Source organism: Paludibaculum fermentans (assembly GCF_051172195.1).
Classification (GTDB): domain Bacteria; phylum Acidobacteriota; class Terriglobia; order Bryobacterales; family Bryobacteraceae; genus Paludibaculum; species Paludibaculum fermentans_A.
On sequence record NZ_JBPJAQ010000001.1, the window covers coordinates 295,857 to 411,199 of the forward strand.

The 115,343-nt window shown below is 63.2% G+C and carries 88 protein-coding genes, 1 tRNA gene and 1 pseudogene (2 of these 90 cut by a window edge); 37 read left to right on the forward strand and 53 right to left on the reverse strand.

Going from position 1 to position 115,343, the window contains the following annotated elements; translation table 11 throughout:
- On the reverse strand, positions 1–1,438 hold the start of the coding sequence (locus tag ACR9Y2_RS01215; protein ID WP_435039197.1) for a hypothetical protein. It extends 1,553 nt beyond the left edge of the window; only the first 1,438 of its 2,991 coding nucleotides appear in the window; it begins with the start codon at positions 1,436–1,438; the stop codon falls past the left edge of the window.
- A gap of 278 nt (positions 1,439–1,716) precedes the next feature.
- On the opposite strand from ACR9Y2_RS01215, the gene ACR9Y2_RS01220 reads away from it, so the two are divergent.
- Positions 1,717–2,190 carry a RidA family protein gene (locus tag ACR9Y2_RS01220; protein ID WP_435039198.1) on the forward strand — a complete coding sequence of 158 codons (474 nt, stop codon included), beginning with the start codon at positions 1,717–1,719 and terminating at the stop codon, positions 2,188–2,190.
- Between the two features lie 14 nt (positions 2,191–2,204).
- Here ACR9Y2_RS01220 and ACR9Y2_RS01225 read toward each other — a convergent pair whose 3' ends face one another.
- Positions 2,205–2,690, reverse strand: a complete 486-nt coding sequence (locus ACR9Y2_RS01225; RefSeq protein ID WP_435039199.1) for a hypothetical protein — start codon at positions 2,688–2,690, stop codon at positions 2,205–2,207.
- 35 nt (positions 2,691–2,725) lie between these two features.
- Between ACR9Y2_RS01225 and ACR9Y2_RS01230 the strand changes: the two genes are divergently transcribed.
- The 5 genes from ACR9Y2_RS01230 to ACR9Y2_RS01250 all read left to right on the forward strand — a co-directional run bounded on the left by ACR9Y2_RS01230 (position 2,726) and on the right by ACR9Y2_RS01250 (position 8,834).
- Positions 2,726–3,079, forward strand: a complete 354-nt coding sequence (locus tag ACR9Y2_RS01230) for an ArsC/Spx/MgsR family protein (RefSeq protein ID WP_435039200.1) — start codon at positions 2,726–2,728, stop codon at positions 3,077–3,079.
- A gap of 27 nt (positions 3,080–3,106) precedes the next feature.
- Entirely contained in the window at positions 3,107–5,176 is a 2,070-nt protein-coding gene (locus tag ACR9Y2_RS01235) for an alpha/beta hydrolase family protein (protein WP_435039201.1), read from the forward strand.
- A 109-nt stretch (positions 5,177–5,285) separates the two neighbouring features.
- The gene (locus tag ACR9Y2_RS01240; protein WP_435039202.1) at positions 5,286–7,250 is read left to right on the forward strand and encodes a beta-L-arabinofuranosidase domain-containing protein; all 1,965 of its coding nucleotides are present in this window, start codon (positions 5,286–5,288) and stop codon (positions 7,248–7,250) included.
- 125 nt (positions 7,251–7,375) lie between these two features.
- Positions 7,376–7,954, forward strand: coding sequence for a CHRD domain-containing protein (locus ACR9Y2_RS01245; protein WP_435039203.1), 579 nt, complete (start codon positions 7,376–7,378; stop codon positions 7,952–7,954).
- A gap of 148 nt (positions 7,955–8,102) precedes the next feature.
- On the forward strand, positions 8,103–8,834 hold the full coding sequence (locus ACR9Y2_RS01250) for a hypothetical protein (protein WP_435039204.1): 732 nt from the start codon (positions 8,103–8,105) through the stop codon (positions 8,832–8,834).
- 35 nt (positions 8,835–8,869) lie between these two features.
- Here the strand turns inward: ACR9Y2_RS01250 and ACR9Y2_RS01255 are convergent, their stop codons facing one another.
- The 11 genes from ACR9Y2_RS01255 to ACR9Y2_RS01305 all read right to left on the reverse strand — a co-directional run bounded on the left by ACR9Y2_RS01255 (position 8,870) and on the right by ACR9Y2_RS01305 (position 25,232).
- Complete coding sequence (locus ACR9Y2_RS01255; RefSeq protein ID WP_435039205.1) at positions 8,870–9,637, reverse strand: class I SAM-dependent DNA methyltransferase; 768 nt, start codon at positions 9,635–9,637, stop codon at positions 8,870–8,872.
- Between the two features lie 46 nt (positions 9,638–9,683).
- Complete coding sequence (locus ACR9Y2_RS01260; RefSeq protein WP_435039206.1) at positions 9,684–11,375, reverse strand: CRTAC1 family protein; 1,692 nt, start codon at positions 11,373–11,375, stop codon at positions 9,684–9,686.
- A gap of 23 nt (positions 11,376–11,398) precedes the next feature.
- Positions 11,399–13,522, reverse strand: a complete 2,124-nt coding sequence (locus ACR9Y2_RS01265) for a VWA domain-containing protein (RefSeq protein ID WP_435039207.1) — start codon at positions 13,520–13,522, stop codon at positions 11,399–11,401.
- On the reverse strand, positions 13,519–15,585 hold the full coding sequence (locus ACR9Y2_RS01270) for a VWA domain-containing protein (protein WP_435039208.1): 2,067 nt from the start codon (positions 15,583–15,585) through the stop codon (positions 13,519–13,521). The genes ACR9Y2_RS01265 and ACR9Y2_RS01270 overlap by 4 nt, the downstream gene beginning before the upstream one ends.
- The gene (locus ACR9Y2_RS01275) at positions 15,566–16,606 is read right to left on the reverse strand and encodes a multiheme c-type cytochrome (RefSeq protein WP_435039209.1); all 1,041 of its coding nucleotides are present in this window, start codon (positions 16,604–16,606) and stop codon (positions 15,566–15,568) included. Before ACR9Y2_RS01275 ends, ACR9Y2_RS01270 begins: the two co-directional genes overlap by 20 nt.
- Positions 16,607–17,719, reverse strand: a complete 1,113-nt coding sequence (locus ACR9Y2_RS01280; RefSeq protein WP_435039210.1) for a tetratricopeptide repeat protein — start codon at positions 17,717–17,719, stop codon at positions 16,607–16,609. It lies immediately after the preceding gene.
- Positions 17,716–18,855 (reverse strand): tetratricopeptide repeat protein, encoded by a 1,140-nt coding sequence (locus ACR9Y2_RS01285; protein WP_435039211.1) that lies wholly within the window; start codon positions 18,853–18,855, stop codon positions 17,716–17,718. The genes ACR9Y2_RS01280 and ACR9Y2_RS01285 overlap by 4 nt, the downstream gene beginning before the upstream one ends.
- A complete protein-coding gene (locus tag ACR9Y2_RS01290; RefSeq protein ID WP_435039212.1) occupies positions 18,852–19,976 on the reverse strand; it encodes a tetratricopeptide repeat protein in 1,125 nt (374 codons plus the stop codon). Before ACR9Y2_RS01290 ends, ACR9Y2_RS01285 begins: the two co-directional genes overlap by 4 nt.
- Before the next feature lie 142 nt (positions 19,977–20,118).
- Positions 20,119–23,565 (reverse strand): carboxypeptidase regulatory-like domain-containing protein, encoded by a 3,447-nt coding sequence (locus tag ACR9Y2_RS01295; protein WP_435039213.1) that lies wholly within the window; start codon positions 23,563–23,565, stop codon positions 20,119–20,121.
- Positions 23,566–23,981: 416 nt separating this feature from the next.
- Positions 23,982–25,013, reverse strand: coding sequence for a hypothetical protein (locus ACR9Y2_RS01300; RefSeq protein ID WP_435039214.1), 1,032 nt, complete (start codon positions 25,011–25,013; stop codon positions 23,982–23,984).
- A 144-nt stretch (positions 25,014–25,157) separates the two neighbouring features.
- Positions 25,158–25,232 (reverse strand) — tRNA-Cys (locus ACR9Y2_RS01305).
- A gap of 67 nt (positions 25,233–25,299) precedes the next feature.
- Between ACR9Y2_RS01305 and ACR9Y2_RS01310 the strand changes: the two genes are divergently transcribed.
- The 7 genes from ACR9Y2_RS01310 (at position 25,300) to ACR9Y2_RS01340 (ending at position 33,483) form a co-directional block, all read left to right on the forward strand.
- Positions 25,300–27,051 (forward strand): SpoIVB peptidase S55 domain-containing protein, encoded by a 1,752-nt coding sequence (locus ACR9Y2_RS01310; RefSeq protein WP_435039215.1) that lies wholly within the window; start codon positions 25,300–25,302, stop codon positions 27,049–27,051.
- Between the two features lie 5 nt (positions 27,052–27,056).
- Positions 27,057–29,288 (forward strand): hypothetical protein, encoded by a 2,232-nt coding sequence (locus tag ACR9Y2_RS01315; protein ID WP_435039216.1) that lies wholly within the window; start codon positions 27,057–27,059, stop codon positions 29,286–29,288.
- Between the two features lie 5 nt (positions 29,289–29,293).
- Positions 29,294–29,806, forward strand: coding sequence for a hypothetical protein (locus ACR9Y2_RS01320; protein ID WP_435039217.1), 513 nt, complete (start codon positions 29,294–29,296; stop codon positions 29,804–29,806).
- Entirely contained in the window at positions 29,803–31,335 is a 1,533-nt protein-coding gene (locus tag ACR9Y2_RS01325) for a hypothetical protein (RefSeq protein WP_435039218.1), read from the forward strand. Before ACR9Y2_RS01320 ends, ACR9Y2_RS01325 begins: the two co-directional genes overlap by 4 nt.
- On the forward strand, positions 31,322–32,590 hold the full coding sequence (locus tag ACR9Y2_RS01330) for a hypothetical protein (RefSeq protein WP_435039219.1): 1,269 nt from the start codon (positions 31,322–31,324) through the stop codon (positions 32,588–32,590). Before ACR9Y2_RS01325 ends, ACR9Y2_RS01330 begins: the two co-directional genes overlap by 14 nt.
- A 121-nt stretch (positions 32,591–32,711) precedes the next feature.
- Positions 32,712–32,933, forward strand: coding sequence for a hypothetical protein (locus tag ACR9Y2_RS01335; protein ID WP_435039220.1), 222 nt, complete (start codon positions 32,712–32,714; stop codon positions 32,931–32,933).
- Positions 32,920–33,483: a TIR domain-containing protein gene (locus tag ACR9Y2_RS01340; RefSeq protein WP_435039221.1), complete on the forward strand. Its 564-nt coding sequence runs from the start codon at positions 32,920–32,922 to the stop codon at positions 33,481–33,483. The genes ACR9Y2_RS01335 and ACR9Y2_RS01340 overlap by 14 nt, the downstream gene beginning before the upstream one ends.
- On the opposite strand, the gene ACR9Y2_RS01345 is transcribed toward ACR9Y2_RS01340, so the two are convergent.
- On the reverse strand, positions 33,449–35,476 hold the full coding sequence (locus ACR9Y2_RS01345) for an alpha/beta hydrolase family protein (RefSeq protein WP_435039222.1): 2,028 nt from the start codon (positions 35,474–35,476) through the stop codon (positions 33,449–33,451). The genes ACR9Y2_RS01340 and ACR9Y2_RS01345 overlap by 35 nt on opposite strands.
- Positions 35,473–37,497 (reverse strand): hypothetical protein, encoded by a 2,025-nt coding sequence (locus ACR9Y2_RS01350; RefSeq protein WP_435039223.1) that lies wholly within the window; start codon positions 37,495–37,497, stop codon positions 35,473–35,475. The genes ACR9Y2_RS01345 and ACR9Y2_RS01350 overlap by 4 nt, the downstream gene beginning before the upstream one ends.
- 50 nt (positions 37,498–37,547) lie before the next feature.
- Here ACR9Y2_RS01350 and ACR9Y2_RS01355 point away from each other — a divergent pair, with 50 nt between their 5' ends.
- Positions 37,548–38,327: a class I SAM-dependent methyltransferase gene (locus ACR9Y2_RS01355; protein ID WP_435039224.1), complete on the forward strand. Its 780-nt coding sequence runs from the start codon at positions 37,548–37,550 to the stop codon at positions 38,325–38,327.
- A gap of 9 nt (positions 38,328–38,336) precedes the next feature.
- Here ACR9Y2_RS01355 and ACR9Y2_RS01360 read toward each other — a convergent pair whose 3' ends face one another.
- Entirely contained in the window at positions 38,337–38,768 is a 432-nt protein-coding gene (locus ACR9Y2_RS01360; protein ID WP_435039225.1) for a tetratricopeptide repeat protein, read from the reverse strand.
- Positions 38,769–38,790: 22 nt separating this feature from the next.
- Here ACR9Y2_RS01360 and uvrC point away from each other — a divergent pair, with 22 nt between their 5' ends.
- Positions 38,791–40,614, forward strand: coding sequence for an excinuclease ABC subunit UvrC (gene uvrC / locus ACR9Y2_RS01365; protein WP_435039226.1), 1,824 nt, complete (start codon positions 38,791–38,793; stop codon positions 40,612–40,614).
- Here the strand turns inward: uvrC and ACR9Y2_RS01370 are convergent.
- Together ACR9Y2_RS01370 and ACR9Y2_RS01375 are read right to left on the reverse strand one after the other, a co-directional pair.
- A complete protein-coding gene (locus ACR9Y2_RS01370) occupies positions 40,585–41,325 on the reverse strand; it encodes a metallophosphoesterase family protein (RefSeq protein WP_435039227.1) in 741 nt (246 codons plus the stop codon). The genes uvrC and ACR9Y2_RS01370 overlap by 30 nt on opposite strands.
- The gene (locus ACR9Y2_RS01375) at positions 41,313–42,461 is read right to left on the reverse strand and encodes a metallophosphoesterase (RefSeq protein WP_435039228.1); all 1,149 of its coding nucleotides are present in this window, start codon (positions 42,459–42,461) and stop codon (positions 41,313–41,315) included. Before ACR9Y2_RS01375 ends, ACR9Y2_RS01370 begins: the two co-directional genes overlap by 13 nt.
- A 65-nt stretch (positions 42,462–42,526) precedes the next feature.
- Here ACR9Y2_RS01375 and ACR9Y2_RS01380 point away from each other — a divergent pair, with 65 nt between their 5' ends.
- The 3 genes from ACR9Y2_RS01380 to dapF (ACR9Y2_RS01390) are packed head-to-tail and all read left to right on the forward strand — an operon-like array spanning position 42,527 to position 45,784.
- The gene (locus tag ACR9Y2_RS01380) at positions 42,527–43,438 is read left to right on the forward strand and encodes a PfkB family carbohydrate kinase (protein WP_435039229.1); all 912 of its coding nucleotides are present in this window, start codon (positions 42,527–42,529) and stop codon (positions 43,436–43,438) included.
- Positions 43,389–44,975, forward strand: coding sequence for a glycosyltransferase family 39 protein (locus ACR9Y2_RS01385; RefSeq protein ID WP_435039230.1), 1,587 nt, complete (start codon positions 43,389–43,391; stop codon positions 44,973–44,975). Before ACR9Y2_RS01380 ends, ACR9Y2_RS01385 begins: the two co-directional genes overlap by 50 nt.
- Positions 44,972–45,784 carry a diaminopimelate epimerase gene (gene dapF / locus ACR9Y2_RS01390; RefSeq protein WP_435039231.1) on the forward strand — a complete coding sequence of 271 codons (813 nt, stop codon included), beginning with the start codon at positions 44,972–44,974 and terminating at the stop codon, positions 45,782–45,784. The genes ACR9Y2_RS01385 and dapF (ACR9Y2_RS01390) overlap by 4 nt, the downstream gene beginning before the upstream one ends.
- A 65-nt stretch (positions 45,785–45,849) precedes the next feature.
- On the opposite strand, the gene ACR9Y2_RS01395 is transcribed toward dapF (ACR9Y2_RS01390), so the two are convergent.
- Together ACR9Y2_RS01395 and ACR9Y2_RS01400 are read right to left on the reverse strand one after the other, a co-directional pair.
- Positions 45,850–46,884, reverse strand: a complete 1,035-nt coding sequence (locus ACR9Y2_RS01395) for a hypothetical protein (RefSeq protein WP_435039232.1) — start codon at positions 46,882–46,884, stop codon at positions 45,850–45,852.
- A gap of 2 nt (positions 46,885–46,886) precedes the next feature.
- Positions 46,887–47,120, reverse strand: a complete 234-nt coding sequence (locus tag ACR9Y2_RS01400) for a hypothetical protein (RefSeq protein ID WP_435039233.1) — start codon at positions 47,118–47,120, stop codon at positions 46,887–46,889.
- Positions 47,121–47,477: 357 nt separating this feature from the next.
- On the opposite strand from ACR9Y2_RS01400, the gene ACR9Y2_RS01405 reads away from it, so the two are divergent.
- From ACR9Y2_RS01405 to ilvD, 4 genes are all read left to right on the forward strand, one after another.
- Entirely contained in the window at positions 47,478–48,548 is a 1,071-nt protein-coding gene (locus ACR9Y2_RS01405; protein WP_435039234.1) for a type IV toxin-antitoxin system AbiEi family antitoxin, read from the forward strand.
- Entirely contained in the window at positions 48,536–49,405 is an 870-nt protein-coding gene (locus ACR9Y2_RS01410) for a nucleotidyl transferase AbiEii/AbiGii toxin family protein (RefSeq protein ID WP_435039235.1), read from the forward strand. The genes ACR9Y2_RS01405 and ACR9Y2_RS01410 overlap by 13 nt, the downstream gene beginning before the upstream one ends.
- Before the next feature lie 810 nt (positions 49,406–50,215).
- Positions 50,216–50,836: a diaminopimelate epimerase gene (gene dapF / locus ACR9Y2_RS01415; RefSeq protein WP_435044809.1), complete on the forward strand. Its 621-nt coding sequence runs from the start codon at positions 50,216–50,218 to the stop codon at positions 50,834–50,836.
- Positions 50,837–50,903: 67 nt separating this feature from the next.
- Complete coding sequence (gene ilvD / locus ACR9Y2_RS01420) at positions 50,904–52,763, forward strand: dihydroxy-acid dehydratase (RefSeq protein ID WP_435039236.1); 1,860 nt, start codon at positions 50,904–50,906, stop codon at positions 52,761–52,763.
- Positions 52,764–52,976: 213 nt separating this feature from the next.
- Here the strand turns inward: ilvD and ACR9Y2_RS01425 are convergent, their stop codons facing one another.
- The 3 genes and pseudogenes from ACR9Y2_RS01425 to ACR9Y2_RS01435 all read right to left on the reverse strand — a co-directional run.
- Positions 52,977–53,684, reverse strand: a complete 708-nt coding sequence (locus ACR9Y2_RS01425) for a hypothetical protein (protein ID WP_435039237.1) — start codon at positions 53,682–53,684, stop codon at positions 52,977–52,979.
- A gap of 896 nt (positions 53,685–54,580) precedes the next feature.
- Positions 54,581–56,239 carry an RHS repeat-associated core domain-containing protein gene (locus tag ACR9Y2_RS01430; RefSeq protein ID WP_435039238.1) on the reverse strand — a complete coding sequence of 553 codons (1,659 nt, stop codon included), beginning with the start codon at positions 56,237–56,239 and terminating at the stop codon, positions 54,581–54,583.
- A gap of 1,065 nt (positions 56,240–57,304) precedes the next feature.
- A pseudogene (locus tag ACR9Y2_RS01435) lies at positions 57,305–59,137 on the reverse strand (InlB B-repeat-containing protein); the annotation flags it as partial.
- 755 nt (positions 59,138–59,892) lie between these two features.
- On the opposite strand from ACR9Y2_RS01435, the gene ACR9Y2_RS01440 reads away from it, so the two are divergent.
- Positions 59,893–60,141 (forward strand): hypothetical protein, encoded by a 249-nt coding sequence (locus ACR9Y2_RS01440; protein WP_435039239.1) that lies wholly within the window; start codon positions 59,893–59,895, stop codon positions 60,139–60,141.
- Positions 60,142–60,350: 209 nt separating this feature from the next.
- Here ACR9Y2_RS01440 and ACR9Y2_RS01445 read toward each other — a convergent pair whose 3' ends face one another.
- The 3 genes from ACR9Y2_RS01445 to ACR9Y2_RS01455 form a co-directional block, all read right to left on the reverse strand.
- Complete coding sequence (locus ACR9Y2_RS01445) at positions 60,351–63,110, reverse strand: InlB B-repeat-containing protein (RefSeq protein WP_435039240.1); 2,760 nt, start codon at positions 63,108–63,110, stop codon at positions 60,351–60,353.
- Positions 63,111–63,480: 370 nt separating this feature from the next.
- Positions 63,481–64,215, reverse strand: a complete 735-nt coding sequence (locus ACR9Y2_RS01450) for a DUF3667 domain-containing protein (protein WP_435039241.1) — start codon at positions 64,213–64,215, stop codon at positions 63,481–63,483.
- Positions 64,216–64,310: 95 nt separating this feature from the next.
- Positions 64,311–67,010: a serine/threonine-protein kinase gene (locus ACR9Y2_RS01455; protein ID WP_435039242.1), complete on the reverse strand. Its 2,700-nt coding sequence runs from the start codon at positions 67,008–67,010 to the stop codon at positions 64,311–64,313.
- Between the two features lie 270 nt (positions 67,011–67,280).
- Between ACR9Y2_RS01455 and ACR9Y2_RS01460 the strand changes: the two genes are divergently transcribed.
- Complete coding sequence (locus ACR9Y2_RS01460; protein WP_435039243.1) at positions 67,281–67,991, forward strand: PEP-CTERM sorting domain-containing protein; 711 nt, start codon at positions 67,281–67,283, stop codon at positions 67,989–67,991.
- Here ACR9Y2_RS01460 and ACR9Y2_RS01465 read toward each other — a convergent pair.
- The 14 genes from ACR9Y2_RS01465 to ACR9Y2_RS01530 all read right to left on the reverse strand — a co-directional run bounded on the left by ACR9Y2_RS01465 (position 67,970) and on the right by ACR9Y2_RS01530 (position 81,951).
- A complete protein-coding gene (locus tag ACR9Y2_RS01465; RefSeq protein WP_435039244.1) occupies positions 67,970–68,527 on the reverse strand; it encodes an ECF-type sigma factor in 558 nt (185 codons plus the stop codon). The genes ACR9Y2_RS01460 and ACR9Y2_RS01465 overlap by 22 nt on opposite strands.
- Positions 68,528–68,705: 178 nt before the next feature.
- Positions 68,706–71,447 carry an ADOP family duplicated permease gene (locus ACR9Y2_RS01470; RefSeq protein ID WP_435039245.1) on the reverse strand — a complete coding sequence of 914 codons (2,742 nt, stop codon included), beginning with the start codon at positions 71,445–71,447 and terminating at the stop codon, positions 68,706–68,708.
- Positions 71,444–71,782 carry a PadR family transcriptional regulator gene (locus ACR9Y2_RS01475; RefSeq protein ID WP_435039246.1) on the reverse strand — a complete coding sequence of 113 codons (339 nt, stop codon included), beginning with the start codon at positions 71,780–71,782 and terminating at the stop codon, positions 71,444–71,446. Before ACR9Y2_RS01475 ends, ACR9Y2_RS01470 begins: the two co-directional genes overlap by 4 nt.
- Before the next feature lie 94 nt (positions 71,783–71,876).
- Entirely contained in the window at positions 71,877–72,713 is an 837-nt protein-coding gene (locus ACR9Y2_RS01480; protein ID WP_435039247.1) for a PadR family transcriptional regulator, read from the reverse strand.
- Positions 72,714–72,807: 94 nt separating this feature from the next.
- Positions 72,808–73,269 (reverse strand): hypothetical protein, encoded by a 462-nt coding sequence (locus ACR9Y2_RS01485; RefSeq protein WP_435039248.1) that lies wholly within the window; start codon positions 73,267–73,269, stop codon positions 72,808–72,810.
- An 87-nt stretch (positions 73,270–73,356) separates the two neighbouring features.
- Positions 73,357–74,280 (reverse strand): serine hydrolase, encoded by a 924-nt coding sequence (locus tag ACR9Y2_RS01490; RefSeq protein ID WP_435039249.1) that lies wholly within the window; start codon positions 74,278–74,280, stop codon positions 73,357–73,359.
- Complete coding sequence (locus ACR9Y2_RS01495) at positions 74,277–74,615, reverse strand: cupin domain-containing protein (protein ID WP_435039250.1); 339 nt, start codon at positions 74,613–74,615, stop codon at positions 74,277–74,279. Before ACR9Y2_RS01495 ends, ACR9Y2_RS01490 begins: the two co-directional genes overlap by 4 nt.
- Before the next feature lie 40 nt (positions 74,616–74,655).
- On the reverse strand, positions 74,656–75,741 hold the full coding sequence (locus tag ACR9Y2_RS01500) for a hypothetical protein (protein ID WP_435039251.1): 1,086 nt from the start codon (positions 75,739–75,741) through the stop codon (positions 74,656–74,658).
- Positions 75,742–75,763: 22 nt separating this feature from the next.
- Positions 75,764–76,510 (reverse strand): bacillithiol biosynthesis deacetylase BshB1, encoded by a 747-nt coding sequence (gene bshB1, locus ACR9Y2_RS01505; protein ID WP_435039252.1) that lies wholly within the window; start codon positions 76,508–76,510, stop codon positions 75,764–75,766.
- Entirely contained in the window at positions 76,511–77,176 is a 666-nt protein-coding gene (locus ACR9Y2_RS01510; RefSeq protein WP_435039253.1) for a rhomboid family intramembrane serine protease, read from the reverse strand. It abuts the gene before it with no gap.
- A 4-nt stretch (positions 77,177–77,180) separates the two neighbouring features.
- Positions 77,181–78,134 carry a carbohydrate kinase family protein gene (locus ACR9Y2_RS01515; protein ID WP_435039254.1) on the reverse strand — a complete coding sequence of 318 codons (954 nt, stop codon included), beginning with the start codon at positions 78,132–78,134 and terminating at the stop codon, positions 77,181–77,183.
- Positions 78,131–80,098 carry an alpha/beta fold hydrolase gene (locus ACR9Y2_RS01520; RefSeq protein ID WP_435039255.1) on the reverse strand — a complete coding sequence of 656 codons (1,968 nt, stop codon included), beginning with the start codon at positions 80,096–80,098 and terminating at the stop codon, positions 78,131–78,133. The genes ACR9Y2_RS01515 and ACR9Y2_RS01520 overlap by 4 nt, the downstream gene beginning before the upstream one ends.
- A 25-nt stretch (positions 80,099–80,123) precedes the next feature.
- Entirely contained in the window at positions 80,124–80,705 is a 582-nt protein-coding gene (locus tag ACR9Y2_RS01525; protein WP_435039256.1) for a class I SAM-dependent methyltransferase, read from the reverse strand.
- Positions 80,686–81,951, reverse strand: coding sequence for an acetyltransferase (locus ACR9Y2_RS01530; RefSeq protein ID WP_435039257.1), 1,266 nt, complete (start codon positions 81,949–81,951; stop codon positions 80,686–80,688). Before ACR9Y2_RS01530 ends, ACR9Y2_RS01525 begins: the two co-directional genes overlap by 20 nt.
- A gap of 178 nt (positions 81,952–82,129) precedes the next feature.
- Here ACR9Y2_RS01530 and ACR9Y2_RS01535 point away from each other — a divergent pair, with 178 nt between their 5' ends.
- Positions 82,130–82,612 (forward strand): single-stranded DNA-binding protein, encoded by a 483-nt coding sequence (locus ACR9Y2_RS01535; protein WP_435039258.1) that lies wholly within the window; start codon positions 82,130–82,132, stop codon positions 82,610–82,612.
- 138 nt (positions 82,613–82,750) lie between these two features.
- Here the strand turns inward: ACR9Y2_RS01535 and ACR9Y2_RS01540 are convergent, their stop codons facing one another.
- The gene (locus ACR9Y2_RS01540) at positions 82,751–85,153 is read right to left on the reverse strand and encodes an ABC transporter permease (RefSeq protein ID WP_435039259.1); all 2,403 of its coding nucleotides are present in this window, start codon (positions 85,151–85,153) and stop codon (positions 82,751–82,753) included.
- A gap of 95 nt (positions 85,154–85,248) precedes the next feature.
- Positions 85,249–85,941: a hypothetical protein gene (locus ACR9Y2_RS01545; RefSeq protein WP_435039260.1), complete on the reverse strand. Its 693-nt coding sequence runs from the start codon at positions 85,939–85,941 to the stop codon at positions 85,249–85,251.
- 328 nt (positions 85,942–86,269) lie between these two features.
- Between ACR9Y2_RS01545 and ACR9Y2_RS01550 the strand changes: the two genes are divergently transcribed.
- On the forward strand, positions 86,270–87,376 hold the full coding sequence (locus ACR9Y2_RS01550; protein WP_435039261.1) for an energy transducer TonB: 1,107 nt from the start codon (positions 86,270–86,272) through the stop codon (positions 87,374–87,376).
- A gap of 15 nt (positions 87,377–87,391) precedes the next feature.
- On the opposite strand, the gene ACR9Y2_RS01555 is transcribed toward ACR9Y2_RS01550, so the two are convergent.
- The gene (locus tag ACR9Y2_RS01555; protein ID WP_435039262.1) at positions 87,392–87,991 is read right to left on the reverse strand and encodes a hypothetical protein; all 600 of its coding nucleotides are present in this window, start codon (positions 87,989–87,991) and stop codon (positions 87,392–87,394) included.
- The gene (locus ACR9Y2_RS01560; protein WP_435039263.1) at positions 87,988–88,584 is read right to left on the reverse strand and encodes a PepSY-associated TM helix domain-containing protein; all 597 of its coding nucleotides are present in this window, start codon (positions 88,582–88,584) and stop codon (positions 87,988–87,990) included. The genes ACR9Y2_RS01555 and ACR9Y2_RS01560 overlap by 4 nt, the downstream gene beginning before the upstream one ends.
- A gap of 97 nt (positions 88,585–88,681) precedes the next feature.
- Between ACR9Y2_RS01560 and ACR9Y2_RS01565 the strand changes: the two genes are divergently transcribed.
- Positions 88,682–89,416: a hypothetical protein gene (locus ACR9Y2_RS01565; RefSeq protein ID WP_435039264.1), complete on the forward strand. Its 735-nt coding sequence runs from the start codon at positions 88,682–88,684 to the stop codon at positions 89,414–89,416.
- 5 nt (positions 89,417–89,421) lie between these two features.
- Here ACR9Y2_RS01565 and ACR9Y2_RS01570 read toward each other — a convergent pair whose 3' ends face one another.
- Positions 89,422–91,860, reverse strand: coding sequence for an ABC transporter permease (locus tag ACR9Y2_RS01570; protein ID WP_435039265.1), 2,439 nt, complete (start codon positions 91,858–91,860; stop codon positions 89,422–89,424).
- Between the two features lie 100 nt (positions 91,861–91,960).
- On the opposite strand from ACR9Y2_RS01570, the gene ACR9Y2_RS01575 reads away from it, so the two are divergent.
- On the forward strand, positions 91,961–92,551 hold the full coding sequence (locus ACR9Y2_RS01575; protein ID WP_435039266.1) for a GNAT family N-acetyltransferase: 591 nt from the start codon (positions 91,961–91,963) through the stop codon (positions 92,549–92,551).
- On the opposite strand, the gene ACR9Y2_RS01580 is transcribed toward ACR9Y2_RS01575, so the two are convergent.
- On the reverse strand, positions 92,543–92,851 hold the full coding sequence (locus ACR9Y2_RS01580) for a tetratricopeptide repeat protein (protein WP_435039267.1): 309 nt from the start codon (positions 92,849–92,851) through the stop codon (positions 92,543–92,545). The genes ACR9Y2_RS01575 and ACR9Y2_RS01580 overlap by 9 nt on opposite strands.
- A 24-nt stretch (positions 92,852–92,875) precedes the next feature.
- Between ACR9Y2_RS01580 and ACR9Y2_RS01585 the strand changes: the two genes are divergently transcribed.
- Complete coding sequence (locus tag ACR9Y2_RS01585) at positions 92,876–93,382, forward strand: acyl-CoA thioesterase (protein WP_435039268.1); 507 nt, start codon at positions 92,876–92,878, stop codon at positions 93,380–93,382.
- A 32-nt stretch (positions 93,383–93,414) separates the two neighbouring features.
- Here the strand turns inward: ACR9Y2_RS01585 and ACR9Y2_RS01590 are convergent, their stop codons facing one another.
- A complete protein-coding gene (locus tag ACR9Y2_RS01590; RefSeq protein ID WP_194448774.1) occupies positions 93,415–93,726 on the reverse strand; it encodes an Hfq-like protein in 312 nt (103 codons plus the stop codon).
- A gap of 171 nt (positions 93,727–93,897) precedes the next feature.
- Here ACR9Y2_RS01590 and ACR9Y2_RS01595 point away from each other — a divergent pair, with 171 nt between their 5' ends.
- Positions 93,898–94,326, forward strand: coding sequence for a c-type cytochrome (locus tag ACR9Y2_RS01595; RefSeq protein WP_435039269.1), 429 nt, complete (start codon positions 93,898–93,900; stop codon positions 94,324–94,326).
- A 95-nt stretch (positions 94,327–94,421) separates the two neighbouring features.
- A complete protein-coding gene (glgC, locus tag ACR9Y2_RS01600) occupies positions 94,422–95,675 on the forward strand; it encodes a glucose-1-phosphate adenylyltransferase (RefSeq protein ID WP_435039270.1) in 1,254 nt (417 codons plus the stop codon).
- 27 nt (positions 95,676–95,702) lie between these two features.
- Here the strand turns inward: glgC and ACR9Y2_RS01605 are convergent, their stop codons facing one another.
- The 3 genes from ACR9Y2_RS01605 to ACR9Y2_RS01615 all read right to left on the reverse strand — a co-directional run bounded on the left by ACR9Y2_RS01605 (position 95,703) and on the right by ACR9Y2_RS01615 (position 101,390).
- Entirely contained in the window at positions 95,703–97,388 is a 1,686-nt protein-coding gene (locus ACR9Y2_RS01605) for a sodium:solute symporter family transporter (RefSeq protein WP_435039271.1), read from the reverse strand.
- Between the two features lie 138 nt (positions 97,389–97,526).
- Positions 97,527–100,049, reverse strand: a complete 2,523-nt coding sequence (locus tag ACR9Y2_RS01610; RefSeq protein ID WP_435039272.1) for a PIG-L family deacetylase — start codon at positions 100,047–100,049, stop codon at positions 97,527–97,529.
- Positions 100,050–100,487: 438 nt separating this feature from the next.
- Complete coding sequence (locus ACR9Y2_RS01615; protein ID WP_435039273.1) at positions 100,488–101,390, reverse strand: PEP-CTERM sorting domain-containing protein; 903 nt, start codon at positions 101,388–101,390, stop codon at positions 100,488–100,490.
- Positions 101,391–102,292: 902 nt separating this feature from the next.
- Here ACR9Y2_RS01615 and ACR9Y2_RS01620 point away from each other — a divergent pair.
- Positions 102,293–104,491, forward strand: a complete 2,199-nt coding sequence (locus ACR9Y2_RS01620; protein WP_435039274.1) for a hypothetical protein — start codon at positions 102,293–102,295, stop codon at positions 104,489–104,491.
- A gap of 63 nt (positions 104,492–104,554) precedes the next feature.
- On the opposite strand, the gene ACR9Y2_RS01625 is transcribed toward ACR9Y2_RS01620, so the two are convergent.
- The 3 genes from ACR9Y2_RS01625 to ACR9Y2_RS01635 are packed head-to-tail and all read right to left on the reverse strand — an operon-like array spanning position 104,555 to position 110,622.
- Positions 104,555–106,615 carry a hypothetical protein gene (locus tag ACR9Y2_RS01625; protein WP_435039275.1) on the reverse strand — a complete coding sequence of 687 codons (2,061 nt, stop codon included), beginning with the start codon at positions 106,613–106,615 and terminating at the stop codon, positions 104,555–104,557.
- Positions 106,616–106,626: 11 nt separating this feature from the next.
- Entirely contained in the window at positions 106,627–107,496 is an 870-nt protein-coding gene (locus ACR9Y2_RS01630) for an outer membrane beta-barrel protein (protein WP_435039276.1), read from the reverse strand.
- 15 nt (positions 107,497–107,511) lie between these two features.
- The gene (locus ACR9Y2_RS01635) at positions 107,512–110,622 is read right to left on the reverse strand and encodes a carboxypeptidase regulatory-like domain-containing protein (protein ID WP_435039277.1); all 3,111 of its coding nucleotides are present in this window, start codon (positions 110,620–110,622) and stop codon (positions 107,512–107,514) included.
- A gap of 653 nt (positions 110,623–111,275) precedes the next feature.
- Here ACR9Y2_RS01635 and ACR9Y2_RS01640 point away from each other — a divergent pair.
- The 5 genes from ACR9Y2_RS01640 to ACR9Y2_RS01660 all read left to right on the forward strand — a co-directional run.
- Complete coding sequence (locus ACR9Y2_RS01640; protein WP_435039278.1) at positions 111,276–112,247, forward strand: phosphotransferase family protein; 972 nt, start codon at positions 111,276–111,278, stop codon at positions 112,245–112,247.
- A gap of 22 nt (positions 112,248–112,269) precedes the next feature.
- On the forward strand, positions 112,270–112,989 hold the full coding sequence (locus ACR9Y2_RS01645) for a histidine phosphatase family protein (RefSeq protein ID WP_435039279.1): 720 nt from the start codon (positions 112,270–112,272) through the stop codon (positions 112,987–112,989).
- Positions 112,990–113,000: 11 nt separating this feature from the next.
- The gene (locus ACR9Y2_RS01650; RefSeq protein WP_435039280.1) at positions 113,001–114,197 is read left to right on the forward strand and encodes an acyl-CoA dehydrogenase family protein; all 1,197 of its coding nucleotides are present in this window, start codon (positions 113,001–113,003) and stop codon (positions 114,195–114,197) included.
- A 10-nt stretch (positions 114,198–114,207) separates the two neighbouring features.
- Entirely contained in the window at positions 114,208–115,020 is an 813-nt protein-coding gene (locus ACR9Y2_RS01655) for an NAD-dependent epimerase/dehydratase family protein (RefSeq protein WP_435039281.1), read from the forward strand.
- Between the two features lie 247 nt (positions 115,021–115,267).
- Positions 115,268–115,343 carry the beginning of a TonB-dependent receptor gene (locus ACR9Y2_RS01660; protein ID WP_435039282.1) on the forward strand. 2,969 nt of this gene lie beyond the right edge of the window, so the window shows 76 of its 3,045 coding nt (coding positions 1–76); it begins with the start codon at positions 115,268–115,270; its stop codon lies beyond the right edge, outside the window.

A 115,343-nucleotide genomic window follows, 5' to 3' on the forward strand; every position in this document is an offset into this window, starting at 1 on the left:
CCAGGCAGGTGGGCCAGCCGGGAGGTCCGTAGCCGCCGTAGCACCAGCCCGGATTGGGCCCAGTGGGGGATTTGCCGTTCACTGAGTATACGGTCTGGCCGTCGCCGCTGAGGCTCACCGAATTGGGATACCAGCCCGTGGGGATGAGGCCGATTACTTTGTCGCCGCTATTGTTGCCGCCCAGGGCGATGACGGCGATGCAGTTGAGATTGCCGTTGGTGACGTAGAGCCGGGTCTCGTCGGGCGAGAGCGTCACACTGTTGGGGTTTGCACCCTTGTATTGAGCGAGGGCGGCGGGGACGTTCGTGGCGATGACCGGGATGGATTCGACGACAGTGTTGGTGGCCGTGTCGATGATGTCCACAATATCGGCCTGGTCTTCGGCGACATAGAGAAAGGTCTGGGCCGCGTTCAGCGTCATCTTGTTCGGCTGTCCCTTTACGGGGATGCGCGTGATGATGGTGGGCCGGCCGGCGGGGTTGAAGAGTTCCGGCGCGCCAGCCAGCTTGACCACGACGATCTCGCGATCGCGAATGCTGGAAACGTAGGCGATAGCATCGGCGCCGCTGCCCTTGATGGAGACCCAGAAAGGATACTCACCTCCGGGTACGCCGGCCTGCGACGGGTCGGTTTTGCCCGGGCGCAGATCGAGTTCACGATAGAGGGCCCATTTGCCGAGGCCGCCGGTGAAGACGCTGATGGAGTCGTTGTAGTAGTTCGCCACGACGAGGGTCTGGCCATCCTTGGAAATGGCGACGCCAGCGGCGCAGGGCACCACGGAGACACGCTCATTGATGGCGGCAGGCGGGGCGCCGGGGGGCACAGCCAGGCCGTTGCCAACACCTTTGTGGCCCAAGGGCAGCGGCGTGAACTTGTTGGACCAGGTTCCGTCGCTGTTGCGGTTGGCAATGAAGACGTAGTCGCTGGGTCCGCCGGAAATGTAGAAGGCATTGCCGGAGGGATCGAACACGAGCCCGTTGTACGTGTAAGGAACGAGCAGCACCTGCTTCTTGAAGGGCTTCGGGGTGGAGATGTCGTAGACGAAGATGTACTCCATCGAGTAGTTGGCCATCCAGGTGGGAGTGGGCGGGGTCGCCGGCGTAGTGACTGGCGGGGGTTCAGGTAAATAGTGCGTATTGGAGACCCGATTGTAGCCGCTGGTCATGATGAGCAGTGTCTTGTGGTCGGGGCTCACTGCTGTGGTGACGGCATGGCTGACCAGCCAGGCCTGTCCGGGCGGGAAGGCGGGATCGTAGGGAAAGTCGGCGCTGAGGGGTTCGAATCGCGCACCGTGCGGCGCCAGCGGGGTGATCTGCTGCCCCATGTTGGGAACGGCCTGTGTTCTGGGCTGCGCCAAACCGGGCGCGCTGAAGAGAACCAGGGCGAGCGTGAGGCCGATGGCGGGCGTCGAGAAGGCCGTGTGAACAGCTCTCATCATAGATACGGGTTCCTTTGAAGCAGGAGGGGCTCTGGCCGAAAATACTGCCTACATTGCGTATCGGGTAAAAAGGTATTTATCTATACAATTAATTACACTTCATTAATATCGATGGTATCTTTACTATAATCAATGGTTTAAAGGAATTTGCGAGTTGAAGCGGTGTGGAGGGCAAGTTTCCACGAGGTTTGTGCTTCCGGCACGATGCGCAGCGGTACCACCTGCGGGCGCGCGGTGTTGACCCATGTCACGGATCCGCACCAGCTATCTTGGAAGGGATGCGCTACCAAACCCTGGCCTTTCTTCTAGCAGCCGCGGCAAGCATCCTGCCGGCCCAGACCGAGTTTCCGAAAGCCGCCGGAGTGGCTCCGGGCAACGGCTATAGCCACGTCGTCGTCACCAGCCCCGGGAAGTTGATCTTCCTGGCGGGCCAGGTGGCCAACAACGCCTCGGGGCAAATGGTGGGCAAGGACGACATCAAGGCGCAGACCGAGCAGGTCTTCGAGAACATCAAGGCCAACCTGGCTGCTGCCGGAGCCAGCTTCCAGGATGTCGTCAAATTGAACTGGTATATTCGCGACCTGAAGCCGGAGTATCTGCCCGTGATTCGTGAAGTCCGCGACCGCTATATCAACAAGGAGCATCCACCGGCCAGCACGCTGGTGGGAGTGGCTGCGCTTTTCCGTGAAGGCTACATGCTGGAGGTGGAAGCGGTGGCGACGGTTCCAGCGGGCCGCAAGCCGGCCAGGTGATCGAGGAAGACAGCCTACTCCTTCAGCACGCTGTCGTCGTACCACGGGCTGTGCAGGTCGCGGTCGCCTTCCTCCAATTGGAAGCCGGCGTGTTCCTTCAGATCGAGGTAGAACATGACGCGCCGCCTCGTGCTGTCGGAGTAGATGCGGCCCTCGAGTTCCCGCCCGATCAGGCCGACCAGATTCGCGAAGAACACGATGGGGAAGACAAAGGTGGGCCGCCGCTGCTGTTCGGCGTCCGCCGCCGTCAACACATCGTGCGAGCGGCAGTAGCATTTCACTACCGGCACCATCCGGTCTTCCTCACCCAGAGTGCGCGCCTCGGAGCGCCGGATCTTATGCAGGCGGCCGGTTCGCAGTTCCACAGTGTCATATTCGCTGGCGGGCAGGCTGGGCGAGTTCATGGTGATCGCCCAGCAGTATATAAAAAGCCGCACTGGCGCGAAACGGCCAGCCAGCGTGCCGCGGCGGGGTGCGCGCACGGTCCTGGAAACAGCCATCCGGCGGAGCCGTCCTTCTGCCAGAATCAGAAGTTATGGCCGTCGTCCAGATCTTCGGAATCAAGGGCTCGCAAGCCACCCGCGCGGCGGAGCGTTTCTTCAAAGAGCGCCGCATCGACATCCAACTGATCGACCTGAAGGTGAAGCCGATGGCCGCGGGCGAGATCCGCCGTTTCATCCAGCGCTTCACCCTGAACGGCCTGCTCGACAGCGAGGGCAAGGCGTATGTCGACGCGGGCCTGAAGTATCTCCAGCAGTCCGAAGCGCAGTTGCTGGCCCGCATTGAGAAAGACCCGCGGCTGCTGCGCCTGCCGCTGGTGCGGTGCGGCCAGACGGTGTGTATCGGGCATGACGAAGAGGGCTGGAAGGCAATTGCCGCCGCGGCATGACCGGGGCGCTACACTGCAGAGAAGCTCATGCGCACCATCGTCGTAGCCTTGCTGCTGGCCGCCACCGCGGCAGCCCAGGATCCCTCGGAACTCAACTTCCTTTCGAACCACACGGATTACCGCAATCTGCGGTCGATGCTGCCTGACTACACGAAACAGCGGGCCTTCGACCTGCTGGACAAGCGCCGCGCCGCTTCAGCGAACTGGACCGCGGCCGAGATCGCGGGCCGCAAACAGTATCTGAGGGAACACATGTTGCGCGGCATCGGCGGGTTGCCGGAGCGCACTCCGCTGAACGCGCGGGTGACCGGCGTGATCGACCGCGAGGACTACCGCATCGAGAAGCTCGTCTTCGAGAGCCGGCCCAACTTTTTCGTCACCGCCAACCTGTACTTGCCCAAGCGCGGGAAGGGCCCGTATCCGGCCGTGCTCTATCCGCTGGGTCATGAGGAGGGAGCGAAGGCGCACGTCGCCTGGCAGCAGATGTTGGTGACACTGGCGCGCAACGGCTATGTTGGGCTGGCGTGGGACGGTCCGGGCCAGGGGGAGCGCGTCCAGCTTTACGACCCCGATTTCAACGCATCGAAGGTCTTCAGCTCCACGCTGGAGCACACGATCCTCGGCATCCAGACGCTGCTGGTGGGTGATGCGCTGGCGCAGTATTACATTTGGGACGGCATGCGTGCGCTGGATTACCTGTTGTCGCGCCCGGAGGTGGATCCGAAGCGCGTCGCATGCAGCGGCAACTCCGGCGGAGGCACGCTCACCGCGTATCTGTCCGCCCTGGACGACCGCATCCAGGTGGCTGCTCCGTCGTGCTATATCACCTCCTGGCGCCGCCTGCTGGAGACCATCGGACCGCAGGATGCCGAGCAGTGCATCCCCAACTGGATTTCCGATGGCCTGGATCATGAGGACTTCCTGCTGGCGTTCGCGCCTAAGCCTTACCTGCAGCTTTCGGCGATCCGCGACTTCTTCTCCATTACGGGAGCGAGGGAGACCAATGCCGACGCCACGCGCGCCTACGACCGGTTGGGCGCGGGCGACAGGATGCGCTTCTTCCAGGCAGACGACGGGCACGGCTTCACGAAGCCGCGGCGGCTGGCCGCTTATGCCTGGTTTGATCAGTGGCTGAAGAAAGCGGAGCATTCCGGGCTGGAAGAGGAAGTGCTGCCTTTGCGCGAGGAGGAGCTCTACTGCACGCCTACCGGGCAGGTGGCCACTTCGCTGGGCGGCGAGACCGTCACTACGCTGAACCAGAAGCGCGCGAAGCAGTTCCAGCGCGGCCAGGCCACGGCGGAGCAGATCGCGAAGCTCATCGACTACCACCAGCCTGCCGGAGCACTTTCGGTGAAGCCGTTTGGGACGCTGGCGCGCAGCGGCTATCGCATTGAAAAACTGGTCTACGAGACTGAGCCCGGCATCGTGATTCCGGCCCTGCTGTTTGTGCCGGAGGGCGGTGGCAGGCATCCAGGAGTACTGTACGTCGACGGCGCGGGAAAAGCCGCGCGGGTGGCGGATCTGGAGGCACTGGTGAAGGCCGGGCACGTGGTCCTCTCGATAGACGCGCGGGGCTTGGGCGAGACGCGGATTTCGGCGTTCCAGAACGGCTCCGACTGGTTCCGCTATTTCGGCGACTGGAACAGTGGCATGACTGCGATCATGACCGGATCGACACTCACCGGCCAGAGGGCCGCCGACATCTCGCGTGGGCTGGATGTACTGTCCGCGCGGCCCGAGGTGGATGCCAGCCGGCTATACGGAGTGGGTGTAGAGGCGGGCGGCGTGCCGCTGCTGCATGCGGCGGTGCTCGACTCGCGATTGCGCAAGATCGCGCTGGAGCGCTCGCTGCTCTCTTACCAGGCGGTGGTGGATGCCCGCATCCATCGCGGTCTTTTCGAGCAGGTGGTGCCGGGCGCGCTGAAGCTTTACGACCTGCCGGAACTGGTGCGGATGCTGGGCCAGAGATCGGCCGTGGTGATCGATGCGGCCAGCCCGCTGGGACAGCCTGTGCCGCTGGCGGAGTCGCGCAAACAGTACCCCTCGGCCGTGCGCCGGGCGGCGGCCGACAGCATCGTGGCGCTCTACGGGTTCTAGCCGCATACGCCTGTGATATGGTGAGTTTGCGATTTTCCGCCTGCTATCCGGCCCGTTCGCGCAGGCTCGTGCCGAGCCGGGCTGTTGCCGTGGGCGGCCGGCACCAACTATGAAGTCCCTTCCTTCTGCGTCATTCCTACTCGCGGCCCTCGCGCTTTGCTGCCTGCCGCCCGTGACGGCCCAGACCGCTGCCCCGGCCGCTGCGCCCGCCGTGAAGAACCGTGATCCGCTGGCTGCGAACGTCTTCAATGCCCTGCCGCTTACCGCGGTGAAGCCGGCCGGCTGGCTGCGGCGTCAACTCGAGATCCAGGCCGGGGGACAGAGCGGGCATCTGGACGAATTCTGGCCGTCGCTGGACAAGACAAGCGGCTGGCTGGGCGGGACCGGCGAGAGTTGGGAACGCGGCCCCTACTACCTGGATGGCCTGGTGCCGCTGGCCTACCTGCTGGACAGCCCGGTGCTGAAGGCCAAGATCAAACCGTGGATTGAATGGACCCTGAACAGCCAGCGGCCCGACGGCAATTTTGGCCCGCTGAAGAATACGGACTGGTGGCCGAACTTCGTCATGTTGAAGGTCCTGACGCAGTACCAGGAGGCCACGGGCGATCCGCGCGTCGTCCCGTTCATGACGAAGTACTTCGCGTATATGGGCAGCAAGCTCGACACGGTGCCGCTGAAGGAGTGGGCCATCTACCGTTGGGGCGACCAGGAACTGACCATCGCCTGGCTCTACAACCGCACGGGCAATCTCGAACTGCTGGACCTGGCCAGGAAGGTGAGCAAGCAGGGCTACGACTGGAAAGAGCACTTCGCGAATTTCAAATACCCCGGCCGCGTGACGAAGGAACAGTCCAAGCTGAACACGCACGGTGTGAATAATGCCATGGCCATTAAGACCTCGGGCGTCTGGTCGTGGTTCACCAACGACAAGTCGGACCGCGAGGCAATGCACCAGCTGTTCAAGGTGATGGACGAGCACCACCTGTTGCCCAACGGCGTGCATAGCTGCGACGAGCATTATGCCGGGCTCAGCCCCGTGCAGGGCACGGAAGTCTGCTCCGTGGTGGAAGCGATGTTTTCGCTCGAACTGCTGTCGGGCATCCTCGGCGATGCCGCCATCGGCGATCGTCTGGAGAAGATGGCGTTCAATCCGCTGCCCGGCACTTTCGACAAGACGATGTGGGCCCACCAGTATGATCAGCAGCCCAACCAGGTGCTGGTCGACGTCAACCCGCGCAACTGGGTGTCGAACGGGCCGGACTCCAACCTGTTCGGGCTCGAACCCAACTTCGGCTGCTGCACCGCCAACTTCCACCAGGGCTGGCCCAAGTTCGCCGCCAACCTGTGGATGGCCACACAGGATGACGGCATCGCCGCCGTGGCCTACGCGCCCAGTGTCGTAAAGACCAGGGCCGGCGGCGGCGAGGTGACCATCGAGGAGACGACCGAGTATCCGTTCCGGGACACCATCCGGCTGAAGATTACGGCCGGGCAGCCGGCCACGTTCCCACTGGTGCTGCGCGTGCCGGGCTGGGCGACTGGCGCGTCGATCACTGTGAATGGCAAGTCCGAGCAGGGCATCCGGCCGGGGTCGTACCATCGCGTCGCGCGCACCTGGAAGAGCGGTGACACGGTGGTGCTGCGCTTCCCCATGTACCCGCGGGTATCGCGCTGGTACAACCAGTCGGTCGCCATCGACCGGGGCCCGCTCGTCTTCTCCCTGAAGATCGGCGAGGAATGGAAAAAGCTGCGCGAAAAAGGTCCGGCGGCGGACTGGACCGTGAGCCCCACCACGGCCTGGAATTTTGGCTTGCTGCTGGATGCGAACAATCCGGCGGGGTCGCTCAAGGTGAAGGAGTCGCCCATAGGCGACAATCCCTTCGCGGGAGAAACACCGGGCGTCACGATTCAGGTGAAGGGCCGCAGGATCCCCGCGTGGACGCTGGAGAAGGGTTCGGCCGCGCCGCCGCCAGTGAGCCCGGTGGCATCGGCGGAACCGGTTGAGCAGCTGGAACTGATCCCCTATGGGTCGGCCAAACTCCGCATTACGGCATTCCCTGTGCTGGTTCGGTAAGCCGCTGGCATCGCAGGTAGAACGCCCAGTACGTACGGGGCGCACTCAATTCCTGATTGACTCGCGAACGATCCGGTCTTAGGATAGTCCAGCTACCTACCAACTGGGCTTCTGGAGGACCGTTCATGAAACTGAAACTATCGCTGCTGGCAATCCCTGCGTTGCTCGCGACCGCCGCATACGGCGCACCCATCGGCTATCGCGCCGATCTATCGGGCCTGAATGAATCGCCGGTGAATGCTTCGCCCGGCTTCGGTTTCGCCATCGTGACATTCGATGTGGTGGCCCACACGTTACGGGTGCAGGTGAGCTTCAGTGATCTCGAGGCGGGGAACACGGCCGCGCACATTCATTGCTGCACTGCGCCCCCCTTCACAGGGACTGCCGCGGTGGCGACGATTACGCCCACCTTCACTGGATTCCCTTCGGGCACAACGGCCGGCACTTACGACCATATCTTCGACACAACCCAGGCGTCGACCTACAGGGCCGGCTTCCTGAGCGGCTTCGGCGGTTCGACCGCCTTGGCGGAAGCTGCGCTGGCGGCTGGAATGGCCAATGGCGAGGCGTATCTGAACATCCACAGCTCGGTCTATCCAGGTGGTGAGATTCGCGGTTTCCTGATGGCTGCCCCGGAGCCTGCCACACTTTCGCTGGTAGGCGTTGCCCTGGCCGGGCTCGCGCTGCTGCGCCGTAAACGCTAACCGCTTTCCGACGGAGGGGCGCCAGGATCAATGCGGCGCCCTTTCGAGCACGCCCGCCTCGCGGGATACCGCCATTTACCCCACGCACGCGCGGCTCTTCGGCGTATTTTCGCGATCCAATTGCCCCCAATTCGTCGTATCCTCGGACATGCGTTTCATTTCTCGTTTGTTGCAGTTGACCGCAGCTATTTTACTTGCAGGCGCACTCGCATATGGCCAGGCAGGCCGTTGGGAAGGCACCGTTCAAGCGGGTGGACAGGAACTCCAAATCGGCCTGGATTTCGCCAAGGACGACAAGGGCGTGTGGAGCGGCACGTTTTCGCAGACGCCGCCCGGCATCCGCGATGTGCCGGTGGTCGAACTCAAAGTGGAAGAACAGACAGTCAAGTTCCACATCGTTTCCGGCAGCGGGCCCGAGTTCGTCTGCAAAATGGGCACCCCCACCACGATGAACTGCTCGCTGAATACGCCCAACGGCGCAGTCACCTTCGACCTGAAGCGGACCGGCGACGGCAAGGTCGCGGCCCAGAAGCCCAGTCCGGCCGTTTCCAAAGTCCTGGAAGGCGATTGGGAAGGCAGCCTGGAGACGCCGCAGGGTGGACTCAAGATCGTGATGCACTTCAAGAATCAGCCGGACGGCACGGTGAAGGCCACCCTCGACAGCCCCATTCAAGGCGCCACTGGCTTGGCCATGACCGAGATCGCGCAGAAGGAACTGGCTGTGGAACTCAAGGTGCCCGTGGTGGGCGGTTCCTACAAGGGCACCCTGAACAAAGAAGGCAACCAGATCACCGGAGAGTGGAGCCAGGGGGGCAATGCGCTCGCACTGATCATGCGCAAACCCGCGCCTCCGGCGCCGGCTACGCCGCCCGCAAAGTAACTTCTGTTTCGCCCGGCAGGTGAAGGCTGGTGGTGCTATGCGCTGGCCTTCGCCACGGGTTTGAGCCTCGCCCGCCAGAAGGTCCGGTTGCCCGCCGGAGTCAGCGCGTCTTCAAAAAACGGGGCCGCGTCCCACGCCTTCACCTGATCGAAACCCGCCGCCGCCAGGGCCGTGCGGATCTCCGGGGCGCTCCAGCACACCTCCTCGATATGCTCGTGGTGCCGGGTCCACTTCTCCCCCACGCGGATGAACCACTCCACGTCCGACCATGCGCGATCCGAACCGCGCCGGTGCCCGCCGTGCATAATCATCGCAATGGGGTCCTTCTCCAGGAACCAAGTGTTCGACCAGACTCGTTCGAACGCCCGCCTGTTGTTGACGTCAAAGGCGAAATGGCCGCCCGGCCGCAACGCCCTGGCCACACCGCGCAGCACCCGCCCCAGATCACGCTTTTGCGGCACATGGTTCAGCGCGTCGAACTCGCAGGTGACCAGATCCACCTGCCGGGGGAGCACGAAAGTGCGCATGTCGGCCTGAATCACGTGGACCGGCAGTCCCGTGCCTCGTACCTTCTTGCGGGCGATTCTGCACATGTCAGGGGAGAGGTCGACGGCGTACATCTCGATCCCCTGCGCAGCCAGCTCCAGCGCCAGCGTGCCCGTGCCGCAGCACAGGTCGCAGGCAGCCTTCACGCCAGGGAGAACGGGCCCGATCACCGACTCGCGCGCCGTGTCGAATTGTCGCCGGAACTCAAACAGGTGGTCGTAATAGCGGGCCAGCCAGCGATAAGTGTCGGACGCCATGGCTCCTCCGGATGTTGCTATCCGAATTATCCGACATGCGGCGCCCTCACTTCGCGATCCCCTTGCCCTCGACGACAGTTACATAGCGATCCACGGGCACATCGGTGAGCCGCTCGACCCGCGTGCTGGGTCCCGGCCACTTGATCTCCACCCAGTCCACCTTGGCCGCGGCGCCCAGGCCCAGCACCTCGCGCGGATCGTGCGACGACAGGTAACTGCCGCCGCTGCTCTTTTTGCGCGAGCGCTTCACGCCCCCAGCCGACCAGGTGATGCCCGCCCCGATCGCGTCGCGATTGCACGTGACCCCCTGCAGCTTGAGCCCCACCCAGTGGTTGCCCGCGCCCGCGGTGTTCTTCAGCAGCAGCGGCGCTTCCCCGTTGTTGCCCACCAGCACCGACAACCGGCCGTTGTTCAGATAGTCGCCCACCGCCAGACCGCGGGCCGGATACGACTTCGTGAAGGCCGGCCCCGCCTGGGCCGTGACATTCCGCATGCGTCCGCCATCGTTGTGGAACAGCAGCAGCGGCTCCTTGTACTTCACCTGCTGCGAGTACTGCTCGATCATGTCGTCCGGATGGCCGTTCGACAGGATCAGGTCCGTCAGCCCGTCGTTGTCATAGTCGAAGAACTTGAGACCCCAGCCGCTCAGCAGCCGCGTACTCTGTGCCACCCCGTGCCGGTGCGCCGTATCGGTGAACGACTCGGTCCGGTTGTTCTCATAAAGCGAGAACATTTCCTGGTCCACATTGGCCACGAACAGGTCTTCCCACCCGTCGCCATTGACGTCAGCCGCGTCGACCCCCATGCCTGAGCGGGCCTGCCCGTTGGCGCTGAAGCCCACCTCCGCCGCCAGCGCGACCTCCTCCCACTTGCCACCGCCGCGGTTCAGGAAGAGGAAGTTCTGCACCGTGTCGTTGGCTTCGAAAAGATCCATGCGACCGTCGTTGTTCACGTCCGTCGCCACGACGCCCAGGCCCTTGCCGAGCGACTTCTCGATTTCGGTGCCTTTGCTCACAAGCCTGAAGGTGCCATCGCCGTTGTTGTGATACAGGAAGCTCGCCGTGGGCTTGAAGACGCGCGGGATGCAGTAATACTTGCGGCCCAGTTTGTTGTCGCCGCAGCCGAACCGCTCCTTCACGCTGTAGTTCACAAAGCTGCACAGGAACAGGTCGAGCTTGCCGTCGTTGTCGTAGTCGAACCACACTGCGCTGGTCGTCCACTCGGGTCCGGCGAGCCCCGACTTCTCGGTGATATCGGTGAAGGTGCCGTCGCCATTGTTGTGGTAGAGGGTCGGCCGGCCATAGGCCGTCACCAGGAGATCCGGAAAGCCGTCGTTGTTGTAGTCGCCCACCGCCACGCCCATCCCGAACGAGTGCCCGCCCAGCAGTCCGGCCTTCTGCGTGACATCGGTGAACGTGCCGTCCCGGTTGTTGTGATACAGCGCATTGCACACCGGCTTGGCAGGTTTATAGAAGTTGCACTCCCCTGTGTTCACCAGGAAGATGTCCATCCACCCGTCGTTGTCGTAGTCGATAAAGGCGACGCCCGGAGGCAGGGTCTCCGGCAGATACCGCTCGGCCGACATGGCGTTCACGTGAACCCAGTGAAGGCCGCTCTCCGACGCAGGCACCTCTTCAAACAGCCGCACGGCGTCGGCCGGCGGAGCCGCCAGGCTATAGTTCGGGATCATCGGCGCGCCACCCAGACACGCCAGGAAGGTTCTTCTGCTGTACCGCATTCAACGATTACCGGCCCAGGCCTTTACTCAATGTTAAGGTAGATGCTCTTCTGCGCCCCGAAGTTGCCTTGGATTAGCGTGGCCCGGAATTGATACTGCGCGGGCTGAACCGAATCCAGGGGGATGTTGGCGACGTACGGAATCGAGCCATCCGTCCCGGCTGGAGGCAGCGCAGGCGAGGTGCGCGAGACTACCTGGCCGTCTTTCAGGAGATCGAGCACCACCTTCACCGGCTCCTGCGACGTCTCGTCCGGATACAGCGTGAAGAACAGCGACAACAGCTTGCCGGCGCCGCCCGGCACCGCGTCGATGAGTGTCGGCACGATGCGGCCCATCGGGATCTGCAGCGCGTCCTGGGGATCCCGTTCCCCGGCCAGTTTGTCGATGCGCCGCACCAGCGCAATGTCGCTGATGCCCGCTTTCTCCACCAGTGCCGGCACCACCAGCACGGATCTCTTGGCCGACACCCGCTGCCCTTCCTGATCGGCCGCCACACTCTCCACCGTGTAACGCCCCGGCGCCAGGTTCATCGCCCGTGTCACGATAAACCGGCCCTGCTGGAAGCCCTCCAACCGGTCCATCGGCTCGTTCAGAGGCACGTCCCGCGACAACTTCGTCACCACCCGGCCCTGCGCGTCCTTCACCAACGCCAGCACCGTGATGTGCGTCCGGTACTTGCCTGCCTTCTCATCTTTCGCGAACGCCACGTTCTTCAAGGGCAGATCGAACACCAGTTCGGCTTGCTGCAGGCCCAGCCGCTGGCGGTACTGCACGACCCCGGCGCGAAACTCCAAGTCCTTGGGCAAGGGAGTACGTGACAGCACTCGCAGCAGCGGAGCCTCGTACGAGAACACCGTCTGCCCCTCCATCACCGGCATCGCGAAATAGCCATCGCGAGCCTGCACCACGGCGTCCTTGCGGCTCGCCACCGACACCGTGATGGTGCGGAACCGCCCGTCGTACAACTGATTCTTCGGATGGTAGGAGATCTCGTAGTAGGTGTTGAACTCCTCGCTCAGCTTCTCCAGATTCGGCCGCAAATCGTTCGTATTCGCGATGAGAAACCCACCCGTGCTCTCGGCCAGTTCCTGCATTTCGTTCTGCTGGTTGGCGCGCAGGCTGTCCACGGCTCGGTCGAACGTCCGGAACTCCTGTTTGTTCCCCGCCGCCGTCTCGTTCTGCGTCGTACGCGCATAGCGGCTCCACTGCGCGGCCTCGCTGAGCTTGGCGTTGGCCGCCCCCTGGTCGCTGACCGTCGTCAGCCCGCGGGCATCAATGGCGTACACCGTCACGTTGGCGCGGTTCGCTTCGCTGATCATCGACTTGAACTGCTCCACCAGGCTGTTCGGCATCTGCAGCCCCTCGGCGAAATACAGCACTGTCTTGCGGCCGGGCAGCTTGCGCAGCTCCTTGACGATCGCCCACAACGAGAACACCGACATGCGGCCCAGGTCCTCACGCTCCAACACCTCGGAGAAGTCGAGCATCTCCTTCGCCATCTGCGCGGCCTGCGCGCCGGACATCGCCGCCCCGTCAACCGTTCCCTGCGCCGGCGCTGCCGTGCCGGTGCTGTTGCCGGCTGCACCCGCGGTCCGCGCCATGTTCGCCAGATCGCTCTGGAAATCGCTGCGTTCTCCACTCGTCGCCGCCTCGATCGCGCGCTTCAGCCGCGCCGCGTCGTTCGTGTATGGCTGCACCACCTGGAAGCCGCGATCCACCGTAAACACCGCGTAGTAAACGTTCGGCCCCAGGTCTTTCTTGAGAAAATCCAGTGAGGCCTGCCGCCCCAACCGCCGCCCATCCGGCCCCAGCCTGTCGAACACCAGCGACACCAGTCGGTTCTGCGCGGATACCTGCACCCGCTCCTGCCGCCGCATGCCCTCCACTGGAGCCGCTGCCCCTGGGCTCTCCGCTGCCGCCGTCCCAGGCTGCACGCTGACCGCGCGGAACGACGTGACCGCCTGCGGCTCTCCGTCTTCCTTCACCACGATGTCGGCTTGCGTCAGCCCGCGGATCAGCCGCCCGCGCTTGTCCCGCACCACCACGTCCACCAGCACGTCCGTCGACTCCGAGCGGAACGCGGGCGGCTGGGCCGGCAGTTCCGTCCCCAGCACCAGCAGCAGAATCGCACTGAGAATCTGTTTCATCGGGCCGCAATCTGGACTTGCGCCATTCCATCCGCCGTGGAGTTCCCCTGCTTCACGATGACGTGAATCAGATAAGTGGCCGGAGGCATGCTCTCCGCCGGCGACGACAATACATACGCGATCCGCCCCTGCGCATCGGCCGCCGGCAGGGGCAGCGCGCTCTTCGCGATCACCTTGCCGTCGACGCTGAACTCCACCTCCGCTGTGGGCTTCTCCGCGATCGCCGGATCCGGGTACACGATGAAGAACGTGGACATCTGCGCGCCCTTCACCGCGAACACCTGCCCGCCCAACGTAGCCGTAATCCGCCCGCCCTGGTATTGCAGCGGCTCATTCGGATCCAAGTCCTTGGCATTCGCCTGGAAGTTCCGCACCAGGTACAGGCTCGACATCGCCACCCCCTGCGCCTTCGGCGTCACGACGTAGGAACTCTTGCGCGTCCCCACCGTACCCGCCTCGTGGTCCATCACCGCGGTCTCCAACGTGTACCGGCCCGGAGGAAGATTCAGCGGTTCTTTGTAGATGTAGTTCCCCGCCCGCGCCTGCGGCAGCAGGGCCAGCGGACCCCGTCGCGGCAGGTCGCTGCTCACCCTGGCCACCACCTCGCCCTTCGCATCCTTCACCAGCGCCAGCAGCGACACCCGCGAGCTGAACGTCTTCGTATCCACATGCTCAGTGAACTTGATGCCGCTCATCGGCACCTCCACCACCACCAGGCCTTTCGCTTCCACAGGCCCGGGCCGCACCACCAGGGCAGCTGATCGGAACTCCACGTCCTTCGGCATCGGGTTCGCTTCCAGAGCCTTCGTCAATGCGAATTCAAACGGCATCAGGGCCGGCCCGCGTACGGTCATAGGCAGCGAGAAGTACCCCATGCGCGCATGCACCACCATGTCCTTCCGCGCCACCTCCACCTGCGTCTTCCGGAACTTTCCGTCGTAGGTCCCGATCCCCGGATGATAGACCGCTTCGTAATAGCTGGCCGCCTCTTCACTCACCTGCCGCATCGGTTTCGACAAATCGTTCGAGTCGCTCATCAGGAACGCGCCGGTCGACTCCGCCAGCGTCTGCAGCGGCAGTTGCACGTTCTTCCGCATGCTGCCCTCCGCCAGGTCGCTGGCCTGCAGTTCTTCCTTGGTCACAGCGCCGCTCGTCGCCGTCGTCGCATCGCCTGTCAGTTTCGCGGCCTTCGTCAGATCTTCCGACCCTGCATTCTGGCTCGACGTCTGAACCCCGCGCGCGTCCACTGTATAGATCGCCACATTGCCGCGGTTCGCGGCACTCGGAATGCTGCGGAAAGGCTCGTCCAGGTGCGTCGGCACCTCCATGCCCTCCGAGAAGTACACGAGGCTCTTCCGTCCCGGCATCGAATACTGCCCGCGCACCAATGACAGCAGCGAGAAGATCGACATGCGCGTCGACTCCTCGCGCCCATAGCTCGAATTGAACTGCAGCATGTCCAGCATCACCTGCGCCGTCTTCTTCTGCGCCGGAGCGGCATCCGCCCCCGCCACAGTCTCCTTCAGGCTCTTCTTGATCCGCTCGGACTCCACCGCGTAGGTCGCGTACTGCCCGTTCGTCACCCTTCCGATCGCCCGTTTCAGCGCCTCTTTGTCGGTCGTGAACTCCTGCAGCACGAACAATTGCGAATCGATCGCGACCACCGCGAATTGCACGTTCTGCGCCTGCTCGCCCTTCACCAGGCTCTCCGCGGCATCCTTCGCCACACGCCGCGCCGCATTGCCCAACCGCTCAAACACCAGCGTCACCAACCCGATCCGCTGCCCCGCCTCCGTCCCGTCCACCAGCCGCAACGCAGTCACCCGCTGCTCCGCCCCGTCGTCCGCCACCTTCACTTCCTCGGCCTTCAAATCCTTCACCAGCCGGCCGCGCTTGTCCCGCACAACGAAGTCCTGCACCACCTCCTCTGCCGCCGCACTCATGGCAGGATCCTGCTGCTGCCCCGACGCAATCACCTGCGCCGTACTCGCCTGTTGCCCGTGCGCTATGCCGGCCGCAACCAGCACGCCGAGAGTCAGTCCGCTAATCCGGATACGTTTCATTGGGCCTCGCTATACGAATGAAGTGGTCGGTAAACCGGAAATGCGAGCCCGGCAGCTCGTACTTCGGCATATGGCAGCTCGCGCATTGCCTCGTCCCCACCTTGCAGACCTTCGCGGGTCCACTGCCCGCCTGGGCCGCATGACACCCCAGGCACGCCGGATCCGAGCTCACCGCCACGCCTTCCGGCCGGTTGTGCGGATCATGACACGCCGTGCATCCGATGCGCCGGTCCAGCGCGTCATAGCACTTGCTCAGCACGATCCGATAGGGCTGGAACCGCACATTGGCTACACCCCGCGGACCGTTCAACTGAATATGCGACCACGTCCGGTGGCACGCTCCGCACACATCCGAAATCTCTTCCGTACTCGCATCCTTCAGCTTCGCCAGCCGCGCCGTCTTCGCATCGCCCGACACCCGCGCGGCTGCATGCTTCCAGGCCCCCTTGTGGCAGTTCTCGCACTGCACCCCGGGCACCAGCGACTTCGTCCACGCCAACGATCCTTTCGGACCCGCGCCCGCCGCCGGGCCTTCCGCCGCGTGGCACTGAAAACACTCCGTCACGCTCAATGCCGGCATCTCCCGGCCAAATGCCTCGGCCAGATTCTTCGGGACACCCGGAGGGGACCCCAGCGTCCCGTCCAGCCCTTTAATGTCGTTATAGAAGCTCACCCGGCTCTCATAGAGCTTGCCCTCCCGCTCCAGCACATACGTCTGGCCCGCGGCGCCCTGCCCCATCGCCCACGCCACCACGCCTTCCATCGACGCGGTTCCATCACTCACGGCATACCGGTCCTGCCCGCCCACCCGGTAGATCCGGTATGCGAACGAACCCAGTTTCAGCCGCAACTCCGGATGCGCGCCAAGAACCGCGGCCTGTCCGCCCGGCTCCAGTGTCCGCGCCATCAGCGTGTGCGAATGCCCCTGCGCTTCCTTCGGATGGCACGGCGCACACGTCTTGTGCTGCTGGGCCACCAGGCTCGGCGCCGTCAACCAGAGCATCAGCACGAAGCCGCGCATCTACTTCGTTGCCCTCTCCGCCCGCTGGGCCTCGACCGCTTTCAGACGCGCAAACTCCGCCCGCGCCCGCGCCGCCTCTTCTTTTCGCCCCAGCTTCGCGTAAGCCGACGCCAACTGATACTGCAGTTGCGAACTCCCCGGCTCCAGCTTCACCGCAATCTCCAACTCCCTGGCGCCCTTCTCAAACTCGTTCAGCTCCACCAGCGTACGGCCCAGGCACCCGCGCGCCGCAAAACTACCCGGAGCCATGGCCACGGCCCGCTGCGCATACGGCAGCGCCTGCGCGGCTTCCCCCCGCTTCAGGTATTCGAACCCCATCGACACCAGCGCCGGCAGGTGTTTCGGCTCCAGGGCCAACGTCCGCTGCAGCGCCGCCACGCCCTTATCCGGATCGTTCGCCAGCAGGATCATCGCGTATGAGTAGTGCACGTTCGCCCGCTCCGGGTACTCCTTCACCAGCGACTCAAACCGCCGCGTCGCGTCCTCCACCGGATGCTCGCCGCCGGTCAGCATCGCACTGCCCAGCTTGAACGCGACATCGCGATCGCCCTCCGTCAACTCCTGCGGAAAGATCGCCAGCCGCAGCGCCGCTAGGCCCGCCACCGCCACCACCGCCGGATCGTTCGGCTTCATCCTCGTCAACAGCCGGCACAACTGCAACGCCCGTTCGAAGTTGCCGGCCTGCGTCTGCAGCAACGCCGCCCGGTACAACGCAACACGCGTCACCGGATCTTCCAGCCGCAACCCCAGCGCATAGCCCTTCTCCAGATCGGCCAGCGCCGCCGGATACTCCTTCGTCTGGAACTCGCACAGCCCCAGGAACGCATAGGCGCCGCCCAGCTTCGGCTGCAGGCTCACAAACCGGCGGAACGAGTCCCTGCACGCCGCGTACTTCTGCGCGTCATACTGCAGCGTACCCAGATGCCACCAGCCCTCATCCCAGGTCGGGGCGAACGTCACAGCCTGCCGGTACAATCGCATGGCATCTTCCGGCCTGTTCGCCTGCGCGGCCTCTGTTGCCTGCGTCGCCAGCTTCGCAATCGCGGCCGTCGGCGAGTCGGACGTCTGCCCGTACCCCCAAGCCGCAAAGACCAACACCAGCAGGCCCCTCATCGGTTCACCGGCTCCCCGCCCATGGCAGGCTCCAATTGCCCGCTCCGCGCGGAACTCTTCAACTGCACCACCAGCATTCGCTGCCGGTCGCCATCCTCTTTCCGCTTCAGCCTGTAATACACCGATGCCAGCGTCGCATGGACCTCCGCAATCCCCGGAGCCTCGCTGGCCACCGCCTCCAGTTCCGTTCGCGCTTCCTCCGCACGGCCCTCCGCCAGATGGATCACCGCCCGCTGGTACCGAGCCCGCAAATCCCCCGGCTTCACCGTCAGAGCCCGTTGCAGCAGCCCCAGCGCTTCGTCATACTGCTCGTTCCTCTTGAGGATCACGGCCAGCGACACCAGGCTCGGCAGATGCTCCGGGTTCACGGCCAGCTCCTTCCGCAGCTCGACGGCGCATTGCTCCGGATCGCCTGCCAACAGCACGCTCGCGTAGCCGTAGTGAACCCCTGGTGCCTGGCCATACTCCTTCACCACACCGTCCAAAATGCGCCGCGCCGCGTCTATCTGGCCCATGCCTGCCGTCAACGCCGCCCGGCCCATCGGAAACACCAGCGCGCGATCCTCAGCCGGCACCTCCGAAGCGAAAATCGGCCGCCGCAGCACCGTCACTCCAGCCAGCGCCACCAACTCCGGCCACTCGCCAAACCTCAGCACCAGCGCCCGGCACAGCGGCATCGACCTTTCAAACAACCCGGCCTTCGTCGCCAGCATCGCCGCGTGCAGTTGAATCGGCCGCAGCAAAGGCTCGTCCGCCGGGACACCCAGTTGCAGCGCCTTCTCTAGAGACTCCAGCGCTGCCCCATACTCCTGCGTTCGGAACTCGCACAAGCCCAGGTACCCGTGCCCCTGGGGCAAGCCGGGCTCCAGTTCCACGAACCGCCGCATCGCGTCGCGGCACTCCGTAAACTGCCCGGCCGCGTAGCTCAGCGACCCAATGTGATACCAGCCTTCCGCCCACTTCGGAGCCAGTCGCAGCGCCTGGCCGTATAACTGCACCGCCTCAGCACCCCGCCCACCGGACCTCGCCGCCTCAGCCTGCCTCGCCAGGCCTGCAATCGCCGGAGGCACCGCCGGTCCCTGCGCACTCACCACCACGCACGACACCCACAGCGCTGCTGCAAGAGCCGTCCTCATGGATTCTTCTGCTCAGTCTCCGCCTGGCCTTTCGGCTGCCGTGCCTGCGCTTCCGCATTCAGCTTCTGGACGATGCCCCGCTCCCGGTCGCCCTCCGCCTTCAGCTTCAGCCGGTAGTACGCCGTCGCCAGCGACACATGCGCCTCAGTGAACTGCGGAGCCTCCTTAACGGTCGCCTCCAGCTCTTTCCGCGCCTGCTCCACCTTGCCCTGCGAAAGGTAGATCGTGCCCAGTTGGTACCGCACCCGCAAATCGCCCGGCCTCACCCGCAACGCCCGCGCCAGATACTTCAACGCCTCGTCCCACTCCTGGTCCTGCTTCAGGATCACCGCCAGGTTCAGGTTCGAATTGAAGTCGTTTGGGTTCAGCTTCAACTCCTGCTGGAACGCCTTCGCCGCGCCGGCCGTGTCTCCGGTCGCCATCAGCGACTGCCCGTAATAGGCGTTCGCCGAAGGCAGGTTCGGATTCATCTGCACCGCCTGCGCCAGATCCTCCATCGCCCCCGCGAAGTCGGCCGAGTTCAATTTCGCCGTTCCAATCAGCAGCCGCGTCTCCGCCGAATCGCCGCGCTTGAAGATGGGATCCAAGATCTTCTGGCCCTCCTGCTCGCGTTTGTCCCGGACCAGCGCGGTCCCCAGCACATAGGCCATCGCCAGGTCGCCGCCATGCTCCTTCTGCACCGGTGACAACAGCTCGATCACCTTGCCGTTCTCACCCATCTGCAGCCAGCAATCCGCCAGCAGCAAGGTGGCCTGCTGATTGTCCGGAGTCAGCGCCCGCAGCGTCGTCAGCTCCTTGGCCGCATCCCCGATGTCGCCCATCTTGTAATAGGCCAGCGCCAGGTTCAGTGAAATGCCGGTATGGCTCGGATCGAGCTTCAGGCCCGCCTTGTACTCCTGGATCGCTTCGGCGTATCGCCCCTGCCGCGCCAGCGCCGCCCCCAGGTTCGATCGTACATTCACGTTGTCCGGACCCGTCTTTAAATACGTCCGGTACCCCGCCACCGCCGCATCCAGGTTGCCCGCCTGATGCGCCGCCACTGCCTTCTCCAGCACCGCGTCCGGAGTCTGCGCACGCGCGCCCTGCATTCCCAGAAATAGCGCCAGCACAATCGTGGTCATAGGCCGCCACCTCGATTGTATAGGAGCGCGTACGGATTGATACGGGCTCAAATCCATGTTCCATTGAGGCGTAGATGACAAAAACGGGGCGGCCGCGGCCACCCCGTTCCGAAGCAATAGTTGCACTGCCGGTTGCTCAGCCCTAGAAGTAGAACTTAATCGCAACCTGGACGATACGCCGGCCCTGTTTCTCTGTCGTGACGCCGAAGTTCGGGTTCGAGATCTTGCCCGTGTTCGGATCGTAGATCAGCTTCAGGTTGTTCGAGCCGTTCACAAACGTGTACAGCGGGTGGTTCAGGAAGTTGTACCCATTGAATCGGATCTGGATCTTCTTCGATTCGCTCAACTGGAAGTTCTTGAATAACCCGAGGTCGAAGTTCATGAACGCAGGCCCATAGATACCGGGTCCAACTGTTGGCCCGTTGCCGCCCGGCCCCGTCGGGAGGGCGAAGCAATTGCCGTTGACGAACTGGTGCGGACCCAGCCCGCTGTTGCCCGGACATGTGTACGTGGGCCGCAGCGCGATGCTGTCCGTGCCGTTGATGGAACGGGAGCTCAGGTTATACCCGCTGCCCAGCTTGTAGCCGGCCGTGTCCATGCTGAAGTTGTAGCTCGTGTTGGCCAGGTCGTTGATGCCGCTCTGCACCTGCGCAATACCCGAGATCTGCCAGCCGTTCACTACTCCGCCGGCCAGCTTGTTGCCCTTCAGCACATTACCCACTTCCACCGAGTAAGCCGCATTGAACAGCTGGCGGCGGTCACCCGGCATCAACCCGTAGTTGTTCCTCTGGTTGAACTCATCGTAGTTGCCTACGATGCCCAGGCTCTTGCCGTAGGTGTAGTTCAAATTCAGGTTGTACCGGCCCTTCGTCCTGAGCCACGTGGCTTGGAACGAGTTGTAATTCTGGTACAACCCATGCGTATTGATGCGCAGATCCTGGAAGCCGGCGATCGGCCGGAACGAGTCGTAGGCCGCGGCATTCGGATCTCCGATGCCCGCCTTCAACAACGCACCCGCCGGCACGGCGTTCAGGTTGTTGCCAGGACCGCCCGTGTTCAGCAACGCGCCGCTGCGGTTGCCGACATACGCCAGTTCCAGCAAGCCGGAGAACGGAGTCCGCTGCGAGATCGTGAAGCTGTAGCTGTCCGACCAGGGCGACTGATCATCCAGGCTATCCACCGCCTGAGCACCCAGCCGGTCGCCGAGCCCCGGGGTGTACGCGTCGATCGCCGCCAGCGTTGTCGGGTTCGGGAAGTTGTAAGCCTTCACGCCCGCCGACACGTCCAAACCGCTGGTGAACTGCGCCGAATGGAAGTAGTAGCGGCCCCAGCCTCCGCGTAGCACCGTCTTGCCGCTGCCGAAGAGGTCGAAGGCGCCACCCACGCGCGGAGCATAGTAGAGCGCGCGGCTCGGGAAGCCGGACAGCGGAACGTTCTTATCCCGCGAGTGCCAGAAGAACCCCGAGTAATCCAGAGCCGGAGCATTCGGATTGTAGCGGTTGATATCGAAGATCGAATAGCCCGCGCCCGTCCTGTCGGACCACGGCCCGAAGTGCGAAATGCGCAGCCCGTACTCCAACGTCCACCGCCGGTTCACCTTCCAGCTATCCTGCGCGAACGCTTCAAACGTCGTGTACGAAATGTCGTTCAGCCGGTTGAAGCTCTGCTCGTTGTAGCCGCCCACGCGGCCCAGGATCATGTCGCCATACACGCTTCCGCTCGAATTCACGGCCGTGTTGGAGTACGAGATCTGACCGTTCGTGTTTCCATTCGCCGGCTGGTTGTTCCGGATGTACTCGTAGAACGCGCCGAACTTCACCGTGTGCGTGCCCCACACCTTCGAGACGTTGTCCGAAATCGTCGGCAGGTACTTGTCCGCGAACAGGCCGCGTCCGCCGCCCACCTCAAAACCGCCCGGATTCAGGATCGTCGCCATCTCACCGCCCCAGCCGGTGAACGATGGAATTTGCGCCACACCGTTCTTCCACAGGCCCTTGTAGGGATAGCCCACGTTGGCGCGATCCACCTTCGAAGGATCTTCAAACACGTTCGGGAACTTGATGGTGGTATAGGCCACAACCAGTTCGTTCGTCAGTGTCGGAGAGAATACATGCGTCAGGCTGGCTGAAATCGAGTCCGAGCTATTCTTGCCGATCACCGGCGTCGGATAAGGAACCTGGTTGCCGTTGCGCCACCACAGGCCCACCGGGAACTGCTGGTTCTCCCACTGCCGGTTGTAACGGACAAACAGCTTCGTCGAATCGCTGATGCTGTAGTCCACACGCGTCATGAACTGGTTGCTGTTCTGGTTGAAGTTGATCTGCTGGACGTAGTTGTAGCCGCCATTCGCGTTCGGATTCGCGTTGGCCTGTGGCAACAGGTTCATCAGCGCCTGCCCGCCCTTGTCCAGCATGCTAGCCGGAATGATTCCACCGGGAATCGTCGGATCCGTGATCTGCTGCGGCGGACCGCCCGAAGAAGTGATGTTGCCCAGCTTGGACAGTTCAGCGGGGCTGAAGTTGCCCGTGCGCATACCCGCCGTCGGCACCGTAGCGCGCAGCACACCGGTGTCCAGCTTTTGGGCGTAATATTCATAGCCCGCGAAGAAGAACAGCTTGTCGCGGTTCTTGTTGAAGTTCGTTCCAGGAATCAGCACCGGGCCGCTGATGTTGCCGCCCGGGAAGAAGTACCTGTTCTCCGGCTTCGGCAGGTTCAGGCGGTTGTTCAACCAGTCGTTCGCATTCATCGCATAGTGGCGGGCGTAGAGATAAGCGCCGCCGTGGAAATCACGGCCGCCCGACTTCGCCACGCTGCTCACCACCGCCGGCCCCTTCTGGTTCTCCGCGCCGAAGTTCGAGGTCAACACCTTGAACTCCTGGATCATGTCCGTATTCGGGTTCACCGGCGTCGCGCAGTTGCAGCCCGGATCGGACACGTGCGCTCCGTCCGCCGTGATATCCAGCGACCCGCCCGGCAGTCCGTTCACGCTATACGCGCCATTGAACGCGCTCTGGCTGCCGCCATCGCCGTTGCCGTTGATGCCAATCGTCTCACCAGTGAAATTCGCGCGATTCTCAGTGCCCGTGCCCGCAATCGCAAAGCCCGGCATGATTTTGATGAATTCCGCCGCGCTGCGGCCCACCACCGAAAAGTCCTGCAGCTGCTTGACGTTCAAGGTGGCCGACTTCTCACCGGAATCCACCGGCGCCACGATGTCGGCCATGCTCGAGACTTCCACCGTCTCCGAAGTCGAGCCCACCTTTAAAGCCACATCCACATTCCGCTTGTCAGAGCCGGAGAAGGACAACCCGTCCATCTTCGAAGTCTGAAAACCGGATGCTTCGATCGTCAGGGCATAGGTTCCAATCGGAACCGAAGCGAAGGTGTAATACCCTTCGGAATTGGTCATCGTTGTTCGAACGTCACCGGATGCTGAGTTCTTCAACGTGACCTTGGCATTGGGAATCACTGCCTGTGCGGGGTCTGAGACAATGCCGGTTAGCGTTGCAAAGACCGACTGCGCTTGCAGAGCCCCGGCCAAGAGTGCGACGGCAATCACTACGATGGTGATTTTGAGCGACTTGGTCATCGGAAACTTGCCCCTTTCGCGAGCCCGTTCGTACGATGCGTTCCGCCCGGAAACCTTGGAAGAATGTAGCGAACCTAACGCCAAGGACCCCAAACCCGTCTTCCAGGACGGAATAGCGTATTCATACTAGTGCGACTATGTCAGGGCGTCAATGGAAAAATTACGAGATAAAACAGATTGCGTATCGTATTGAGAATGGGATACTTAGTAAATCGGATATAAGTACCTCAATAACGATTAACAGGAATTCCTGCATCCGCTTGCAGCGAATCTGCTGCGGCCTCCAGCCCATTCCAATCGGAAGGTAGGCACAGCCGGATAAATTGTGATCGTTAACGATTCATCTGTACGCAGTGACCCGCTGCGTTAAGACTAATGGCGTGACGCCATTTATTCGCCTGGGAGTCTGAGACCACCTACTCCTTGCGTTGCGCAGTCCACTGGCCATCGGCCCGGTCGGTCACCTTCATCCGGCCCTTGGCCCCATTGCCGTCGATCCAGCCGGCCAGGGTCGTCGCGGCGGCTCCAGGCGTATCTTTCGGTCCAGCCGGCTTCCACTCGCCCCGGAACGTCAGCTCGACATACCCGTCGCGCCAGGTCCCTTCTACCGGCAAATCGTTCCCAAATGAGCCGGTCCATTTACCGGTCACTTTGCCGCCTTCGCGCTCCAACTTCAGCGACCCGTTAAACGCACCCGCGTCGCTGGTGCACTTCACCGCCCATTCCCCTCTCGCCTCGCCGCCGTTTGACACCGGCTCCGCTTTCGCGTGCGTCACCTTCAAATTCGAGAAGTAGCTTTCCTCCCCCGAGAAACCCCACAGCGCGACGCCGCCCTTCAGGTCCTCCCCCTTCATTCCATCGACCACCAGGGCCGGCTGGGCGGAGCCGTTCAGATAAAGCCTCGCCCGTCTTCCGGCCACCTCGAACTTGATGTGGATCCACTTCTCCAGGGTCAGGTCGGCATGCGACTCGTAGACCCACGGCCACATGCGGCGCAGCCGGTACCAGTCGAAACCGGGCTCCGCGCAGTATTGCACCGAGTGGTTGCGCATCGACTGGTCCTCGGACGTGGAATTGCCCGGCCGCAGGTAGAACAGCTCGTAGTGTGAGCCATCCGTGCGCGCCCGGAATGCGATCCCCAGGAACCCCGGCATCCGCACGCCCGGAGGCGTCGTGGGCCTCACCGCCATATCCGCCTCGATGGTCCCGTCCTGGAATTCCACCCCGTTGATGAGCGCAAACCCATCCCCGCCGGTCTCCTGCGTCAGCCGCACCGCTTTGCGCCCCAGATACTCCACTGGTTCCGCTTTCAGCCCGTGCACCGAGAGGTCGCTGGCATCCGCCAGGGCGAAGCTCTGCACCTTTCCAGCCGCTGGAGCCGGCTGTCCGAAAGCCAGGGGGAGCATAAAGAGGAAGGCGCCGCAGGTGAGGGCAGGGATCAGGTTCATGCGTGACATGAACTACAGGCTACGGGCAGTTCGCCTCAACTCCCGAGGAAGATCAGCCAAATGCCGAAGCATGTGCCCAAACGGTCGTTTCCCGCAGGGAATTGGGGCGCTGTCGAACAAAAGGAGAGTACAACCGGAGGGATTTGGAGGCGCGGACCGGAGTCGAACCGGTGAATAAAGGTTTTGCAGACCTCTGCCTTACCACTTGGCTACCGCGCCTCTTCAGTGGCAGGATACGCTATTACTATAACGCACTGAAGCATTTTGCGCGAAGCTGGCGTCTACAATGGTGAACGTGCTCCGGCCCTTTCCGATCTTCCTGGTACTCGCCCTCACTGCCGCCCTCCAGGCGCAGACCGCTGGCATCCTGCCCCTGCGCGAGGTCCACCCGGGCATGAAAGCCGTCGGCCGCACAGTCTTCGCCGGAATGAAAGTCGAAGAATTCCAGGTGGAAGTGCTCGGCGTCCTTGAGAATGCGGGTCCCAAACAGTCGATCATCCTGGCCCGCCTCAGCGGAGGCGGCCTCGAAAAAACCGGCGTTATGCAGGGCATGAGCGGCAGTCCCGTTTACTACAACGGCAGATTGATGGGCGCGGTGGCCCTCTCGTTCCCCTTCTCCAAGGACCCCATCGCCGGCATCCGCCCCATCGAGGAGATGCTCACCGTCAGCCCCTCCACCCGCCAGACCGCCGGCATCCGCTTCCCCTACGACGGCCGCGACTCCCTCCCTAAATCGCAAGGCCTCGAAGTCGGGCCGCAGCGCATGATGGAGATCGCCACCCCCTTCTGGCTCAGCGGCTTCACCCGCAATACGGTGGACTACTTCGCCCCCGCCCTGCGAGCCGCCGGACTCGAACCGGTACAGGGCGTCTCCGGCGGTGGCCGCGCCATCCAGGCCGCAGGACCGTCCAAGACCCCCTTGGAGCCCGGCTCGATGATCAGCGTCCAACTCGTTCGCGGCGACCTCAACGTCGGAGCCGATGGCACCGTCACCCACCTCGACGGCAATCGCGTCTACGCCTTCGGCCATCGCTTCCTGGCCATCGGCGACACCGAGATGCCCTTCGCCCGCTCAGAGGTCATCACCCTCCTGGCCAGCAACAATCAGTCCTTTAAGATCTCCACCCCACGCGAATGGCTCGGCGCCATCACACAGGACCGCAGCGTCGCCATCTCCGGGGAACTCGGCAAAAAGGCCGACATGATCCCGCTGTCCATTCGCGTCAAAAGCCGCGGCGGTTCCACCCGCGAGTGGTCTTACAAGATGGACATGATCGAGGATCGCCTCTTCACCCCCTTATTGGTCCAGATGGCGGTCTTCTCGGCTATCGATGCCACCGAACGCAGCACCGGCGTCAGCACCATCACCCTGCGCGGCCAAGTGCGGATGGACGGCGCGCCCAACGTCAAATTCGACAACATCTATGCCGCCGACCTCGGCGCTCCGCAGCAGGTATCAGCCGCCATCGCCGCGCCAGTCTCCGCGATCCTCCAGAGCGGGTTCGATGCCCTCAAGCTGCGCGGCCTCGATCTGGACATCGAGGTATCGAATGAGAAGAAGCAGCTTCAGCTCGATTCCATCTGGGCCTCGCAGCGCGAGGTGCGGCCCGGCGAATCGGTGGAGATCACGGCCACTTTCGCCGGTGAACATGGCGTGGAAATGATGCGCACAGCGAAGTATCAGGTGCCCATCGGAGCCCCCGTGGGTCCACTCTATTTCACGGTCACCGACGGTCCTTCCGCGAATCTTTCCGACTTCAAGCAGTTTCTGCTGACGCCGCCTCGCTCCGCTCCGCAGCTCTACGATTTCCTGACAGGACTCCATCCCAACGACCGGCCGTATTTAAGGGTGTGGCGGTCGCAATCGTCCTGGCTGGTCCAGGGGGAGACCATGCCCAGTCCCCCGCCTTCCATGGCGATGGCGTTGAGCCATACCGCTACCCAGCAGGCCAACGCGTTGGTAGCATCCATTGAGATGCCTGCCGCGGGTTTCCAGTTTTCCGGTTCCAAGACTGTTCAAGTGGATGTAAAGGAATGAATCGCTTGAGACGACTCCTGCCGTGCGCCGCACTGGCCATGGCGAGCCTATGGGCCGGCGGCTCCACGGCCTGGGAAAGCAACACTTTCGCCGACTTCATCAAGGGCCGGTTCCAGGGTATTTCCCTGACGCGCGACGGCCGCCTGACGCTCGCGCCCTCGCTCGATACACTGGCCTCCACCGGCGAAGCCGGCATCTGGAGCGTCATCTCCGCGCCCGACGGAACCCTCTACTTTTCGACCGGCCACCGGGGCCGCGTGTACGTCGTGAAACCCGGCGCCCAGCCCACCGTCCTGTGGTCGTCGCAGCAGCCGGAAGTCTTTGCGCTGGCGCTGGATAGTCAGGGACGCCTGTACGCCGGAACCTCGCCCGACGGCCGCATCTACCGCATCGAAGGCGGCCGGGCCACGGAGTTCTTCAACCCCCAGTCGAAGTACATCTGGAGCCTCGCCGTAGCGCCCGATGGCGCCCTCTTTGCCGCCACTGGCGACCAGGGCCAAGTCTGGCGCATCACCCCGGACGGAAAGGGCTCCGTCTGGTACGAGACCGGCCAATCCCACGTCACCGCCCTGGCCATCGACTCCATTGGCCGCGTGCTGGCCGGCACTGAGCCCAATGGCATCCTGTTTCGCATCGAGGCCAAGGATAAGGCCTTTGTTCTCTACGACTCCAGTCTGCCCGAGATCCGCTCCATCGTGCTCGCGCCGGACGGCTCCATCTACGTTGCGGCCCTCGGCGGAGCGCTGGCCCAGAAGCAGGCCCAGGCAGCCGCGGCCGCTGCCGCCAGCCAGCCGCCCCAGGGCGTCGTAACCTCCACCATTACCGTCACTTCCGACGCCAATGCGCAAGCCGGCGTCGACATCAAGCCCAAACCCGAAGCGGCCAAGCCGCCGGCCGCCACAGGCGCGGAAACGCCCCCCACCCCCGCGCCGATCGATGTAGCTGGAGTGGAGAAGGCAGCCCTCTACCGCATCGCCCCCGACAACATGGTGGAAACGGTCTGGTCGTCCAAGGAAGAGAATGTGTTCGATCTCATCCTGAAGGATGGCGACCTCGTCTTCTCCACCGACCAGCGCGGGCGCATCTACCGCCTTGCCCAGGATTTGAAGGCGACGCTGCTGTTGGAGACCCACGAATCCGAGACCACGCGCCTGCTGCCCACGCCCCAGGGCATCGTCGCCGCAACCAGCAATCAGGCGAAGCTTTACCGGCTTTCGAACCAGCCCATCGCCAAGGGTGTCTACGAGTCCCCAGTCCATGACGCCGGCAACGTGGCCCGCTGGGGCCGCCTGGAATGGCGCATGGATAACTCCTCTGGAAAGATGAGCTTCCGGACGCGCGCCGGCAATTCCGCTCGTCCCGACCGGACGTGGAGCAACTGGTCTGAGCCCGTCACCGACCTCGCCAAGGCCCTGGTTTCCAGCCCCAACGCCCGCTACATCCAGTGGCAGGCTGAATTCCAGCCCGTCAACGGCCAATCGCCCTTGCTCGACTCCGTCTCCCTCAGCTACCAGCCCCAGAACGGCCGGCCCGTAGTTCGCAGCGTGCAGGTGACCCCGCAATGGGTGGCCTCCGCCCAGAAAACCGCCGCTGCCGCGCCGCAAACCCCTATCTCCTATAGCATTACGGTGACCGACTCAGGCGACTCCGGCACCGCGACCAGCGGCGGCACCCCTACCCAGAACATCAGCCGCAGCGGCGCTCCGCAGCTCTTCATCGCCTGGCAGGCGGACGATCCGGACGGCGACAAACTCATCTACTCCCTGTGGTACAGGGCCGAAGATGAGAGCACCTGGAAGTTGTTGAAAAGTGAGATCTCCGACAACACTTACATGCAGGAAACCGAGGTCTTCGCGGACGGCCGCTATTTCTTCCGCGTGCTGGCGTCCGACCGTCTGGCGAACAGCCCTGCCTCGGCCCGCGATGGCGAACTGGTCAGCCAGCCTGTGTTGATCGACCAGACCCCGCCCACCGTGACCATGGGCGCCCCGCACGTCAACGGCAACCAGATTGAGATCGATGTGGACGCGAATGACGCGCAGTCACCGGTGCGCCGCGCCGAGTTTTCGTTCGACGGTTCGGCCTGGAAGCTGATCGATGCGGCAGACGGTATCGCCGACAGCAAGCAGGAACGTTTCATCGTCCGGTTCAATGCAATTTCCGGGGAACACAGCGTCGTCGTGCGGGTCTTCGACTCGGCCGGCAACCCTGGCCTGGCGCGGCTTGTGTTGCGCTGATTCCGATGCGGTGCAAGGCGGTATTGGTGCTGGCGGGCGTCCTGGCTGGATGCTCGCGCAACCCGCAATTCGCCCCGCTTCCTGAACAACTGGCAGCCGTCGAGGCACCCGATCCGCCGCCGCGGCCGTGCTTCGCCGCGATGAGTGAGCCGCGCGTCAAAGACTTTATTGTCAATGACATATCCGGCAGCGGCTGGAAGCGTTGGACCGCCGCCCGCCCCACGGTGCGCTGCACCCTGCCACGGGATGGCCAGTGGCTGGCGGCCTTCGACTTCGAGGTGGCCGAAGCAACCCTGAGGGACACCGGGCCGATCACCCTTACGTTTGAAGTAAATGGACAACAAGTTGGATCACTGCGCTGTGACCATGCGGCCGGATATCAATTCCGGGCACCCGTCCCCAAAGGACTGGGGCCCACCCTCACCCTGACGGCCATTGTCGACAAGCCCTGGGTGTCTCCGGGTGATGGCGCGCCACTCGGCGTACTGCTGACGGCGGCTGGATTTCTCCAAGAATGAAGGAGTTATGGCACATCCTGGAAGGTGCGCTGGCGACCCTGCTGCTGACGGGTTCGCTAGGCTGGCTTGTGTTGGGCGTGTGCCGGATCCGGCTGCAAGCGGCTGAGCGATGGCCCGCCGCCTTGGCCTGCGGAGTGCCTCTTGCCACTGGGGCGGTTTGCCTGGCGGGAACGCGCAAGGGTGCCTTGCTGTGGGCCGCTATCCTATTCAGCGCGCTGGCGATCTGGCGACGGAAGGGCATCCCCGTGGAAACCCAGGAGCCGCTGCCTCGCTGGCTACTGGCCGTGCTGGCGAGCGTCATGGCGGTGTTCGGGTTTCTGGCCTTGTCGAACCCCCAAACGACACCTGTTGTTTGGGACGATTCGCTGGTGAAAGCAATGGGGATCGTGCGCCATTGGACCCCGGCCGGCTGGGATGCGGGGACTTTGTGGACTCTGCCCTACCGCTTTGGTGCGGAGCCGGCCATCCGGTTGGTTCACCTCTGTTTCCTGGTGGGCCTGTCTTTGGCAGTCCTGGCCGCGGCCAGGCGCTGGATGGAACCGGTGGGGGCGGTCTGCTCGGCGTTGCTGGTATTTACCGCCGCTCCGCTCCTCGGGTTTTCAGGGCTCGGTGGCTCGCAGGTCCTGTTCGGCTTCTGCGTGTTCTCGGCGCTATGGCTCGGCGTGGCGACGAGGCAGGTGCTGATTCTGCCGTGGATTGTTCTGCTGGCCGGGTTTGCGTGGCGGATCGCACCGGACTCGGGCGGCAGCGCGTTTTCCGGGTTTGTCTTCCTACACTTGCCCTGGATCCTCATACCGTTCGCGGCGTTGGCGCTGGGTTGGCTGGTGCGCCGCCAACGAGCGGTCGCCGCGGTGCTGGTGGGGTTCCAACTGGTGACGGTCTGGCCTGGCTTGGCCGGGCGCTTGGCGCCGGCACACGACCTCACCGTGGGCGTCGAAGACGCTCGTATGCTGGAGCGGGCCGTGGGCCCCAACGCCTTCTTTTTGAGCGAGATCCCGTTGGCCCGCAGCCTGATGGCGCATCAGGTGAGCCGGGATCCGGCTTTGCTCGCCTTACTCGGGCGCGCGTTTGGAGACTGGCGCGAAGCGCGCAGCACCGTTCCGGCCACGCCTCGCAGGAGTTATACCCTTCCACGGCAGGGAGTTAGCAGCGAAGTACGCTTCTACCAGGCAGGCGTGGAAGTACCTCGGTCGACGCAGTGGCGGGTCCGGACCCTGGCGGGCGACGACAGGGCCGGCTGGGCATTCGACAACAGCCCGGTGAGCGGTTGCGACTGCGCGCTCGAGATCGATTTCGGGCAGCCGTTGAACTTCGACGAAGTAAGGGTCCTGGGCAACTACGGGCAACCGGTGAAGCCGCCCGGCGGGCTGCGCCGGAATGCAGTGATCCTGCTGAAAAGACTCGGGATCACACACGTCGTCGTGCGCGAGGGCAGCGCGCTGGCCGATGAACTGCACCGCAACGCCGGGTATTGGGGCGTCAAGGAGACTGGGCAACGCGAGGAGGTACATCTCTTTGCGCTGGAATGAGTTACGGTGGACCCGCTGGACCGGCGTGCTGCTGATGGCGGTCTTCTGCTTCCATGTATGGCGCGCGGCGACCGCCGCCATCACGACCGACGAGGCCTTTACTTTCAATGAGTTCGTCGCCCCGCCGCTGCTGCAGGTGCTCACCAGCTACGACGCGAACCACCATGTACTGCACAGCCTGTTGTGCAAGGCCGCTATCTCCTTGTTAGGCAAGGGCGATCTCCGCTTCCGCCTGCCCGCGCTGCTGGGTACGCTGCTGTACCTGTGGAGCGTCTGGAGACTCACCCGGCAACGCCTGGGGAACACACCCCTGATGGCCGCGACAGCCCTGCTACTGGCTGTCCACGCCGGCCTCATCGACTATTTCTCCCTGGCCCGGGGCTACAGCCTGGGGATGGGGTTTCTGGTCTATGCCATGGCGGAGACAGGAGTAGAGCGGTATCGGCGCGCTTCCCTGGGCTTGGGCCTGGCTGTCGCCTCGAATCCCGTCTACATCGTGCCTGCCGCGGCTTGGATCCTGTCGGTTCTCGTGACGAAACGACTGTGGCGGCGGGTAGATGAACTGGTGGCTCCGGGCCTCGTGACAGCGCTGGTGGTCCTGGCGATCCCGGCGAGCAGGGCTGTCGCCGAGCGGTTTTACTACGGCGTCCCCTCCCCCTGGATCTCGTGGCAGAGCCTGATGGACGTGCCGGGCTGGCCGGGGTTGTCCCAACTACTGGGCTTTGCCATCCCGATAGCCGTGCTGTGGGGCGCCTGGATCGAGCGCGGCGCGGTGACGATGACACTGGCGCTATGCCTGGCCTCGATCGCTGTGCTGCATTGGGCGGCGCACTTTCCGTGGCCCTACGGCCGAACGGGCATCTATCTGATTCCACTAGTATTTCTTCTGGCGGCAGAGGGCGCGCGCCGCGTCCGGTGGGGCGCCATTCCGCTCGCGGTGCTGGCGCTCGTTTCCCTCTCGGCCGTTCGGCCACATGTCTATGCGGCATGGAGCTTCGACGCCGACAACAAGGCCGTTGCCAAAGCCCTGGACGAGCTGCCTTCGCAGCACCCGGTGGCGGTGCAGGTCCCCATGGAGCAGGTGCTGCGGTATTACCGCCCCGGCACCTACGTAGTCCTGCGGCCAGGGGTCCATGCCGAGGTCTACGTCCTGCGGACGGACGAGGTAGGACTGCTGCGCCCACAGGGTATACGGGTATTAAGGCGCTTCGCGCGCAGCGGAGTGGAAATCGCGGTTTCGGAACCCCCGAGATAGCGGTCACACCATCTTCCAGTTTTTTCTCCGACTCCCAACTCACTCCATTTATTACCTTTAGCCGCAACTTCACAGTCAGCGGCGAGCCGCTGTCAGTTTTGGCGTAGTGCAATCCCGATCGATGACCAACAAGTATCTGATCGATCTTTTAACGGCGGGCGGGCAGAGCGGCCCGCAGGCCGCGGATGAACTGGACCGGACTGTGGAGCGCATCCTCAGCCGGTTGAAGAATGGCGAAGTGGTGTCGCTGCCTGGGCTGGGCAGGCTGGTGCCGGAAAGGGACTCGTTCTTTCGCTTCGAGAAGTCGAGCGTGATGGGGAGGCCCGGCCGTGTCCGTAAATAGGCAAGTGACGACGCGGCAGGTGGCCCGGTTGCTGCGGCGGTGCCTGAATCAGGGGCAGACTGTGGAGATTGCCAATCTGGGCGTGTTTACGCACGGAGCGGAGGGGGTCGAGTTCCGGCCCGAGCAGCGGCACAAGGTCTTCCTGGCCTATGCGGCGGAAGACGCGGAAGTGGTGGACAGGGTTCGCCTTGCGCTGCTGGAAGCGGGCTTCCACCCCTGGATGGACCGCCATGCCTTGCTGCCGGGACAAAACTGGCCGCGGGCGATTGAAGGGGCGATCCGGACAGCGGATTTCTTCGTGGCGTGCCTGTCGGGGCGGTCGGTGGGGAAGCGCGGGACGTTTCAGTGCGAGTTGCGTTATGCCCTGGACTGCACGCGGAGCCTGCCTCTGGACGACCTGTTCTTTCTGCCGGTGCGGCTGGAAGAGTGCAGCGTGCCGGCCCGGATCAGCGAGCAGTGGCAATATGTCGATTTATTTCCGGAGTTTACGGCCGGAATGGCCCGCTTGATCGCGGCTATGCGGAAGGAGTTGGCCCGGCGCCGAGGGTGAAGCGGCCGGCGTGTCCGGCCCGGCGGTAGGCGTCGCGAGTGGGCCGGTATTCGGCGCTGGCTTCGTTCAGCGGGACCGTCTGCAGCATGGCGTCGACCGGCGCCGTGATGGTGAGCCGGCGCGGCGCAATCAGCGCCGCAATCTCAGGCAAATCAGTGTGTTGGAGGAGACCCCGGACCAGGTAGCTGGCCGGAACGAGGTGACGATCGGTCCGCGTGAGGGCTACATAGGAAAGAAGCGGTCCGTGGCAGGTGGTGGCCGAGATGGCGGGATCGAGGGCGGCGGCACACAGCGCCCAGATGCCCGCAAGGCCGCCAGACTCCAAAACAACACTTGTCGTTTTGAAGATAAGTCGCGCGCTGGCAGCAGCTTGGAGGGTATCGGCGACACGTAGGCCGCAGAGATCCTGGTTGAGGTACCAGGCCAGGTAGGCGTGCGCGGTTTCCGGCGCGAAGAGGTGGCTGAAGTTGGCAGGCGGAGGCCCGGCCAGGCCCCGCACGTCCACAGCAAGGACACGGCGGCCCTGCCGAGCGAGTTCCGCGTTCACGGAATGTGGTTGGTCGCCGATGAGGACGATGGGCGCCTCGCGAGAAGGGCTGGCCGGGTGGTACGCGGTGGCCTGGAGAGCGAGCATCGAGTCGAAAGGCAAGTTGTAGGCTTCGACGCGGATGCCGTCGACGGTCTCGCCGCGAGTGCGGCTGGGTTCGATTTTCGGTAGCACCGGCAGGCGCAGGAGCCGGCGCAGCAGGGCGGTGGTAACTGACTGAGGAGGAGGGACTTCGCGCTGAATGAATTGGAACAGCGTGTGTCCGCGTTGCTCGTGTTTCAAGGATCCCGATGGGGTGACGTTGAGGACATCGGGCGGCTCGGGGCTGGCTGGCGGCTCTTCCGCGGGTCCTGATTTTTGCAGCAGGTGACGTGAGAGGAAGTCGGCTGTCGCCAGACGGAGTTTTTGAGTCCAGGCATGCGGCGCCTGGGCTTCGGCGGTTTCGAAATCAGCGTCATGGCCGAGCAGGCTGTAGCGCTGGCGGATGTGCGCGGCCGTCTCCTGGAAGGTCGGGGTGTAGTTCTCGATCAGGGCCAGGAGAGGTCGCGGGGCGATGGCGGAGTGGAGATCGCAGGCGTCGATGCCATGGATGGCGGCCGGAAACAGGTTCTGTTCGGCGTCGGCGATGGGGACTTTTGCACCCGATTGCAGGTGCATGGGCCAGCGGTGGAAGGTCCCGCCCTCGTTGATGACGACGCAGCGGATGCGCGGATCAACCTGGGCGAGGAACATGGTGACGGTGCCGCCGCCGGAGTGGCCGGCGCAGGCGACACGTTGTGGGTCGACTTCGGGGCGCGTGAGCAGGTAGTCGATGCCGCGCATGCCGTCGCGCACGAGGTAGCCGGTCAGGGGTTTTCCCAGCAGCAGAAGGAGGTGTCCGGAAAGGGAATGCTCGTCGACGCTGCGGAGCTTGTCCTGCTGCGTTTTGGTGATGGGGTCCCAGTATTGGCGGCGTTCGCCCTGGCCCGTGGGGTCATAGGCAAGCACAACGAACCCAGCGCGGGCGAGCAGGATATAGGCGCGCTGGTAGTCGGGGTGTTGCCGTGAGATTTCGTAGTGGCCGCAGGGTGAGAGAACGGCGGGATGAGGGCCGAGGCTGGCCGGCACGTAGAGGTTGGCCGGGACCCAAAGATTGGGCGCGGATTGGTAGAGCAGGTTTTCGATGCGGTAACCGTCGCGCTGCGTGATGCGCGTGACTTCGGCATGCAGCGGAGTGGCCGGTCCGATGGGCCCGAGCATTTCGCGGACGCGCGCCTGGATGAACCGGATGCGGTTCTGGAAGGCGGCTGGAGTCGTGATGGCTGCGCGGCGGGCGTCCCACTCGGCGGCGAGAGTGTCGAGTTGGGCAGCAAGGTGGAGAGCCAGGCTGGACGCGGGTGCAGCCGGCGATTGGGCCCAGGCCAGTGCCGGCAGGGTAAGGATGGCGCGGCGGGAGATCGGGGTCATCGCTGGGTCCAGATGGGGACGCCGAGTTCGACGAAGCGGGCGGCTCCGGTGAGGAAGTGGGCGGTGATCCAGAAGACGGTCCAGGACTCGTTATAGTCTCCACGGAGCTTGGCGAGTTCGACGTCGGCTCCGCGCTGGGCGTAGTTGGTCTGTTGAAGCTGTTCGCCCTGGCTGCCGTAGGGGTCGATGATCTGGCCGCACGAGCGGTACATGACCAGGGCCAGTTGTTTGAGGTCTTCGCGATGGTCGATCTGGCCCAGGCGGTAGATCTCGGGGGCCACGATGGCGCCCCAGACGTCGAGGTGCTGGTTCTGGACGGAGACCGCAGTCCAGCCGCGGGTGCGGACGCGATGGTCGGTCAAACGGCCGGCCGGAAAGGGGACGTCCCAGACGTAGGTATAGGTGAGGACGACGTCGGCGGCATGGCGGGCCCACACCAGGTGCTCGGGTTGGTGGCTGTCCTCGTATAGCGAGAGGAAACCCTGGAAGGCGAGGGCGGCGGCTTCTTTGTCCTCACAGGAGGCATCGAGGGTACCACCCCAGTAGGGTTCGCGCATGGCCAAGTGGCGGCCGGCATAGTGCTGGGCCGCTTTCACGGCAGCCTGGCGGTAAAGCGGTGTCTGGAATAGGCGGGCGCCCTCGACGAGCGGAGCGACAAACGACGCCTCGCTGGTGGAGGCGGGCTTCCAGTCCGGTTTGAGAATGCGGGCGGCGTGGACATCGCAGGCCTTGCGCAGGAAGGCCTCCCATTTGGTGGTGTTGCGATGGGCGGCGCGGCCGGCCTTAATCGCCCGGGCGAAGGCCAGCATGGCTTGGCCCTGGTTGAGAACTTCGGTCCGGTCCCAGCTCTTCTTCTGGAGGTCGTACCAGTTGTGGAAGCCGCCTTCATAGAAGGTGGCGGTCGAGAGGAAGTCGAGCGACTTCTGGGCGTAGGTGAGGGTGGCGGGGTCATTCAAGCCCGGCGCGAGGACCTGGAGAGCGTAGCCGGGCGCTTCGGCCTGGCCGGTCCAGCCCATGACGGATTGCGGCCGGTCGACGTACTTCTGGAAGGTGCTGAAGTCGGGCGACTCGTGCCAGCGGGTTTTGGCGTAGCGGTACTTGGCCCGGACGATGTCCGGGAAGGTGGGGAAGTCGCCGGCGTAGAAGGGGTGGAAGAGGTGTAAGGACGACAGCACCGAGTGCTGGAAAGCTGAGCCCTCGCGGTCGACCGGAAAGGCCTCGAGATAGAAAGACTTCTCGATGACAGCTCCGGGCGGGACAGTGAGCCACGCTTCGGGGTAAGGCATGAAGCCGCGCTGCAGGCCCTTGATGACGGAGCGCTGGCTGTTCGAGGCGGCCGGTCCGCTGAGGAGCGTGAGTTCGGTGGATCCTTTCTGCGAAACGAAGCCAAGCGACCACCATTGGTCGGGGCGGCGGCCATGCGGCGCCGGTGACGGGATGGAATGGAGAGCGGCGCCCCAGAGCCGGGAGCCGCGATGAAGTTCCAGCGACACAAAGGGCATCGGGTAGCGATGCTCTTCATACAGCGACTCTTCGCCCGGCTGGCCGGTGGATACGGGAACCCGGCGGCTGCGAGCTCCGGAGGGGTTGCCGTAGTAGTTGATGCCAGGCAGCAGGGGCTGGGCGGAGTCGGCCGGCGCTTCGAAGCGGACAGAGAGGGTGACGTGGGTAGCAGGCTGCGAGCCTTTCCAGGTGAAGCGGCGGAGCCCGTGGATCAGGCCATTTTCCAGGCGGTAGGCGTCCTGCAGGGCCCAGGTGCCGCCGCAGGCTTGGAGGTCGGCGGTGAGGATGGTCCATTCGCCTTCGGTGGTGGTCTTGGCGGGTTGGGCGTGCTGCCAGTGGGTGGGCCAGTTGTCGTTCCACTCACAGGAGATGGACCAGAGTCCTTCGGCGGGTGATTGGGCGACGAGTTCCGAGCCGGAGAGAACCTGGACGCGCTGGTTCTCAATCTTTAAACGAGGCTGGGCAACGGCCAAGGGGCCCAGGGCCAGGGCCAGGAGGAGGACAGGACGCCGGTTCACACCTTGCATTGAATCACGAAGGGATCGAGTGGTTGTTGGGATAATGGAGTATGGATCGTTCCCACGTAGAGCATAACGAGCGCATTCTGAGTCAGTTCACTTTGCAGGCCGTGCCTTTTGCCCAGGCGCCTTCCCATTCAGCAGAGGCTTCGCTGCGGCTTCTGCTGGAAACCGCCCGGGTGCAGGCGTCGGATGAAGTCCTCGATATCGCCTGCGGACCGGGCATCGTCAGTTGCGCCTTTGCGGGTGTCGCGAAGTGGGTGACCGGAATGGATCTCGTGCCGGCCATGATTGACCAGGCTCGGGTGCTGCAGGACCAGAAGGGGCTCGGCAATCTGGAATGGCGGCTGGGCGATGCCACGGCACTGCCCTTCCCTGATGGCAGCTTCGACCTGGTGGTGACGCGGTACTCATTCCACCATCTGATGGACCCGGCTGCGGTGCTGCGCGAGATGATTCGGGTGTGCCGGCCGGGCGGCCGGATCGTCGTCAACGACGTCACTCCGGAACCGGAAAAGGGCGCCGCCTACGATGAGATGGAGACGCTGCGGGATCCGTCGCACGCGCGGGCGGTGCCGCTGCCAGAACTGCTCGGGTTGGGCAGCCAGCTGGGCCTCGCCGAGTTGGGCCAGGCGTTCTATCGGCTGGATACTTCGGTGGAGGCGCTGCTGGGCGCGTCGTTCCCCAATCCGGGAGATGCGGGCAAGCTGCGCAGGCTGATCCAGGGTGACGTCGGTGTCGACCGGTTGTCGATTCAGGCGTACGAGCGGGAGGGCGAGCTGCGGTTCGGGTTCCCGTGTTCCATCGTGGCCTGGAGGAAGCCGGAATAGTCCAGGCGGCTATTTCCTGGCCTGGGTACCTTGGGGCAGCTTGGCGAGGCGCTTCTTCACTTCGGGCGCTTCCTTGGTATCCGGGGCGACCTGGAGGTACTTTTCGTAGGCCGATTTCGCGGCGGCGGTTTCACCCATCTTCTCGCGGGCCTCGCCCAGCAGCAGATAGGCTTCGGCGGCCTGGCCGTTCCAGAGGAGGGCCTCTTCGAAGCGCATGGTGGCGGCCTTCCACTTGCCGCGCTTCATGTAGAACTTGCCCGTCTTGATCTCCGTCTCGGCCTGCAGCGGATTGAAGACGTACTCCTTCTTGGGTTTAGCGCTGGCGTCCTCTTCCTCTGGCTCAGCGAAGGGAGGCTGCTGCGCCTTCTCCTTGGGCGGCTCAGCCTGCTGGGCGCAGGCAAGCGCGGCGGAGAACAGAAGCAGCGGGAGTATGCGTGCCACAATTAAATTATAGGCCTCCTAGATGAGCTCCCGCGTTGATGAGCTGCGAGAGAAAGCTTCGCAATTGCCGCTGCTGCCCGGCGTGTACCTGTACAAAGACACCGCCGGGACGGTGCTGTATGTAGGCAAAGCGAAGAACCTGCGAAGCCGGGTTCGCAGTTATTTCAACGAAGACCGGCTGGCCGAGGCAAAGACCGGCAGCCTGATCCGGGAAGCGCACGATCTCGACTACATCCTGCTGGATAACGAGAAAGAGGCGCTGGCGCTCGAGAACAACCTGATCAAACAGTACAAGCCGCGCTTCAATGTGCTGCTGCGGGACGACAAGACTTATCCATACATCAAGCTGACGAACGAGAAGTGGCCGCGGGTGTACGTGACCCGGCGGTTGCGGAAGGACGGCACGTACTTCGGCCCGTACTTCCCGGGGAACCTGGCGCACCGGCTGGTGAACTTCATCCACCGCCATTTCAAGATCCCGTCGTGTACGGTGGACTTCTCGCGGAACCACACGCACCCGTGCCTGGAGTTCCACATTCACCGCTGCCTGGGTCCGTGTGTGCAGGGGTTGACGACGGAGCAGATCTACGCCGAGCATGTGCGCGACGTGCGGATGTTCCTGGAAGGGCGTACGCACGACCTGGCGTCTGAGATGCGCAAACGCATGGAGCAGGCGTCGGAGGCGATGGAGTTTGAGCGGGCGGCGGCGCTGCGGGATCTGATCCACACGGTGGAAGAGGTGGAGCAGAAGCAGAAGATGGCCGCGGCCTCGGGCGATGACATCGACATCTTCTCGTCGTATGCGGAACCGCCGCAGGTGGCGGTGAATCTGTTCCATCTGCGGAACGGGCGCATTGTCGACCGGCGCGAGTTCTTCTGGGAGGACCTGAGCGAGTACGAACCGCAGGAGTTCTTCACCACGCTGCTGATGCAGGTGTATAGCTCGGGGCAGCCGGTTCCGGCCGTGATTCACGTGCCTTTGGAGCTGGATGACCGCGAGGTGCTGGAAGAGCTGCTGAGCGAGAAGCGGGGCAAGAAGACGGAGATCCACACTCCGCAGCGCGGGCAGAAGCGGGCGCTGCTGGCGCTGGTGGGGTCGAATGCGCGGCACAGCTTTGAGCAGCGGTTCCGGGTGCTGCGGCCGACGTCGGCGGCGATCAGTGAAGCGCTGGAAGAGGCGCTGAACCTGCCGGATGCTCCGAAGCGGATCGAGTGTTTCGATATCTCGCACATCCAGGGCACGGACAAGGTCGCGAGCATGGTGGTGTGGGAAGAGGGCCGGATGAAGAAGTCGGACTACCGCAAGTTCATCATCCGGACGGTGGTGGGCAACGACGATTTCGCATCGATGTATGAGGTGGTGACGCGGCGGTACGGGCGGCTGCAGGCGGAAGACAAGCCGATGCCGGGGCTGGTGTTGATTGACGGCGGGCTGGGGCAGTTGCACTCGGCCGCGGCGGCGCTGGAGGCGTTGGGCATCCTGAATCAGCCGCTGGCTTCGCTGGCCAAGCGGGAAGAGACGCTGTATGTCTACGGGCAGGAAGACGAGCCCATCGTGTTGGAGCGGAACTCGCCGGTGCTGCACCTGGTGCAAATGATCCGCGACGAGGCGCACCGGTTTGCGGTGACCTTCCACCGGAACCGGCGGGATGCCCGGACGTTGACCAGCGAGCTGGTGGAGATCCCCGGGGTCGGGCCGAAAACGATTGAGAAGCTGCTGAAGACGTTTGGGAGCCTGACGGGGGTGAAGGCGGCCAGCGAGGAAGAGTTGGCGGCGGCGATCGGGAAGGTAGCGGCTTCGAAGTTGAGGGCGGCGTTAGCGGCCGGCGGCCAGGCGGTCAGCTAAGTATTCGGGGAGGCCGGCTTCGTGGATGCGGTTCTGCGCGGCGCGGATGTCGTACTTCACGCGGCGGTAGTGGAGCAGCGAGTTGCCGGAGTCCCAGATGGCATAGGCGGCACGGGGGTCGCCATCGCGGGGCTGGCCGACGGAGCCGGGGTTGACGAGGTAGAGGAAGTCGGGGTCGAGGTCGATGATGCGCTCATCTTCGCTGAGCGCGGGCTTGGTGAGGCGCTGGATGCCGCCGCGCTGCCAGCTCCAGCCGCCCTGCAGGTGGGTGTGGCCGAAGAAGCAGATTTTGCGCAGCATGATCTGGTCGAGGCCGGCGATGTCGACTGTGTCGATGAGGTAGTCGTCTTCGCCTCCGGGGGAGCCGTGGGCGATCTCGAAGCCGTCGAAGGTGAGCGGGCCGGCGGGCAGGGCAGCGAGCCAGGCGCGGCTGGCGGGCGGGAGCTCGTCGAAGGTCCAGAGGGCGGCTTCGCGGGCCACCGAGTTGAACATGAGCGGATCCTCGACGCCGCAGCAGACGGTGTCGTGATTGCCGCGAACCACGGCGGAGAGCGTTTTGCGGGCCCAATCGATGACTTCGACGGGAGCGGCGTTGTAGCCGACGAGGTCACCGCAGCAGACGATGGTGTCGTACGCGCCTTCAGCGTGCCTCAGAACGGCGTGGAGCGCCTCGAGGTTCGAATGAATGTCACTGAGAATCAGGTGGCGCACAGGCGAAGCAAGCTGACTTCCGGCGGAGCTCCCAGACGAACAGGCATGGCGACGGTACCAAGACCCGAGCTCACGTATACCAGTTTTCGATCCCGCTCGTAAAGTCCGCGTACAAAAGGAGTGAAAAATCGTGCGGCGCTGAGGTTTTCGTGCAGGATTTCGACGTTGATCTGACCTCCATGTGTATGACCGGCGAGTGTGACATCGAAGCCTGCCTGGGCAGCGCGCGGGAAGGTGTCGGGGTTGTGTTGGAGGAGGAGGTTGGCGGCTCCGGGGACGATGAGGGATTCGGCCCGCGGGAGGTAAGGCGAGTGGAGCGGCTGGTAGTCGTAGCCGGCGAGATTGAGTTGAGCCTGGCCGAAGCGGAGGAGGGCGGCGCGCTGGCGGAGGAACTGGAAGCCGTAGCGGGCGCCCTGCGTGGTGGCGTATTCGAGGGCTTCGGCATAGATCTCGTGATTGCCGTGGCAACCGTAGATGCCGGCTTCGGCCTTGAGTCCGCGCAGGAGTTGGAGGCAGCCTGCCATGTCGTCGCCGCGGCGCGTGACGAGGTCGCCGGTGAGGAAGATGAGATGCGGTTTGTACTCGTTCGCCATGCCGATGGCACAGCGCAGTTCGGCGGGGCCGAAGAAGGGCCCGAAGTGGATGTCGGTGAGCTGGACGATGCGGAGGCCGTGGAGATCCGGGTGGAGGTTGGGCAAGTGGAGGTCCACCTGTTCCTGCACCATGGAGGTGCGGGCGAGATAGGCTCCATAGCCGGCGAGGGCCAGGGGCGCGGCGGCGACGGGCGCGCCGAGGGCGAGGAAGCGGCGGCGGTCCGGGTGGAAGGTTTCGGCGTGCTGGGTGCACCAGAACCAGATGCCGGCCGAGACGACGAGGCAGATCCAGAAAAGGGAGGCGGCCAGCAGGAAGGCGACCAGGTTGGCCGGCATCCAGCGGAAGTGAATTTCCATGAGGATGGGCAGGCCGATGGCCAACCAGAGGGAGGTGGCGATCCAGACGGCCCTGATGAAACGGCGAAGAGCCGGGCTGAGTTGCGCCGGGCGGGAAGCCATGAGCCTGAAAGCGACCAGGCGTTGCAGAAAGAGGCAGGAACAGATGACCGTGATCAGCGGCACCCAGCGCCGGATAGTCTCCATGATTACTTCCTCTATTGTAGCTGTCGTCGTTGGGCGGACCGCGAGGTACGGCTACAATTGAAAGAATGTCTCTTGTTGTCGTTGGATCCGTCGCATACGACGGAGTCACTACCCCCGCGGGCAAGGTCGACCGCATGCTGGGCGGCGCTTGCACCTATATCGCACTTTCAGCGAGCTATTTCACGAAGACCGAGATTGTCGCCGTGGTCGGCGAGGATTTCGCCCAGGAAGATACGGACCTGCTGGCATCGCACGGCATCGGGCTGGAGGGCCTGGAGCGTGTGGCCGGCAAGAGTTTCTTCTGGGCGGGTGTCTACTCGGCCGATATGAACGATCGCGAGACGCTCACGACCGAGTTGAATGTCTTTGCCACGTTTGATCCGAAGCTCTCGGCGAGCCAGAAGCAGCAGCCTTACCTGATGCTGGGCAACATCCAGCCGGGGCTGCAGAAGACCGTGCGCGACCAGATGACGAACCTGAGCCTGGTGGGCGGCGACACGATGAATTTCTGGATCAACGACTTCCGCGGCGAGTTGCTGGAGACGTTGAAGGGCTGGAATTTCCTCTTGATCAACGACAGCGAAGCGAAGCTGTTGTCGGGTGAAAGCAACCTGAAGAAGGCGGCCGCGCATGTGCGGGCGCTGGGTCCGAAGCTGCTGGTGATCAAGCGGGGCGAGTATGGGGCGACGCTGTTCCACGAGAACGGGTTCTTCAGCGTGCCGGGCTACCTGCTGCACGGGCTGAAGGATCCGACGGGCGCGGGCGACTGCTTCGCGGGCGGCTTCATCGGCTATCTGGCATCGCGCGGCGTGAATGCGGAGACGGCTTCGCACCAGGATCTGGCCAAGGCCGTGGTGTACGGATCCGTGATGGGCAGCTTCTGCTGCGAGGAGTTTGGGGTTGACCGCTTCCGGACGCTGACCAGAGATGACATCGAAGCGCGCTTCGAAGAGTTCCGCCAGTTCACCGCGTTCTAAGGCGGCGCGGAGCGGCTCGTACACGCCGTGGAGCGGCCTGGCGGTATGGGCTGTCCTGGCGCTGTGGAGCACCGTGGCGGTGTGGTATGTCCTGTCGCAGGGTTGGACGCTGTGGTACGGGGACGCGGAAGCGCACCTGAATATTGCGCGGCGGATTCTGGACTCGAGGGCGGCGGGGTACGAGCAGATCGGCACGGTGTGGCTGCCGCTGCCGCATGTGTTGATGATGCCGCTGGTGGCAGTGGACTCACTGTGGCGCAGCGGCCTGGGCGGGGCCATCGTCTCCGGCTTCTGCTTCACACTGGCCGGACTATTCCTGTTCCTGGCAGTGCGGCGCATCTTTGATTCCACGGCCGCGGCCCTCACGGCGGTGGCGGCGTTCGCGCTGAATCCGAACCTGATGTATTTGCAGGCGACTCCGATGACGGAGCCGTTGTCGCTGTGCTGTGCGACGGGCCTGCTGTATTTCTGCGCGCGGTTTCATGACAGCCAGTCGTGGGTCGATGCGCTGTTGGCGGGCCTGCTGGCCTGCTGCGGCACATTGACCCGGTATGAGGCATGGGTCCTGCTGCCGTTCGTCGCTCTGTACGTATTGATCGCGGGCGGCGAGCGGCGGTGGCTGAGCGCGCTGGTGTTCTGTCTGGCGGCGGGCGCGGGGCCGGTGTATTGGCTGTTACACAACCGGATCCTGTACACGAATCCGCTGGAGTTCTACAACGGGCCGTGGTCGGCCAAGGCGATCTATCAGCGGGCCCTGGACAAGGGCATGGACAAGTATCCGGGCGATCATGACTGGCCGAAGGCGTGGGAATACTACCGGGCGGCGGCGGAGTTGTGCGTGGGGCGGCCGCTGGCGTGGGTGGGTGTAGCGGGGCTGGCGGCGGCGTTGATCAAGCGCGGCTGGTGGGCGGTGCTGCTGCTGGCATTGACGCCGGCGTTCTATGTGCTGAGCCTGTATTCGTCGGGGACTCCGATCTTCGTGCCGCACTTGTGGCCGAACAGCTACTACAACACTCGGTATGGGCTGAACCTGCTGCCTCTGGCGTGTCTCGGGTTGGCGGGGCTGGTGGCTTTGATTCCGGCGAAGTTGCGCGGGCTGGCGGCGGTGATCCTGATCGGTGTGGCGGTGGCGCCGTGGGTGGGTTATCCGCGCAAGGAGACCTGGATCTGCTGGCGGGAGTCGCAGGCGAATTCGGCCGGGCGGCGGGCCTGGACCCAGGAGGCGGTGGAGTACCTGAAGCCGCGGTACAAGCGGGGTACGGGGATCTTCATGAGCTTCGGCGATCCGACGGGGATCCTGCGGGAAGCGGGCATTCCGATCAAAGAATCGCTGCACGAGGGCGATGGGCCGATGTGGCAGGCGGCGGTAATGCGGCCGGACTTTTTCATGTGGGACGAGTGGGTGATTGCGATCTCGGGGGACCGGGTATCGCAGGCGGTGAACAAGTTGCGGCGCGGGCCGCGGCGGTATGAATGTGTGAGAATCTTCACTGCGAAGGATTCTCCGGTAATCGAGATCTGGCGGCATATTCAATGACAAAAATCCCCTTTGCGAAGGCGCACGGAGCGCGCAACGACTTTTTGCTGACGTGGTCGCACGAGGCGCCGGCGGCGGAGCGGCATGTGGCCGCCTCGATTGCGATTTGCGACCGCAATGCGGGGATCGGGGCGGATGGCTGGATGCTGGTGTCGCCTCCGGCGAACGGGCGTCCGGCGGCGATCCGGCTGTTGAACTCCGACGGGAGTGCGGCGGAGATTTCGGGCAACGGGACGCGCTGCGCGGCGGCGTTCCTGGTGGATGCGGGCCTGGTGGGCGAGGATGTCGTCATTGCGACCGGGGCTGGGGAGAAGGAATTGCGGCTGCTGGAGCGCGACGAGCTGAAGTTCATCTTCGAGATGAACATGGGTACGGCTGTGATCGAGGAAGGCAATTTGAAGTTCCCGCTGGCGTGCAAGGACGGTGTGCGCGAGTGCACGATCCTTTGGGTGGGGAATCCGCAGTGCGCGCTGTTCGTGGACGACTTCGAGTTCGACTGGAAGGCCCTGGGCGCGGAGATTGAATGGCATCCGCAGTTCCCGAAGCGGACGAACGTGAGCTTCGTGAAGGTGGAAGACCGGCATACGCTGGACGTGCGGTTTTATGAGCGCGGGGCGGGGTTCACGATGTCGAGCGGAACGGGGTCGACTGGCGCGGTGTCGGCGGCGATGGCTCGGGGGTTGGTGGAGAGTCCGGTGACGGTGAAGACGCTGGCCGGACCGCTGGAGTTCCGGGCGGAGGGGGACGTGTTGCGGATGGTGGGTCCAGCGGAGATCGTGGCCGGGGGCGAGTTCTACTTCGAGGGCTGAAGCAGGCCGGACCGGGGCCGAGGGCACGCGGGTGGTGAAGGTTTGGATGTCAAAGAGCTGTGGGTTTAGGATCTGGCCGTATGGGTTCGTTTGGGTAGAGAGCGAGTGAGGAATGAGTGTGAAGGTAGAGGTGGGCTGTGGGCGGTTTCCGCAAGCAAGGGATTTGCGGATTGGGGACTGGGTTCGTTTGGCAAAGTGATGGCCAGGTGGGAGTCTAAGGTTGGAACGGGCGGGCGCGCTGGGCTGCCCTTTGCAGGCAGATTTGGCTCGGGCTTTGCAGGTGTTGGGACGTGCCCCAAGCAAGGCTGAGGGGCATGCGCGGGGAGTTGGTCCAGATGCCGCGGTGGGGCCGCGGGTTCGTTTTGCGGCTGCGGCGCGGCGGGGCAGCGGAGATAGAGGCGATAACGGCCGCGGATGGGGTGGATGACGGGCGGTTTGGGGGGCTGCGGCGGTTTTGGGGGTTGGGGCGCTCCGACGCGGCCACCGAGCAGTCCGGAGAGGCCGGCGTACCTCCAGCCATCGTCGTTGAAGGAGATGGGGAGAGTGCTTTCGGGGCCGAGAGCGGCGGGTGTCATTTCGGAGAACAGGGAGCCTCCGCCCGCTCCGGCAGCCATGGTCTTGGGGACTTCGGCTTCGATTGTGGCGGACTGCGCGGCGAGGGTGGCCAGGGAGCGTTCCACCAGATTGATGCGATGGGTGATCCAGCGCTGGTAGGCCACGAGTCCTTTGGCGGCGGCGAGTTGCTGGGCGAGCCAGACGGAAGCCGCTTCGAGACTGCCATCGGTTTCGGCGCAGGCGACGTCGAAGAGGGTGCGTTCGAGGGCGGCCCAGCGGAGTTCGTGGGCCTGGAGCATGCAGCGGTTGATGAGCAGCAGACGGGCTCGGGTGTCGCGGCAGGCTTCGGTGCGGCGGAGCGCGTCGAGGAACCATGGGCCGGCGAAGTGGGCCGGCAGTTCGAAGGTGAACGGGCAAGGCGGGGTCTTGCGGGCGTTCTGGGAAGAGGCGCGTTTGCCGGCTTCGGTGCGGGGTCCGGTGGATTTGCGAGCATTGGCGCGGTTGGCGGCAAGGCGGTGGGGGGCGAGGGCGGCGCTGGCTGACATGGTTAGCGGTCCTTCCTTGGGGACGCAGTGGCGGTGACGAAGTGCTCGTGGAGAGAGCCGCGTTGAACGCCGTCAGAGATGGCATGGCATAGCTCCTGGAAGCGCACGGGGGCCTCGTAGGAGGCAACCCCCGCCGTTTCGGCAGGGTGCAGGTCCAAGTTGGCATCCGTTTGCCGGATGCGGCGAGCGAGGGCGGCAGCGGCCCTTGCATCGTTCGTCGTCACATCGATCCTCATCAATCACGCTCCGGACACATCATAAGGGAGGGCTGCCAAATCCCGGCTTGGGGTGCATTTGTTAACTCTTTGAAAGTAAATGGGAATCGATTATTTTCTCGAGGTGTGACCGCTTTTTGTTCGCCCCGGGCCAAGATGGGAGAAGTTCAGGATGGAGGCGCGGAGTCTCCGTGTTGGTGGGTGACCGGATCAAAGCCGGGCGGTGTGTTCGACTTGATGCGTCGCAGGGGCATTGCTGGAACCTTCACTCATTCAGGCAATTTCACCATGTGCTGAAACAGCCAGTTTCAGTGAAATTGTCTTGCATGATTTCACCCAAAATGCTAATTTCAACTTATGCTGAAGGCAGCCGATTCAATGAAGGCGGTGTGGGCGTTCGAGAGCGATGCCACGCATGCGCTCGAATCGGTCCTCGCCGCGATTCCGATCGTCACGCTCCAACGCATCGAACGGAATGTGATGAATGGCCCTCACGAGTTCGATATCGTGGTGCACCTGACCGCCGCAGGGCAGCCGCATCTGCTCGCCTGCGAGGTCAAGCAGAACGGGCAGCCGCGCTATGTGCGTGAGGGCCTGCTCCGGCTGAAGAACATCCTGCAACGCGCGGGGCTGCAGGCGACGCCCGTGTTCATCGCCCCTTACCTTTCGCCGGAAGCGCGCATGATCTGCCAGGAAAACCAGGTCGGGTACGTGGACCTGCAGGGCAATGTGCGGCTCGAATTCGATGGGGTATTCATTGAGCGGATTGTCGCCGACAAACCCGCGCCCGACCGCCGCGAACTCAAATCGCTGTTCCGGCCGAAGTCCGCGCTGGTGCTCAAGACGCTGCTGCACGATCCCCATCGCCGCTGGCGGGTGGAGGAACTTGCCCAGTCCGCCGGTGTGAGCCTCGGCCATGCGAGCAACGTAGGCAGCGGCCTGCTCGACCGGGAATGGGCCGACAGGTCCGCGCAAGGCCTGTTCCTTGCAAAGCCCAACGAGCTGCTCGATGCCTGGCGTGACGCGTATGAAGCGCCGCCGGGCAAGCGCCTGAGCTTCTACACCATTCTGCACGGCAAGTTGTTTGAGGAGGCCGCGCGCGCCACACTTCGAACGCCCGCCCTGAACGCGCGCGCAGTCTTCGCCTCCTTCTCGGCCGCCCAGTGGCTCGCGCCTTACGGCCGCACAGGCATGCAGTATTTCTACGCGGATGAGGCGGGACTCGAAAGACTCAAAACCGCCCTACAGCTTTCCATCTCCGGCAGGGGAGAAAACGTGACCGTCACTATTCCCAAGGATCGCGGGCTACTGGAGGATACGGTGGAGCCTGCTCCAGGCGCCCTCTGCACGAGTGCGGTGCAAACCTATCTGGACCTTTGTGTGGCGGGCGAACGCGGCCGGGAAGCCGCCGATCATTTACGACGGGAGAAGCTCCAATGGGCCCAATAGAACGAAGAGAGCCGCAGTCCGCGGCGGATTACGATGACCGCACCACGGACGCCGTCAAACGTGTGCTCATTGAGATTGGGCAGATTCTGGGGAGCTTCAAGGGCAAGTTCGCAGTCGTCGGCGGAGCCGTGCCCTGGCTACTGCTTGATAACGAGGAGATGCCCCATGTGGGCACGCTTGACGTGGATCTGGGCCTCGATGCCGAAGCGCTTGGCGACGGGGAGTATGCCCATCTGGTGGAAGCACTCCAAGGCAAAGGCTATGCACAGAGGGAAGGACTCAGGCGCTTTCAGCTGGTGCGGCAGATTGCGGCAACGGATGACGGGCCACCCATCGACGTGATCGTGGACTTTCTGATGCCGCGCGACGCTGAGATCGTGAAGAACAAGCCGCCGCTCATCGACAATTTCGCGGTTCAGAAAGCGGACGGCGCGGAACTCGCGCTGCATTTCTACCAGTTGGTGGCGATAGAAGGCGCGATGCCAACGGGCGGCACGAACCGCGTCGAAGTGGCGGTGTGCTCCATTCCCGCGCTGCTCGCCATGAAAGGGCATGCACTGAACAACCGCCACAAGCAGAAAGACGCCTACGACATCTATTACTGCGTCCGAAACTATCCCGGCGGACCCGACGCCTTGGCCGATGACTGCCGCCCCATTCGGAAGCACGCCAGCGGCGAAACAGGATACCGGTATATCGCGGAGAAGTTCCGCACCGAAGACGACTACGGACCGACTTGCGTCCGGCAGTTTGTCGACGACACCAGAATTCTGGGAGAGCGCACGGCGGATCAGTGGCAGCAGGACGCGTTTGGGCAGGTCAATGCCTGGCTTGAGGCGCTGGGGCGGGCGGGTTAACTGCGTTCCTCCCCATCAACCTCCTTTCACCTAGGGCATATGTATGCGATGTGTTGGGGCGCGTCGCGGAACACCCGATCCAGCGAATGGACGAATTGCTACCGAGGAACTGGAGCCCACCGAAGTTTAGTCGCCGACGGCATATGCCGGGCAGAGGAGGGATGGCTTCACCGGACACATACTGCGCCTCCCCATTCCGGGATAGCGTGCCACCTACCGGCAGCCGGCGATGGCGGATATGCCCTTTCTCTCACCAACCACCTAACCGCAACCCTATCGCGGAAAAGTCGAACGCCGTCGATTCACACTCATCGCTTCGCCCTCAGTGCTCCTTGGCAGTGGTAATTGGAGAGGGGGCAGCCTGTCCCCCATCCCCACTCTGACTGTGGATGCGGCAACGAATCGGCTGAAGGAGGCGGGGTTAGTCTACGACTCGGATACGCAAACGGGGTGGTTGCTGCTGTTGGGGTGGATGACGGCGTCCTTTGACATTTCCGGCTTTGAATGGCGGGTCTCACCTACCGGCGGGATCGCGACCCGTCCCAGCGGCAATTCCGATAGATTGAATGCGCACTACCGAGTACGTTACGGGCGACGGGTGGGGCTGGTGAGGACCGGCAAGTCATGGTATCCAAACGAGTTGCTGGCTGAGAAGAGGGCTGGCGGACTACGGGACTGCGGGGGGTCCAGCGGCAGATGGCAAGGGGGACAGGGGCAGTAAATCTTTTATTTTCAGCCACTTACTAAAAGGCACACGCCAGGCTGTCCCCTTTTCTTGTCCCCTTTTCTGGGCGTCCGGCGGCGATCCGGCTGTTGAATTCCGACGGGAGTGCGGCGGAAATCTCTGGCTATGGCACGCGCTGCGCGGCGGCGTTCCTGGTGGATGCGGGCCTGGTGGGCGAGGATGTCGTCATTGCGACGGGGGCTGGGGAGAAGGAACTACGGCTGCTGGAGCGCGACGGGCTGAAGTTCATCTTCGAGATGAACATGGGCACGGCGGTGATCGAGGAAGGCCATTTGCGGTTCCAGTTGCTGTGCAAGGACGGTGTGCGTGAGTGCACGATCCTCTGGGTGAGGAATCCGCAGTGTGCGTTGTTTGTGAATGACTTCGAGTTCGACTGGAAGGCCCTGGGCGCGGAGATTGAGTGGCATCCGCAGTTTCCCAAGCGAACGAACGTGAGCTTCGTGAAGGTGGAAGACCGGCATACGCTGGATGTGCGGTTTTATGAGCGCGGGGCGGGCTTCACGATGTCGAGCGGAACGGGGTCGACTGGCGCGGTGTCGGCGGCGATGGCTCGGGGGTTGGTGGAGAGTCCGGTGACGGTGAAGACGCTGGCCGGACCGCTGGAGTTCCGAGCGGAGGGGGACGTGTTGCGGATGGTGGGTCCAGCGGAGATCGTGGCCGGGGGCGAGTTCTACTTCGAGGGGTGAGACTGGTGGGAGCGTGGAACCGGCAGTCCTAGCCCGAGGCGGGCCTGAGCGCGTACAGTGAAAGAGAATGCCTGCTTATCGCTCACGAACCACTACACACGGCCGGAATATGGCCGGGGCTCGCAGTCTGTGGCGCGCAACCGGAATGAAGGATGACGATTTTGGAAAGCCGATTATCGCCATCGCGAATTCCTTCACCGAGTTTGTTCCGGGTCATGTTCACCTGAGAGACCTCGGGCTCCTGGTTGCCGGCGAGATCGAACGGGCGGGCGGGGTTGCGAAGGAGTTCAACACCATCGCCGTGGACGATGGCATCGCCATGGGGCACAGCGGAATGCTGTACAGCCTGCCGTCTCGGGAACTAATCGCCGACAGTGTCGAGTACATGGTGAACGCCCATTGCGCCGACGCCCTGGTCTGCATCTCGAATTGCGACAAGATCACGCCCGGCATGCTGATGGCCTCGATGCGGCTGAACATCCCGTCGATCTTCGTTTCCGGCGGGCCGATGGAGGCGGGCAAGGTGCGGCAGGGTGACATGGTGCGGTCGATCGACCTGATCGACGCCATGGTGGCCGCGGCGGATCCGGCCGTCAGCGACGAGGCGACGGTGGAGATAGAGCGCTCGGCGTGTCCGACGTGCGGGTCGTGCTCGGGGATGTTCACCGCAAATTCGATGAACTGCCTGATGGAGTCGCTCGGGCTGGCGCTGCCGGGGAATGGAACGCTGGTGGCCACCCACGCCGATCGGGAGAAACTGTTCCGCCAGGCAGGCGGCACGATTGTGGAACTGGCACGGCGCTACTACGAGCGGGACGACCGTTCCGTGCTGCCGCGCGAAATCGCCACGATTGCTGCATTCGAGAACGCGATGACGCTCGACATCGCGATGGGCGGCTCGACCAATACAGTGCTGCACCTGCTGGCCGCGGCGCAGGAGGCGGGCGTACCGTTCACGATGGCGGATATCGACCGGCTGTCGCGCCGCGTGCCGCATCTATGCAAGGTGGCTCCGTCGTCGGCGAACGTTCATGTGGAGGACGTGCATCGCGCCGGCGGGATCGTCGGCATTCTGGGGGAGCTCGAACGGCGTGGGCTGATCCAACGGAATGCCTACACCGTGCATGCGCCCACGCTGGGTGACGCCATCGAGCGCTGGGACGTCCGGCGCAACCAGGACCCGGAGGTGGAGCGGTTCTACCGCGCGGCGCCCGGCGGCGTCCGCACCACGCGGGCGTTCAGCCAGGAAGCGCGCTATGACCATCTGGACCTGGACCGCCAACAAGGGGCCGTGCGCGACGTCGAACACGCCTTCAGCCAGGATGGCGGGCTGGCGGTCCTGTACGGCAACCTGGCCGAAGACGGCTGTATCGTGAAGACGGCCGGAGTGGATGCGTCCAACCTAGTCTTTTCCGGGCCGGCGCGCCTCTTCGAGAGCCAGGACGACGCGGTGGAGGGCATTCTCGCTGACCGGGTCGGAGCTGGTGACGTGGTGGTGATCCGGTATGAGGGCCCCCGAGGCGGGCCGGGCATGCAGGAGATGCTGTATCCGACGAGCTACCTGAAATCGAAGGGCCTGGGGAAGAAGTGCGCGCTGATTACGGACGGCCGTTTCTCCGGCGGGACTTCGGGTCTGTCGATCGGGCACGTGTCGCCGGAATCGGCGGAGGGCGGCCTGCTGGCGCTGGTGGAGGAGAACGATCGGATTGAAATCGATATTCCCCAGCGGTCGATTCGCCTGGCGGTTGACGAGGAAGAACTGAACCGCCGCCGGGCCGCCATGGAAGCGAAGGGGCCGGAGGCGTGGAAGCCCGCGGAGCGGCAACGCACGGTCTCGGCCGCGCTGCAGGCCTATGCCGCGATGACGACCAGCGCCGCCCGCGGAGCGGTGCGCGATGTGAGCGGCCTTGTGCGGCGCGGCCGATAATCCGGCGTCAGGCTCAACAGACGGGCTCTTCCGGGACGAGGCCAGGCAGTGGTCGCGTGGACGTGGAGAGCCGGTCCGCACCCGGGATGGATTCTGGGTTTAATTTTCAAAGAGCAGTAGCGGAGGGGTCACCCGCTTGGGGCGCGAACGGCGGAGGAGGCCGTCAATGGCTTCGTCTCGTCGACGCGCGGCGGCTTTGCCTGGACGTGGTGTTTAGAGGCCCGCGACGTCGTAGTTGAAGTTGGGCAGTCCGTCCGGGCCGACCAGGTTGGCTTCGCTTCGTGGAACGCGGATGGGCTGGAGATCGGCGATGGGGTCCTGATTGTCGGGGTGGTTGGAATCGATGCCGGTGGTGAGGTGTTCGAGGGCGCGGCGGGGGCGGCCATAGCCTTCATAGAAGAAGAGTTCCTCAGTGTTTTTGGTCAGGCGGGTGACTTCGGCCAAGGGCACGTTTTCCCGGATGCCTTTGACGACATCGGGGTGCTGTTGGCCGAGGGCGGCCCGTTCCGTTTGGAGTTTGCCGAGCTCTTTGATCGCACGATAGAGGCCGCGTTCGAGGTCGCGGCGGTAGCGGGCGTAGCGTTCGAGCTGGCCGTCGTGGGTGTTGGTTTCCGCCAATGGGTCCGTTTCGGCGAGGATGATGCATTCGAAGGATTCGATGCGGCGCAGGTTCCAGGTGTGGGTGAGGATGCGGTGGAAGATCTCTTCTTCGAGGCTGTTCGCTGGGCGGGTGTCGAGGCGGAGGGCGGCTTCGAGGGCTGTGAATGCGGCACGGTCCTCGGGCGTGATGTTGAGGTGCTGGGCGGTGAAGCCGTGGCTGCGGGCGTTCTGGGCAGAACGGCTCTTGCCGTCGATGGTGACGGGGCCGGTGGACTTCTTGGCGTTCGCCTGGTTGGCGCTGATCTGAGCTGCGGTCGCCATAATACAAATCTCCCTATAAACGAAAATTGCCGGCATTGGTGCCGGCGCGATTCCACTGTAGCTGGTGGGGTCAAGGGGAAAGGGGCGTTTTGGGGAGGCTGGTATTGCAAGGAAAGGAAATAGAGATTTTCGGCGCCTGTGACTGAACAAAGCTTAATGTGGGAATTGGGGGAGAAGTGGGGTGGGCGGATGGGTGTTTCGGGCCGGGCGGGCCACGGGGCGGGCTGGTGGCTTGCAGTTGCGTGGTTTGGCGGCACTCCGGAAGCTACCGTTTACGCACAGTCGAAATGGTGGCCGAGACTGCTGCAATTTCTTGGCGCGATCCCTTATCAAGGAGACTTCCCGGGCAACTTCGATGGATTGAATGTGGACTCCGGAGTACGTTGCGAGCGACGGGTGGGACTGGTGAGGCCTGGTATGTTTACGGCATCCAAACGCGTTGCTGACTGGGAAGAGGGCTGGCGGATTGCGTGACTGCGGGCGGTCCAGCGCCAGATGGTGAGGGGACTGGGGGCAGTAACCCTTTCATTTTCTGTGGTTTGTGAGAAGGTGCACTTCAGGCTGTCCCCCTTCCGAGAATGGTGCCGACGTCATCATCAGATTTGTTGCAGTTCAGACTGTCCCCCGTCTTGCGCCCCGAACTAACCGCCGCCGATCACTCAGCACTTGCGCCGTCGATGCCGAAAATAGAGGAAACCGAATATCATAGTGGCGCAGAAGATGATGGCCAAGATGGTGTAGTCATTCCCGCTCACCGGTACTCGCTCTAGAACCCAACTCGATCCTCTTCGCACTGCTTGGGTCGGTGGCCAAAGAGTCAGCCTAGCGAGGATCACAAGATCAAGTCCGATTAGTGTCAAGAACCCGCATTGAACAAAGGTCCGCATTTCTCCTCGTCACTGGCGTGGCTTGTTCGCCTCGGGGGTTAACGGCACGGCGTAGCGCTTGTTCTCCAGAGTGCTCCTCGCGGCACCCGCGTAACCCGGCGCCGAGACGACAAGCCCCTGCATCAGGCGGTCAACATGTGCATCCCCTAAAAAGTTCGAAAGGAAACTACTCTCCTGGCCCACGTGGAGAAGTTGTTCGCCGTACTCGTGAACCCATGTGGGCGTCCACGATGTGAAACTGAAGGGCGGAACAGACGTTAGCCACGTGTCGGTGCTGATTGCATTGATATCGAACTGAGTTGTAGCAACTCCAGCAACAGTGCCAGAAACCCCTGCTACCCCACTAGGGAGCTTCTGGTCTGAGACAAAAATATTCAATGCATCGTCCTGAGAACCGCTGATCGCACCTGAAGCTGTAACCGCCCCAGGAGTTTCGGTACGCTCAACCTGGACGTTGGCCTTCCGGAGTGTCGCTTCAATTCTCTTCTGCTCCTTCTGCGCCTTCTCCTTTTGCGCAGGAGTCAATCCCTTGCCCTTGTTCGCCCGCGTGTCATAGATGATGTTCACTTTGACCTTGATTTTGCATTTCTCGTCGTCGGCGCAGGATTGCGGGACGTCCATACCATCGGGGTCAACGTATCGCAGAGGATTGTTTAGGGCATATGCGTATCGATTCCAAGTCTGCGAGTTGCTTGCCCTTGCACTAGCCATTAGAGGATCCGGCGTCGTAAACCTCCCCTGCGCTCCCGAGAAGTACCTCGCACCGAAATAATCGAGGCCCGTTTCGCTATCCGGTTCTTTGCCGGTGAATTTCATTCCGGTTGCTTGGTCAGGCTGACCAACTGTTGGCACAGACGAGTTGTATTCGGTTGCCTGGCGCCCACCGGTGCCCGCCAGCATCTCTTCGCCGAATGGCCAGTAGTCATACCGTTTTGCAACGCCGCCGTTCAGTACATGTCGAGTGGAGCCCAGATGGTCTGTCGCGAGGTACGACACACCTGGGGTTGTTGCCACCGACCCGTACTCGGCCGCCAACCGGCCAGTGGCATCGTAGACATAGGTCTCATTGCCTGGGATCGCGTCCCAGAAGATGCCGCTGAGCATCGCCGTGGTTCCGCCTTGTGCGGTCAATGTCACTTTCACGTGGCCGCCAACGGACCATACGGTATACAGGCCCCCACCGAACTGACTCAGCGACTTCGTTCCCAGAACGGCGCCAGACTCGTAGTTCGAAATCGCCACGGTCTGCAGACTGCCGGAATTGGCCCAGTCCACCACGTAGAGTGCGAGTTGGTGCAATCGTTTGTCAGTGATCTGGATATCGATGGTAATGCTGCTGGTGGATGTCCAGGCCGCGGCGATACGGCCACCACCCGTTGGCACTTCCAGCGCGCGAATGTCACTAGTGGATGCGCTCCAGGTCGTCAATGTTTGACCCGCCATCGTTACAGTCGCATACGCCGGCGTGTTTACGCCAGAGCCCGCCAAGTTATGTCCATGCGCGCCATAGACGCCGCGCCAGGTTCCCTGGGTCGTGGTATCCGTTTTCAGCGAGGAGGACTGAGTCCCGTACTGCCATGGCTCCTTCATCACCCGGCGGCCGTCGCCGTCAATCGTCCGCGACCACACGCGCTCCACCTTTCGCGATTCCCGGGTGAGATGGAACATGCGCCTCAGTGCCGCCAATTCCCCGGTTGCGGGCAGGTGCAGGCCTGGGTGCCACCTCCGCCACAGCGTGAATTAGAGCGGCGGTTTCGAACGGGCATTGAGCCGGGGCGGCCTTTGACGCAGGCGCCCCGGCCGGTCTCACTATGGCACCTGATAAGTCCCCACTTGCTGCCAGCCCGAATCCCGCTGCAGGGGATCCATGGTCCGCATGTATATCTTCTTCGCGCCCGACATGGGCGCCTTCAGCGTCAGGGGCAGGGCCAGGTTGGAGCTGAAGTCCGCGGCGATGCCGGCCACGGCGGCCGCGGTATTCACTGAGCACGCGCTGCTGTCCAACACATTCGAAGCCGTACCCGGCGCGACCGGTCCCAGGAAGAACCCGACGTCCGAGGAGTACATCCAGAAAGCGCCGCCGGCCCGGTCGTAGTGCACGAAACAGAAGGGCTGCCCGCCGCCAGTGGGGTCGGCCGCAACCAGGAACTGCTGCCACCCGAGCGGCAGGGAGCCCTGATTCCCGTAGGCATCCGAAGCGAACTTCGCCTGGAAGAGTGGAGTGGACGAGTTACCGGAGGCGGGCGTGACGGACAGCGTGGGCGCGGCCAGTGGTTGCATGGTCCAGACTCCGCGTTGCACCGTCCCCGTATCCGCGCCGCTGTCGTCGTAGGCGCGCAGGTAGACGTTGCGGGGGGCCGAAGACTTGAACACCAGCCGGAAATCGACCACCAAATGGCTGCCGAGTACGCTGGCTGACGAATTAAAGGTGTCGAGGGCACAGGTGGAGCCCTGTAGTGTGCCCGAGGGGGCATGCGCGGCGACGGGTCCGTGGAAGAAGCCATCCACGTCCGAGTAGACCCAGAAAGTATTGGCGTGCGCGTCGTAGTGAACGAGGCAGAAGGGCTGGCCGCCTCCGTCCGCGGCTGAGGCGATGAGCATCTGGACCCACGTCAAGGAACCGGATCCCTGGGTTCCACCAAAGAGCGCTGTGAAGGTCTGCGTACTGCCTGTACCAGAGGCCGGGGACACCGCGCCGACACTGACGCCGGCACTCGAGGTGACGAAATTGGCCTGCAGGTTCCGCGGGTTCGTCATGGAGAAGCTAGACGGATTGGAAGTTGTCGTGTAGCTACCTGTGAAGCCGGCGAAGGTATAACCTGAGGCTGGCGTGCCCGTCACCGTGACCACGGTGTTTGGAGCGTAAAACCCATCCACTGATGTCGGCAGTACCGCTATGGTCCCGCCTGCCTGAGGGGAGGCGTTCAGTGAAAGTTGATACTCGGTCTTGAATTCGGCGGTAAAGACGTCGGGGAACTCGGGCACAGTGATGGTGTGCGTGGCCGTACCAGCATCGCTCCACCCAAGGAAGCTCTGCCGAACTGTAGAGCTGGAGAACTGTGGGGTGGTCACGCCGAGGGTGTGGGTTGATTTGGGCTGCCAACTGAATGAATGAGGGGCGGTGTAGGCCTGTCCGTCCACGGTGACGGACAGGCCAGCGGGATAGGTGGTGACGACGTAGTCCGCTCCAGGGCACATATTGCGGATTGACAGCAGTTGGTAGCCGCTGAAAACGTCCGCGAAGCGGGGCACCGGGGCTGTTTCGCTTGACCTGTTCAGCGTAGAGAGGGGCACCAGTTGCAGGTTGACTGAGGCTGTCCCGAGTCCAACCGTATTGGCGGGATAGGAGATCCACAGCGGGAAGACGGCATTGTCCATCGCTCCAGGGTTGTTCTGGAGAACCTCCCAGACGGCCACGGCGTTGCCCTGCGTAATGGGGATGGCGGCGGCGGGAATGCCGTCGAGGATCTCAGTGGCTGTGACGGGCGCGAAGGCGCCACTGGCCGACGTGATGAGCCGCGCCTGCAACTGAGTTCCGGTATTCGGAGCCGGCACACCATTCGTGAAAGTCACCGGCACCGTGGCGACATAGAGCGTCGTCCCGGCAGGAAGATTGGAAAAGGCAGCCTGGAGCCGGCTGCCGAAATCGGCCAAGCCGGCCTTGTTCAGGTTGTTCGCCGCGGGGAAGTTCGGAGTGTAGAATCCGCTCTCTGAGTTATAGATCGAGCCCGGAGTGTTCTGGGCTGTGGGCGTGGGCGACGTCGAGGTATCGATGAACGCCGCTCCCGATCGCGGCAGCAGTGCGGTTCCGAAGTTCTTGCTGAACCTCAGCGTGGCGAAGCGCTGCTTCGAGGCGGAAACACAGTTGGGTAACTGGACGCCCATGGAGGCGGGCAACACGGTATCCGCCGTCGAATTCATGACGGCCGTGTTGACAGCCTTCTGGACGTACCCGATGGTCAACTGGCCAGTCAACAGCGTCAGCGGCAAGCTGTTCGTCATGTTGACGGTTGCATTGATCGAGTTGGGGATCATTGTGCTGGAAACACCGATATAGGAAGCGTCGACCCGGATATTCGTGAAGCGGAAGACGCGGACCGGTCCGGAGCCAGGGGGATCGAACGGGATGCCCTGGAACGTAATTGCGTTCGCGCCTAGAAGCTTCCCTTGATAGACATTCGGGCCGCTCACACCCGCCGTCCAACCGCACAGACTGACGTCGGTGGTACAAGGAACCAGATTGGCCGCCGACGGTTCGCCAATCAGCAGCAGAGACTCAGTGAGCACGCCTGTAATGCGACCCGTGTAGTACGTGGTGAAGAAGATCTGGAAGTCGACGACCGGCACGGGTAACCCGGCCGTGGTCGGGTTGCCGCCTGAGCAGGTGACCAGGATGTCGGCGGTCCGGGCTGTCATCTCGGTCGATCGCGCGGCGGGCACGGCGGATGCGTTGGCAGAACATTGAAGCGGAGGGAACTGAGCGAATGCCGGCGTTGCCAGGAGAACTAGCAACCCCGCCAGAACGCAGCTCCAAACGCTGACTTTCCCGGAGAATCTTATGTACATGAAGTGCCTTTTCTGGGACGGAGAAACCTCCGTAAGTTATGGAACCGGGTAAGTCCCCACCTGATTCCAGCCGGAGTCGATGCCTTATGCGTCGAGCGTTCGCATGAATAACTTCTGGGCCGCTCATGGGCGGCTTCACGGTGATGGGCAGCCAGAGGAACGATACGCCGGACTGAGTTTGTGATGTGCTGTATCGCGGATCCAGCATGCAGGCTGAACTATCGAGCGTGTTGGAAGACACGCCCGGCGGCACTGGGCCGGGGAAGAGCACCGCATCGCCGGCCGCAGCCAGGGTATCTATCTTATGGATCGGGCCGGGCCGCCCAGCGGAGGCGGAACAGGTGGGTGGGGTAGCCTGGGCCTGGCAGGGAGTCCAACTCAGCAGAAATAGAGATAAAATCCAGACGGAGCCGGAGGCGAGCGCAGAAAACGCCACTGGGTATCGAAACTGACCAGACACATTCCCCCCACAGGAATAGATAACTTTCACTCATCCGACAAGGCGGGGATGACCGAAGGACTAATATACTCCTATTGTGCGAATGCGCGTTGGTTCTGTGGTCTTACTTGCGGAATATTGGAGCGACTGGAGCGCAATGTACGTTTGCGTACATATTAATCCAGCGTGGGAATGGTGAACCAGGCGCCTGAGGCCATGAACACTCCCGTCCCTTGTTCCGAGATCCAGCGTCCCAATTACAATGTGATGGATGGCCGTACAGCGAACGGCGAGCGCGAGCATTCGGGAAACGCTATTGCGTTTGTTTTGGATAGCCTGCGGAATCGGCCTGATTTCGCTGGCCCTGTATGGGCGGGATCCCTCGGGCGTCGCCATCGCCCTTTGGCGTCGTGGCCTTGTGGCTATAGCCGGGGTTTTCTTCCTCTATTGTGGGTGTCTGTACTACCTGCCGTCGAGCCGCCGAAAGCGCGCGGTGTCGGACCGGCAACTCGACGAACTTGAGAAGGAACTGGACACTCTGGAGAAGCGGCCCAAAACGAAGTAGCGTTCGGTCCTATGGCGCGTTCCCGTCCCTGGAAGAACTGTTTGGCTGAACAGGGCGGGCGGCGCCGGATCGAGAAGGCGCACTCAGGGTTCGCGCAGGGATAGCGCCGCAGTTTTCGGAGTTGCGACGAGGCGCGGCTCAAGCCGCGAGCAGCATAAATGCCACCCCACAAAGGCCGGGCTATGAAGGCAATACTGGCAGGCCCTGAGTTATGGAACCTGGTAGGAACCAACCTGATTCCAACCGGAGTCGATGCCTAACGCGTCCAGGGTTCGCAGGTATAGTCTCTTGGGGCCGCTCATGGGCGGCTTCATAGTGATGGGCAGCCAGAGGAACGAGGCGCCGGACTGAGTTTGCGACGTGCTGTATCGCGTATCCAGCATGCAGGCTGAACTGTCGAGCGTGGTGGAAGACACGCCCGGCGCCACCGGGCCGAGGAAGAAGCCCACATCGGAGGAGTACATCCACAGTTGCTGGCCTGCCCTGTCGAAGTGGACGAAGCAGAAGGGTTGTCCGCCGCCTGTGCTGTCGGAAGCGATCAGGAACTGGGTCCACCCTTTGTTGAAGCCCAGAAACCCGGCCCGCTCGGAAAAGGACAAAGAGAATCCCTCGATCGACCGGTTGCCGAAATCGGGAGTGACATTCATATTTGCCGGCAATTGCGCCCACTGGCTCCAGGCGCCGCGCCGGATCCAGCCTGTATCGGAGGAATCGGTTTCCATCGCACGCAAATACACATTCCGGTCACCGGCCACTTTGGAGGATAGCTGCAGCGTGAGCTCCAGTGATTGCCCGCCTGCCAGGACGCTGGAGTTGGCGGTATTCAGCACGCAGTCTGATCCGCCCAGGTGAGTGGAGGCCACGCCGGGTTTGACAGGCCCCATGAAGAAGCCGTAGATGTCGGAATAGAGCCAGAACGCCGCGCCTACCGCGTCGTAGTGGACGAAGCAGAAGGGTTGGCCGCCCCCATCAGGAGACACGGCCACGAGTGCCTGCGCAAACAGGATCGACTTGTAGCTTTGGGCGGCCTGGAAGGTGGCCTTGAGGGTTGTGGACGGTCCAGACGTGAAAGTTGGCGTGACGCCGACCATGACGGGCGCCCTGCCGGTCTTCGTAAATTTCGCGGTTACGTTATAGGCCTTGGATATGTTGAGGGTCCGCGGATTCTGAGTGCCCGTCAGGTCACCCTCGAAACCGAGGAAGGTGTAACCGGGGTTCGGCACGGCCTGGAGTTGCACATTCGTATTCGCACCAGCGGAATAGTAGCCGTCCGGTGAGGCGGGCGTGGCCTGGATGGCGCCACCGATTGAAGGGATGGCCGCCAGATCCAAGCGGTATTGCGTGTTGAACAGCGCCGAGTACTGGGTGGGAGTGGCCGGTGCGACGATCGTGTGGGCAGGCGCGCCGCCATCACTCCAGGTCACACCCGTGCGACTGGTGCCGTCGGGGGACGGCTGTTGAAGAATCGCGTTGAGAGTGTGGGTGCTGCCGGGTTGCCAGTTGAAGTACGCAGGTGCGTTGTATTTAATTCCGTCCACTTCGAAGAGAGTCCCCATCCCGATCAGCGAGCCGACCCGATAGGGTCCCGTGGGACAGCCTTCCTGCAGGGTGAAGAGGGGCACTTCGGTCCCTTCGTCAGCAAACCTGGGGATGGGCGCCGTATCATGCGACGAATGGACGCCGGACACCGGGCCCAGATGCAGGCGTACCGTCGCCATGCCTCTGGACGAACCGTTGCCGGGATAAGAAATCCACATCGGAAACTGCGGCGTTTCGCCCGCCAATCCGTTTGTGGAAAGGACTTCCCAGACGGCAACGGCCGAGCCCTGGTTGACGGAGAGCGCGGCGGACGGAATGCCGCTGATGGTGGCCGCCACGGGCACCGGCGCAAACGCCCCCTGTTCCGAAGCCACGAGCCGTGCCTGGAATTGCCCTGCTCCGTTCGGGGAGGGGACTCCGCCTGAGAAGGTCACCGGCACTGTCGAGACGTAGAGGGTCACACCTTCCGGCAATCCGGAGAAGGTGGCCTGCAGGCGAGTGCCGAAATCCGCCAGGCCCGCGACATTCAGTTTGTTCACCGCCGGTAAAGCTGGCGCGTAGAAGAGCGACTGGGTTCCATAGGCGGTACCTGGCACATTCTGTGCGGCGGGTGCTGGGGCGGTTTCGGTATTCACATACGGTGCGATGGTTCGCGTCCGGAAGGCGCCATTCGCGCTCGATTGAAACCTCAGCGTCGCCAGAGGCCGCATGGAACTGCTCGTGCAGTTGGAAACCGGAAGGCCGGTCGTCTTATCGAGGGCCGCCGACCCGGTGGTGTCGGAGACGGCTGTGGTGAAAACGACCCCTGGCACACCCACGTCGAGGGTAGTGGCCAGCGTACCCGCCCCGCTCATCGAGATGGCGGCGCGTACCGCGTAGCTCCCCGGTTTGAGAGGCCCCAGCACCGAGGCATCGACCCGGATATTGGTGATCCGGAACTTTCGCGTCTTGCCGTCTCCGGGCGGATCCAGGGGGATTCCCTGGAAGGCGAGGGCATTCCGGTCGAGGACTCTGCCCTGGTAGACGTTGGCGTTTTTGGTCCCGCCTGTCCAATCGCAGACGAGCGGGTCGACCAGACAAGGCAACTGGCTGGCGGGCGCCGGATCGTCCACCAGCAGCAACGCTTCCGCCAGTGGTCCGGCGGTACGCATTGTCACATCCGTATTGAAATAGAGCTGGAGATCGACCTTGGGGACAGGTGCGCCGACGAGAGTTGGCGTCCCACCCGAGCAGGTAATGATCACGTCGCTGGCCGCAGCAGCGATTTCCGACTGGTGGATCGGGTAGGGCAGCCCAGCGGAGGCGGTACAGATGAGTGGGGTAGTTTGGGCCCGGCAGGGGGTCCAACCGAGCAGCAATAGGAATAAAATCCAGGCGGAGCCGGAGACGAGCGCGGAAAGCGCCGCCGGGTATTGACAGCGATTAGACAAAATCCCCCCACAGGAATAGGTATGTTTCAATCGGCCGAGAGGACGGGGATGACCGAAGAACTAATATACCCCGAGGCAATGAATGATCGCTCGTTCGGTGGTCTTACCTGCTGAATCTTTATGAATTTTCCTGCAGGCGGCGATGATGGACCTGCTGAATCTGGTGCGGCCGGTGGATTTCCTGGATTGCCAGAAGAGGCCATCGCATCGCTCACATATTGAATGGGTGCCTGGCTACGCCGGCATTCGGCGGTTGACCGATTCGCAAATCGGGGTCGCCGGCAGAGGAACAAGGAGCACGAAGGAAGCTCCACCGATTGGAAATCAACGACGGGGGCAACCGGACCCGCACTGGCTGCCCTGTGCCGAGTTAGCCCAGCCGGAGCGCCAGGAGGAGTGACGCTACCACCATGAGCGCTTCCGCGATTCCGATGGCGCAGAAGAGGAGCCAGGATTTGGCGAGGGTCTTCCAGAAGCCGTCACCGAAGAGGCGGCGGAGGGATAGGAACAGGTATCCAAACCCGATGGTGAGAATTAGCGTTGCTGCCGCTGCTCCGGGCAGGCGGGTCAAGGCTCCACTGAGGACGTAGTCGAAGCTGTAGTAGTGGAGGCCGAAGATGAGATGCGCGCCGAGATAAGGCTGGCGTTTGCGGTAGAGGCCGAGGCTGGCGGCCGCGAACAGGAGCAGGCTGAAATAGCGAATCCACAGGTATACAGATTGGATCTTCTTCTGGACATGCTCATCGACCAAGGCCGTTGTGGATTGTGGAGGAGAAGAGCCGACGTTGTACTGCGGCCCGCCGCTGCTGTCGCGTCCGACAAAGACCCTGAGGCCCATGGGTCCGGACGAACTGGGGGCTAAGAGAAGTTGGAGGGCGGAGATGACGAGGTAGAGGCGCAGGGGGCGGATCCACAGGCCGCGGCGGCCGGCCCAATATTCGGCGGTCAGCCGGCCTGGCTGGAGTAGCAGGGCGCGCAGTGTGCGCCAGATCTTGCCGTCGAGATGAGTGAACTCGTGCAGGAAATCGTGAGCCAGGTGACCGACTCCGAGGGCTCCGTCATGGAGGATCTCCTCTCCACAGTTAGAGCAATAACTGCCGCTCACGTGTGCAGCGCACGATGCGCATTGGTTGGTTTCGCTCATTCGATTGAAGAGAACGGTAACATAAACGAGCTTGGCTTGGAGATGCGTAGCAGGTGTCAGGAAATCCCGCTCCGCCGCAGACGTTCCTCCACGGCCGAGAGAAGTGCCGCTGTGCGCTGCGGCCAGCCCTGATACTGGTTCTTCAGAGGTTCCCCTAGCGCCTGCAACTTCGCATAGATTTGACTTGCGTGCCCCAGGGCCTGCCGCGCCTCACGAAGCCGCGCGATGCCGTCGCCATGTTCCGCCGCGGCCAGGCCGCCCAGACCCAGTTCAAAGTTCGCGCCGGCTTCGATGACCAGCCCGAGTGGTTCTCCCGGCGTGAGTGCCGCATACCGGGCGGCGGTGCGCACGGTCTCGCGGCGCCATTCCAACCCCGCAGCCCAATCGCCGGACCGCTCCGCGACGCGCGCCAGATTGATGACGGCCACCTTGCGGTAATCGAGACAAGCCAGGCTGTCGGAAGAACTGGTGTCCGAGAGGCGTAGCGCCGTCCTGAGATGTGCTGATGCCTCGGCCACGCGTCCGGTGCTCAAGACCAGCACCTCCGCATACTTGGCGTGGGCATGGATGGCGGAACAGGCGGCCTCGGGGTGCGCCGGATCGGTCTCCACGATGCGCTCGGCCGTGCGGATGGAATCGCGCAGCTTCCGCAGCGACTGCCCGGTCTGTTCCAAGGCCTGATAGCTGGTGCCCTGGGCCATCTGCGCGGACCTGAGGATGCGCAAGAGCTGGCGGTCGTTTGGATCGCCGCGGATCAAGGCGGCGGTTTCCTGCTCCAGGTGCTGGTAGAGGGGGATGGACTGCTGGTCGCGGCCCGCAAAGTTGTGAACGAGGCCGACCTGTTCGAGGGCGGTGAGGTAGCCCAGCCGGCAGGCTCGATCGGGCCCGCAGGCCTGCAGGCCACCCGAATACAACTGCAGCGCGGCCTGCGCCGAGGCCAATGCTTCGGCGTTGGGGCCGAGGCCGAGGGTGATGGCGCGTGCCAGGCGGCCCAGGGCCAGGGCCTGCTCTTCGCGCCACTCGTTGCCGTGCCGGACAGCCGAGCGGCCGATGCTCTCCACGGCACGCCGGGCGGCCTCGATCGACCGCTGGTCCCGGCCGCACCGTTCCTCGATTTCGGACAGCCCACGCCAGACCGCGGACGCGGCCAGTGCGGCGATGCCAGGATCGAGGCCGTCGAGCAGCGCGATCGCCCGCTGGGCCTGCAGGCGCGCCTGCCCATTCCTGCCCGAGAGGGAAAGGGCATTCGCGAGGCGCTCCAGGGAACTGGACAGCTCTACGCGGAGGGACGGATCCGTGGGGTTCCGTGAGAGCAAGTCTTCGAGGAGCGCCACCGATTTACGCAGATTGACGACAGCGCTGCTCTGATCACCGAGGTTCGCCACACGCCCGTAGCCTTGGACCTCCCCGACTCTGCGGTAAGCGAGGGCGGTCTCGCGGCGCAGCGCCTCGTCGCCGCCGGCGCCGGCCGCGATCTGATCGAGGTACTGGACGGCGTCGCTGGCCATCTTCGCGCGGAGGGCGGTGGAGCCGGGCATGGCGGTCAAGCGTTCCTGATACTCGAACATGGTGGACCGCGCGTAGCCCTTCATCTGTTCGAAGCGACGCTCCGCCAACTGCTTCTGAGAAAGAGTCGCCGCGCCGCCTGCGCCGAGGACGGCCAGCAGCACGCTCGCCATGGCCAGCGCCCAGGAGCGCCGCTGGGCAAACCGCCAGACGCGGTACCAGGCGGTACCTTGGCGGGCCTCGACGGGTTCACGCCGCAGGTGCCGCTCAATGTCGAGGGCGAACTGTTCCACCGACGTGTAGCGGTGGGCCGGATTCACTTCCAGCGCTTTGAGCACGATGCTGTCAAGATCACCGCTCAAGGCGGGCACCCAGTGGCTGGGCGCGGGACGGCCGGCCTGCGGCAAATGGCCTGTCAGCAGGCGGTGCAGCACTACGCCCAGCGAGTAAATGTCGCTCAAGGCATTCGCCGGCTGGCCCGCCAGTTGTTCGGGGCTGGCATAGGCAGGGGTCATCACGGCATGCGTTGCGCCACCCTCAGCGGTATCGAGACCAGGCCCGTGCTCCAACAAGCGGGCGATGCCGAAGTCGAGCACTTTCACCTCGCCGTCGCGAGTCACGAGGATGTTGGAGGGCTTGAGGTCACGGTGGACCACCATGTTCTGATGCGCATATTGGATCGCTGCGCAGATGTCCAGGAACACGGCCAGGATATCCCTGACGGGCCGGCCTTCCGCATAGTCGGTTAGCGGGATGCCGTCGACGTACTCCATAACGAGATACTGGCTGCCGTCGCCCGCCTCGCCGCCGTCCAGAAGACGGGTGATGTGCGGATGCTCGAGCAGGGCCAGAATCTGCCGCTCGCGCTGGAACAGCCGCTGCCGGCTCCTGCCGCCGAGTTGGGGGATGAGTTTGATGGCGACTTGCTTGTAATACGACTGATCATCGCGATGGGCGAGATAGACGCAGCCCATGCCGCCGCTGCCAATTTCCCGCACGATGCGGTAGGGGCCGATGCGCTCTGGCAGGTGTGGCCGGGTGTGCCGTCCCAACATGGGTTCGTTGCCGAACAGATCGACCGAGTCGGAGTAGTTCCTGGCGACGTGCAGCACGGCCTCGCGCAGTTTCGCATCTTCACCGCACTGCTCATCCAGGATGTCGGCCCAGGCCCCTTCGGACTCGTCCAACAGCCGGCCGGCCACGTCGCGAATACTCTTCCAGCGGTGTGAATTGACCCCATCCAACGGCATGCGAGGAAAAACGAATGCCCATCATCTTAGCAGCCGCCGAGGCATCAGGCTATTGCCGGCGTGTCATTTCCGGTGCTATTTGCGGATCGCGGTTATCCTCGTAACTCCAGTACCAGTACGCACATACCGCTGGCCACCAGACTTTTGAGCTCTTTTTTGGCGCAGTTCCGGCGCGGATTTCGAGAGTCCTGTTGAACCGCCCGGCCGGTGTAGTCCGGGCTGCGTTTAATCTTCCATCAAGAGAACCGAAGGTAAAGGTCAAAGATGCAATTGAGCAATATCAAATATCGCGCCGCCCGGCTGCGGGTGACGACTGCGTGGAGCAGGCCGCTGCTTGTTTTGGCGGTGCTGGCAATGGGCGCGGCGCCGGGCTTTGGGGCCATGCTGTACGACATCAACTCCTCAGGGAGCGGATCGTCCTTCGCGGGGTTCAGCGGCAACTGGGGTCTCCGCTTCAGCCTTACGCAGTCGATCAAAGTGGGTTCGCTGGGATTGTGGGATGAGGGCGCGAACGGCCTGGCCGGCGCTCATTCAGTGGGCGTGTTCACGCTGGGTGGTACGCTATTGGGCTCGGCGACGGTGGACAACTCCAGCCAGGTAGTCTCCTCCGCCGCCACTGCCGGCCGCTGGCTGTTCACCAATGTCGCGTCGCCCTTCGACCTGGCGGCGGGCTCCTATGTACTCGGCTACTACAACCAGGCTGCGGCGATGGACGCTTTCCGTGGAAACTCGGCCACGACGTTCATGAGCGGGGCCGGTTGGGAAGGTGCGCGGGCGCGAGCGGGCGCCGTTTCGTTCTTCATGCCGGATGCCACCAGCGGTGGAATCAACCAGGGTTGGTTTGGACCGAATCTGATGACCGCCTCCCCGGCCGCGGTGCCCGAGCCCGCGACGTGGAGCCTGATGCTGCTGGCCGGCGCCCTGGGTGGAGCGTGGCGCGCCCGGTTCCGGAGGAAGGATCAAATCTCCGCGCGCAACTGACCTGCGAGCCAGACCTTGGCCATGCCCCATTCGCGGTTCACGGTGCGAGGTGACACGCCGAGATGTTCGGCCGTCTCCTCCACCGTGAGACCGGCGAAGAAGCGCAGTTCGACGATGCGCGCCTGCTGTGCGTCGAGCACTGCCAGTCGCGTCAGCGCCTCGTCCAACGCCTCAAAGTCCATCGCGCCTGCCTGTACCTGCAGTGCGTCGTCGAATTCGATTTTCCCGGCGCCGCCACCGCGCTTAACGGCGTTCCTTCGACGCGCGGCGTCCACGACAATGCGCCTCATCACAACACCCGCGAAGGCGTAGAACTGAGTGCGGTCGCGCCAGTCGGTTCTGGTGTCCTTGAGCAGTGCCAGAAACGCTTCGTGGACGAGGGCCGTGGGTTCCACTGTATTCCGGCGGCCGGCGTTGCTGTGATAGCGGGCCAACTGCCGCAGTTCCTGGTAAATCAAGGGGAAGAGCGTTTCCCCGGCCGATTGGCTGCCGCCACCCCATTCGCGCAGCAGTATGGTGAGATCCCTGTCAGGCATGTACAACGGACTGCCATTCTAGCAGACGGCTGTATTCTCGCGGCTTGCGGGACTTCGCTGGATGCTCGTTCCCGCTCGCGCAACGGCGAGCCGAGGTGCGCCGATTCCTTCCCGGGCGGCCGCGGTGATGGATTGACGCGGGCGCGGTCCATTTGGACCTGATACGAACGACCGTAGCCTAGTCGTGGCGCAGAGCCACCAGCGGATCGATGCGAGAGGCTCGCCGGGCTGGAGCGTAGCCGGCGAGAAACGCGGCGGCCAGCAGGACGATGCCGGCCAGCGCCAGGGTTGCCGGATCGTTGGGCTGGGTCCCGAACAGAAACGATTTGACGAGGCGCGTGGCGCCCAGCGCGATGGGGAGGCTGATGGCGAGGCCCACCGCGGCCAGCAGGAGCACGCGGCGCAGAACCATCCAGACCACGGTGCCGCGTTGCGCGCCGAGGGCCATGCGGATCCCCATTTCACTGAACTGACGGGCGACTGTGTAGGACATTGTCCCGTAGAGACCCACGCAGGCGGTGAGGAGCGCGAGGATCGCGAAACCCGTGCAGAGCCTGGCGAACATGACTTCCCGGCTGATGGTCCGGTCGATTTCCGCCGCCTGGGTGACTACGTTGGTGACGGGCATGGCGGAATCAGCCTCCCGCACGATTTCGTGCACACTCGTGACGTATTTCAGCGGATCACCCGAAGTGTGAAGAGCGAAGGTGACGCCCTCTGGAGAACTTTGGCTGGCGGCCAGGAAGACGATCATCGCACTGGAGTCCCCGTTTTTCAGGCTGCCGCTGCGCAGATTAGCCGAAACCCCGATGATTTCGACATCACGCTTGTCGTCGACGAGCGTGATGCGCTGGCCGATGGGATTCTCATTGGCGAAGTAAGTCCGTGCGAGGCGTTCGCTGATGACGGCCACCGAGGGGGAGCCCGGCTGGTCGCGGTCGTCGATCTCGCGTCCGGCCAGGATGGGAATCTGCATCGTGGTGAGAAAACGCGGCCCGGTGGTCATGACACTGGCGCCTTCGATCGCGACGGAGCCGACCCTCATTGCGCCCCTGTAAGTTTTCCCGGCGTGGCCGGCGTTGATGATGGAGGACTGAGAAAGGGTAGCGCTGCCCACACCGGGGATCGATTCAAAGCGTTTGCGCAGGTTGGCGTAGAAATTGACGATCTCCGGGTCGCGATGGCCGGCCTGGCTCGCGTTCAGTGAGAAGAGCAGAATGTTCTCGCGGGCGTATCCCAACTGGACGGAGTGCAATTTGTCGAGTGTGCGGACGAACAGACCGGCGGCCACCAGGATGAGGAAAGACATCGCGATCTGGGCGACGACCAGGACATGCTGGGTGCGGTGGCGGGACCCACCGCCGCGGCCGTCCTTGAGCGCGGGGATGACGTCGGGCCGAGTGGACTGAATTGCGGGTACGAGGCCAAATATCAGGCCGCAGATCAGAGAGAGCGCCGCGGTGACGCCGAGCACCTGCCAGTTCAATTCCGCGTGGAGTGTAAAGTTCTCCTGTCCCCTGGAGAACAGGAGAGTGAGCCAGCGGACGCCCCAGATGGCAAACAGGACGCCCAGGGCTCCGCCGACTGACGCCAGCATCACACACTCGGTGAGCAACTGCCGCACGACGCGAAGCCGTCCGGCCCCGAGGCTGAGGCGGATCGCCATTTCGCGGCGCCGCGCGGCTGCCCTGGCGAGCAGGAGATTGGCGATGTTCACGCAGGTGATGGCCAGGATCAAGCCCACCATCGCCAGCAGTACGAACAGCGGCTTGGAATACTCGCGGCGCAGTTTGCCGAGGCCGCCAGCGCCGGGGTTCAGAATCAGGGCGGGCAACCGGGCGAGTTCCCCGTCACTCTTCGCCGTGGTGGCGACCCATTGCTTGAACCGGGGCGCCAGTACCGACTGGGCCTGGGCCATGGTGACGCCGGGGCGCAGGCGGCCCATCATTTCGATCCAGTAGAAGTTTTCGTCGGTAAACACGTGTGCCGCCTTCGGGCCCTCGACCAGCAGGCTGGTGTGTATCGGAAGATAAAGGTCCGGCGCCGTTGCCGGATCGACTCCGAAGAACTCCGGCGGCGCGACACCGATGACGGTAAAGGGCACGTTATCCACGAGGATCGCCTGTCCAATTGCACTGGGTGGTCCGCCGAAGCGATTCTGGCTGGCGGAAAAACTGATGACCGCCACCGGCGCCGAGCCAGGACGGTCGTCCTCGGCTGCAATGAGGCGGCCGGCGGCCGGCGACACGCCCAGGCCGCGGAAGTATTCGCCGGTGACATATTCCGTGGCGGCGCTCATGGCTTGCCCGCGGATGGCCAGGCTATGCTTGTGGCCGTCGAAGTACCCGAACAGTGTGGAGAAGACGGGATTGTCCTCGCGTAACGTCTCGTACGCGCGGTATGGGAAGATTCCGCTGACCAGGGCGCCCCTGTCACCCGGCCAGAAGATGCCCTGTATCCCGTGCACGACGTGGACCCATTGTTTGCTGGCGTTCTGGGGCGGCTTGCTGGTCCAGTTCAGCATCACCAGCGCCTCGGGCTCGGCTACTGGGAGCGAGCGCATCAGGATCGACTCCATCAGGCTGTAGATGGCGGTATTGGCGCCGATGCCGAGTGCCAGGGACAGGATGGCCAAGGCGCTGAAGGCTTTATTGGAGGTCATGGTGCGCCAGCCATAGCGCAGGTCCTGGCCGAGTTCCGATAGAAAGCGTGTCATCCAAATCTCCCGCGACTCTTCCTGCTTCAGGGTGACGTTTCCAAAGCGCCGGCGCGCCTCCGCACGGGCGTCTTCCAGCGTCATGCCGTTGGCCTGCAATTCGGCCGTCTTTTCGGCCAGGTGGAGTTCTATTTCCTCACTCAGCGATTCGCTGCGCCTGGCGCTTTGCAGCCAATATCCCAGCCGTCTGCGCAGGTGGGTCATTCCGTTCCCATCACGTGCGCGATGGCCAGCGTGAGTTTGGCGTACTGCCGGGTTTCCACGGCTAGTTGTTTGCGGCCGGCGGCGGTGATTTTGTAGATCCTTGCTCGCCGATTATTCGCCGTGACGCCCCAATCCCCATCGATCCAGCCGTTGAGTTCCAAGCGTTGGAGAGCGGGGTAGAGAGAACCCTCCTCAATGAGGAGCTCATTGCCGGACGATTGCTGAATGAACTGGACTATGCCGTAGCCATGGAGGTCGCGCAGCGAGAGCGTCCGGAGAATCAGCATGTCGAGCGAGCCGGGCAACGAGTCGTTCTTTTTTGATTTGCGTCCCATACTAAGAATTCTTAGCTTACGGTTCCAGTGGGCAGGAGTCAAGGGCAGACGGGAGAACCTTCGCGCCGCGACGTGAAGTCGAGGTCAAGCCCAGTCACTGCCGGCCCTTCGGCTTCGAACGCGGTCTCGTGGAGGAGACGAACGGCTGGTAAGGCGTGAAGAAAGCGGCGTACGATTTTCTCAACGCACGGGTACCCTGTGCCGTGCTGTCGAGCACAACCATGTTCACGCCCAGATCCTGCTCTCGGGCGAAGCGCGCTGCATTCAGCCGTTTTCGACTGGCCGTATCGTAGAAACGAACGGCCATTTGGACGGCGGGTTCCGTACCGTTCACGAGCAGCAGTTGTCCAAACGGAAGGACGACTTGAACCAGATCCCCGGACCTGTCGAGATTGGCGGCGAACGCCTCGCCTGCCTTGAGCGCAAACGCGGGACGGTTGCTGACATAGCAGACAAGATGGAGTGGAATCCTGGCGTCCTTGGCGGCGTGCCGGATCAAAGCAGGCACTGGATCACAGTCGCGCTCCGGTTGGAAAGTGGTGACCGGGGCGGGCTGCCCAGAGGCCGCGAGGGAGGTGCACGCGATGGCGATGGCCGCTGAACGCGCGGCCAGCGTGGGCCGGCAGGTCGAGTCCACCAAGGTCCGCGAATCAACCGCTACCTGCCGGAGGCCGGCGGAGGTGATCTGGTAGATCCTCGCCCGTCTGTTCTTCGCGGTCATGCCCCAGTCGCCGTCAATCCAGCCGTTGAGCTCCAGGCGCTGGAGTGCGGGGTATAACGAGCCCTCCTCGAGGAGGAGTTCATGGCCGGATGAGCGTTGAATGAACTGAGCGATGCCGTAGGCATGCAGGTCGCGGAACGACAGCAACCGCAGAATCAACATGTCCAGGGAGCCAGGTGGTGAATCGTAGGTTGGTGCAGGGCTGCTCATACCAAGAATTCTTAGCTTACGGCGCAAGGATTCGGGGCGTCAAGTGCGCGCTGATGGTGGTGACCGATTTCGGGGTGGCGCGCCGAGCCCGCGCTTATTGTTTACTCTCCTTGGATTTCTCCTCGATTAAGCGTTTCGTGAGGAGAACCAGCCCGAGAAGTTGGGTCCATTCCGACACGATGTTGCCCACAACCTGCCCCCACTTTCCGCCGGAATCCATCCTGATGTAGAGCAATATCCAGCCCGCGCCGGTGAGCCCGAGAAAAATGGTCAAGGAGTGCTGCCGGATTGTCTCGATGACACGATTCCGGAAGCGGCGGCCCGGCTGCCGGCTCTCGGCTGAGCCGATTTCGTAGAAGTATTTCGTCGCGATGACGGTGACTACCACGCCGGTCCAATCCGCGATGGCGTTGCCGAAATACGAACCGGAATGAGTCTTCGGATCGCTGTGGCGATACAAGGCGATCCAGGAGAGGAGGATCAGAATCGCGGTGAGGCTGAGTCCATGCTGCTTCAGGAATCCGGCTTTGCGACGGGGTACTCCTGTGCTGGTCATATTGTCCAGTGTGCCATCGGCGGGCGAAGGGAGAGGGGGAAGAGCTGAGGACTGGGAGTGAAGTGGATGCTGCGACGGCTGCCGGCGTTACTGCGGCGTGGTGAGGAAGCGATAGACGGCGAGGGTCGCCTGGGCCAGGGTGTTCTCGCGCGCCGCTTCGTCCTGTGGGGAGAGCTTGAGGAAGACGCTGAGGAGGATATGGCCCTGGTCTCCGGGCAGGATGAGGCCTCCAGCGTCGCTGGTACAGAGATTCAGTTTGTCCCTGGTTCCGCAGGTGCCGGGGATGTGCCAGGCCTGTACATCCGCGGGCAGCAGGGCCTTCAGGCGGTGGGGCCCCTGGCTGGCTTCCATGAGCCAGGCCAGCAGGAGTTCCGCGGGCTTCGGTTTGAGGAGCACCCGGCGATGGACGAGGGTGAGCAGCGCTGTATAGGCTTCCGGCGTGGTGGAGTCGCGGGGATCGGCGGCAAAGGCCTGCGGCCCCTGCTTTGTGAGGTCGGCGAGCGCCTCCTTTGCGGTGCGGTCGATGCGGATGCCGTCTTTGACCAGACGCTCCAGGGTGGATTTCAGTGGCTGTTGGCCGCCCGACAGCGAGAGGAGAGCTTCCCCGGCGGAGGCGTCATTTTCCGCGACGGCGTAACGCAGGAGCTGGCCGATGGTGAGGACAGCGCCATCGGGATAGCGGTCGCGGATGGGGCTGTGGCCGGGCAGGTAGGTGCCGGGTTCCACGCGCACCCATTTCCGAAACGGCAGGAGTCCGGCTTCCATGAGGGCCAGGGTGCGGATCGCCACGGGCAGGTGGTAGAGCTGGGCGAGGGGGAAACGGTCGGTGGCGCGCCAGCCGATGCGCAGGTTCTTTTCGGGGTAGATGGCGGCGAGACCGAGTTGGCCGCCGGAAGCCTGTTCCAGGCGCGAGAGCTCGGCGGCCAGCGCCCTGGTGGCCGGAGACTGGACTTCCGCGTCCTGGCCAAAGGCCGCGGCGGCGAGAAGCAGAAGCGGAGCCAGACGCATCATTTGGGGGTCGGCGGCGGGCTGAAGACGACGAGGACGACGAGCGGGTCGACGCCCGTATTGTGGAGACCGTGAACCACTCCGGCGGGCGCGAGGATGAGATCGCCCGCGGCAACGGCGGAGAGCTCTTCGCCGAGTTGGACTTCTCCAGCACCATCCAGGACCACGTACATCTTGTCCTGATCGGCGTGGGTATGCGCCTGATGCTGCTGGCCGGGCAGCAGGCAGTTGAGCCCGGCGTAGAGGTGACCGGCGGCGGCGAGGGAGACTTTCCCCATTTTTTCCGGCGAGAACTGGGCCTGGCCGGCGGCGGCACGGACGATGGTTCCTTGGGGCATCTCTTTTTATGATGCGCCAGGGAGGGGCGCGGGTACCAGATCAGACCCGCGAGCCGGTCATTTCGGCGACCAGGTGAAAGAACGCTTTCTTGCGCTCGGTATTGATGCCCCAGTTGACGGGCGGGCACTGGTAGCCGTCCTTGTAGTTGCTTTCTCCGGGGTCGAAGTAGCCCCACGAGGCTCCGGCGGCGATGGCGGCGGCGAAGTTGTTTTCGGGTTTATCGAAGTCGAAATGGTCGTCCTCGTTGAAGAGGATGGGCATGGGGCGGTAGCCGCTGACCTGGCGGGTTTGCTCGACCATCTGCGTAATGCGCCTGGGATCGCTGACACCGTTGCCGTGGAGGAGGAGAAAGTCGGATTCCTTTACGACGTTGGCGTGGGGGATGGTGCCGCCATTGAAGCTGGCGCTGACATAGTTGCGCTGGCCGCCGGTGGTGATGGATTTGGCGAGGGCGATGAGTTCGTGGATGCGGGGCGCCTGGATGAGCGGCTGCTGGTAGCCTTTGCCATCGCATTCGTTGGCGATTTCGACCATGACGTGCCAGTGGCGGCCGTTCTGGAGGAAGAGCAGCGTTTCGCGGACTGCCTTGCGGACGGCGTCGTCGTTGGCGAGGTACTCGTCCTGGCCGAAGTAGAAGATGCCGAGGATCACGCCCATGTGCCAGAGCTTGGCCTTGTCGAGGATAAGCTGCAGGCGTTTCATGTACGCGGGCTTGAGCGAGCCGTCGGGGGCAATGGCGCTGTTGCGCCACGGCTGCTCCTTCGAGTAGCCCTGGGGGCTGCCTCCCTGGAGGTTGAGGGTGATGCCGCGCAGGCCGTGTTTACGCCAGGCGGACATGTTGTCGAGGAATTCCTGGGTATTGCGGTTGGGGTCCCACTTACCAGTGTCGGGGTAGGCCCAGCGGGCGAGGGTTTGGGGGTTCTCGTCGTCGTAGATGCCCTGGACCATGCGTGAGTTCAGCAGCAGGCCTTCGAGGGAGTGGCCGTTCCAGGTGCGGCCGGCATAGGTGGGCAGGTCGTTGAAGTGGAACTTTTCGCCACGTATCTGGATGACGGGGTCGGGCACCTTGCGGAGGCGCACCTGGGCGGCCAGCGCCGCTGATAGAAAGTCTCGCCGGGATGGCATGGAAACGCGCTCCTGAGAGTGATCAGAACGATCGTACGCCCATCGTCACCATGTCATCCACCTTCATGGTTTCCTTGACGACGTAGGGCTCGCCGTATTTGGCGCCGATGAGGTTGCCGTAGTAGCGGGCGATGGAGCGCACGCGGTCGTGGATCTCGGCCTTTTTGGGGAAGAGTCCGGCGCCTTCGGCGGTTTCGCCGTATTGCGATTCGTAGGCGAACAGGGACTCCATGCGGCGTTCGAAATAGGGCGTGATGTCGACGACGAAGGAGGGATTGACGGTGGCGTAGCTGGAGGCGTAGACGACCTTGAAGGGGCGGTGGGGTTCAGCGAGGTCGTCCATCTTGCGAATGCCGGAGAGGAAAGCGGCTTCGAAGCCGAGGATGGAGGCGACGTAGTGGTCGGGGTGGCGGGCTTCCCAATAAGGGAGGATGAGTACCTTGGGCTTGAGGCGGCGGATGACACCCATGAGGGTCATGCGCAGGGGGATGCTGTTCTCGAGGCGGGCGTCGGGCATCTGGAGGTTTTCGCGGAAACCGAGGCGCAGGATGGAGGCGGCTTGGCGGGCCTCTTCCATGCGCAGTTCGGGGGTACCGCGGGTGCCCATGTCGCCGGCGGTGAGATCGAGGGCGCCGGTGACGTAGCCCAGTTCAGCCATTTTGAGCAGGGCGCCGCCGCAGGTCTGTTCGATGTCGTCGGGGTGGGCGGCGAGGGCGAGCACGTCGAGGGCGGGGGCGCCGTCAAGGTCGAGTAAGGGTGGGTAGAACATTTACCAGAGCAGATCGCGACGCTGGCGATAGAGGTCGCGTGTTTTGAAGAGGTGGATGAGGGCCATGCCGGCGAGGAAGCCGCCGATATGGGCGAAGAAGGCGGTGCCGCCGCTGCGCGACTGGACGTCGGAAATGGAGCCGAAACCGCTGAGGAACTGGATGCCGAACCAGTAGAGCAGCACGGCATAGGCGGGCAAATCGAAGGAGAAGATGATGATGAACCAGCCGACCATGGTGATGCGGGCGTGAGGGAATTTCATCATGTAGGCGCCCATGATGCCGGCGATGGCGCCGCTGGCTCCAATCATGGGGACGCGGGAGTCGGGGTTGATCAGGTACTGGCCCATGGCCGCGACGACCCCGCACAGCAGGTAGAAGACGAGGAAGTTGGCGCGACCGAGAATATCCTCGATGTTGTCGCCGAAGACCCACAGGAAGAGCATGTTGCCGATGAGGTGCATCCAGCCGCCATGGAGAAACATGGAGGTGAACATGGTGAGCCAGTGGAAGTGTTCGGGCACGAAGCCGAACGCGGCGATGAGATCGTTGCGGGTGAACGGGTCAAAGGAGAGCTCGAACAGAAAGGCAAGCGCGTTGAGGCCGATGATGAGGGTGGTCATCACCGGCTTCGAAAAACTGCGCTGCGAATCGTGGATCGGGATCATGCGATCAAGTCCGGTAGGCTTTGAACTCGGCCTTGGTGCGGCGTTCTCCGCGGGCAATGAGGGCGCGGGCCTCGGATTCCGTTGAGATGCCGCCGCGGGCGCCCATGGCGGTGCAGTTCAGGGCAGCCATTGCGTTGGCAAATTCAAGTGCTTCCCCAATTTCGAAGCCTTTCACCACAGAGTAGCAGAAGGCCCCATGGAAGACGTCTCCGGCACCGGTAGTGTCGAGGCAGTTGACGACGAAGGCGGGGGAGTAGACGAAGCGGCCGCCGACGCGGGCCAGGGCTCCGTGAGCACCGAGGGTCATGGCCGCCATCTTCATGCCGTAGGAGTCCTGCAGGAGGGTGAGGGCCTTCATGGGGTCGGCTTCGCCGGTCCAACGCTCTGGGAATTCGCTGGAGGTGATGAGGTAGTCGACGTTGGGAAGAACGTCCTCGAAGCCCTTGTAGATGGTATCGACGTCGATGGTGACGGGAATACCGTGGTGGCGGGCGATGCGGGCGGCATGGGCAACGGCGTGGGTGTCGTGGCCATCGATGTGGAGCAGGCGCGCGCAGGTGATCATTTCCGGAGTGATCTCCTCCGGTTCGATGCGGAGGCAGTCGGAGCGGCTCCAGAAGACGGTGCGCTCGCCAGTGGTCTGATCAATGAGGATATAGGCGGACTGGTTGGGGCAATTGGCGCGGCGGACGACGTGATCGAGGTTCACACCGGAGCCCTGCAGGCTATCCCATTGAATGTCGCCGCGCTGGTCGTCACCGATGGTGCCGACATACTTGGTGCGCAGGCCGAGGGAGGCGCAGCAGACCATGGCGCTGGCGACCTGGCCGCCGGGGCTGAACATTTCAGAAAGGAAGGGCACCTTGCCACCGTAGGCGGGGAAGTGCGGAATCACAAGGACGGTGTCGGTGGCGTTGAGGCCGACGCCGACTACGTCAAACTGGGCCGTGGCGCTCATTGCAGGCCTCCCATGAACTCTTTCATGGTTTGCGCCAAAGCATCCGTGGATTTGGTGATGTTTGTCATTTCGGTAATGTGGCTTTCGCCAGGGATGTAAACCAACTGGGACCGCAGTCCGGCCGATTTGAGGGCGTTGTGGAACTCGATCGCCTGTTGGGGCAGAGTGCCATAGTCCCACTGGCAATAGGTAACCAGGAAGGGCGGGAGACCGGACTGGATCTGTTTGATGGGGGAAGCGCCTTTCAGCAACTCAGCATCTCCGACGAAGGCGTTGGAGGAAGCGGAGCCTTCGAGTCCGGTGACGTCGTAGACGCCGCTGAGGGCCAGTACGCCGCGGATGCTCTTTGCGTCCAGATTATGGGCGGCCAGGTATTTCGGATTTGTCGCCAGTAAGGCCACCAGGTGACCACCGGCGGAGTGGCCGGCCGCGAGAATCTTCGACGGATCGCCCCCATGGGCCGCGACATTCCTGACGGTCCAGGCGAAGGCGGCGGCGATGTCTTCAATGTGGGTGGGGTGCTTGTACCTGGGCGAGAGGCGGTAGCTGGGGACGACGACGACGTAGCCGGCCTTGGCGAAGAGATTGCCGAAGAACGGGTACTGTTTGCGATCGCCGGATTTCCAGGCGCCGCCGTGGACGAAGAAGAGGACGGGCGCGCCGGCGGGCAGGTCGCTCTTCTTATAAATGTCGAGCTGGAGCTTGGCCGCGTCCTCGGGCGCCGCGGCCGTGTATTGGATGTCTTTCTCGACGGTGATGCCGGCGTCGAGGGTCATGCCGGGCAGGCCGATCTTGGAAGAATCGGGCGTATCGGCGCGGATCGCGTTGGTATAGATCCAGGGGCGCTGCTCGCCGTCGACTTCCAGCCACGCTTCAGCGCGGTAGGAGCCGCGGCCTGGGACGGTGAACGATACCTGCGCGCCCTGCTGTTCCGAGACGACCTTGCCGTCCTGGAAAAACTTCCACTTGGCGGGAATGGGCGAGCGGGCCACCAGGCGGGTGGTGCTGGCGAGGGGGACGGTATCGCCCATCTCAAAGACGCCCAGGTTGTTGGCAGCCACGAAGGAGAAGCCGTCGGGGTCGCACAGCCAGTCGTGCGAGACATAGGCGCGGCCGGCGCGGAGGGAGTCGATCACCGCGGGTTCGGAGAGTTCGCGGGCGAGGATGTGGGCGACCGTATTGCGGAAGGCGACGGGGTAAGGATCGAGGACGAGTTTGCCACCGGCAAAGACCTGGTTCTGATGGGCGTCATTGGCAGCGATGCCGGTGAAGGGGCGGGTGGCCGAAATGCGATCCCAGCGGGCGAAGATTTCGGGCCAGTAGTCACAGCCGGAAGCAAACGCCTCGTCGGGGTACTGGCGGAAGAGGGCGGACAGTTCCTGAACTTTGGCGGGTACGGCCAGGGCGGATTTCAGGTAGGCGAGGAAGTCGGTGTCGTCTTCGGCATCGGCGTGGCGGTTGTAGATCTCCATGCCGTCCCAGCCATCGGGTGAGGCGTCGAGCTGGCCTTCGGGGTGGGAGTGGAAGCGGACGCCCGGGGCGGGAGATGGGTAGACGAGCTCGTGTTTGCCGCCATTTTCGGCTCCAGCCAGAAAGAGGACGCCGTCGCGGAGGCCGTGCCAGGTATCGGGTTTGGGACCGTTGTGATCGCTGAGCATGACCACGCGGATGCCGGTCTGTTTAGCGGCGGCCAGCACTTCGGCGCGTTTGCCGAGAGTGTGGGGCGCGTCTTCGGCGTGGACGTGGAGAACCGCGGGGAAATCCTGATAGACACCGACGGGCGGGCCGGGCTTGCGGGCCGCGGCGAACTGGCTGCGGGCGGCATGGACGGCTGCCAGGCGTTCCGGGGCGAGGCGCTCCACTGTGGTGTATTTGCGGCCGGGTTTCAGGGCGGCCTGGCCGCTGAGGGCGCTACCCGTCAACCCTCCCACCGTGAGGAGGAGCAGCGCGGAACGAAAGCTCATGAATGGAGGATAGCGCGAGCGACGGTCACTTCTGTGGCAGTTCGTAGAGATAGATGGTGTAGGGGTGGCGGTGCACCTCCACTTTCTCCACCTTGGAGGGCTTCCAGCCCTTGATCTTGAACTCCAGTGAGACGACGCGGGCACCGGGCTTCAGCTCCTTTTCGAGCTTGGGGCGCAGTTGTTCATTGGCGTCAGTCATGAGGTAGAGGGAGATGACGTTGGCGGAGCCGACATCGACGCTCATCATGTCGCCCTCGATGACCTTGACCTGATCCTGCAGGCCCTGGGCGTCAGCGGACTGCTGGACTTTTCTGACGAGAGTGGGCGAAAGTTCGACGCCGACGGCTTTGGCTCCGAAGGTGCGGGCGGCGGAGAACAGAATTCGGCCATCGCCGCAGCCGAGGTCGAAGAGAGTTTCGCCGCTCTTGAGCCGAGCGATTTCGAGCATCTTCTCTACGATGGGCTGGGGTGAAGTGACGTACGGAGCCAACTTCTTGGGCTCCATGGCTTTAGGCGGCAACTGCAGGGCGAAAGCCGACTGCAGGGCCAACGCGGCCAGAACAACGGGCCAAGCCCGACTGCACGAATTAATGTAATGCTGCCTCATTGAGACCCCTGGACGACGGCGCGGTATTAGCACTCTTCCCTGCTTTGAATTTTACTATCTTCCCCACCATTTCAGTGACCGCGAACCAGAGGTCGCGCGGGCGGCTGATGGTAAACTCCGTACCCTTGAAGTAACGGATGGCCTGGCCGATGCTGTCGCGCCAGGGCGTCAGGTGCGGATACAGGTTGTAGTTCATGTAGAACACGGGGTAAGCCGGATCCACGACTTTCAGGGTGTCGGCGGGGACGTTTTCGGCCAGCATCACTTTGGGGCCAGCAAAAATCAGGGCGTCCGGGGACGACCCTTCATTCTTGAACTCAGTCCGGATGAGATCGCCCAGAAACTCGGTTTCGCTGTTTTTTTGCTGCAGCTTAGCCAGATTGACCCGGCCCAGTTGCAGACCCTTCAAGGCCTCGCCGATGGCAGGGAAGTCGATATGATCGGTCGAGTCCTGGCGGTACAGCACTCTCTGTTCCTGTAAGTTGAAGGCGACAATCGAAAACTTTGCGATATGGGGATCGCGCTGGATGCTGCGCAGAATCGACACCAAGGCGGTGGTATCGGCCGGCTGGAGCGTGGAGGCGGTGGAGTTCTGGGGCGCGAAGTTGACCAGCACTTTGACCGAGACAAGCGACTCGGCGCCTGAGCGGTCGACCGGCGGCTCGTCGAGGAAGTCTTCCTTGTCGCTGGCCGCTATCTCATTGGCGGCCATGCTCATCGCGAGGGCTTTGTCCTTGACCGGCAGGGCGGCCTCGGAGTCCCAGAAGCTGGCACACACGCGCTCTGAGCGGTCGCGCATCAGCCAGTCGACCTGGTACTTCCCTTCTCCGATGTCGAAGGTTCCTTGCAAGTAAGCGTCCCCTTTGGCGTCCGCATCCACGGACGGCACCCGAATCTTCTGTGAGAAGTAAACGGGCTCTTCCTTCTTCTCGTTGGACGTGACTCGGAAGAGGATGGTTAACAGGTTTTCCGAGCCGGAGAGTTCCTTCAGGGGGACGGAGATATCAAAGCCTGAATGAAACTTAAGGTCAAAACCGAGAATGGGTTTGGAGGGGGTGACGATGCAGGGAAGGTCCTTACGAGGCTCGCGCGCCTCGAAAACGGCCATGTCACTGCCGACAAGGCTTGGTCCGCCATTGGCCCCCTTCATCACGGTCTGCGCGAGCAGACCGGAAGGCAACCACAGAAAGACTCCTATCGCCCCAAGGGCGAGCCGTGTTCGACAGCCACTTTGCCCGATGCGCATGGCCCCGCCGTTCCCTTTTAGATTCTAAGCCCGAAAGACCACCGGCGCGCCCGGACGGTTGGTCTCACAGCCTATAAGATATAGATCGCATGATGACGCGTTTGGCTGCAGACTTCAACCGCTCAATTCTCTTCGCCGCGGCGGATTAGGCGGTTTTGTTGTGGTACCCTGCGTGAGTATGGCTAGCCGCAGTGTAAATAAGGTGATCCTGATTGGTCATCTGGGCAAGGACGCGGAGACCCGCTTCACGACGAGTGGAGTGTCAATGTCGCGCTTCACCCTGGCCACGAACCGCCGGGTGAAAGACAATCAGACGGGTGAATGGAAAGACGAGACCGACTGGCACAACGTAGTGGCGTGGCGCCAGGAGAACTTGTCACAGTACCTGACCAAGGGCAAACAGATCTACGTGGAAGGCCGCCTGCAGACGCGGAGCTACGAAGATAAGGACGGCGTCAAGAAGTACTCGACGGAAGTCGTGGCGGAAGAGATCTTCCTGCTGGGCGGCCGGGGGGAAGGGCCCAGCGGCGGCGATTCCTGGAGCGACGCTCCGGCGCAGCGCGGACCCGTGTCACAGCCGAGGCCGAGGAGTGCGCCAGCAGCCGCACCGGCCAGTGAGCCGGACTTTGGCGGTATCTCGGACGACGACGTTCCGTTCTAAGCAGCGCCCAAGGCATAGAAACGTTCAAGCTCCTGGGCGGGGCGTAACCCCGTCCAGGATTTCCCCCAGGCTCCCTCCCGCCGATCTTTCAATCCTCCTAACCCTTTCATTTTCTTGGAGCTAGCTAGAACTGCGTTGCTATTCGGTACGCAGAGCGGCGATTGGATCGAGACGCGAGGCGCGGCGTGCGGGCCAGTAGCCGGCGGCGACGACTGCTACCAGGGCGGCGATGGAGACGGCGATGAGTGTCAGGGGATCGCCGGGTTTGACACCGAACAGCAACGACGCCAGGTAGCGAGTTAGGGCAGAGGCGGCGGCCCAGCCGATGCCAAGTCCCAGCACTGCCGTGCCGACGGCCTCCGTCAGAATCATCCTTAACAGATCGCGGCCGCTGGCCCCGACGGCGAGGCGGACACCAAATTCGCGGGTGCGCTGCGCCACGCGGTAGGACATCACCCCGAAGATCCCGCTGACCGCGAGGGCCAGGCCGATGACCGCGAAGAGGGTCATCAGCGTGGTGTCGAACCGCTGCGGTGCGATGAACTCGTCCAGATTCTCTTCGAGCAGGCTCACGGCGACGAGCGGTTGGTCCTTGTCGACCGAGGCGACGGCACGCTGGAGGGCAGGCAGCAAGCGTTCGGGGTTGCCGGCCGTGCGGACAATCAGCGCTCCGGGCTGGATCGTGGTCGAGCGGAACTGCTGGTAGGGTACGTACAGCTCCAGCATCCCTTCCCTGAGCGGGCCGATATGCCGGGTGTCCCTCACGATGCCGATGATCGTCAGCCAAGGCAGGCTATTGTCCTTGCTGGCGGCCCGGATTCGCTGCCCGATGGGATTCCCGCCGGGAAAGAGCTGGCGGGCCAGTTTCTCGTTCACCAGCGCGACCGGCGCCGCTCCTTCCATGTCATTGGGCTCGAAGTTGCGGCCGCGCGCCAGGGCAATACCGAGGGTAGAGAGATAAGCGGCGTCCGTGCAGCGGATGGCGACGTCCAGGCGGTCGCCCGGCTCATCGGTCCGGCCGAAGACTTCGAGACTACCTCCGGCGGAGCCGCGCATGGGGATGCCTTTCGTCACCGTCGCCGCCAGCACGCCGGGCGTGGCCCGGACGCGCTCCAGAACATCGGCCAGGAAGCCGGTGTACTGCTGGGGGCTGGCATAGTGCGAGGGGGGCAGGGCGAAGTTGGCGGAGAGCACATGGTCCGTGCGGAAGCCGAGATCCACGGCCAGGATCGTCTGGAAGCTGCGGAGCAGGAGCCCGGCGCCGATGAGCAGCACGAAGGCGAGCGCGATCTCGGCCGCAATTTGCGCGTTGCCGAGGATCCGGCGGCCACGGGTATTGATCGATTCGCGGAGGCTGGCGCGCGACAGGGTGAACGCGGGGGCCAGTCCGAAGAGGAGTCCGGTGGCCAGGGAGACGGCGGCGCTGAAGGCGAGGACACGCCAGTCGATGCGAGCCTCATTGAGGCGCGGCAACACGTTGTAGGCGAGGGCCACCATCGCGTCGAGACTCCAATAGGCGAGCAGGAGCCCGCCCACCCCACCCAGGAAGGCCAACAACAACGATTGGGCCAGAAGATGGGCGATGAGACGGGCGCGCCCGGCGCCGAGGGCGGCCCGGATGGCGATTTCCCTGCGCTGTCCGGCGGCCCGGGCGGTGAGCAGGGTGGCTACGTTGAGACAGGCGATGAGCAGCAGGAAGCCGACTGCGCCCATCAGGGAGAAGAGCGCCTTATTCGGTTTCCCGGTGACCTGTTCTTTGAGTGGTAGCAACCGGATGCCCCAGCCCTTCAGGGCCGGGATCGACTCGGCGGTCTGCCGGGCCTCGGCGTCAAGGACCGGTTGTGCCGTTTCGAGGGTCCGGCCAGGTGCAAGGCGAGCGATCACCATGAGCGAATGGTCGGTGCGGCTGGCGGCTCGCGCGGCATCGAGCCGCAGCGGCATCCAGACGTCGATACGGTTGCTGGCACTGACGGGCGGCAGAAAGCCATCGGGCATGACGCCGACCACGCGGCAGGGCTGGCCGTCGGCGAACACGGGTTTGCCGACCACGGCCGGATCGCCGCCGAACCAGTTGCGCCAGAAGCGGCTGCTGACCAGGACCGGGCAGGATCCGTCGTGTTCCTCTTCCGGGAGAAATGCCCGGCCGAGCAGTGGTTGGATGCCAAGGACGCGCAGGTAGCCGCCGGCGATGCGCTGCACCTGGACGCGCTCCGGCCAGGGTCCGCCGGTGAGGGTGACGACATCCCAGGCCCAGGCGCCGACGGAATCGAACAGGGCAGAATTCGCGCGCCAGCCCAGGTAGGCAGCGGGCGAAGCGTTGGTGACGGGATTCTTCGATTTCCCAGGGGGCGCCAGTTCGGAGATGGTGATCAGGCGATCGGGCTGGGGATAGGGCAGCGGGCGCAGGTAGACCGTGTTGATGAAGCTGAAGATGGCGGTATTGGCGCCGATGCCGAGGGTGAGCGTCAAAACGGCCGCGAGAGTGAAACGGGGATTGCGCCGGAGGGCACGTAGGGCGTAGGTCCAGTCGTTGAGATGCAAGGGCATCCTCCCAGGAGTCCAGGCTGGTCTGGCGGCGGCCAGGATGAGATTAGTGTATTACGAGGTTTTGGATGCAGGGTGCAGGAGTGAAGCGCTCAGTCGATACCCAGTTCGTCCACAATGCGCGCTTCCAGGCGGAGGTCCTCTCGCGAAACTCCGGTCTGTTCGATGAAGATCCGGCAGAAGACCTCCCAGATTTCGCTGGGGCTGGTACTGCCTGTCTCTTCAACCAATCGCGAATAGTTGGAAGCGAGAGCGCCCCGAGCCAGGTCCCCGACGGATTCGGCCCGATAGGGAAACTCAAGCGCAAGCATCGGACTCATCCACATCAGCACCCCGCCGACGATTAGCCCCAGGATGGCGAGACAGACTAGCCAACCCCACTCGAGCCTTGCCCGGAGGCCTGGGATGACGGTGAGGGCGAGCCCCAACGCCAGCAGTGCGAGAGTAACGCCCGTGTGCCGGCCCAGGTTGGGCAGTTTCAGTGTTGTCCGATCCTGGATGCGCCTCCAAAGAGTGCGCCGGCGGCCCAGCGGCATCATCGGGCGCAGGAGTGTCGCCGGGCGGATGGATCGCCGATCGACGCCAAGTACCTCCACCAGGCCACGGCGGACGCGATAGAATGCAGCACTGGTCAGGCATCGCTTCGTGTCCGGCCCCTTCAACTTGGCCAGCACCAGGGCATGCAGGTCGCCCACTGTGACCACTCCGCTGGCTTCCTCATCGGCAATGCTAATTTGAAACGCGTCTTCCAGCGCAAGTACGAGTTCGATGTAATCGAGGCCCACGGCCGGTTCTCCTCAACCCGAAGGACAGTTGCACTGCGAGAGGCGGTCTGTCCAGGGCCTCCACAAGAATACTGCGAACGACAGAAACCCGCCCGGCAGCAGGAACCGGCCTGTTCACTGCGCTCGCGGGCGCAAAACCTCGGCAGGAACTGTTCAAACCAAAATGGGCAGCCTGCCAGGGGCCCTATCGAGCCAAGCTGAGTGTGCGAATTCCTCTCGAAGTCAGGAGAATTTGGGGAGAATCCGTCCTGGGACATCCTGCGTGGTCTGCTAATCTCTTGTGATGCGCTTCCTCCGATGCCCGCTTTGCCTGGTGATTCCAGCCTGTTTGGCTGTATGGAGCCCAGTGCGGGCCGGTTCGAACCTGACCGCGCCTCAACTGATCAAAGCAGGCGCCGCGCTCAAACAAGGGGATGCCGCGGCGCTGGAAAAAGGCCTGGAAAAGAAGCCGGACGATGTGGACGCACGGTTGGAACTGATCGGGTACTATTCCAGCCGGCCGGCCGGCGTCGAACTGCAGACGATCCGCGAGAGGCGAGCCGCGCACGTCATGTGGCTGATCGAGAAGGATCCCAAGAACGACACGTTTGGTTATGGGCCGCCGGCGTGGCACATCAGCCGGAAAGGCGACTCACTTTCCGATGAGGCTGCTTTCAACAATGCGGAGGCGGCATGGAAGAAGCAGATTCAAGCCCATCCGAAGGATCATAAGGTCAAGCAATATGCCGCCATCTTCCTGCAGCTGGGCGACCCGGAGACCGCCGCCGGCTTGTTTCGAGAGATCGGGGACACCCGCGCGGCGGGATCGGTTGCGGCGAACTATCTGCTGGGCATCATAGCGCGCGATCCCATCACGGACGATCCGTCCGCCGTGGACGAAGCCCAGCGCGACTCCGACTACGGCCGGCGCATCCTGGGCGAGTTGCAGGCGAGCCGGGACGCCGCTTTCCAGGGGGGCGCCGGCTTTGGGCTGGCGACCGACGGAGCGATGCTCTACGCGGATGGCAAGATCAACTGGGATTACTCGAAGCTGGCTGGCGAACTGCTGGAGAGAGCCCGTGGGCTGGAGCCCAATAAACTCGACTGGGCAGTCGTCCCAACGAAGCTGCCGGCACGGGGGGAGTTGACGCCGCGAGTGATGCGCGTGGAGTGGGGGAAGCTCAAGGGCGCGGTGAAGAAGTATACCCCGCCCAAGTACCCGGCCCTGGCGAAACAGAACCGGGTTCAAGGTACGGTTGGGGTGGATGTCGCCATTGGAACCAACGGTAAGGTCCTGAAGGCAATTGTGCTCGGCGGGCCAAAGGACCTGACATTTGGAGTGGCGGAGACAATCGCCGAGTGGGAGTTCGCTCCCATTGTGGTGGCGGGCCGGCCGGCGATCCTGCTGACGGCGATACCGATTGATTTCAACGTCACTTCGCAGCCTGTGCGCTAAGCGGGGCGCCGCCACTCACAGCCGCCACAGGAAGACTCCGAAGGAGCAGAGCCCGGCGGCCAGGGCCACCCAGCCCCAACTCCGCGCCGGCGTCAGCTTCCACCACATGTACAGACCCGTGGCGATCCACAGCAGGAAGCCAAGACAGACCACATCCACCAGGACGCCCCACAGCTTGTTGAGGAAGCCCTCCTGCTCGAAACCGCCTCGCGCGTGAAGGCCCGTCAGGAAGTGATCCGGCCGGAAGCGGCGGTCCTCGGCGACCAGGCGCTGCTCGCGGATGTAGTACTTCACCTGGGTGGAGCGCAGGGAGGTGTAGATGTACACGTTCAACTGATCGGGACCCTGCCGGTAAGCTCCGAAGGAACCGGTGAGTCCGTTGTCCTTCATGATGCGGGCGCCCACGGCACGCAGGTCGCCGTTTTCGGGCACGTGAATGGCATAGGTCCGCTCAAAGCGCTGGTTCCAGAGCGGCAGCCCCAAAGCCTTGTCCCGATCCTCGAAAAACTCACCATGATTGAAGGCCAGGGAACTCACCCCATACATCAGGAACCAGGGCAGCAGCACCATGGCGAGATAGAGATGGGTGCGGCGGTTTACGTGGCTGAATCTCATATCGTCACCAGGAACAGAGCGAACAGGGCGCAGCCGCCCAGCGCGCAGAGGGCGCCCAAGCGGCGCGTCAACTTCATCTCCCACCACATCCAGAGTCCGGAAAGCACCCAGAAGACCATGACCACGATGAAGAGATCGACCGACGCGGCCCAGGCATCGTCAGCGAACGAGTCGAACTGATAGCCGCGGCGGCGGTGCATGCGTTCCAGAAAGCCGCGTGATTCCCAAGGCACCCGCTCGATGGTCAGTTTGCGGCTGGCCGGTTCGAAGGTGAGGCGGCGTGGAGTGATGGGGTCCAGCCGCTGTATGATCACGGCGTCGTCCTTCATGCGGCGGTTGGCGTTGAAGGCGCCCTCCAGGTTGAGGCTTTGCAGGATCTGGCGAGCCGTCTGTTTGGCCGTCGCGCCTTCGGGAAACGTGGCCTCGTAGGTCATCTCGCGCTCCAGCACGGCTGGCTTCGGCGGGCCTCCATAGAGTTCCTTGAACCAATCGCGATGGTTCATGACAAAGGTAGAGGCTGTGTACATCAGCACCCACGGAGTGAGAAACAGCGCCAGGTACATATGGGTCCGGCGCAATACCTTAGAGAACATATAGGGGCGAGTCTACTACGGAAGCTGGAGGCACAACAGAGTTTGGCTGCCAAAAATCGGGTTGGACCCCGGCCGCGTGGTAGAATCGCGGACACAAGTGATGGGGATCGGATTGGGTATTTGCGGCGCGGCCGTACGGACCGGCTTGTTGTTTGGAGCCCTGCTGGTGGTGTGTCCAGCGATGAGGGCCCAGTATCCGGACGCCCTCGTGGCGGCACCGAACCGGTACAAGCTCGTGCTTGAGAATCAATTTGTGCGGTTGATCCGGGTGGAGCCCGATGTGGCGCCGGTGACTGCAATGCACACACACCCGGGCCTGCCGATGATGCAAGTTGCCTTCACCGAGGTCCACTCGATTACCACCAACGCGAACGGGGCGACCCGGGAGAGCCATCGCGACGCGCGTACGGCGCGCTATTCGCCCGGCGGACCGGACATCGCTCACAGCACCAGGCGACTGAGCGACACGCCGAGCCGCTCGATGCGCATCGAGTCCAAGCTGCAGCCGGATGCGAGCGTGGTGCCCGGCCCACCGCTGCAGGATTCACACTTCGCGGTGGAGCAGGACAACGCGGATTTCCGCGTGACGCGCGGCAAGTTCGCGCCGGTGGAGAAACCCAGGTTGAAACTGAGCCTCACGCGGCCGGCGGTGCTCGTCTTCTTCGGACGGCAGAAGTGGCGGGTGCGGGACGAGAAAGGCCACAAGCGAAATTCGACCTTCGAGGATGGCGACTACCTGATTCAGGAGCCGGGCCACTTCCGGCTCGACAAAAAGCTGGCCGCGCGCGAGGCCGAGGTCCTGGTGGTGGAACTCAAGGGGCGCGTGAAATAGCAGGACTACTCGTCCCGCAGGACCTGGACCGCCTGGGTGCCTGCCGCGCGTAAGGCGGGAATGCCGCACGCGAGAGTACACAATCCGCCGAGCGCCGCGGCGACCAGGCCGTAAACGCGAGGGTCGGTCGCTTTCACCTCAAACAGCAGGCTTTCCACGATTCGCCCGCCCAGTATGGCGGCGGCCAGGCCCACAGCCAGGCCCACGCATACGGGCGTCAAGCCACGTCCCAGCACCAGGCGGAACAACTCACCCTTCTGCGCGCCCAGCGCGGCCCGGATGCCGAGTTCGGTCCGGCGCCGCGCCACCCAATAAGAGACCACTCCATAGACGCCCAGGCCGGCCAGCATGAGCGCGAAGACGGCAAAGCCCAACGCCAGTGCGGCCTGGAAGCGGCGTCGCGCCACGGCCTGGTCCACGACGGTGTCCATGGTGAGCAACTGCGCGACGGGCACATCGGCATCGGCCTCGTGCACGGCGTGGCGGATAGCGCTGGCCAACTGCAACGGGTCGGACGCGGAGCGGAGCATGAGGACGGCGCGAGTCCGGGATTGCTGCCAGTGCGGCAGATACGCCATGAGGACGGGCTCCTTGTCCAACTCCACTGAGCGGTTGTCCCTGACGATCCCCACCACTTCCGCCACCGGCGACGTGGGACCGCCGAACCGCAGCGAGCGTCCGAGAGGATTGAGGCCGGGCCACAGCAGTTTGGCCGCCGCCTCGGAGAGGATGATGACCTTCCGGTCGCGGTCGGCTTCCGCAAAAGTGCGTCCATGCTGCAGCTCCATCCGCATGGTCTGGAAGTAGTCGGGACTAATGAAGCGGATGTTGGCCATGGGCCGTTGCAGCATGGGGCGCGTGTCGCCCTCCACTGACAGCGGATTGATCCAAACCTGCCCGCGCAACGGCATGTGGCTGACCAGCGCGGCCGACTCCACTCCAGGCAGGGAGTGCACCTGCGCCAGCAGTTTGTCGTAGAAACGGGTACGGTCGGCCTGTCCCTCATAGCGGGAGGACGGCAGGACCACTTCCGAGGCCAGCGCCCGCTCGGTGCGGAAGCCTTTGTCGACATTCAGCAGGTGCAGGAGGCTGGTGCTGAGCAGGCCGGCAAAGACCAGGAGCGTGGCGCCGAGGGCTGCCTGCGTACCCACAAGAAGGCTGCGGACACGAGCGCTGCCGCGGCTCTCGGTGGTGGTGTGGCTGCCGGCCTTCAGCGACTCCTGTGGATCCACTGAGCCCAGCCGCCAGGCGGGCAGCATGCCAAAGGCGGCCGCCGTGAGCAGGCTGACAGCAATCGCAAATAGGGCACTGCGCCAATCCACTGAGATTTCGTCGATTCGTGGCAACTCGAGGGCGGAGCGATTCACCAGCAGGCGCACGGCGGCCCAGGCCAGCCCAAGGCCCAGCAGACCACCGGGCAGGGCCAGCAGCAGGCTCTCCCGCAATGCCATGCGGACGAGGCCGGCGCGATCGGCCCCCATGGCGAGGCGGATGGCGACCTCGCGACCGCGGCCGGCGCCGCGCACCAGCATCAGGTTCGCCAGGTTCACGCAGACAATGAGCAGGACAGCGCCGACAGCGCCCAGCAGCAGTAGCAGGCCGCGGCGGGATTCGCCCACCACGATCTCCTGCAGCGGATCGACGAAGGCGGAGAGAGACAGCTTTTCGCCGGACTCGCGCACGATCTGGGCCTGCACGGCATTGATCTGGTCAGTGGCCTGGCTCAGGGAGGCGCCGGGTTTCAAGCGCGCGAAGGCGGCGTAGTTGAACTCGGCCATGGGCGCTATGTTGGCGCGGTCGATTGTCTCGGGCCGCAGGAGATCGAGACCGGGCGGCAAGCCCTCGAGGGGCCCCCACTTGGCCGCGGTGGGAAATCGAAACGAAGCCGGCAGGACGCCAACAACGGTGTGGGGCAAGCCGTCCAGGGTCAGGGTGCGGCCGACCAGGCCGGGATCGGCACCGATGCGCCGCCAGAAGGGGTCGGTCAACACGACCACGTGATTGCGGCCCTTGTTCTCCTCCTCGGGCAGGAAGCCGCGGCCCAGCGCCGGCTGGATACCGAGAACCTGCAGAATCGAAACCGAAACAGACAGGACGGTGAGTTGACGAGGTTCGCCGGAGCCAGTGAGATTCAGCGTAGTGCCGCGCATCAGGGCCGCGCCCTGGATGGCCGGGCAGTGATCGCGCCAGGCTTCCAGATGGAGGGCGTTGGCGGGCAGCGCCGGGTAGAGGTGGGCGAGTTCCTTGATGCTCTCGCGGATCACCACCAGTTGGCCCGGATCACGATAGGCCAGCGGCTTCAGGAGTACCCCATTCACGATGGAGAACATGGCCGTGGTGCCGCCAATCCCCAAAGCCAGCGTCAGGATCGCAATCACTGAAAACGCCGGAGTGCGCCGCAGCGCCCGCACGCTCAAACTGATCCCTCGCCATAGCTCGTCCATCGGTACTTCTCCCTGTGACTTGGAACGAATCGCAGCCCCTGATGTTCGGATATATTTCTGTAAACTCCGGACGTACCCAGCGATCGTTTAGTCTGGTGGGATGTCGGCTGCCGCCTTACCCAATCAACCGGAAACAAGGATCGAACTGGGCCAGGATCTTGTACTCCAGGCATTGGACGCCAGCCAGGCAGAGACCATCTATGCCGCGGTGGACGCCAACCGGGAGCACTTGCGCGTTTGGCTGCCCTGGGTGGATTTCTCCCGCTCCCCCGCCGACACGCTGCGCTTCCTGCAGGAGATGGAGGCGAAGCGGGCCGCTGCCCTGACGGTAGCGTACAGTTTGTGGACCGGCCCCACCGAACTGGTGGGCATCATCGGCGTGCACGACATCAGCCTGGCGAACGGGAATCTCCAGATTGGCTACTGGGTAGCGAAAGCGCAGGAGGGCAAAGGGCTGATCTCGCGCGCCTGCGAGGCTATGCTGCGGCTGGCCTTCGAAACCCTGGGCATGGAGCGGGTGGAGATTCGCTGTGCCGAAGGGAACCAGCGCTCGGCCAGGGTGCCGGAACGGCTGGGGTTCCAATTTGAAGGGATCCTGAGGCACTCAGCCAAACTGCACGGCGAGTTTGTGGATATGCGGCTATACAGCCTTCTGGCGGAGGAGTACCGGCAGCGGCGCGGTTCAGCCTAGGATGTCGAGTGCGGCCTGCAATTCGCTGAGCGCATGGGCGTCACCGGTGCGCCTGGCTGCGTCAATGCCGTCGCGGTAGAACGCGCGGGCGGCCTCTTCTTCGCCCAACTCCTCGCTGGCGTGACCAGCCTGGTAGTACGCAGCCACGTAGTCGGCATCGCGCGCCAGCAATTCCTTGAGCTCGCTGACGGCCTGTTGCCAGTCGGAGACACCAAGGTATTCCATGCAGAGCATGAACCGGATCCGGCTGTTTGTAGGGTCCTGGGCCACCAGGCCGCGAACTGCTTCGAGTCTGGACATATCTCCCATGCTACCTTTTCTTTCATGGAAGGCCGTCCCGTTCGAGAGTCCGCGAGCGAGCTATCAGAGTTCGCCTTACCGATCTACGCGAATCCGCTGGGCAATCTGCTGGGCGGACGCATCATGCACCTGGTGGACTTGGCTGCGGCCACCGCGGCCATGCGCCATGCGCGCGGCCCCGTGGTGACTGCCTCAGTGGATTACATGACGTTTCTATTCCCCATCCAGATCGGCCAACTCCTGACACTGCGGTCGAGTGTGAACCGGGTCTTCCGGACCTCGATGGAAGTGGGGGTCAAGGTTCTGGTGGAGGATCTGACGACGGGCGAGATTCGCCATACCAATTCGTCCTATTTGACGTTCGTGGGCTTATCCCCTGAAGGCAAGCCACGGGAGATCCCGCAGGCCATTCCTGAAACAGAGTTGGAGGTCCATCGCTGGGAGCAGGCGGGTGAACGGCGAACCCAACGCCTGGAGCTGCGGGCGAGAATCCTGGAGAGAGAGAAGGAGCGGGCGGGCAGGAAGGAGTAAGCTCGTTCAGCGGCGGACGGGCAGGAAGGGGATTACCCTTCCTGCTTATAGATGTACTTGATGTACGACTTATAGACGAGCAGGTTTGGACCCTCGTCGCGCGTCAGCTTCAGGCAGTTCTTGTCGTACCACTCGAGCACGCCGTTCAACTCTTCCCCATCCTGCAGCACGATGACCACGGGGGTCTTCGACTGCATCTGTTTGACGTAGTAGAAGTTTTCGGCGTTGGTGGTGTCGGGGGGAGCTTGTTTCTTCTGGAGGGCGGAAGAACGCGCACTGCTCGATGCCCTCTCTTTCGGCTCAGCTAAAGGCGGACGAATCAGTCGGCGATTGGGGGACTCCAAGGCGGTTCTCCTGGGCAAAAGCTAGCTTGACACCCGATTTACGGGCAGTAATTGCGGATCAATCTGCCTTCATTGATAACACACCCATGGGCATCGGGCAAGTGAACATTGGTTAGCCTGGACCCTTGCCGCGGGCGCGGCGGAGTACTAATCTGACGGCGGGGAAGGCATATGTTCCGTCACATCAAAGCGTTCGCATTCCTGATCGTCATGGCGGCCAGCAGTACTTTCGCCGCCCCGCCGCGCACGGTGAAACCTGTTTCGCCGAAGTCCGGTCCAGAATCGGGTAACGGGCTCTTCAAGTCTTATTGCGCCTCGTGCCACGGGCTGCAGGGCAAGGGTGACGGCCCGGCGGCCGCGGCCATGCGGATGCGACCCACGGATCTGACTCAACTCACGCGGCGAGGAAACGGAGTATTTCCGGCCGCACGCCTGGAGCAGGTGCTGGGCGGTTCCGACACGATCCCGGCGCACGGCGGACGGCAGATGCCGGTATGGGGCCCGAACCTCGCGACGGCCGGCAGCGCAGACGCACGCACCGCGGAACGGGTGCGAAACCTGATCGCGCACATCCAGTCGATCCAGGACAAAGCGAAGTAAACGCTCGCCTGCGCGCACGTTGCCAGATTGTTGCGGAGCTGCCAGCGTCCGAAAACAATCCGGTGGTATCATGCACGCACAAGGAGAGATGCCGCATGCAGCTTCGAGTATTGTCTTTCGTACTCGCCGGCGGTAAAGGGACCCGCCTTTACCCGCTCACCAAGGAGCGAGCGAAGCCCGCCGTACCCTTCGGCGGCCAATACCGCATCATCGATTTCGTCCTCTCGAATCTGGTTAATTCCGGCATACATTCGATCTATGTCTTGATTCAGTTCAAGAGCCAGTCGCTGTTACAGCACCTGCGCGACGGATGGGAGTTCTCCGGAATCTTGAAGGATCGGTACATCATTCCCGTACCGGCCCAGATGCGCTCGCCGGGCGAGACCTGGTATCGAGGGACAGCGGATGCGATCTTCCAGAATGTGAACCTGATCGAACAATCGGACCCACATGTCGTGGCCGTGTTCGGGGCGGATCACATCTATCGCATGAACATCCGCGAGATGATCGAGTTCCATGAGCAGAAGCGGGCGCAGGCCACAGTGGCGGCCATCCCCGTGCCCAAGGAGTTCGCCTCGGAGTTCGGAGTGATCGAGGTTGCGGGCGACGGCCGCGTGATCGCTTTCCACGAGAAGAATCCGGACGCTCCGACGATGCCCGGGAATCCCGACATGGTGCTGGCGTCGATGGGCAACTACATCTTCTCCACGGGCCCGCTGCTGAAGTTCCTATACGAAGACAGCAAGATGGAGAAGACGTCGCATGACTTTGGCCGCGACATTCTCCCACGCTGGGTGAGCCGCGGAGACGTCTTCGCCTACGATTTCCAGACCAACCGGATTCCGGGCGACCCGATTGGAGCGCCGGTGTACTGGCGCGACGTCGGCAACATCGACGCCTATTACGAAGCCACCATGGATCTGCGCATGGTGACGCCGGCCCTGAACCTTTACAACCGGCAGTGGCCGCTGCGTACGGCCAGCTACGACGATCCGCCGCCGAAGTTCACCTTCGACGAGGAAGGCCGCCGCGGCAGCGCGGTGGACTCCATTGTTTCTGCCGGTTCGATCTTTTCCGGCGGCATGGTGCGCAACTCCATCATCGGCCGCGGCGTCCGCATCCACGCGGGCTCGACCGTGGAAGATTCGATCGTGTTCGACAACTGCGATGTCGGGCGCCGCTGCAAGGTGCGCAAGGCGATTCTCGACAAGAACGTTCACTTAGCCGAAGATACGGTCATCGGCTATGATCTCGAAGCCGACAAACAGAAGTACCACGTGACCGAATCGGGCATTGTGGTGGTGGAAGGACGCCGTTCGCGCGTCCAGGTGAGTTCCATCGAGGTCTAGTTCGAAGTATTCACGCAGGGGCCGGGCCTATGCCTGGCCCTGCGGGTCTTCCTTCACAAAGAGCGAGAAGAGCAGGCCCAGCCCGACCACGCCGACGCAGCCCACCACGTTGTACCAGAGGAAGGCCACATTGGTGAACTTCCAGGTAGCGAAGATCGCGATCTCCCCACCCAGCACCCCCAGGAACGCAGCCGTGCCTTTGACGCGCGGGAAGAAGAACGCCAGGGCGAAGACGCCCAGCAATCCACCGTAGAAGAACGAACCCAGCAGATTCACCGCTTCCACCAGCGAGCCGAGGTTCTTGGCAAACTGCGCGGTAATGACGGCATAGACGCCCCAGAATCCAGTCGCCCATTGCGAGGCGCGCAGGTAGTGGTGGTCATCTCCGTTCGACTTCCAGTGGCGTTTGTAGACGTCAATCACGGACACGGTGGCGAGCGAGTTGATCTCGGCGGAGCTCACCGACATGGCGGCGCCGAAAATGGCGGCCAGCAGTAGCCCCACCAGGCCCGCGGGCAGGTATTTCGTCACGAACGTCAGGAAGATGTAGTTGGTGTCGATGACCACGCCATTGCCGTCGGCGGCCAGGTGCGCCGCCTCTTTGCGCGTGCCGTCCAGTTCCTTCTGCGCGGACTTGAAGCGCTGCACGCCGCGCGTCTCAGCCTCGGAATCGCTGGAGCGGCGGGCATTCACGATGTCTTGCGCGGCCGCCTTGCGTTGCTCGAACGCGCGGTCGTAGGAGCTCTGGATCTGCGCGAATTCCGCCTTCTGCTCGGCTCGCGCCAGCGCCACCTTGTTGAACAGGACAGGCGGCTTCTCAAAAGTGAAGAAGACGAAAACCATCGCACCGATGAACAGAATGAAGAACTGCATCGGAATCTTGACGACCGCGTTGAACAGCAGGCTCAGGCGGCTCTGCGAGATGCTCTTGCCCGTCAGGTAGCGCTGCACCTGGCTTTGATCGCAGCCAAAGTAGGCCAGCATCAGGAACATGCCGCCGATGAGGCCGCTCCAGACGTTGTAGCGATCGCTGGGATTGAACTGCCAGACAACCGGATTCAGGCGGCTGGCCGCGCCGGCCACGGCCACCGCATCGCCGAAGCTGACAGTCGAGGGCAGCAAGGCAATCGCGGCCGTGAGTGCGACCACCAGGCCAACGCTCATGATCAGCATCTGGATGAAATCGGCCCAGGTGATGGCGGTGATTCCACCGGTAACCGTATAGGCGATAACCACGATGCCTACGATCAGCGCGGTCCACTGGTCGGGCCAGCCCAGGATTGCGGTGAGCACCACGGAAGGCGCGGAGAGTGCGACGCCGACGCCCAGGCCGCGTTGGGCCAGGAAGACAGCACTGACCAGGGTGCGCGTCTTGGAATCGAAACGGCGCTCGAGATACTCATACGCCGTGTACACCCCGCTATTCAGGAAGCGCGGCACGGCCACCGCGGCCACCAGGATCATGGCGATGGGCAGGCCGAAGTAGAACTGGACGAAGCGCATGCCGTCCACATAGCTCTGGCCCGTGGTGGAGATGAAGGTGATCGCACTGGCCTGCGTGGCCATGATCGACAGGGCCATGGCGTACCACGGCATTGTCTTGTTCGCCAGCAGGTAGCCAGAGGTCGTGGTGCTGCCGCGCGACCGGTAGAGCCCGTAGAGCACCACCCCGGCCAGGGCGCAGACCATCACCAGCCAGTCGAGCGGCCTCACCGGTTGAATCTCCGCGTGAACTGATCAAACAAGGCGATGACGGCGACCAGAAAAACGATCACAGCGGTGTAGAGCCGCCCCCAGGTCTTGAAGAACGGAGGCTGTTCGTCGTTCATACTTCCACGCTCCCCAGGCGGCTCAACGGCCGGCGCTGACCAGATTCGCGAAGATTCGATAGGCGCCCGGCACACCGGCCGGCAGTTGCCGGAACCAGGAGTAGCAGGTGAAGACGTAAGCGCCCTTGCCAACCCGGGCGTACAGCAGGCCGCCCTTCTGAACAGCCTCGCCGGGATCGTGAGTCTCCAGCAGCGCAGTATACTTGGGATCCCATTCGGAGGGGAAGTAGAGGGCGCGTTCCTGCACCCAGCCGTCGAAGTCGGAGGCCGTGATGGTATTCGGAATCTGCAGCAGGCGGTCGTCGGGTTTGAGGAACTGAACGGGCGCTTCTTCCACTGTGGTGCGGTCGCGGCCCAGCTTGAGGGGGAAGGGCCCCATGTTCTTGACCGTACCCTGCTCCGTGCTGAGGAAGTTGCCATCCAGGATGTTGTACTGGACGACGACGGTGCCGCCGGCCTCCATATACTGCCGCAGCCGCTCGTGGCTGGTGCGGAGATCCTCGCGCACATTCCAGGCGCGCACGCCCGTCACAATGACGTCGAAACGGCTCAGGTCGCCGTGGGCGAGGTCGCCTGCTTCCAGGAACGTAACCTCACAGCCGAGTTCTTTCAGCGCCGCGGGCACTTCATCGCCGGCGCCCATCACGTAGCCCACCCGCTTGGCACTGACCTTCGCATCCACGCGCACCACCGGGGTTTTAGCAGCCGGAAAGATGGTCTGGATGGGAATGTGATCGTAGGTCAGCTGTGTCATCCCGTTTGCGACGGCCAGGTTGCCGAGGCGCGCGCTGGCGTGGATCTCTGCCCGGGCGGTAGCCGCCGGAGGAGTGACCTGGAAGGTCAAGGTCACCATCTGGCCCGCCTCGGCCAGTTGGAACTTGTTCTCCGCCGGTTCCACCAGCCAGCCGGAAGGGGCCTGCAGCGAGACTCCGCCCGACTGATTGGGGCGCCGCGCCACGACTTCGACTGTCACCGGCCGCGCCTTCCGCTCAGCGAACAGAAGCGCGGTTTCCGAGAGTTTCAACGAAACGGGCGGCACAATGATGAGCGGACGCGACAGTTCGCCGCGCACGCGATCGACGTAACGATTCTCCACGGGCCGGGTGAGTTCAATCGACTCGCCCTCAATCTTCACCCGGAACTTCGCGGTCAGGATGGGTTCGTCTTCCGCCAGACCGATCTTGCGCTGGTCGGAGATTGTATACAAGTTGCCGGACCGCGGCTGCCGCAGTTGAAGCGGCTGGGTGAGCGGAGCAGTCTCCGGCACCTGCCAGTCGGCCTTGTCGGTATGGGGCTGATTATAGGAGAGAGCTGCTCCCGCGAATGAGACAGCATCACCAGCCTTTACTCCCTCCAACTCCACTTTGGCGCGGCCGCGGCTGACCGCCGTCAGGTTGAGCGTCACGGTACCGCCGGGCGTCACCTCAGCCTTCGCGGCTCCTACCTCGAGCCAGAGGCCGGCGGCCATAGCCAGCGCTTCGTCGAGGTCTGTGAGTTTGCGGCGCGCGTCCACCTGGTCGATGGCGGCCATCAGTTTGCGGGCTTTGAGCAAGGGCGCAATTACCTTTTCGGGCGCCTCCATGGAGTAGGCGGCCAAGGCTTCGTCTAAAGCTTTCTGGACCGCGGCTCCGCCAGGCAGGCGATTCCAGGAGGTATCGACACCATCCATGAAGTCCTTTTTGGCCGGGTCTCCACCATATAAGAAGAGATAGTTTGGCGCAGCGCCTTTGCGCTCAGGCGAGCCCATGCCCTGGCTGCGGTGCTGGCTGCGGCTGATACCGGCCAGTTCACCGTAGGACAGACCAAGCACCGGGTCGAATTCGCCGGTGTCGACCATCAGGCGTTCCGGCATCTTGTCCATCTCCTGCTCCTGCTGGCGGTTGAAGCTGAAGCCGTTCCACATAATGCGCTTGGCCTGCCAGGGTTGGACGTATTTCAACTGCTCAGGGAAAGCGGTGGGATCCGCGGCCAGTTTAAAAGCTTCCTTCCCCAAAATAGAGGAGGACTGATGGTGCCCATGGCCATCGCGAGGTGTGCCGGAAAAGCGCAGGAAGATGACGTCGGGACGATAGCGGCGGATCACCCACACTACGTCGGATAGAACCTGTTCGCGGCCCCATTTTTCGAGGGTCTCTTTGGCGGTCTTGGAGAAGCCGAAATCAATGGCGCGCGAGAAGAACTGCTCGGCTCCATCCACCCGGCGCGCCGCCAGTAATTCCTGAGTACGGATGACACCCAGCAGATCGCCCTGCTCGCTGCCGATGAGATTCTGTCCACCTTCGCCGCGAGTCAGCGAGAGATAGGCCGTCCTGTACTTCCGGCCCTGGGCGCAGTATGCCAGCAGGGCCGTATTCTCGTCGTCCGGGTGGGCCGCGATCATCAGGACGCTGCCGACCACGCGCAAGCCCTCCAACTGTTTCTCGAGCGCGGCCGCCCCTGTTGTCTTGCGGACTTCGGCCCGCGCGGGGGCAACGAACAATACCGAAGCCGTCACGATCAGCGCGGTGAGTAGGGCAGAGTGGCACTGCACACGAGTCTTGTTCATGTTGGTGAGAGTCTTTCCATTGTAGCTGCCCAACAGCGGCGCTTCGTGTGGACAGGCGGAGGACGACGGCTGCCATCGTTGACCTCCGCGAGCCTTGGCTAATGGAGGTCCGGAAGCAGGCAGCTGAAGGCCGGCAGGTGAGTGAACTTCGCCGCGCTGGGCACGCGCAGGGCGAGCGCCTTCCTCGCGCTCGGATTAAATCCGATTAATTTGTAGGGATTTAGGGTTACATTATTCCGGACGCCGCGGCGTGGCCGGACGGGCTGAGCGCCAGGGATGCCGGGCCGCACCGGGGCGAGGGTCCGGCAATGTGCCCGCACGCGCGGGCTGTGTGGAGCTAGGGCGCTTGAACAACTGGTTAGAACTGGCGCCGCCGGAAAGAGAAAAGGGCGTCTCCGAGGGGAGGCGCCCTTTTGCACTGCAGTATGGAAGCTATCTCTATTTACGACGGCGGCTGGCGAACGCCAGGAAGGCGAGGCCGGCTCCGAGCAACGAAAGAGAGGTGGGTTCTGGAACAGCTTGCTGCGTTCCGGCCGCTACAGTCACGCCCCACACGAAAGCCCGGCTCGCATTCGGATCGTAGTTTGGCCCGGAATTCTGGCCGATGTCGCGAATGATAATCCCTGTCAGTGTGTCCATCGCATAGGCAGGGTCGATGAAGAGCGCCACAACGTCGCGGTAGTCGCGGAACGGTTTGCCCTGGTAAGTCATGTCATACGACTGATCGTTGACGGAAGCAGTATTGCCGCCGGTGGAGTTGGGGATCAGGTTCGTATTGATGGAATTGGGCCACAGCAGCAGGTTTGTGTTCACCTGGGAATCGTTGCTGTCCCGAACCTGGGTTCCGCCGCTGAGCGTGTAGGTGACGTCGGGACCATTCTTAAACTGAAGGACAATCTCAACTGACGGAGAATTGCGGCCCCACGTTGTGTTCATCATCAGGAACACGACTTCCGCGCTGTCGACGTCGGTGTTCAGCTGCAGCGATACCGGCGCGTCAGAAGCCAAACCCTGATCGATCACAGCGCGGCGAGCGCTCCAGGATTGGTCTCCCGAGGTGGCAATGCTAAACGGGACCGAGTTCAGCCGGCTGTCACTCTGTAGCGCGGCATCACCAGTCTTGCTTGCAGAATTGAAAGCTACGTTGACGTTACCTTTAGTGAACTGATCACCACCCCAGATGCCAGTCCACGCCCCCGGATTGTTGGAATCGTACTGATTGCCCGCATCCGCGTTCGCTACGCCAAGTGCCCCAAGATTGTACTGATAGTAGACCGGAACTGCGAAGCTCGGGAGTCCAACCAGTAGCGAGAAAACTAGCCCTACGATTGACCGTCTCATGATCCTCCTCCAAAAACCTACGGCTGCGGAATATTGTTGTAGTTGACCTTTGTGGGGGTACCCCCCACCCGCTATGTGAATTAAACCACAGTCCTAGGACCATGCCAAGTCCATCTTTGAAATTGATCTAGACTTCCCATGACTTGTGGGACTCGCTCCGACTGCCTCCGGCGTCAAAGCCGTGCGAGCTCGATTGAGGACAAACCAGTTGTGGAATTGGCGGCGGCAACCTGCGCTGACTCCGCCGGTAGAGCCGTCCAAAAGATAGCCAAATGAAAGCAGAATGCCTTCATTGAAGTTCTTTCATATCTGCAGATTCCAAGAACCGGGCCCGGCGCGGGCATTCCTCCGCGGAATGGGACTTCATCCGGCTGAGTACTACCTTCCACCCAGTCCAGGCGCCTTCCAAACTGGCGTGGAACCCGCGACGCGCCTCGTCCCTCACTCACTCCGAACGCCTCCATTGCCGCGGATCGAAACCAGATGTTAGCGTCCAATATGCTCATTTTGATCCAGAACGACCGGCATATTTAATATTAGTGCCTGGTACTTATTGTGAAAGTTAAGCAGTATCTGTCCATCTTGATCCACACGCCAGCCGCAGAAAGCGCAAAAGCTCAGGGACGCCGCTGGATTTTCTGAGTCCATCGCCGTCAAAACCCGCATGACGGTTGGCACACATCGCCTGACCAGCCGCGAGCCGATGGGACAGTAGCTGCATGGGCCGGCGGCGGGATCATGCCTTGGCAACAAACCTCTGGCCAAGGTTGCGGAAACCAGTTAGGGTGTTAGGAAGAGTTGCGGCTCATGGACGAGGCTGGGATGTATCAAAACCGATTGCCGCTATCCGCGGCCCCGCCCGTCGAGTGCGTGACCAGCATGCAGTTGGACAGGATCGCATCGTGCCTACCATCAAGATTCTCGACAACTTGAGCGCCGACCTCGCAGTCGTCGCGCCCACTCCGGCGTCGGCCTTCGCCAAGTATCTCAAAGGCGACTTAGCCATCCTGCTAGCCGCACCGGAGCTGGTAAAAGCGCTCCCTAAACCCATTGCACCGGGCAAGAACTTCGCCCTCAACTTCGGCCTGAACTTCCAGAACGCCCTGGAGTTCGGCGCCGCCGATACGGAGTGGTCGATTGGCGCTTCCTTCCAGGCCCAGGTAGGCGTCACGGCGAAAACGCCGTCGTCCCTGTTTGACCAGGAACATTTCGGGGAGCCGATTGAAGTTCCGGAAGGCAAGGCGTATGTCTGGTTCTCGTTCCAACCAGGCCTCAAGCTGGGCATTGCCGGTGGAGAGGGCGACCTCAGTTTCGGCTTCAAGGCAGGCACCTCCATCGACGTTCGCTGCTACCGACTCTTTCCGGCGGGACCGGCCGCCGAGACACTGGCGGCCAGCGTCTCGGAGGTATTGAAGGAGTTCTCAATTCCAGGCGATGTCGAGGATCTGATCCACATGCCGGTGGACGCAGTATCGGCCATCACCGGCACCGGTTCGTTCCAGATCTCAGGCAGCTTTGACCTGGCCGCGGCCGTGAACCCGCTGGCGACTCCGAAGCTACCGCTGGTGGGACGTCCTCTTTCTATTAACGCTGGCGCCTCGCTGAATGTCGGCGCGCGCATCCGCGTCTCCGGCGAATATCAGATCCGTGTGCAGAAGACCGCCGCCAACACCGTGCGGCTGGGGCTGTTCAAACGTTCCGGCACGCAATTCTCATTCGACGTGAATGCCAGCGCGGGGATCTCCGCGGATGCAATGGGCAAGGACCTGTTTGCTGTACTGATGTCGAAGATCAGCAGCGATCCCGAGGCAGATGCCCAACAACTGTCCAACGCCGGTCTGTCAGAGGCGCAGATCGCCTCCATACAGGACGCTGTGCAGGCCGGAATCAACCGAAGCCTCTCGGTTGCCCTGGAGTTCCAGTTCTCTTCGTTGCGCTCCAGCGATGCCGCGTTTCTTTTCGACATCCAACTGGATCAACTCAGCCACGACTCCGCCATCGCCGTGCATCACGCGTTGGATGGCGACTTCTCCGCCCTGGCGGGATTGCAGGATCTCAGCCTGCCCGGCATCACCCCGGTGCGCAACCTCAGCAGCGAGCTCCGCAAGCGCGGCATCTCGCTGCGCGTAAATCTCCTGGGCATTGTGAACGCCATTTCGATCAGTGAACTTGTGCGATCGGGCAGTGTCACGTTCGAACCTGTTTCCGGCGCCCTGGTGATCGCCGACAAGGTGAGCAGTGAGAAGATCAGCGTCACCTCGCGGCCCCTCGAAGCCGACGGCCAGAAACTGAGGAAGGCCGTCTTCGAATCACTGATGGTGACCGCGGCTTACAGCGCCTCGCGCCTGACGCAGTCACACGAGTTCACGGCATCCCAAAGTTACTTCGAGTTCCACCAGACGACGAATTCGAAGACAATGGCCGACAATCTCGATGCGATTGTCGCGCTGGGCTTAATGACCCCGGACGAGCGCCGGCAGGCACTGGCCGGCGCCTCACAATTCGGCAATTCCACCGTGCTGCTGGAGACCTCGTTCGACCCAACAGCCTTCCGCGCGTTATTCGTGGACGGCGGCGGCAAGCCCCGTACTCAGGAGGATTACGAGCGGGTTGGACGCGATGCGCTGCTGGCGCTGGTCGCGGGCGACCCGGACGACTTCCGGCACATCCCGCTGGCGGACAACAAGCTGTGGAATAAGTTGCGTGCCTCCGGCCAGCCTGGATTCCCGTTCGTGTTGCCGGCGCCCCTGAACCAGGGCGTGCAACTGGGCGTCATTCGCGCAGATTACACACTGATCGTATGGTGGGCCGGCAGCATGGCCCTGGCGGCGCGGTCGCTGGTGGAGATGGAGAGTTTCCTGAAGACCGCGGATCCGGCTGGCCTGCATGAGAACAACGAGTTCAAGAAACGCCGCAGGGCCCTGATCGACGCATTGGGAGACGCGGTCGCCGGGAACCAGTCGACCTTTGGCGACCCATGGGGTTTGCTGGCGATGGATGCCGCCGCTGGAAGGCTGGCGGATGCGCGCGCGGTCGTTGTATCCCCACAACTGGCTCGCGCCATGGCGCGCCCCCTGAGGGCAGTTGCGGCCAACGGCTGAGATGGAAAAGGGCAGCCTCCACCGGGAAGCTGCCCTCGTACCTTTGGAATGGAATGCGCCGGTCTATTTGGGCACGGCCGAGAAGATGCGGCCTTCCCGCCTGACGGCGATCAGCAGTTTGCCGGCGGAATCGACGATGAGTCCATCCGCACCGTTCAGCGGGCCGTCCAGGTAGGAACTCACGCCGTTGTCATCTTCACCCAGGAAGCCCGTAATCACCCGGACGCGGCCGTCCTTGTCGATGACGTCCACACGAACCGACTCCGACAGATAGATTCGGTCGTCCGGCCCAACGGTCATCCCGTCCATCGAACCGAATCCAGTCTTCCTGGCTTGCAGTCCGGTGATGTCGGCATAGCTCAGGCCCAGGCCGGATCCGGCAATCGTCTCAATGGTTCCGTCCGTATTCAGCCGCCGGATGCGGTGGTTGCCCCGATCTGCGATCAACAGGTTCCCCTTTGAATCGTAGGCGATGTCGCCGGGCGAATTCAGGCGCGCCGAAGTGGCGACGCCGCCGTCACCCAACCAACCAGCCACACCGTTGCCGGCAATCACCGTGGCGGTGTTGGAGTTCAGATCGTACTGCACCACCCGGTGGCTGCCCGTCTCGGCGTAAACCAGACGCGCCAGGGAATCAAAAACCAGTCCGGTGGGATTGCTGAGGCCGGACTTCAGGGTGCGAATCGTCCCGTTGGGATCGATGACCCGGATGCGAGTCGCTTCACTGAAGTAGATTCTGCCGTCCGCCGTCTGCAGGATTCGATTCGGTTGATCGAGGACTGCATCCGACGCCGCGGCGCCGTCACCCCTGGTATAGCCAGCGGGGAATGACTTGCCCGCGATACCCACAATCGCGTCCGGATCAGTGCAGCGCAGCAGCATGCCCGCCCCCGAATCAGAAACCAGCAGCGAGCCGTCGGACGCGCGGAACAGGCCGCGCGGCCGCATAAACTTAGCAGAGCTGCAATTCGGCCCCAGGTCGGGACGCGCCCAATTGCCAGCAAAGCGGGTAACCACGCCGGACTGCACCTTATACACCTGGTAGGAATCCTGGGAGGAAACCAGCACGCCCTGCCGCGCTGACACCAGTACCGTGCTGGGCGCGTTCAAGGACAGGCTGAGTGGTGCCGAGGCCTCCGCCGAACCCAGCGCCCCATTGCCGAGGTAGAGCCCGATGCGCGCCGCGTCGATGTCCATGCGGACGATGCGATACGCACGCGGCATGGCAATGTACATCGCCTTGTTGACGCTGTCGTAAGCGATCGAGCTGACTCGTTCCAACGGAGTGGAAGAGCTGCCGACATAGGTATCCGAAGCCACCGCGCAGCGGCCCGCGCCCGCGAACGGCCAGATATCACCGGCTGTGTCCAGGCGGCGAACACGGCAGCTGAAGCCGTCCGCGATATAGATGTTGCCCGCGGGATCCTTGGCCAGGCCGGCCGGGGCATTCAACGTCGCCGAGGTAGCTTCATGGGAATCGCCCGTCGAGCCGGCATCGCCGGTGCCGACGATCACGCGCACATAGCCATCCGAGTCGATGCGGCGTACGACATTGCGGTCGGACTCGCTGAACACCAGGCGGCCCTGGTTATCGACCACCATCCCACCGATCGAGCCGATGTCGGTTTCCAGCGCCTTGCGTTCCCGGAAGCTGCCGGAAATACCCTGCAAGCTGGTGCCGCAGCGCCCTGTGCCCGCAACATCCTTCACGGTGCCGTCGGTCTGCACCTTGCGGATTCTGCAGTATTGCGCCTCGTAGAAGATCAGGCCGCCGTCATTGTCGATGAGCAGCACCGTCGGGCTGTACAGATTGGTCGACAGTGCAGCCAGGCCCGCGGCCCCATAGCCGAGAATACCCGTGCCTGCAAAGCGCTCAATCGACCCGTCCGGCTTCACACGCCGGATGATGCCTGCGTTCTGTTCGGAGATATAGACATTGCCGGCTGAATCCTCAGCCATGCCTGACGGCCCGTCGAGCAGTGCATCGACGGCTGGCCCGCCATCGCCCTTCCAACCGGCGCCGTACACCGATTGGACCGTGTATGCCGTGTTCGGCAGGATCTGCGCAACAGACGGAAGAGCCGTCAGCGCCGCCAACAACAGCAGGTTCCGCTTGATTCTCATGACATGTATTCTCAAAATGTGAGCGACAGTACGAACTCCACCTGGTTCGTCTGCATCCGTGTCGATTGAGTATCGAAAGTCCGGCGCGCCCAGCGCGTATATCGAATCTCCGGCACAAACCGGATACCGAACTCATCGATCATTTGTAATCCGGCACCCACCACATATCCGGGGATGATCCGGTTCGTCGGCTTCAGGGGTTGCTCATCGCAGCAATCCACGGTCCCATCGGTCTGGGTGGTCTGCCCGATGGAGTGAATGCCTGTGATCTGCCGGAATGCTCCGCCGGCTTCGTAGAACCAGCGGCGGCCTGCCGTCCGGTGGTTCTTCGTGTAATAGCGGACCAGGATCGGGTAGTCCAGGATGGTCGCCCGGGTGCCCCGCTCCACAGTCATTTTGGTCCGCTCATCGGTTGTAGTCGTGGTGTCGTCCGTGCCGTAGTAGGTCACATCCGTAGTGGCAAACCGCACCCGCCGCATGATCAGGCCCGCATTGACGGCAAAGTGACTCGTCACCGTCGCTTGGAAATTCAAACCACCACCCACCAGCCGGCTGGTGGATTCGGTCTTGGAACTGACGCTCAACCCGGTGTTGATCGTGACGTCCTTTGACTTGGCCGGCACAATTGGGAATCCAAAAACGCTGATCGAGCCGCCCGCGGAGAAGCGTCTCACATAGGAACCGTCAGCGGCCTGCAGGCCCGACTTGGATTTCACCGGCGCCTTGGGCTTTTCCGCCCCTTGCGCTGGTGTCGACGGCTCAGACTTTGCCGGCGCCGGTTGCTGATCGGTATCGTCCGCAGCCGCGGCGTTGGCCAAGCACAGCGCCATGCTCAAGGCAAGCACAGGCCCGCGAACAGAGTTGTATTTGAGGCTCTTCATACTCAGGCAAATTCCCTAAAACTGGTACCGCAGGACAAACTCGAGCGATCGGGGTCCGCCGCTCTGGTATAGCGAACCAAACCCGCCGCCGGCCTGCGTCCTTGTCGAAATGCCGAAATTGACGCTGGTCATGTTCGCGCCTTCGTTCCTGGAAGGATTCGCGAAACTGGGGTGGTTCAGAAGATTCATCGCCGACACTGAGAGGTGCAGCGCACCGTGCTCCCCGATGTCCACACGCCGCCGCAGTGACAGATCGAGTTGCGTCAGGCCGAGACCGCGCAGGGCGTTCCGGCCCAGATTGCCTTGCGCAAAGCCGCTGGGGCTGTCGAAGGCCGCTTTATTCAGGCGCTGTCCGCCAGGCACTGTATCGTCCACCAGCCAGACAAGCTGGCCGTTATAGTCGGGCCGCACCTGGGCGAACAGGCCCTGGCCCAAGCCGCCGGCGCCCGCGCTGGAAGTGGAGCTCACGCCAACGATGTCAAACGAAGTCCCGGCACGAGCCGCGAACATGAAGTCGGTGTACCAGTTCTTCAGCAGGGCCGTCATGAAAGAATTCTGCGGCGCCGGCAGCAGGTAGGAGCCGCTGACGTTCAGGTTATGCCGGACATCATAGTCGGAGTTGCCGCGCTCACTGTCAAAGAGCGTCGCAAAGCTGCCGAAGCCCAGGTCGTTCGAAGCGGTGTCGATCGAGTGCGACCAGGTGTAGCTTACCTGCGTCTGCAGGTTCTTCACATACCGCCGCCGGTATTGCACCTGCAGTGCGTGGTAAGAAGACTCCGCACCGTTGGTGGCCAGGCTCAACAAATCAAAGTCGCCGGAGAACGAAGGCTGACTCTCGGTGCGCATCAGCTTCTTGCCTTTGGTGCCGGCATAGCCGACGCTCAGCACCTGGCCCGGCCCGTACGACCGTTCCAGCGTCATGTTCCATTGCCAGATCGAAGGTGACTGAAGCGCGCGGTCCGCCGCGCCCAACCGGCCGAACGGCTTGGTGGCCGGCAGGCCCGGGACAACCAGGTCGCTGGCGAAGAGCGGGAAGGCCGCCAGGGTCAGGGTGCGCACGTTGGAGTAGGGCGCGCCAGAGAAGGCGCTCAGGCTTGTGCCATACCCGATGTCGTTAAACACACCGAACCCGCCGCGCAGCATCCACTCTTTCCCGGGGGTCGAACGGATCTGCCGGGCGAAGCCGATTCTCGGCGCGAAGTCTGCCCAGCGCGTGTTATACAGCGGCTCGCCCTGCGTCACACGGTTCGAAAGGAAGGAGGAGATTGCGTAGGGACGCTCGCCCTGTGAGACCGACGGCGCGGGATTCACATCCCAGCGCACGCCATAGGTGATGGTCGTCAATGCGCTGACGTGCCAGGTGTCCTGGATATAAGCCGAGTAGTTCGTCGTCTGGGGATAGACCGACGCCACATTCGAACTCACCGACACGTTCGTGGCAGAGCCGGAAAGCAGCGAGCCCTCGTCGGGGCCAAGCCCGTTGAATGTCGCATTCACGGTGTAAGGCACATTGTGATTCGTCACCGAAGAACGCCGGTAATCGAAGCCGACCTTGTAGGAGTGCGAACCGGCCGTGATGCTCAGCCCGTCCACCACATTCCACTGCTTCTGGTCGTTGCTGCCGCGGGCGCCAAAGGTATAGCTGGAAAGACCCAGCACACTCAGGTTGAACGAGCCGTTTGTCGTATCAACGCCTGAAGGGAAGACCACCTGGGACCGTAGGGGAATCGCGCCGCCGAAGGTGTCCATGACTCCCGTCGCCGACATCGTATTGGACGTGAAGTTCACACGCAGATCGTTCACCGTGCGGGCGCTCAGGGATTTCACCCAGGCGCCGGTCACACTGTGCGACTTGGCATCCTGCGAGCTGATCACGCTGGGGGCCTGGAATTCCGAACCCCGCTGCTGGTTATCCGAGGGCGTAAAGCTGTAGCGCGCGAAAATCACGTTGCCAGGGCTGAGTGTGTGATCGATTCGACCCGCATAGGACTTACGGTTCTGTGGATTCGTCGTCACGGCGGTGAAGCTCGCGGCGCCGTTATCCAGGTCAGGACCGTTGGCCAGGGGGAACGCCCGGAGATAGGGGCGGAGTATGGCCGGGGCCGCGTTGCGCGCCAGCAGTGAAGGAACATTGGCCAACACGGTCTGCGGTACATCCCGCAGGGCCAAGTCAGCGGATCCGAACAGGAAGGTCTTGTTCTTGACCAGCGCACCGCCCAGGGTGCCGCCAAACTGATTCTGGCGCATATCGCCGCGATCCAATCCGGCCGCATTGGCGAACCAGTCGTTGGCGTTGAACTTGTTGTTCCGGAAGTACTCGTATGCGGAACCGTGCACGGCGTTGGTGCCACCCCGGCTGGTCATCGAAATCTGCGCACCCGGAGTGCGTCCGAATTCCGGCGCAAACGTGGAAGTCTGAATCCGCACTTCCTGCAGGCTGTCGAGGCTCGGGCTGTTCAGCCCAGTCGCCCCGCCGGCGCCCATGGCCAGGGCCGGACCCATCATGCCGCCGCCGCCGCCCATCGGGCCGCCCAGCAAGCCGGCGCCGCCGCTGTAACTGACGCCATCCAACATGTAGTAATTCGTATTCGACCGCAGGCCGTTCGAGTTCAACTCACCGCCCGGGCCGATGCCGCTCACAATGCCAGGCGCCATCTGCACCAGGGCATTCACCGTGCGGCCGTTCACGGGCAGATGGCGCAGATAATTCTCGTCCACCGCAACGCCGGCAGAAGCGTCCGACGAAATGCCGTACGTCTCCCCCTCCACTGTCACCGACGTGGTCTTCGTCTCCAGGGCCAACTCCAGCTTGAGCGACTTGCGGTCCCGGACTTTCAGTTCGATCAGGTTCAGCGTGAGCTCCGCGAAGCCCTTGGCCTGAACCTTTAGAGAGTACTGGCCGGGCTCGACCGGCTCGAATATGTAAATGCCCGTATCGTTCGAAGTGGTAGTCCGCTCCGACCCGTGCTGCAAATCCGTCAGAGTCACCTTTGCGCCAACGATGTTCGCCTTGCTCGGATCAACGATCTGCCCGGACAGCGCCGCGCTCGATTGCGCCTGAACGGCTGAACTCACCAGCACCAACGCACACACTGCCGCCGTAGGCGCGATACACCTGAAGCGCATGAGACTCCTTAATATCTGATCTCGTGCCATCCCGTCCTATTGGACGCAGGGGCCGGCACGGATTCCAATGCCGTCAGACGGACGTAGGTTCGCACACTTGTACGCGCGCCTTCGACCGTTAACATAACTTTACCTTACGAACCGCACAAATTCCGTGGATGCACTAAGTCTTACACACAAATTACCACTGCCGCGCGGACGCAGCCTAACCCGCGTCATCAAACAATAGCCACTCCGAAGAGCGGCAATCGCCTCCACACGCCAACCCAGCGGCAAGTACTAGAAGTCCGGTGCCGGCCCCTTTGGGCGGACAAGTCACCTACGCTTCGCCAGCCGGTCTAAACAACAAAAACGGCCACATGCACCGTACTCGACAGGCTCAAACCTGGCGGACTGAAGACATCTGGCCTCAAGTACCATTGAACGCATACCAGAGGCGCCGCGTTGCGGAAAAGATCCGGGCCGCATGGCCGCGCCTGGACACATCTCCCTATTATGAACTGCTTACGCCCGGCAGGGGAACATCATTCCTTACAGTTTGTTAGCGGTCCCCTCATGGCGCCCGGCAGTCATCCCTTTACAGGTGGCGTCCCAGCGACTACTCTCTTTTGGGTATGCCTGACGATGCGGCCCGACCCAGACGAGGCGAGGGATTGGATCAAGAAGCCCTGGCCGGGTGGCTGGGTGCGCCGTTGGAGATCCGCCAGTTCCCGGGCGGCCACTCGAATCTTACTTACCTCGTACGACTTCTAGAGCCGGATCCCACCGGCTCCCTACCCAAAGAGATGGTGCTGCGACGCCCGCCGATGGGCCCGGTTGCGCCGAAAGCCCACGACATGGCGCGTGAGTACCATCTGCTGGAAGCCGTTCACCAGCAGTTTCCCCTGGCGCCCAAACCCCTGCTGCTGTGTGAGGCTCCAGCGGTTCTCGGCTGCGTCTTCTTCCTGATGGAACTGCGCCCGGGACGCATCCTGCGCGACCACGCCCCGTTGCTTTCCCAGCGTGCGCCGCTCAGCCGGGCTTTCATCGAAACGCTCGTCGCCCTCCACTCCGTCGACGCCGCCCAGCCATCCATCGCCGCCCTGGGCAAACCGGAGGGCTTCCTCGCACGACAGGTCGCCGGCTGGGGCAATCGATGGAACAAGGCGGAATTGGAGCCAGTCGACGACATCCGTCGCACCTTGGCCTGGCTGGAACAGAATCCTCCACCAGCTTCCGGAACTGCTCTGGTCCACAACGACTTCAAACTGGACAACCTCGTACTGGCGGAAGACACCCCAGAAGTCCAGGCCGTCCTCGACTGGGAGATGGCCACCATCGGCGATCCGCTCTTCGACCTCGGTGTCGCTCTCACCTACTGGAGCCACGCACCGCGTTTGAGCCGCATTACCGCGGAACCCGGCTTCTGGGACCGCGACACGATCCTCCACGCCTATTCGCGGGCCAGTGGGCGCGACGTCTCGCGCATCACCTGGTACGAGGTCTTCGGCGTCTTCAAACTCGCGGTCATCGCCCAGCAGATCTATTTCCGGTGGCGTCACGGACAGACGGCCGACGCGCGGTTCGCGCAGTTTGATGAAATGGTGAGAGAGTTGGGCGCCACGGCGGCACGTCTGCTGCCCTGATGCCCGCGAAGAGAGTAAATCATTGAGCACTATCTATCTGTTCCGCCACGGCCAGGCCGGGCTGCGCGACGACTACGACCGTTTGTCTGAGCTCGGGCATGAACAGGCCCGCCGCCTCGGCGCCTGGATCAGCGCCGAACGCCTGCAATTCGACCAGGTGATTATCGGCGGCCTGCGCCGCCAGCGTGAAACTGCCGAAGCCGCGCTCGCCGCCCTGCACGAGGCAGGCCTGCCGCCGGCGGAGGTCCGCCACGATTCGAGTTGGAACGAGTTCGACCTGGATGTGGTTTACGACGGCATCGCGCCCCAGATCGCGGCGGCTGACGCCGAATTCCGAGCCGAACTGGAGGAACAGCTGCGCATGATCCAGGCCGGCGATGGTGCCATCCACCGCAAGTGGACCCGTGCCGACACTGCCGTCATGCGCGCCTGGATCGAGGACGCTTATCCCTGCCCCGGCGAATCCTGGGGCGGGTTCGTCGATCGCATCCGTGCCGCCGGAGAAGAGTTCCGCCGCCTGCCGCACGACGCCCGCGTGGCCGTCTTCACCTCCGCCACGCCCATCTCCATCTGGGGCGCCGCGGCGTTCGACAGCCGCAATCCCACGCACATCATGAAGCTGGCGGCGTCGGCCGTGAACTCCAGCATCACCGTCATGCACTGGCGCCAGGATGAACTCTTCCTCGCGCTCTTCAATGCGGCTCCGCATCTCACTGAACCGCGCCTGCGCACGTTCCGGTAAACTGGCCTGCGATGCCGATCGTCCGCTCCGACCGTTCCCTCGACCTTGAACGGCGCCTCACGGCGTTCCTGGACGAACACGTCTACCCTAACGAGAAGCGCTTCTTTGACGAGAAACGCCGTCCGGACCGCTGGCAGCCTTCAGCCGTTATTGAGGAACTGAAGCCCAAGGCGCGCGAAGCCGGCCTGTGGAACCTCTTCATGGACTTGCCCAACTTCGACTATGCACCCTTGTGCGAGGTGATGGGCCGGTCGTTTCTCGCGCCGGAACTCTTCAACTGCTCGGCGCCCGATACCGGCAACATGGAGGTGCTGGCGCGCTATGGCAACGAAGAACAACAGCGCCAGTGGCTGGTTCCGCTGCTCGCCGGTGAGATCCGCTCGTGCTTCGCCATGACGGAGCCGGCCGTGGCCTCCTCCGACGCAACCAATATTCAAGCCTCCATCCAGGCGGACGGCGACACCTACGTCATCAACGGCAGAAAGTGGTGGACCTCCGGAGCCGGCGACCCGCGCTGCCGCATCGCCATCCTGATGGGCTGCACAAATCCGCAGGCCCCACGCCACTTGCGGCAGTCCATGATCCTCGTACCGATTGACACTCCAGGGGTTCGCGTCGAACGGATGCTGAACGTCTTCGGCTATGACGACGCGCCGCATGGCCACGGTGAGTTGTCGTTCGAGAACGTGCGCGTGCCGTCCTCGAATATCCTGCTGGGCGAAGGCCGCGGCTTTGAGATCGCCCAGGGACGCCTGGGCCCGGGCCGCATCCATCACTGTATGCGCAGCATCGGCATGGCCGAGCGGGCGCTCGAGCTCATGTGCCGCCGTACTCTCGCCCGCCAGGCCTTCGGCAAGCCCATCGCCGAACAGGGTGTCATACGCCAGTGGATCGCCGACTCCCGCATTGAGATCGAACAGGCCCGCCTGCTCGTCATGGCTGCCGCGGCGCGCATGGATGAGGCCGGCAACAAAGCCGCTCGCCGCGAAATCGCCATGATCAAAGTGGTTGCGCCCAACATGGCGCTACGAGTCATCGACCGCGCCATTCAAGCGCACGGCGGCGCCGGAGTCTGCGACGATTTCCCGCTCGCCTACGCCTGGGCGCAGATCCGCACTCTCCGCCTCGCCGACGGACCCGACGAGGTCCACCGCGAAGCCATTGCGAAGCTCGAGCTCAAACGCTACCAGGACGGCCCGGCGCAATGACGGAGCATCGGTGAGCCCTGGCCCCTTTCTGATTCTCGGCTGCGGCTATACCGGCAGGCGTGTCGCACAGCGCCTGGCCGCGAGGGGTTGCGAAGTCTGGGCGACGGCCCGCAACAGCCCGGACCTCTCCGGCGTCCGCGGCCTCCGCCTGGACACACAGATTCCGTCCACCCTGGCTACCCTCGCGCACGCCCTCCCCGACTCGCTCACAATCCTCCATTCGCTGCCCGTCCCCGATGATCTTCACGATGTCACCGGGCCAATTCTCGGCGCCTTGGGCCAGAAGACAAAGCGAATTGTGTATCTTTCCACGACCGGAGTTTACGGGGCGCAGCGTGAGGTCGACGAACACTCGCCGGCCGTTCCGCTCTCCCCGTCGTCGCGGCAGCGCGTGCGGACGGAGGATCTCATCCTGAACGGCGGGCCGTGGTCCGGGATGGTACTCCGCCCGGCTGCGATCTATGGACCGGGCCGCGGCGCTCACATCTCCATCCCGCGCGGCACGTTTCAACTGGCTGGAGACGGTATGAACTTTGTTTCACGAATCCACGTGGACGATCTGGCTGCTTTAACCGAAGCCGCATTGTTTGCAGATGCGGCCGGAGCCTGGCCCGTGGCCGATGAGGAGCCCGCCCGCTCCCGCGACGTGGCTGCGTTCGTCTCCGAACTGCTGGGCTGCGCCATGCCGCAATCCCTTCCGAAAGAACAACTTCACGAGACTAGACGGGCCGATCGCCGTGTAGACGGCCGCGCCGTGTGCCGCCTGCTTGCTGTCCGCTTGCAGTATCCCTCCTACCGCCTGGGCATCCCCGCCAGCTTGTAACAACAGTCACATCACGTTACAACTGCAAGCGAATACTCCGCGTAATGCGGCCAAGATTTGATACTTATTCAACGAAAAACCTGTGACAATACGATTGCGTTTCAGGGTCGTCCGATTCCCATCCTATGCCTGTGGTCCCTGTTGTAGCGGGCTCGTCCGTCCGGAATCTCCCCTGAAAAAGTATTTCAATTGCAGGTCAACAATGAGACTACACTCACATCCGTTTCATCAAATCGCGCGTGGCGCAATGGCGCTCGCCGTTCTGATGGGGACGCTGATGATGGCGCAGGAGCGCTTCAGCACCATTCGTGGTGTTGTGAAGG

What these genes read in the sequence shown, in the direction of transcription:
- ACR9Y2_RS01220 (WP_435039198.1), top strand. Translation starts at nt 1,717, where the DNA reads ATGCGCTACCAAACCCTGGCCTTTCTTCTAGCAGCCGCGGCAAGCATC.
- ACR9Y2_RS01225 (WP_435039199.1), bottom strand. Translation starts at nt 2,690, where the DNA reads ATGGCTGTTTCCAGGACCGTGCGCGCACCCCGCCGCGGCACGCTGGCT.
- ACR9Y2_RS01230 (WP_435039200.1), top strand. Translation starts at nt 2,726, where the DNA reads ATGGCCGTCGTCCAGATCTTCGGAATCAAGGGCTCGCAAGCCACCCGC.
- ACR9Y2_RS01235 (WP_435039201.1), top strand. Translation starts at nt 3,107, where the DNA reads ATGCGCACCATCGTCGTAGCCTTGCTGCTGGCCGCCACCGCGGCAGCC.
- ACR9Y2_RS01240 (WP_435039202.1), top strand. Translation starts at nt 5,286, where the DNA reads ATGAAGTCCCTTCCTTCTGCGTCATTCCTACTCGCGGCCCTCGCGCTT.
- ACR9Y2_RS01245 (WP_435039203.1), top strand. Translation starts at nt 7,376, where the DNA reads ATGAAACTGAAACTATCGCTGCTGGCAATCCCTGCGTTGCTCGCGACC.
- ACR9Y2_RS01250 (WP_435039204.1), top strand. Translation starts at nt 8,103, where the DNA reads ATGCGTTTCATTTCTCGTTTGTTGCAGTTGACCGCAGCTATTTTACTT.
- ACR9Y2_RS01255 (WP_435039205.1), bottom strand. Translation starts at nt 9,637, where the DNA reads ATGGCGTCCGACACTTATCGCTGGCTGGCCCGCTATTACGACCACCTG.
- ACR9Y2_RS01260 (WP_435039206.1), bottom strand. Translation starts at nt 11,375, where the DNA reads ATGCGGTACAGCAGAAGAACCTTCCTGGCGTGTCTGGGTGGCGCGCCG.
- ACR9Y2_RS01265 (WP_435039207.1), bottom strand. Translation starts at nt 13,522, where the DNA reads ATGAAACAGATTCTCAGTGCGATTCTGCTGCTGGTGCTGGGGACGGAA.
- ACR9Y2_RS01270 (WP_435039208.1), bottom strand. Translation starts at nt 15,585, where the DNA reads ATGAAACGTATCCGGATTAGCGGACTGACTCTCGGCGTGCTGGTTGCG.
- ACR9Y2_RS01275 (WP_435039209.1), bottom strand. Translation starts at nt 16,606, where the DNA reads ATGCGCGGCTTCGTGCTGATGCTCTGGTTGACGGCGCCGAGCCTGGTG.
- ACR9Y2_RS01280 (WP_435039210.1), bottom strand. Translation starts at nt 17,719, where the DNA reads ATGAGGGGCCTGCTGGTGTTGGTCTTTGCGGCTTGGGGGTACGGGCAG.
- ACR9Y2_RS01285 (WP_435039211.1), bottom strand. Translation starts at nt 18,855, where the DNA reads ATGAGGACGGCTCTTGCAGCAGCGCTGTGGGTGTCGTGCGTGGTGGTG.
- ACR9Y2_RS01290 (WP_435039212.1), bottom strand. Translation starts at nt 19,976, where the DNA reads ATGACCACGATTGTGCTGGCGCTATTTCTGGGAATGCAGGGCGCGCGT.
- ACR9Y2_RS01295 (WP_435039213.1), bottom strand. Translation starts at nt 23,565, where the DNA reads ATGACCAAGTCGCTCAAAATCACCATCGTAGTGATTGCCGTCGCACTC.
- ACR9Y2_RS01300 (WP_435039214.1), bottom strand. Translation starts at nt 25,013, where the DNA reads ATGAACCTGATCCCTGCCCTCACCTGCGGCGCCTTCCTCTTTATGCTC.
- ACR9Y2_RS01310 (WP_435039215.1), top strand. Translation starts at nt 25,300, where the DNA reads ATGGTGAACGTGCTCCGGCCCTTTCCGATCTTCCTGGTACTCGCCCTC.
- ACR9Y2_RS01320 (WP_435039217.1), top strand. Translation starts at nt 29,294, where the DNA reads ATGCGGTGCAAGGCGGTATTGGTGCTGGCGGGCGTCCTGGCTGGATGC.
- ACR9Y2_RS01325 (WP_435039218.1), top strand. Translation starts at nt 29,803, where the DNA reads ATGAAGGAGTTATGGCACATCCTGGAAGGTGCGCTGGCGACCCTGCTG.
- ACR9Y2_RS01335 (WP_435039220.1), top strand. Translation starts at nt 32,712, where the DNA reads ATGACCAACAAGTATCTGATCGATCTTTTAACGGCGGGCGGGCAGAGC.
- ACR9Y2_RS01345 (WP_435039222.1), bottom strand. Translation starts at nt 35,476, where the DNA reads ATGACCCCGATCTCCCGCCGCGCCATCCTTACCCTGCCGGCACTGGCC.
- ACR9Y2_RS01355 (WP_435039224.1), top strand. Translation starts at nt 37,548, where the DNA reads ATGGATCGTTCCCACGTAGAGCATAACGAGCGCATTCTGAGTCAGTTC.
- uvrC (WP_435039226.1), top strand. Translation starts at nt 38,791, where the DNA reads ATGAGCTCCCGCGTTGATGAGCTGCGAGAGAAAGCTTCGCAATTGCCG.
- ACR9Y2_RS01375 (WP_435039228.1), bottom strand. Translation starts at nt 42,461, where the DNA reads ATGGAGACTATCCGGCGCTGGGTGCCGCTGATCACGGTCATCTGTTCC.
- ACR9Y2_RS01380 (WP_435039229.1), top strand. Translation starts at nt 42,527, where the DNA reads ATGTCTCTTGTTGTCGTTGGATCCGTCGCATACGACGGAGTCACTACC.
- ACR9Y2_RS01385 (WP_435039230.1), top strand. Translation starts at nt 43,389, where the DNA reads ATGACATCGAAGCGCGCTTCGAAGAGTTCCGCCAGTTCACCGCGTTCT.
- dapF (WP_435039231.1), top strand. Translation starts at nt 44,972, where the DNA reads ATGACAAAAATCCCCTTTGCGAAGGCGCACGGAGCGCGCAACGACTTT.
- ACR9Y2_RS01395 (WP_435039232.1), bottom strand. Translation starts at nt 46,884, where the DNA reads ATGTCAGCCAGCGCCGCCCTCGCCCCCCACCGCCTTGCCGCCAACCGC.
- ACR9Y2_RS01400 (WP_435039233.1), bottom strand. Translation starts at nt 47,120, where the DNA reads ATGAGGATCGATGTGACGACGAACGATGCAAGGGCCGCTGCCGCCCTC.
- ACR9Y2_RS01405 (WP_435039234.1), top strand. Translation starts at nt 47,478, where the DNA reads ATGAAGGCGGTGTGGGCGTTCGAGAGCGATGCCACGCATGCGCTCGAA.
- ACR9Y2_RS01410 (WP_435039235.1), top strand. Translation starts at nt 48,536, where the DNA reads ATGGGCCCAATAGAACGAAGAGAGCCGCAGTCCGCGGCGGATTACGAT.
- ilvD (WP_435039236.1), top strand. Translation starts at nt 50,904, where the DNA reads ATGCCTGCTTATCGCTCACGAACCACTACACACGGCCGGAATATGGCC.
- ACR9Y2_RS01425 (WP_435039237.1), bottom strand. Translation starts at nt 53,684, where the DNA reads ATGGCGACCGCAGCTCAGATCAGCGCCAACCAGGCGAACGCCAAGAAG.
- ACR9Y2_RS01430 (WP_435039238.1), bottom strand. Translation starts at nt 56,239, where the DNA reads ATGTTCCATCTCACCCGGGAATCGCGAAAGGTGGAGCGCGTGTGGTCG.
- ACR9Y2_RS01455 (WP_435039242.1), bottom strand. Translation starts at nt 67,010, where the DNA reads ATGCCGTTGGATGGGGTCAATTCACACCGCTGGAAGAGTATTCGCGAC.
- ACR9Y2_RS01465 (WP_435039244.1), bottom strand. Translation starts at nt 68,527, where the DNA reads ATGCCTGACAGGGATCTCACCATACTGCTGCGCGAATGGGGTGGCGGC.
- ACR9Y2_RS01470 (WP_435039245.1), bottom strand. Translation starts at nt 71,447, where the DNA reads ATGACCCACCTGCGCAGACGGCTGGGATATTGGCTGCAAAGCGCCAGG.
- ACR9Y2_RS01475 (WP_435039246.1), bottom strand. Translation starts at nt 71,782, where the DNA reads ATGGGACGCAAATCAAAAAAGAACGACTCGTTGCCCGGCTCGCTCGAC.
- ACR9Y2_RS01480 (WP_435039247.1), bottom strand. Translation starts at nt 72,713, where the DNA reads ATGAGCAGCCCTGCACCAACCTACGATTCACCACCTGGCTCCCTGGAC.
- ACR9Y2_RS01485 (WP_435039248.1), bottom strand. Translation starts at nt 73,269, where the DNA reads ATGACCAGCACAGGAGTACCCCGTCGCAAAGCCGGATTCCTGAAGCAG.
- ACR9Y2_RS01490 (WP_435039249.1), bottom strand. Translation starts at nt 74,280, where the DNA reads ATGATGCGTCTGGCTCCGCTTCTGCTTCTCGCCGCCGCGGCCTTTGGC.
- ACR9Y2_RS01495 (WP_435039250.1), bottom strand. Translation starts at nt 74,615, where the DNA reads ATGCCCCAAGGAACCATCGTCCGTGCCGCCGCCGGCCAGGCCCAGTTC.
- ACR9Y2_RS01500 (WP_435039251.1), bottom strand. Translation starts at nt 75,741, where the DNA reads ATGCCATCCCGGCGAGACTTTCTATCAGCGGCGCTGGCCGCCCAGGTG.
- bshB1 (WP_435039252.1), bottom strand. Translation starts at nt 76,510, where the DNA reads ATGTTCTACCCACCCTTACTCGACCTTGACGGCGCCCCCGCCCTCGAC.
- ACR9Y2_RS01510 (WP_435039253.1), bottom strand. Translation starts at nt 77,176, where the DNA reads ATGATCCCGATCCACGATTCGCAGCGCAGTTTTTCGAAGCCGGTGATG.
- ACR9Y2_RS01515 (WP_435039254.1), bottom strand. Translation starts at nt 78,134, where the DNA reads ATGAGCGCCACGGCCCAGTTTGACGTAGTCGGCGTCGGCCTCAACGCC.
- ACR9Y2_RS01520 (WP_435039255.1), bottom strand. Translation starts at nt 80,098, where the DNA reads ATGAGCTTTCGTTCCGCGCTGCTCCTCCTCACGGTGGGAGGGTTGACG.
- ACR9Y2_RS01525 (WP_435039256.1), bottom strand. Translation starts at nt 80,705, where the DNA reads ATGAGGCAGCATTACATTAATTCGTGCAGTCGGGCTTGGCCCGTTGTT.
- ACR9Y2_RS01530 (WP_435039257.1), bottom strand. Translation starts at nt 81,951, where the DNA reads ATGCGCATCGGGCAAAGTGGCTGTCGAACACGGCTCGCCCTTGGGGCG.
- ACR9Y2_RS01535 (WP_435039258.1), top strand. Translation starts at nt 82,130, where the DNA reads ATGGCTAGCCGCAGTGTAAATAAGGTGATCCTGATTGGTCATCTGGGC.
- ACR9Y2_RS01555 (WP_435039262.1), bottom strand. Translation starts at nt 87,991, where the DNA reads ATGAGATTCAGCCACGTAAACCGCCGCACCCATCTCTATCTCGCCATG.
- ACR9Y2_RS01560 (WP_435039263.1), bottom strand. Translation starts at nt 88,584, where the DNA reads ATGTTCTCTAAGGTATTGCGCCGGACCCATATGTACCTGGCGCTGTTT.
- ACR9Y2_RS01570 (WP_435039265.1), bottom strand. Translation starts at nt 91,860, where the DNA reads ATGGACGAGCTATGGCGAGGGATCAGTTTGAGCGTGCGGGCGCTGCGG.
- ACR9Y2_RS01575 (WP_435039266.1), top strand. Translation starts at nt 91,961, where the DNA reads ATGTCGGCTGCCGCCTTACCCAATCAACCGGAAACAAGGATCGAACTG.
- ACR9Y2_RS01580 (WP_435039267.1), bottom strand. Translation starts at nt 92,851, where the DNA reads ATGTCCAGACTCGAAGCAGTTCGCGGCCTGGTGGCCCAGGACCCTACA.
- ACR9Y2_RS01585 (WP_435039268.1), top strand. Translation starts at nt 92,876, where the DNA reads ATGGAAGGCCGTCCCGTTCGAGAGTCCGCGAGCGAGCTATCAGAGTTC.
- ACR9Y2_RS01595 (WP_435039269.1), top strand. Translation starts at nt 93,898, where the DNA reads ATGTTCCGTCACATCAAAGCGTTCGCATTCCTGATCGTCATGGCGGCC.
- glgC (WP_435039270.1), top strand. Translation starts at nt 94,422, where the DNA reads ATGCAGCTTCGAGTATTGTCTTTCGTACTCGCCGGCGGTAAAGGGACC.
- ACR9Y2_RS01610 (WP_435039272.1), bottom strand. Translation starts at nt 100,049, where the DNA reads ATGAACAAGACTCGTGTGCAGTGCCACTCTGCCCTACTCACCGCGCTG.
- ACR9Y2_RS01615 (WP_435039273.1), bottom strand. Translation starts at nt 101,390, where the DNA reads ATGAGACGGTCAATCGTAGGGCTAGTTTTCTCGCTACTGGTTGGACTC.
- ACR9Y2_RS01625 (WP_435039275.1), bottom strand. Translation starts at nt 106,615, where the DNA reads ATGAGAATCAAGCGGAACCTGCTGTTGTTGGCGGCGCTGACGGCTCTT.
- ACR9Y2_RS01630 (WP_435039276.1), bottom strand. Translation starts at nt 107,496, where the DNA reads ATGAAGAGCCTCAAATACAACTCTGTTCGCGGGCCTGTGCTTGCCTTG.
- ACR9Y2_RS01635 (WP_435039277.1), bottom strand. Translation starts at nt 110,622, where the DNA reads ATGCGCTTCAGGTGTATCGCGCCTACGGCGGCAGTGTGTGCGTTGGTG.
- ACR9Y2_RS01650 (WP_435039280.1), top strand. Translation starts at nt 113,001, where the DNA reads ATGCCGATCGTCCGCTCCGACCGTTCCCTCGACCTTGAACGGCGCCTC.